Annotated in this window: 112 protein-coding genes and 1 pseudogene (2 of these 113 running past the window's edge); 60 read left to right on the top strand and 53 right to left on the bottom strand. The window is 40.0% G+C overall.

Annotated elements, in window-relative coordinates; all coding sequences use genetic code 11:
• The 6 genes from GARC_RS18410 to GARC_RS18385 all read left to right on the top strand — a co-directional run.
• Positions 1 to 1,648 carry the 3' portion of a lysophospholipid acyltransferase family protein gene (locus GARC_RS18410; RefSeq protein ID WP_007623040.1) on the top strand. It extends 86 nt beyond the left edge of the window, so 1,648 of the gene's 1,734 nt are visible here — the last part of the coding sequence; the start codon falls outside the window, past its left edge; it ends in the stop codon at positions 1,646 to 1,648.
• A gap of 225 nt (positions 1,649 to 1,873) precedes the next feature.
• A complete protein-coding gene (locus tag GARC_RS18405) occupies positions 1,874 to 2,710 on the top strand; it encodes a MipA/OmpV family protein (protein ID WP_007623037.1) in 837 nt (278 codons plus the stop codon).
• Positions 2,711 to 2,970: 260 nt separating this feature from the next.
• Positions 2,971 to 3,804: a MipA/OmpV family protein gene (locus tag GARC_RS18400; protein WP_007623035.1), complete on the top strand. Its 834-nt coding sequence runs from the start codon at positions 2,971 to 2,973 to the stop codon at positions 3,802 to 3,804.
• Between the two features lie 15 nt (positions 3,805 to 3,819).
• Complete coding sequence (locus GARC_RS18395) at positions 3,820 to 4,254, top strand: DUF3019 domain-containing protein (protein ID WP_007623034.1); 435 nt, start codon at positions 3,820 to 3,822, stop codon at positions 4,252 to 4,254.
• A gap of 11 nt (positions 4,255 to 4,265) precedes the next feature.
• The gene (locus GARC_RS18390) at positions 4,266 to 4,970 is read left to right on the top strand and encodes a response regulator (RefSeq protein WP_039990066.1); all 705 of its coding nucleotides are present in this window, start codon (positions 4,266 to 4,268) and stop codon (positions 4,968 to 4,970) included.
• Between the two features lie 60 nt (positions 4,971 to 5,030).
• Positions 5,031 to 6,296 carry an ATP-binding protein gene (locus tag GARC_RS18385; protein WP_039990008.1) on the top strand — a complete coding sequence of 422 codons (1,266 nt, stop codon included), beginning with the start codon at positions 5,031 to 5,033 and terminating at the stop codon, positions 6,294 to 6,296.
• Between the two features lie 50 nt (positions 6,297 to 6,346).
• Here GARC_RS18385 and GARC_RS18380 read toward each other — a convergent pair whose 3' ends face one another.
• The 4 genes from GARC_RS18380 to GARC_RS18365 all read right to left on the bottom strand — a co-directional run bounded on the left by GARC_RS18380 (position 6,347) and on the right by GARC_RS18365 (position 11,826).
• Complete coding sequence (locus tag GARC_RS18380; RefSeq protein ID WP_007623028.1) at positions 6,347 to 7,198, bottom strand: universal stress protein; 852 nt, start codon at positions 7,196 to 7,198, stop codon at positions 6,347 to 6,349.
• Between the two features lie 9 nt (positions 7,199 to 7,207).
• Entirely contained in the window at positions 7,208 to 8,698 is a 1,491-nt protein-coding gene (locus GARC_RS18375) for a SulP family inorganic anion transporter (protein ID WP_007623026.1), read from the bottom strand.
• Positions 8,699 to 9,050: 352 nt separating this feature from the next.
• A complete protein-coding gene (gene cueR / locus GARC_RS18370; RefSeq protein WP_039990006.1) occupies positions 9,051 to 9,452 on the bottom strand; it encodes a Cu(I)-responsive transcriptional regulator in 402 nt (133 codons plus the stop codon).
• On the bottom strand, positions 9,445 to 11,826 hold the full coding sequence (locus GARC_RS18365) for a heavy metal translocating P-type ATPase (protein WP_007623023.1): 2,382 nt from the start codon (positions 11,824 to 11,826) through the stop codon (positions 9,445 to 9,447). Before GARC_RS18365 ends, cueR begins: the two co-directional genes overlap by 8 nt.
• A gap of 359 nt (positions 11,827 to 12,185) precedes the next feature.
• On the opposite strand from GARC_RS18365, the gene GARC_RS26050 reads away from it, so the two are divergent.
• Positions 12,186 to 14,066 carry a diguanylate cyclase gene (locus tag GARC_RS26050; protein WP_007623009.1) on the top strand — a complete coding sequence of 627 codons (1,881 nt, stop codon included), beginning with the start codon at positions 12,186 to 12,188 and terminating at the stop codon, positions 14,064 to 14,066.
• 352 nt (positions 14,067 to 14,418) lie between these two features.
• Here GARC_RS26050 and GARC_RS18355 read toward each other — a convergent pair whose 3' ends face one another.
• From GARC_RS18355 to GARC_RS18345, 3 genes are all read right to left on the bottom strand, one after another.
• Complete coding sequence (locus GARC_RS18355; protein ID WP_007622999.1) at positions 14,419 to 14,754, bottom strand: zinc ribbon domain-containing protein YjdM; 336 nt, start codon at positions 14,752 to 14,754, stop codon at positions 14,419 to 14,421.
• A gap of 257 nt (positions 14,755 to 15,011) precedes the next feature.
• Entirely contained in the window at positions 15,012 to 15,533 is a 522-nt protein-coding gene (locus GARC_RS18350) for a hypothetical protein (protein WP_007622998.1), read from the bottom strand.
• A gap of 179 nt (positions 15,534 to 15,712) precedes the next feature.
• Entirely contained in the window at positions 15,713 to 16,930 is a 1,218-nt protein-coding gene (locus GARC_RS18345; RefSeq protein WP_007622996.1) for a XylR family transcriptional regulator, read from the bottom strand.
• A gap of 115 nt (positions 16,931 to 17,045) precedes the next feature.
• Between GARC_RS18345 and GARC_RS18340 the strand changes: the two genes are divergently transcribed.
• Positions 17,046 to 17,816: an AsmA family protein gene (locus GARC_RS18340; protein ID WP_007622994.1), complete on the top strand. Its 771-nt coding sequence runs from the start codon at positions 17,046 to 17,048 to the stop codon at positions 17,814 to 17,816.
• A gap of 193 nt (positions 17,817 to 18,009) precedes the next feature.
• On the opposite strand, the gene GARC_RS18335 is transcribed toward GARC_RS18340, so the two are convergent.
• Positions 18,010 to 18,363, bottom strand: a complete 354-nt coding sequence (locus GARC_RS18335) for a DUF1428 domain-containing protein (RefSeq protein WP_007622992.1) — start codon at positions 18,361 to 18,363, stop codon at positions 18,010 to 18,012.
• A gap of 311 nt (positions 18,364 to 18,674) precedes the next feature.
• On the opposite strand from GARC_RS18335, the gene GARC_RS18330 reads away from it, so the two are divergent.
• The 8 genes from GARC_RS18330 to GARC_RS18295 all read left to right on the top strand — a co-directional run bounded on the left by GARC_RS18330 (position 18,675) and on the right by GARC_RS18295 (position 28,398).
• Positions 18,675 to 19,226 carry a GbsR/MarR family transcriptional regulator gene (locus tag GARC_RS18330; protein WP_007622990.1) on the top strand — a complete coding sequence of 184 codons (552 nt, stop codon included), beginning with the start codon at positions 18,675 to 18,677 and terminating at the stop codon, positions 19,224 to 19,226.
• Positions 19,227 to 19,290: 64 nt separating this feature from the next.
• Entirely contained in the window at positions 19,291 to 20,667 is a 1,377-nt protein-coding gene (locus GARC_RS18325) for a cytochrome ubiquinol oxidase subunit I (protein ID WP_007622988.1), read from the top strand.
• Entirely contained in the window at positions 20,664 to 21,662 is a 999-nt protein-coding gene (gene cydB / locus GARC_RS18320; RefSeq protein WP_007622986.1) for a cytochrome d ubiquinol oxidase subunit II, read from the top strand. The genes GARC_RS18325 and cydB overlap by 4 nt, the downstream gene beginning before the upstream one ends.
• Before the next feature lie 396 nt (positions 21,663 to 22,058).
• Entirely contained in the window at positions 22,059 to 24,494 is a 2,436-nt protein-coding gene (locus GARC_RS18315) for a tetratricopeptide repeat-containing diguanylate cyclase (protein ID WP_081587581.1), read from the top strand.
• A 224-nt stretch (positions 24,495 to 24,718) separates the two neighbouring features.
• Positions 24,719 to 25,189 carry a RidA family protein gene (locus tag GARC_RS18310; protein WP_007622982.1) on the top strand — a complete coding sequence of 157 codons (471 nt, stop codon included), beginning with the start codon at positions 24,719 to 24,721 and terminating at the stop codon, positions 25,187 to 25,189.
• A gap of 149 nt (positions 25,190 to 25,338) precedes the next feature.
• On the top strand, positions 25,339 to 25,884 hold the full coding sequence (locus GARC_RS18305; protein WP_007622980.1) for a hypothetical protein: 546 nt from the start codon (positions 25,339 to 25,341) through the stop codon (positions 25,882 to 25,884).
• Between the two features lie 13 nt (positions 25,885 to 25,897).
• Complete coding sequence (locus GARC_RS18300) at positions 25,898 to 26,368, top strand: RidA family protein (protein ID WP_007622978.1); 471 nt, start codon at positions 25,898 to 25,900, stop codon at positions 26,366 to 26,368.
• Between the two features lie 179 nt (positions 26,369 to 26,547).
• Positions 26,548 to 28,398 (top strand): choice-of-anchor I family protein, encoded by a 1,851-nt coding sequence (locus GARC_RS18295; protein ID WP_039990061.1) that lies wholly within the window; start codon positions 26,548 to 26,550, stop codon positions 28,396 to 28,398.
• A 98-nt stretch (positions 28,399 to 28,496) separates the two neighbouring features.
• On the opposite strand, the gene GARC_RS18290 is transcribed toward GARC_RS18295, so the two are convergent.
• Entirely contained in the window at positions 28,497 to 28,934 is a 438-nt protein-coding gene (locus tag GARC_RS18290; protein WP_007622974.1) for a DUF3010 family protein, read from the bottom strand.
• A 147-nt stretch (positions 28,935 to 29,081) separates the two neighbouring features.
• Here GARC_RS18290 and GARC_RS18285 point away from each other — a divergent pair, with 147 nt between their 5' ends.
• The 3 genes from GARC_RS18285 to GARC_RS18275 all read left to right on the top strand — a co-directional run bounded on the left by GARC_RS18285 (position 29,082) and on the right by GARC_RS18275 (position 31,011).
• Positions 29,082 to 29,741: a glutathione S-transferase family protein gene (locus GARC_RS18285; protein WP_007622972.1), complete on the top strand. Its 660-nt coding sequence runs from the start codon at positions 29,082 to 29,084 to the stop codon at positions 29,739 to 29,741.
• 101 nt (positions 29,742 to 29,842) lie between these two features.
• On the top strand, positions 29,843 to 30,037 hold the full coding sequence (locus tag GARC_RS18280; RefSeq protein ID WP_007622970.1) for a CPXCG motif-containing cysteine-rich protein: 195 nt from the start codon (positions 29,843 to 29,845) through the stop codon (positions 30,035 to 30,037).
• Between the two features lie 17 nt (positions 30,038 to 30,054).
• Complete coding sequence (locus GARC_RS18275; protein ID WP_226989215.1) at positions 30,055 to 31,011, top strand: hypothetical protein; 957 nt, start codon at positions 30,055 to 30,057, stop codon at positions 31,009 to 31,011.
• Positions 31,012 to 31,150: 139 nt separating this feature from the next.
• Here GARC_RS18275 and GARC_RS18270 read toward each other — a convergent pair whose 3' ends face one another.
• The 5 genes from GARC_RS18270 to GARC_RS18250 all read right to left on the bottom strand — a co-directional run bounded on the left by GARC_RS18270 (position 31,151) and on the right by GARC_RS18250 (position 35,668).
• Complete coding sequence (locus GARC_RS18270; RefSeq protein ID WP_007622960.1) at positions 31,151 to 31,633, bottom strand: gluconokinase; 483 nt, start codon at positions 31,631 to 31,633, stop codon at positions 31,151 to 31,153.
• 31 nt (positions 31,634 to 31,664) lie between these two features.
• Positions 31,665 to 31,919, bottom strand: coding sequence for a hypothetical protein (locus GARC_RS27770; protein ID WP_007622958.1), 255 nt, complete (start codon positions 31,917 to 31,919; stop codon positions 31,665 to 31,667).
• A 166-nt stretch (positions 31,920 to 32,085) separates the two neighbouring features.
• Entirely contained in the window at positions 32,086 to 32,274 is a 189-nt protein-coding gene (locus GARC_RS27765; RefSeq protein WP_007622956.1) for a hypothetical protein, read from the bottom strand.
• A gap of 71 nt (positions 32,275 to 32,345) precedes the next feature.
• Entirely contained in the window at positions 32,346 to 33,830 is a 1,485-nt protein-coding gene (locus tag GARC_RS18255; protein WP_052151526.1) for a mannitol dehydrogenase family protein, read from the bottom strand.
• Positions 33,831 to 34,270: 440 nt separating this feature from the next.
• Positions 34,271 to 35,668 carry a PhoH family protein gene (locus GARC_RS18250; protein WP_007622952.1) on the bottom strand — a complete coding sequence of 466 codons (1,398 nt, stop codon included), beginning with the start codon at positions 35,666 to 35,668 and terminating at the stop codon, positions 34,271 to 34,273.
• 526 nt (positions 35,669 to 36,194) lie between these two features.
• Here GARC_RS18250 and rapA point away from each other — a divergent pair.
• The 3 genes from rapA (at position 36,195) to GARC_RS18235 (ending at position 40,649) form a co-directional block, all read left to right on the top strand.
• Positions 36,195 to 39,029, top strand: coding sequence for an RNA polymerase-associated protein RapA (gene rapA / locus GARC_RS18245; protein WP_007622950.1), 2,835 nt, complete (start codon positions 36,195 to 36,197; stop codon positions 39,027 to 39,029).
• A 319-nt stretch (positions 39,030 to 39,348) separates the two neighbouring features.
• Positions 39,349 to 40,197, top strand: coding sequence for a DUF3530 family protein (locus GARC_RS18240; protein WP_007622948.1), 849 nt, complete (start codon positions 39,349 to 39,351; stop codon positions 40,195 to 40,197).
• A gap of 119 nt (positions 40,198 to 40,316) precedes the next feature.
• Positions 40,317 to 40,649: a hypothetical protein gene (locus GARC_RS18235; RefSeq protein ID WP_193363082.1), complete on the top strand. Its 333-nt coding sequence runs from the start codon at positions 40,317 to 40,319 to the stop codon at positions 40,647 to 40,649.
• Here GARC_RS18235 and GARC_RS18230 read toward each other — a convergent pair.
• The 6 genes from GARC_RS18230 to rppH are packed head-to-tail and all read right to left on the bottom strand — an operon-like array spanning position 40,646 to position 47,726.
• Complete coding sequence (locus GARC_RS18230) at positions 40,646 to 41,911, bottom strand: AmpG family muropeptide MFS transporter (RefSeq protein ID WP_007622944.1); 1,266 nt, start codon at positions 41,909 to 41,911, stop codon at positions 40,646 to 40,648. The genes GARC_RS18235 and GARC_RS18230 overlap by 4 nt on opposite strands.
• Before the next feature lie 53 nt (positions 41,912 to 41,964).
• Positions 41,965 to 42,918 carry a GGDEF domain-containing protein gene (locus GARC_RS18225; RefSeq protein WP_007622942.1) on the bottom strand — a complete coding sequence of 318 codons (954 nt, stop codon included), beginning with the start codon at positions 42,916 to 42,918 and terminating at the stop codon, positions 41,965 to 41,967.
• A gap of 11 nt (positions 42,919 to 42,929) precedes the next feature.
• Positions 42,930 to 43,946, bottom strand: coding sequence for a response regulator (locus tag GARC_RS18220; RefSeq protein WP_007622940.1), 1,017 nt, complete (start codon positions 43,944 to 43,946; stop codon positions 42,930 to 42,932).
• A gap of 41 nt (positions 43,947 to 43,987) precedes the next feature.
• Complete coding sequence (locus GARC_RS18215) at positions 43,988 to 44,821, bottom strand: thymidylate synthase (RefSeq protein ID WP_007622939.1); 834 nt, start codon at positions 44,819 to 44,821, stop codon at positions 43,988 to 43,990.
• 35 nt (positions 44,822 to 44,856) lie between these two features.
• Positions 44,857 to 47,145 carry a phosphoenolpyruvate--protein phosphotransferase gene (gene ptsP, locus GARC_RS18210; RefSeq protein WP_007622938.1) on the bottom strand — a complete coding sequence of 763 codons (2,289 nt, stop codon included), beginning with the start codon at positions 47,143 to 47,145 and terminating at the stop codon, positions 44,857 to 44,859.
• Positions 47,146 to 47,195: 50 nt separating this feature from the next.
• Positions 47,196 to 47,726 carry an RNA pyrophosphohydrolase gene (gene rppH / locus GARC_RS18205; protein WP_007622937.1) on the bottom strand — a complete coding sequence of 177 codons (531 nt, stop codon included), beginning with the start codon at positions 47,724 to 47,726 and terminating at the stop codon, positions 47,196 to 47,198.
• Positions 47,727 to 47,829: 103 nt separating this feature from the next.
• On the opposite strand from rppH, the gene mutH reads away from it, so the two are divergent.
• Positions 47,830 to 48,531 (top strand): DNA mismatch repair endonuclease MutH, encoded by a 702-nt coding sequence (mutH, locus tag GARC_RS18200; RefSeq protein ID WP_007622936.1) that lies wholly within the window; start codon positions 47,830 to 47,832, stop codon positions 48,529 to 48,531.
• Positions 48,532 to 48,570: 39 nt separating this feature from the next.
• Here mutH and GARC_RS18195 read toward each other — a convergent pair whose 3' ends face one another.
• The 3 genes from GARC_RS18195 to GARC_RS18185 all read right to left on the bottom strand — a co-directional run bounded on the left by GARC_RS18195 (position 48,571) and on the right by GARC_RS18185 (position 52,863).
• Entirely contained in the window at positions 48,571 to 50,001 is a 1,431-nt protein-coding gene (locus GARC_RS18195) for an aldehyde dehydrogenase family protein (RefSeq protein WP_007622935.1), read from the bottom strand.
• A gap of 24 nt (positions 50,002 to 50,025) precedes the next feature.
• Complete coding sequence (locus GARC_RS18190; protein WP_007622934.1) at positions 50,026 to 51,666, bottom strand: acetolactate synthase large subunit; 1,641 nt, start codon at positions 51,664 to 51,666, stop codon at positions 50,026 to 50,028.
• 168 nt (positions 51,667 to 51,834) lie between these two features.
• Positions 51,835 to 52,863, bottom strand: a complete 1,029-nt coding sequence (locus GARC_RS18185) for a CYTH domain-containing protein (protein ID WP_007622933.1) — start codon at positions 52,861 to 52,863, stop codon at positions 51,835 to 51,837.
• A gap of 264 nt (positions 52,864 to 53,127) precedes the next feature.
• Between GARC_RS18185 and GARC_RS18180 the strand changes: the two genes are divergently transcribed.
• The 9 genes from GARC_RS18180 (at position 53,128) to rpoS (ending at position 60,117) form a co-directional block, all read left to right on the top strand.
• A complete protein-coding gene (locus GARC_RS18180) occupies positions 53,128 to 53,673 on the top strand; it encodes a TIGR04211 family SH3 domain-containing protein (protein WP_007622931.1) in 546 nt (181 codons plus the stop codon).
• 336 nt (positions 53,674 to 54,009) lie between these two features.
• The gene (ftsB, locus tag GARC_RS18175; RefSeq protein WP_007622928.1) at positions 54,010 to 54,288 is read left to right on the top strand and encodes a cell division protein FtsB; all 279 of its coding nucleotides are present in this window, start codon (positions 54,010 to 54,012) and stop codon (positions 54,286 to 54,288) included.
• A 5-nt stretch (positions 54,289 to 54,293) separates the two neighbouring features.
• Positions 54,294 to 55,007, top strand: a complete 714-nt coding sequence (gene ispD / locus GARC_RS18170; RefSeq protein WP_039989997.1) for a 2-C-methyl-D-erythritol 4-phosphate cytidylyltransferase — start codon at positions 54,294 to 54,296, stop codon at positions 55,005 to 55,007.
• Between the two features lie 22 nt (positions 55,008 to 55,029).
• Positions 55,030 to 55,530, top strand: coding sequence for a 2-C-methyl-D-erythritol 2,4-cyclodiphosphate synthase (gene ispF / locus GARC_RS18165; RefSeq protein WP_007622924.1), 501 nt, complete (start codon positions 55,030 to 55,032; stop codon positions 55,528 to 55,530).
• Positions 55,521 to 56,570 (top strand): tRNA pseudouridine(13) synthase TruD, encoded by a 1,050-nt coding sequence (gene truD, locus GARC_RS18160; protein ID WP_007622922.1) that lies wholly within the window; start codon positions 55,521 to 55,523, stop codon positions 56,568 to 56,570. Before ispF ends, truD begins: the two co-directional genes overlap by 10 nt.
• A 50-nt stretch (positions 56,571 to 56,620) precedes the next feature.
• Positions 56,621 to 57,259 (top strand): protein-L-isoaspartate(D-aspartate) O-methyltransferase, encoded by a 639-nt coding sequence (locus GARC_RS18155; RefSeq protein ID WP_007622919.1) that lies wholly within the window; start codon positions 56,621 to 56,623, stop codon positions 57,257 to 57,259.
• Positions 57,256 to 58,200 (top strand): DUF368 domain-containing protein, encoded by a 945-nt coding sequence (locus GARC_RS18150; protein ID WP_039989995.1) that lies wholly within the window; start codon positions 57,256 to 57,258, stop codon positions 58,198 to 58,200. The genes GARC_RS18155 and GARC_RS18150 overlap by 4 nt, the downstream gene beginning before the upstream one ends.
• Positions 58,200 to 59,051, top strand: a complete 852-nt coding sequence (locus tag GARC_RS18145) for a peptidoglycan DD-metalloendopeptidase family protein (RefSeq protein WP_007622914.1) — start codon at positions 58,200 to 58,202, stop codon at positions 59,049 to 59,051. Before GARC_RS18150 ends, GARC_RS18145 begins: the two co-directional genes overlap by 1 nt.
• A gap of 82 nt (positions 59,052 to 59,133) precedes the next feature.
• Positions 59,134 to 60,117, top strand: coding sequence for an RNA polymerase sigma factor RpoS (rpoS, locus tag GARC_RS18140; RefSeq protein WP_007622912.1), 984 nt, complete (start codon positions 59,134 to 59,136; stop codon positions 60,115 to 60,117).
• 96 nt (positions 60,118 to 60,213) lie between these two features.
• Here the strand turns inward: rpoS and tpx are convergent, their stop codons facing one another.
• Positions 60,214 to 60,708: a thiol peroxidase gene (tpx, locus tag GARC_RS18135; protein WP_007622910.1), complete on the bottom strand. Its 495-nt coding sequence runs from the start codon at positions 60,706 to 60,708 to the stop codon at positions 60,214 to 60,216.
• A 217-nt stretch (positions 60,709 to 60,925) separates the two neighbouring features.
• Between tpx and GARC_RS18130 the strand changes: the two genes are divergently transcribed.
• Positions 60,926 to 61,372, top strand: coding sequence for a hypothetical protein (locus GARC_RS18130; RefSeq protein WP_039990057.1), 447 nt, complete (start codon positions 60,926 to 60,928; stop codon positions 61,370 to 61,372).
• Here the strand turns inward: GARC_RS18130 and folA are convergent.
• The 4 genes from folA to rplU form a co-directional block, all read right to left on the bottom strand.
• Positions 61,347 to 61,853, bottom strand: a complete 507-nt coding sequence (gene folA, locus GARC_RS18125; protein ID WP_007622906.1) for a type 3 dihydrofolate reductase — start codon at positions 61,851 to 61,853, stop codon at positions 61,347 to 61,349. The two genes, GARC_RS18130 and folA, sit on opposite strands and share 26 nt — an antisense overlap.
• A 117-nt stretch (positions 61,854 to 61,970) precedes the next feature.
• On the bottom strand, positions 61,971 to 63,125 hold the full coding sequence (gene cgtA / locus GARC_RS18120; protein ID WP_007622904.1) for an Obg family GTPase CgtA: 1,155 nt from the start codon (positions 63,123 to 63,125) through the stop codon (positions 61,971 to 61,973).
• Positions 63,126 to 63,269: 144 nt separating this feature from the next.
• Entirely contained in the window at positions 63,270 to 63,524 is a 255-nt protein-coding gene (rpmA, locus tag GARC_RS18115; protein WP_007622901.1) for a 50S ribosomal protein L27, read from the bottom strand.
• A gap of 15 nt (positions 63,525 to 63,539) precedes the next feature.
• Positions 63,540 to 63,851, bottom strand: a complete 312-nt coding sequence (gene rplU, locus GARC_RS18110) for a 50S ribosomal protein L21 (RefSeq protein ID WP_007622900.1) — start codon at positions 63,849 to 63,851, stop codon at positions 63,540 to 63,542.
• A gap of 253 nt (positions 63,852 to 64,104) precedes the next feature.
• Here rplU and ispB point away from each other — a divergent pair, with 253 nt between their 5' ends.
• Positions 64,105 to 65,076 (top strand): octaprenyl diphosphate synthase, encoded by a 972-nt coding sequence (ispB, locus tag GARC_RS18105; protein WP_039990055.1) that lies wholly within the window; start codon positions 64,105 to 64,107, stop codon positions 65,074 to 65,076.
• Between the two features lie 124 nt (positions 65,077 to 65,200).
• Here the strand turns inward: ispB and GARC_RS18100 are convergent, their stop codons facing one another.
• The 3 genes from GARC_RS18100 to GARC_RS18090 are packed head-to-tail and all read right to left on the bottom strand — an operon-like array spanning position 65,201 to position 67,244.
• The gene (locus GARC_RS18100; RefSeq protein WP_007622896.1) at positions 65,201 to 66,151 is read right to left on the bottom strand and encodes a DUF4097 family beta strand repeat-containing protein; all 951 of its coding nucleotides are present in this window, start codon (positions 66,149 to 66,151) and stop codon (positions 65,201 to 65,203) included.
• A 42-nt stretch (positions 66,152 to 66,193) separates the two neighbouring features.
• Complete coding sequence (locus GARC_RS18095; RefSeq protein ID WP_007622894.1) at positions 66,194 to 66,685, bottom strand: hypothetical protein; 492 nt, start codon at positions 66,683 to 66,685, stop codon at positions 66,194 to 66,196.
• Positions 66,678 to 67,244, bottom strand: coding sequence for an RNA polymerase sigma factor (locus GARC_RS18090; RefSeq protein WP_007622892.1), 567 nt, complete (start codon positions 67,242 to 67,244; stop codon positions 66,678 to 66,680). The genes GARC_RS18095 and GARC_RS18090 overlap by 8 nt, the downstream gene beginning before the upstream one ends.
• A 98-nt stretch (positions 67,245 to 67,342) precedes the next feature.
• Here GARC_RS18090 and GARC_RS18085 point away from each other — a divergent pair, with 98 nt between their 5' ends.
• Both GARC_RS18085 and GARC_RS18080 read left to right on the top strand, forming a co-directional pair.
• On the top strand, positions 67,343 to 67,972 hold the full coding sequence (locus GARC_RS18085; RefSeq protein WP_007622890.1) for an MOSC domain-containing protein: 630 nt from the start codon (positions 67,343 to 67,345) through the stop codon (positions 67,970 to 67,972).
• A gap of 27 nt (positions 67,973 to 67,999) precedes the next feature.
• Positions 68,000 to 68,530 (top strand): DUF5655 domain-containing protein, encoded by a 531-nt coding sequence (locus GARC_RS18080; RefSeq protein ID WP_007622889.1) that lies wholly within the window; start codon positions 68,000 to 68,002, stop codon positions 68,528 to 68,530.
• Between the two features lie 76 nt (positions 68,531 to 68,606).
• Here GARC_RS18080 and rplI read toward each other — a convergent pair whose 3' ends face one another.
• The 3 genes from rplI to rpsF are packed head-to-tail and all read right to left on the bottom strand — an operon-like array spanning position 68,607 to position 69,736.
• Positions 68,607 to 69,059 carry a 50S ribosomal protein L9 gene (gene rplI / locus GARC_RS18075; RefSeq protein WP_007622888.1) on the bottom strand — a complete coding sequence of 151 codons (453 nt, stop codon included), beginning with the start codon at positions 69,057 to 69,059 and terminating at the stop codon, positions 68,607 to 68,609.
• 15 nt (positions 69,060 to 69,074) lie between these two features.
• The gene (gene rpsR, locus GARC_RS18070; RefSeq protein ID WP_007622887.1) at positions 69,075 to 69,302 is read right to left on the bottom strand and encodes a 30S ribosomal protein S18; all 228 of its coding nucleotides are present in this window, start codon (positions 69,300 to 69,302) and stop codon (positions 69,075 to 69,077) included.
• Positions 69,302 to 69,736 (bottom strand): 30S ribosomal protein S6, encoded by a 435-nt coding sequence (rpsF, locus tag GARC_RS18065; protein WP_007622886.1) that lies wholly within the window; start codon positions 69,734 to 69,736, stop codon positions 69,302 to 69,304. The genes rpsR and rpsF overlap by 1 nt, the downstream gene beginning before the upstream one ends.
• A 755-nt stretch (positions 69,737 to 70,491) precedes the next feature.
• Between rpsF and GARC_RS18060 the strand changes: the two genes are divergently transcribed.
• Positions 70,492 to 71,424, top strand: a complete 933-nt coding sequence (locus GARC_RS18060) for a hypothetical protein (protein WP_153810960.1) — start codon at positions 70,492 to 70,494, stop codon at positions 71,422 to 71,424.
• A gap of 153 nt (positions 71,425 to 71,577) precedes the next feature.
• Here GARC_RS18060 and GARC_RS18055 read toward each other — a convergent pair whose 3' ends face one another.
• Entirely contained in the window at positions 71,578 to 72,543 is a 966-nt protein-coding gene (locus tag GARC_RS18055) for a DUF4238 domain-containing protein (protein WP_007622882.1), read from the bottom strand.
• Between the two features lie 543 nt (positions 72,544 to 73,086).
• Positions 73,087 to 73,374 (bottom strand): helix-turn-helix domain-containing protein, encoded by a 288-nt coding sequence (locus tag GARC_RS18050; RefSeq protein WP_007622879.1) that lies wholly within the window; start codon positions 73,372 to 73,374, stop codon positions 73,087 to 73,089.
• Between the two features lie 847 nt (positions 73,375 to 74,221).
• On the opposite strand from GARC_RS18050, the gene GARC_RS18040 reads away from it, so the two are divergent.
• Complete coding sequence (locus GARC_RS18040; RefSeq protein WP_007622877.1) at positions 74,222 to 74,554, top strand: type II toxin-antitoxin system RelE/ParE family toxin; 333 nt, start codon at positions 74,222 to 74,224, stop codon at positions 74,552 to 74,554.
• Positions 74,551 to 74,847 (top strand): helix-turn-helix domain-containing protein, encoded by a 297-nt coding sequence (locus tag GARC_RS18035; protein WP_007622876.1) that lies wholly within the window; start codon positions 74,551 to 74,553, stop codon positions 74,845 to 74,847. Before GARC_RS18040 ends, GARC_RS18035 begins: the two co-directional genes overlap by 4 nt.
• Positions 74,848 to 75,228: 381 nt before the next feature.
• Here the strand turns inward: GARC_RS18035 and GARC_RS18030 are convergent, their stop codons facing one another.
• On the bottom strand, positions 75,229 to 75,471 hold the full coding sequence (locus GARC_RS18030; protein ID WP_007622875.1) for a type II toxin -antitoxin system TacA 1-like antitoxin: 243 nt from the start codon (positions 75,469 to 75,471) through the stop codon (positions 75,229 to 75,231).
• Positions 75,472 to 75,698: 227 nt separating this feature from the next.
• Between GARC_RS18030 and GARC_RS18025 the strand changes: the two genes are divergently transcribed.
• From GARC_RS18025 to GARC_RS18015, 3 genes are all read left to right on the top strand, one after another.
• Positions 75,699 to 75,962, top strand: coding sequence for a type II toxin-antitoxin system Phd/YefM family antitoxin (locus GARC_RS18025; RefSeq protein WP_039990054.1), 264 nt, complete (start codon positions 75,699 to 75,701; stop codon positions 75,960 to 75,962).
• A complete protein-coding gene (locus GARC_RS18020) occupies positions 75,955 to 76,245 on the top strand; it encodes a type II toxin-antitoxin system RelE/ParE family toxin (protein ID WP_007622873.1) in 291 nt (96 codons plus the stop codon). The genes GARC_RS18025 and GARC_RS18020 overlap by 8 nt, the downstream gene beginning before the upstream one ends.
• 90 nt (positions 76,246 to 76,335) lie before the next feature.
• Positions 76,336 to 76,791, top strand: coding sequence for a GNAT family N-acetyltransferase (locus GARC_RS18015; RefSeq protein WP_007622871.1), 456 nt, complete (start codon positions 76,336 to 76,338; stop codon positions 76,789 to 76,791).
• Positions 76,792 to 76,818: 27 nt separating this feature from the next.
• Here GARC_RS18015 and GARC_RS18010 read toward each other — a convergent pair whose 3' ends face one another.
• Together GARC_RS18010 and GARC_RS18005 are read right to left on the bottom strand one after the other, a co-directional pair.
• The gene (locus GARC_RS18010) at positions 76,819 to 77,943 is read right to left on the bottom strand and encodes a DUF6136 family protein (RefSeq protein ID WP_039989992.1); all 1,125 of its coding nucleotides are present in this window, start codon (positions 77,941 to 77,943) and stop codon (positions 76,819 to 76,821) included.
• Between the two features lie 2 nt (positions 77,944 to 77,945).
• Entirely contained in the window at positions 77,946 to 78,545 is a 600-nt protein-coding gene (locus GARC_RS18005; protein WP_007622867.1) for an ABC transporter ATP-binding protein, read from the bottom strand.
• 274 nt (positions 78,546 to 78,819) lie between these two features.
• On the opposite strand from GARC_RS18005, the gene GARC_RS18000 reads away from it, so the two are divergent.
• On the top strand, positions 78,820 to 79,617 hold the full coding sequence (locus GARC_RS18000) for a DUF6174 domain-containing protein (RefSeq protein WP_007622849.1): 798 nt from the start codon (positions 78,820 to 78,822) through the stop codon (positions 79,615 to 79,617).
• Between the two features lie 143 nt (positions 79,618 to 79,760).
• On the opposite strand, the gene GARC_RS17995 is transcribed toward GARC_RS18000, so the two are convergent.
• Positions 79,761 to 80,597 (bottom strand): MipA/OmpV family protein, encoded by an 837-nt coding sequence (locus GARC_RS17995; RefSeq protein ID WP_226989213.1) that lies wholly within the window; start codon positions 80,595 to 80,597, stop codon positions 79,761 to 79,763.
• Between the two features lie 368 nt (positions 80,598 to 80,965).
• On the opposite strand from GARC_RS17995, the gene GARC_RS17990 reads away from it, so the two are divergent.
• From GARC_RS17990 to GARC_RS27110, 5 genes and pseudogenes are all read left to right on the top strand, one after another.
• Positions 80,966 to 81,256 (top strand): co-chaperone GroES, encoded by a 291-nt coding sequence (locus GARC_RS17990; protein ID WP_007622844.1) that lies wholly within the window; start codon positions 80,966 to 80,968, stop codon positions 81,254 to 81,256.
• A 38-nt stretch (positions 81,257 to 81,294) separates the two neighbouring features.
• Positions 81,295 to 82,947, top strand: coding sequence for a chaperonin GroEL (gene groL / locus GARC_RS17985; RefSeq protein WP_007622842.1), 1,653 nt, complete (start codon positions 81,295 to 81,297; stop codon positions 82,945 to 82,947).
• Between the two features lie 245 nt (positions 82,948 to 83,192).
• Positions 83,193 to 84,434 carry an ATP-binding protein gene (locus GARC_RS17980; RefSeq protein ID WP_039989986.1) on the top strand — a complete coding sequence of 414 codons (1,242 nt, stop codon included), beginning with the start codon at positions 83,193 to 83,195 and terminating at the stop codon, positions 84,432 to 84,434.
• Positions 84,435 to 84,678: 244 nt separating this feature from the next.
• Positions 84,679 to 85,175, top strand: a pseudogene (locus GARC_RS27760) (TOTE conflict system archaeo-eukaryotic primase domain-containing protein).
• Positions 85,126 to 85,320 (top strand): TOTE conflict system archaeo-eukaryotic primase domain-containing protein, encoded by a 195-nt coding sequence (locus GARC_RS27110; RefSeq protein ID WP_039989984.1) that lies wholly within the window; start codon positions 85,126 to 85,128, stop codon positions 85,318 to 85,320. The pseudogene GARC_RS27760 and the gene GARC_RS27110 overlap by 50 nt, the downstream one beginning before the upstream one ends.
• Positions 85,321 to 85,339: 19 nt before the next feature.
• Here the strand turns inward: GARC_RS27110 and GARC_RS17970 are convergent, their stop codons facing one another.
• Positions 85,340 to 86,353, bottom strand: a complete 1,014-nt coding sequence (locus tag GARC_RS17970; RefSeq protein WP_007622836.1) for an AraC family transcriptional regulator — start codon at positions 86,351 to 86,353, stop codon at positions 85,340 to 85,342.
• Positions 86,354 to 86,499: 146 nt separating this feature from the next.
• On the opposite strand from GARC_RS17970, the gene GARC_RS26045 reads away from it, so the two are divergent.
• Positions 86,500 to 88,104: a sterol desaturase family protein gene (locus GARC_RS26045; RefSeq protein ID WP_007622834.1), complete on the top strand. Its 1,605-nt coding sequence runs from the start codon at positions 86,500 to 86,502 to the stop codon at positions 88,102 to 88,104.
• A 1,169-nt stretch (positions 88,105 to 89,273) separates the two neighbouring features.
• Here GARC_RS26045 and GARC_RS17955 read toward each other — a convergent pair.
• From GARC_RS17955 to GARC_RS17920, 8 genes are read right to left on the bottom strand one after another with little or no spacing between them, the layout of a single operon-like run.
• Positions 89,274 to 89,600: a DUF6488 family protein gene (locus GARC_RS17955; protein WP_007622829.1), complete on the bottom strand. Its 327-nt coding sequence runs from the start codon at positions 89,598 to 89,600 to the stop codon at positions 89,274 to 89,276.
• A 23-nt stretch (positions 89,601 to 89,623) separates the two neighbouring features.
• Positions 89,624 to 90,151, bottom strand: a complete 528-nt coding sequence (locus GARC_RS17950) for a hypothetical protein (protein ID WP_007622827.1) — start codon at positions 90,149 to 90,151, stop codon at positions 89,624 to 89,626.
• A 17-nt stretch (positions 90,152 to 90,168) separates the two neighbouring features.
• Positions 90,169 to 90,864, bottom strand: coding sequence for a HupE/UreJ family protein (locus tag GARC_RS17945; RefSeq protein WP_007622824.1), 696 nt, complete (start codon positions 90,862 to 90,864; stop codon positions 90,169 to 90,171).
• The gene (locus GARC_RS17940; protein WP_007622822.1) at positions 90,854 to 93,991 is read right to left on the bottom strand and encodes an efflux RND transporter permease subunit; all 3,138 of its coding nucleotides are present in this window, start codon (positions 93,989 to 93,991) and stop codon (positions 90,854 to 90,856) included. The genes GARC_RS17945 and GARC_RS17940 overlap by 11 nt, the downstream gene beginning before the upstream one ends.
• Positions 93,992 to 94,000: 9 nt before the next feature.
• Positions 94,001 to 95,236 carry an efflux RND transporter periplasmic adaptor subunit gene (locus GARC_RS17935; RefSeq protein WP_007622820.1) on the bottom strand — a complete coding sequence of 412 codons (1,236 nt, stop codon included), beginning with the start codon at positions 95,234 to 95,236 and terminating at the stop codon, positions 94,001 to 94,003.
• A gap of 11 nt (positions 95,237 to 95,247) precedes the next feature.
• The gene (locus GARC_RS17930) at positions 95,248 to 96,561 is read right to left on the bottom strand and encodes a TolC family protein (RefSeq protein ID WP_007622818.1); all 1,314 of its coding nucleotides are present in this window, start codon (positions 96,559 to 96,561) and stop codon (positions 95,248 to 95,250) included.
• Positions 96,562 to 96,571: 10 nt separating this feature from the next.
• Positions 96,572 to 97,546: a M56 family metallopeptidase gene (locus tag GARC_RS17925; protein ID WP_153810958.1), complete on the bottom strand. Its 975-nt coding sequence runs from the start codon at positions 97,544 to 97,546 to the stop codon at positions 96,572 to 96,574.
• Positions 97,536 to 97,931 carry a BlaI/MecI/CopY family transcriptional regulator gene (locus GARC_RS17920; protein WP_007622814.1) on the bottom strand — a complete coding sequence of 132 codons (396 nt, stop codon included), beginning with the start codon at positions 97,929 to 97,931 and terminating at the stop codon, positions 97,536 to 97,538. Before GARC_RS17920 ends, GARC_RS17925 begins: the two co-directional genes overlap by 11 nt.
• Before the next feature lie 88 nt (positions 97,932 to 98,019).
• On the opposite strand from GARC_RS17920, the gene GARC_RS17915 reads away from it, so the two are divergent.
• The gene (locus tag GARC_RS17915; RefSeq protein WP_007622812.1) at positions 98,020 to 98,379 is read left to right on the top strand and encodes a DUF3147 family protein; all 360 of its coding nucleotides are present in this window, start codon (positions 98,020 to 98,022) and stop codon (positions 98,377 to 98,379) included.
• A gap of 135 nt (positions 98,380 to 98,514) precedes the next feature.
• On the opposite strand, the gene GARC_RS17910 is transcribed toward GARC_RS17915, so the two are convergent.
• Both GARC_RS17910 and fur read right to left on the bottom strand, forming a co-directional pair.
• Entirely contained in the window at positions 98,515 to 99,531 is a 1,017-nt protein-coding gene (locus GARC_RS17910) for a cytochrome-c peroxidase (protein WP_081587578.1), read from the bottom strand.
• A 114-nt stretch (positions 99,532 to 99,645) separates the two neighbouring features.
• Entirely contained in the window at positions 99,646 to 100,071 is a 426-nt protein-coding gene (gene fur, locus GARC_RS17905; protein ID WP_007622805.1) for a ferric iron uptake transcriptional regulator, read from the bottom strand.
• Positions 100,072 to 100,763: 692 nt separating this feature from the next.
• On the opposite strand from fur, the gene GARC_RS17900 reads away from it, so the two are divergent.
• The 6 genes from GARC_RS17900 to GARC_RS17875 all read left to right on the top strand — a co-directional run bounded on the left by GARC_RS17900 (position 100,764) and on the right by GARC_RS17875 (position 107,351).
• Positions 100,764 to 103,100 carry a TonB-dependent receptor domain-containing protein gene (locus GARC_RS17900; protein ID WP_407636170.1) on the top strand — a complete coding sequence of 779 codons (2,337 nt, stop codon included), beginning with the start codon at positions 100,764 to 100,766 and terminating at the stop codon, positions 103,098 to 103,100.
• 55 nt (positions 103,101 to 103,155) lie between these two features.
• On the top strand, positions 103,156 to 103,755 hold the full coding sequence (locus GARC_RS17895) for a PepSY-associated TM helix domain-containing protein (RefSeq protein ID WP_007622799.1): 600 nt from the start codon (positions 103,156 to 103,158) through the stop codon (positions 103,753 to 103,755).
• 94 nt (positions 103,756 to 103,849) lie between these two features.
• On the top strand, positions 103,850 to 104,377 hold the full coding sequence (locus GARC_RS17890) for a DUF2271 domain-containing protein (RefSeq protein ID WP_007622797.1): 528 nt from the start codon (positions 103,850 to 103,852) through the stop codon (positions 104,375 to 104,377).
• A 30-nt stretch (positions 104,378 to 104,407) separates the two neighbouring features.
• The gene (locus GARC_RS17885) at positions 104,408 to 105,241 is read left to right on the top strand and encodes a DUF4198 domain-containing protein (RefSeq protein WP_153810957.1); all 834 of its coding nucleotides are present in this window, start codon (positions 104,408 to 104,410) and stop codon (positions 105,239 to 105,241) included.
• A gap of 35 nt (positions 105,242 to 105,276) precedes the next feature.
• A complete protein-coding gene (locus tag GARC_RS17880; RefSeq protein ID WP_007622793.1) occupies positions 105,277 to 106,809 on the top strand; it encodes a flavodoxin domain-containing protein in 1,533 nt (510 codons plus the stop codon).
• 320 nt (positions 106,810 to 107,129) lie between these two features.
• A complete protein-coding gene (locus tag GARC_RS17875; RefSeq protein WP_007622791.1) occupies positions 107,130 to 107,351 on the top strand; it encodes a hypothetical protein in 222 nt (73 codons plus the stop codon).
• Positions 107,352 to 107,426: 75 nt separating this feature from the next.
• Here GARC_RS17875 and GARC_RS17870 read toward each other — a convergent pair whose 3' ends face one another.
• Complete coding sequence (locus tag GARC_RS17870) at positions 107,427 to 108,233, bottom strand: MipA/OmpV family protein (RefSeq protein WP_007622790.1); 807 nt, start codon at positions 108,231 to 108,233, stop codon at positions 107,427 to 107,429.
• Between the two features lie 234 nt (positions 108,234 to 108,467).
• Here GARC_RS17870 and GARC_RS26040 point away from each other — a divergent pair, with 234 nt between their 5' ends.
• The 3 genes from GARC_RS26040 (at position 108,468) to GARC_RS17855 (ending at position 113,336) form a co-directional block, all read left to right on the top strand.
• Positions 108,468 to 109,616 carry a sensor histidine kinase gene (locus GARC_RS26040; RefSeq protein ID WP_007622788.1) on the top strand — a complete coding sequence of 383 codons (1,149 nt, stop codon included), beginning with the start codon at positions 108,468 to 108,470 and terminating at the stop codon, positions 109,614 to 109,616.
• Between the two features lie 2 nt (positions 109,617 to 109,618).
• Positions 109,619 to 110,260, top strand: coding sequence for a response regulator (locus tag GARC_RS17860; protein ID WP_007622786.1), 642 nt, complete (start codon positions 109,619 to 109,621; stop codon positions 110,258 to 110,260).
• A gap of 418 nt (positions 110,261 to 110,678) precedes the next feature.
• A complete protein-coding gene (locus GARC_RS17855; protein ID WP_007622784.1) occupies positions 110,679 to 113,336 on the top strand; it encodes a serine/threonine-protein kinase in 2,658 nt (885 codons plus the stop codon).
• Between the two features lie 163 nt (positions 113,337 to 113,499).
• Here the strand turns inward: GARC_RS17855 and GARC_RS17850 are convergent, their stop codons facing one another.
• Positions 113,500 to 114,078 carry an ECF-type sigma factor gene (locus tag GARC_RS17850; protein WP_007622782.1) on the bottom strand — a complete coding sequence of 193 codons (579 nt, stop codon included), beginning with the start codon at positions 114,076 to 114,078 and terminating at the stop codon, positions 113,500 to 113,502.
• Positions 114,079 to 114,486: 408 nt separating this feature from the next.
• Here GARC_RS17850 and GARC_RS17845 point away from each other — a divergent pair, with 408 nt between their 5' ends.
• On the top strand, positions 114,487 to 115,343 hold the 5' portion of the coding sequence (locus GARC_RS17845; protein WP_007622781.1) for an alpha/beta fold hydrolase. 31 nt of this gene lie beyond the right edge of the window; 857 of the gene's 888 nt are visible here — the first part of the coding sequence; it begins with the start codon at positions 114,487 to 114,489; its stop codon lies off the right edge, out of view.

The raw sequence follows: 115,343 nt of genomic DNA, 5'->3' as shown, positions 1-115,343 counted from the left end.
AGTTCTTGCTATCAACAAGTTAGATGGTCTGTATCGCGAAAACAACCTACACGGTTTAGACAAAACAAGCTTCGCGAAAAGCCTATTAGAAGGGCTCAATATTCAATTGTTAGGCCTTGAAGAGTTACAAGCTAAAATCCCTAAAACGGGCCCACTGGTAATCGCCAGTAATCATCCTTTTGGTGGTATCGAAGGGGTGTTTTTAGCCTGGGCCATTGAACAAGTACGCCCCGATATCAAAGTGATGGCCAACCAAGGGTTAAAGATATTTCCCGAGCTTGAAGACTATTTTATTTATACCAACCCACTATCAGAAAAAGATCCGAGAAATGCACCATCCATCCGTACTTGTCTTAAACATGTGAAAACCGGTGGAGCCTTACTTCTTTTTCCCGCTGGACGTGTCAGCTATTTTCATAAAGACACGCGGCGCATTGCTGACCATAGTTGGAATAGATTGATTGCCAGCATCGCCAACCGCACAAACGCGCACTATTTACCTATATTTGTGAGTGGCTTAAATAGCTCCTTGTTTTATCGTTTAGGGCGGATTTATTTTCGATTCCGGATCTTGATGTTACCCCGTGAACTGGTCAACAAACGCAACGCTAAGATAACTGTGACTGCAGGTGAAGCAATCGCCATTAAACACTATGCAAAGGGCATAGATACAGGCAAACAAACTGAATTGTTTAGAGCACAGAGTTATTTGCTTGATCCTGCTTGGCAAAAAGCTTGGCCTGCTGATCCTGTTGCTCAATTACAACCACTCGCAATTGAAACCAGTGGTAGCCTGATATTACAAGAAGTACAGCAACTTCCTAGTGAGCAACACTTATTCGATCACAAAGATCTGTCGGTGTACTTTGGTTATCAAAATCAAATGCCAAATACAGTGAATGAAATCGCCCGTTTACGGGAAATGGTTTTTCGTGAACATAACGAAGGCAGTGGTGAAGCACTAGATACCGATCACTTCGACGCCACCTACACTCACCTATTTGTTATAAAAACCCACACAGGGCAAATAATCGGCGCATACCGCATGGGACAAACCGACAAATTATTAGCCGACGGTAATTTAGAAAACCTGTATTTACAGCGCATGTTTGATTTTAGCCCTGACTTTGTGAATCGCAAACAACCCTGCTTAGAAATGGGACGTTCATTTTTAATCCCTGAATACCAACGTAGCTTCCAAGGTTTGTTTTTGTTGTGGCGTGGGATTGGCGCCTTTGTTTGCCAATACCCTCAATATCGGACCTTGTATGGCACAGTCTCTATTAGCAAATTATATGATGTACGCAGTGCAGCTATTATCCAACAAGCTATGGTGACGCCCACTGACAAAGTGGCACCAATAGCTCCGTTTGAACATCAGTTACACCCTGAATTACAGGATTTTGCTAAACAACATGGGCTAAAAAAGCATGTGAATGCCTTACTTAAAGGTATTGAAGCAGATGGTAAAGACGTGCCCATCCTGCTCAAACACTACAACAAACTAGGCGCGATTTTTCATTGTTTGGGCATAGATAAAAATTTTAACGATACACCTGGATTATTGCTCAGTGTGGATTTGCCTAATGCACCAGAGAAATTATTGAAGTTATATATGGGTGAGGGTTGGCAGGCATACAAAAACTAGCTTTGAGCTTTGAGCTTTGAGCTTTGAGCTTTGAGCTTCGCAAAAATTTATGTTTAACTTCAAACTGTCTACTGTTTACGGTGTGTTTCTTATAGCTAGTAGCTCGCGACTCGAAGCTATTAGCTGCTTGTCCCTACACTTTGTTACAAAGCCAGCATCTTGTTACGTAAAGCTGGTTAAAACCACCACATAATGCATGGGTATTCAATTAACTAGGAAATAAACATGCATTATTCCCCCATAAAAAAACTCTCACTTGTTGCGATATTGTCAGTCTCGTTTTCATCATTTGTTTATTCTGCAGATATTGCACGCACATTGCGCACTAATGCGGATCCAAAAACTGAGCCTGAAAATTTCTTTGAAATAGGCCTTGGTGCAGGTGTTGGAATGGGTTCATCTTTGACTGACGAGGATGGTAAAGGCGCAGGGTTAAGTGTTAACTTAAGTGGCAGTTACAATTGGAATGGTTTTTTCATTGATGTTTTTAATGAGGCATCCGAGGACGTCGTTATAGGTTACAACGCATATAATCACAATAATTGGTCATTTGATATAGTACTAGGTGCGACGGGCAATGGCATTACTAACGACACCGATGATCGTTTCGATGGTCTGAACAAAAGAGAAGGGAGTTTTTATCTCGGTGGCCGTGCTACTGGTTACTACGGCAAAAATATCATTCAACTTTCCCTTAAACATGATGTATCAGGCAGAAGCCAGGCAACCATTGCATCTGCCTTAATAGGGCGTAATTGGCAATACCAAAATTGGAATTTTCATGGCCTAGTAGGTCTGAGTTTAGCTGATAAAAAGCTTGAAGATTATTTCCTGGGTGTGAGCGAAGAAGAAGCCAATAGAACAAACTTTGCAGCGTACGACGGTAAAGCGTCTGTACACTTTAATTCATCAGTGGGTGCCACATACCTTATTTCAGAAAGTTGGGAGTTTCGAGCAACTGCTTATGCAGGCTCTGACTTTGGAAGAAATGACAGCCCATTATTTAGCAAAAAAAGAGACTTTTATACTGGCATTGGTGCAAGCATTACCTATAAGTTTTAAATAATTCAACAAACAATTATGTTGAGCGTAGAAAATAGGTAACTGGCTATTTACTTCAGTGACGATCTCAGTGAACACTACCTTATTGGGATAGATATAAGACCTGACTTCACCTTATAGTTCAGGTTTTACCTTGCTCAGAATGTTGTTGTAATGGGCTGAACTAGAATAAACTTTGATACAGGTGCGGCGTCTTAATACGCCTTTTATATTTAGTTATGACAATATTTTGGGGTGTTAAAATTAAGGAAGTAAACAGATTGTATATAGATATCAAGACACTCTCTCTGGTTGCGCTCCTTACAATCGTATTTTCATCATTCGCTTATTCATCAGATATTGCTCGCACATTGCGCACCAATGCGAGTCAAGAAAGCGAGCCTGAAAATTTCTTCGAAATAGGCCTTGGTGCAGGTGTTTGGGTGGGTTCATCTTTGACTGACGAGGATGGCAAAGGTGTTGGTATAAGCCTAAATGCGTCAGGCAGTTACAATTGGAATGGATTCTTCATAGATTTTTTCGGAGAGACTTCCGAGGAAGTTGTCGTAGGTTACAATGCATATGAACACAACAACTGGTCATTTGATGTGGTATTAGGTGGTACCGGTAATGGCATTACCCAAGACAACGACAAGGAGGGGCTTTTCGAGGGGCTTAACAAAAGAGAAGGTAGTATGCCGCTCGGTGTTCGCGCAACGGGTAACTACGGCGAAAATATCATTCAACTTTCACTCAAACAGGATATATCTGGAAGAAGCCAAGCAACCATTGCGTCTGCCTTAATAGGACGCAATTGGCAATACCGAAATTGGAACTTTCATGGTCTAGCAGAGCTAAATTTCGCAACTGCAAAGCTCGAAGATTATTTCTTCGGGGTAAGCGAAGAAGAAGCCAATAGAACAAACTTTAGCGCCTACGAAGGTAAAGCCTCAGTTAAATTCAATTCGTCCATAGGTGTCACTTATCCAATAAGTGAACACTGGATTTATCGCGCGACAGTCTCTGCAGGTTTAGGGTCAAATAATAGTCCTTTGTTTGCGAAAAGCAGAAATTTTTATATCGGTATTAGTACCAGCATTAGTTACGTTTTTTAAATGAGTAGCAGATTAATGATACTAACTAAAAAACATAAACAACGCATGCCGACTTTATTATGCTATTTCTCACTATTATTAGTGGTTTTTACATGGGCAACCTATTCTCGTTCTGCAGAATTCAACCAAAACAGTAATGAGTTGCTTGTTACACCTGAACGCTGCGTTGCATTGCGGCAAGGACAAACCTGCTATCAAGAAGTAGTTTTTAGTTGGCGCCAATCACAAAAAGGAAACTATTGCCTAATTAACCTTTTAACGAAGCATATTTTAAAATGCTGGCAAAATACCGAACAAGGAACATTTAATTTGGATTTCCAGTCAACGCAAAGTACTGACTTTGTGTTACGCGCTGAAAAACAGGAGATTGATCTGTCTAAAACACAAATTACAGTTTCTTGGGTATTCAAATCCTCTAAGCGCCCTAAATCGAGTTGGAAGTTATTTTGATTAACGAAAAAATGCAACAACACATAATGCTGGTGGAAGATGATATGTCGCTGGCCGAATGGTTTAGCGACTATTTAACCGAGCATGGTTATCTAGTGACCTTAGTTAACAGAGGAGATGCTGCCGTAGAATTAATTAGAGAGGATCAACCTGACTTAGTGGTGTTAGACATTATGTTACCCGTAAAAGACGGGTTTGATGTATGCCGAGAGGTGCGCGGTTTTTATCAGGGTCCTATTCTGATGATGACGGCCCGAGACCAAGAGATGGATGAAGTCTTAGGTTTAGAGCTTGGGGCAGATGATTATGTCACTAAACCTATTAAGCCTAGGGCCATGTTGTCGAGAGTCAAAGCCCTGCTAAGACGCGTAAACAACCAAAAACAATCGACGCCAGAAAGCGAAGACAGCCTTCAATTTGGGCAGTTTCAGCTAGACGCTCACTCCCGCACTACTTTGCTAGATGGCCGAAAAGTCGCTATTTCAACTAACGAATTTGACGTGCTTTGGTACTTGGCTCAATCAGCTGGGCAAGTGGTGAATCGTAATGAGTTAGTCAAAGCTATACGGGGCATAGATTACGACGGTTTTGACCGAAGCATGGATATCATAGTATCTAGGCTACGTAAAAAGTTAGGCGATGATGCCAACAATCCTTACAGGATCAAAACAATTTGGGGTCAAGGTTATTTGTTTGTAATAGACGCGTGGGAATAGCTTTGATGGATTTACTTTGATGAGTGCACATAGACCAATAGCAACTTGGCAGACAGCATTATGAAGAAGCTAGTCCTTTCTTTAGTTTTTGTTATGTTCACAGCCATTATATTTTTAGGTTGGTCTCTTGATACCTTATTTAATAATTATCAGGAGCAACAAACGACCGATGAATTTAGTGCCTATCGAAAAATTGTTGCCTCGTTAGCCACCACTTTAGATTCAATAGATGATACCCAAGCTTTTGTAAGCACTTGGCAACAGACCAATCAGCAACAACTAAACCTTATCCCACTGGCAGAATTTCCTCTGCCAGAAGAATTAAAGCAGGACTTCAGTCAAGGCATGTCTTTGGTGTTGGAGTCAGCCGAGCGCATCACAGTGAATCACATCATGGCATCAAAGCAACAGGTGTTAGTGTTGGCGATTGCACCTCAAGGCTCACAACAAGATAATCTAAGTTTACAAATGCTTCTCACTACAGTGTTTTATTTAGGTATTTTATTATTTGTGGGGATCTGGCTTTATCCACTAATTAAACGGTTACGGTTATTAAATAGGGCCGCAAAAAACTTTGGTTCTGGTGACTTTGGTTGGCGTATTCCAGTATCAGGCACTTCCTATGTGGCTGATATTGAAAACGAATTTAATCGAATGGCGCAAAAAATCGAAACGCTGATACAAGATAACAAGTTATTAGGCAATGCCGTATCCCACGATTTACGTACACCTTTAGCCAGATTACGTTTTGGTATCGAAGCCTTAAGCGAAACTAGCAAACCGGAAAAACAACACAAATACATCCAACATCTTAGTCAAGATATCGCCGAGATGGAACGGCTAGTCGAAGTGTTACTCAATTATGCTCGACTTGAGCAAAGCATGATAAAAGTCGACAAAGTCCCAGTAGACTTCAATCAGTTAATGGATCAATGTGTATATGGCATAGATGGTGTTGACGGCAAACAAATCAAATGGCAACCAATGGGTGAAATCACTATTGTTGGCGAGCAAAATTTTCTAGCTATGTTAATCAACAACTTGCTCAGCAATGCCCAACAATATGCATCACAATTTATTCAAGTGCGTATTTTAAAAGGACCACATTACATAGAGTTAGTAGTAGAAGACGATGGCCCAGGCATTCCAAAAGACAAACGACTGGCGTTATTACAACCTTTTACCCGAGGTCACAATAACAGTCAAAAACCTGGATTTGGCATGGGGTTAGCGATAGTGACAAGGATTGCGGCATGGCATGATGCCCAGATTAATATTGCAGAGTCTGCATTGGGAGGGGCAAAAGTATCAGTGCGATTTAAATAACCCGAATTAAGGTTAAATACTGATACTGCCCCTTCAAGCTAATGGGAGTACTAACGCAATACAATTAATGGAACGTCACAATGTTCCAACATTTTAATGGTATTACTGCCCACAAAAAACTGCCGCAACTTGGAATGAGCAAACGCCCCCATTACCATTAGCCCCACATTATTAGCGGTTTTATACTCCATCAAGGATTGGTGAATATCCCCTTCTACAAATGAAACACTTACCTCAAACCCTTCTTTTTCCATGCAATTTTTAGCCGCATCCAGTTTGTCTTTTAGATTGCTCTCATTATTCTTTACAGAAACCAAATGACAATGCAGTCCATGTAACAGGCCACCATCGATGACCTTTTGCAACGCTTTATCAGCAGTGGTCCTACCGTCATAGGCCACCATGAAAGAAGTAGGTTGTTTAAATTCTGCAGGCACAATAAGTACTGGTTGAATCGCTTTACGCAGTAAGGTTTCAATGTGTGAACCTAGAACATTGAAATTACCGTCATGATCTTCGCCACTTCGACCAATCACAATTAGGCGTGTTTTGTCATGTAGCTCTACAGTGGCATCAACAATATCACCATGTCGATGCATCACTTCTACAGTTTTGACTCCTGAACTTTCTGCTTTGTTGGCGACTGTAGTAAGCAATTCTTTGCCAAGTTGCAAAGCAACTTTGCCTCGTTGTTCGTCCAGCTTAGTCATTTCTTTAAGTAATGCTGAGCGAGCTCCAAGCCCAATAGCACCAGAAAAATCATCCGCACCATGTTGCTGTTCTTTTTCCAAGGTATGCAAAAAACACAAAGGTTTATCAAGTTTTTTTGAAGCCCAGATTGCCGCGTCAGTAACGGCGGCCGTGATTGCCGAACCATCCACACAGGTTATTATTTTTTTCATTGTTTTTCCTTAGTGTCCGCCTAACAATTTTTCGACTTCTTTAGGATCATTGTGCACCCCGAATTTGTCGACCACTGTTTCTGTCGCAGCATTCATACCGATAATACTCACGGTTGCGCCTTCTCGTCTAAATTTAATCACAACTTTATCTAAAGACGACACAGCTGTGATATCCCAAAAGTGTGCATGAGTAAGGTCAATCACCACGTTTTCAGCTGCTTCCTTAAAATCAAAAGCCTTGATAAATTGCTCAGAAGAAGCAAAAAATATCTGCCCAATGACTTTATAGACCCTGGTGTTTTCTGACGTTGAAAAATCAGACTTAACTACCATGAAACGCCCAATTTTATTAGCAAAGAACAAAGTAGCGAGCAGCACACCTATCAGTACTCCCAGAGCTAGATTGTGTGTTGCAACCACCACAACAACAGTCGCTACCATTACGATACTTGAGGAGACAGGGTTTTTACGTAAGTCAGTAATTGAAGACCAAGAAAACGTACCTATGGACACCATTATCATTACGGCTACTAGTGCTGCCATTGGAATTAGGCGCAACCACTCATCTAGGAAAACCACCATAACCAACAAAAATGCCCCTGCGACAAAAGTAGAAAGTCGACCACGGCCACCGGATTTTACATTGATAATCGACTGCCCGATCATAGCGCACCCCGCCATGCCACCAAGCAAACCGGCACCAATATTAGCGATACCTTGACCTTTACACTCTTTATTACGATCACTAGATGTATCGGTCAACTCATCGACTATAGTGGCGGTCATCATGGATTCAAGTAAACCTACAACGGCAAGGCCAATGGAATAAGGAAGGATAATAGTTAATGTTTCTAAATTAAGCGGCACATCAGGCCATAAAAATATCGGTAGGGTATCGGGTAATTCGCCCATATCACCCACAGTGCGAATGTCTAATCCCATAAACACAGCGACAATAGTTAACGACACTATACATACCAGTGGTGATGGTACGGCTTTACCTATAACCGGTAAGTACGGAAACAAATAAATAATACCCAGTCCAGCCGCCGTCATCGCATAAACATGCCATGTAACATCAGTCAGTTCCGGTAATTGCGCCATAAATATTAGAATTGCAAGGGCATTAACGAAGCCAGTTACCACTGAGCGCGATACAAAACGCATCAATTCACCTAATTTGAGATAACCTGCAAATATTTGCAGAACCCCAGTTAAGAGCGTTGCAGCTAGTAAGTATTCCAACCCATGATCTTTGACTAAAGTCACCATCAAAAGTGCCATAGCACCGGTGGCCGCAGAAATCATTCCAGGACGTCCGCCTACAAATGCGATGATAACCGCAATACAAAATGACGCGTACAACCCAACCTTTGGATCAACACCAGCAATTATAGAAAAAGCAATAGCTTCGGGGATAAGGGCTAACGCCACTACAATCCCAGCAAGCACATCGCCACGAATATTAGAGAGCCAATCTCTCTTAATGTGTTCAAGCATGTAACAACCTAATAATGTTTATCATCCCAAATTGGGAATTTTTTCTGATTTTTATAATTACGAGAGGATCTCGCGATGAACGCGAAAAACTATACCTTAGCAGGCATAGTAAAAAGGGGATATAGCTTAGGGCGGCGTATGTATCAAAGTTACATTCCAAGGCAATTTATATAGGTAGATCTTATACAACCTGCAATTTTTTTACAATGAATTACAGGATTGATTACTTTAAGTTCGAGTGAGCATACAACAGGTTTTTTGTAACTAACCAAAGCCCAAACAAACTTGGGCTTAGCAATCAGCGGTTAAGGTTAAGTAATAGTCGTTTAGCCTTCCGATGAATTTGTAGCTGTTAGCCCTGATCTAATCCGTCAAGTATCGAGCAATTGGAATTTTCATCATCATTACAATTATCGGCCAATTCTTGTAGTGATGTTTTCATTTGTTTCAGCTCGCTAATTTTACTATCGATTTCATATAAGTGTTGTTCTGCAAGTCTTTTAACTTCACGACTAGCTCTATTCGGGTTTTGCCATAAATCAGATAAAGCACTTATTTGATTCAATGAAAACCCGAGTCTTTTGGCTTGTTTAATCACACCCAATAATTTCAATTGCTGGCTGTTATACAAACGATATTGGGCGTCAGAACGGATCGCCTTGGGGATAAGCCCCGTGACTTCATAATGTCGAATCATTTTTGCCGAGAGCCCGGTTATATTAGCCGCCTCTCCGATAGTGACTAGCTTATTCATTATTACTTAGCTTTTTAGGATGCCAACGCTGTAATAGTAAGGCATTGCTAACCACAAAAAGACTACTACATGCCATCGCCGCACCAGCAATCACAGGATTAAGATAACCGAATGCCGCCAAGGGAATACCAACAGTATTAAAAATAAAGGCCCAAAACAGATTCTGCTTTATTTTTCGATAAGTTAACTTCGCCATCACTAACGTCGATGCAACCAAGTTTGGTTCACCACGCATTAAGGTGATGGCTGATGCGCTAACAGCCACTTCTGTTCCGGTTGCCATAGCAATACCCAAGTTAGACTGCGCCAAAGCGGGTGCATCATTGATACCATCACCCACCATTGCCACATAAAATCCTTGTTGTTGATATTTTTTTACAAAAGCCGCTTTATCGGCAGGCAACACTTCCGCGTGATATTCATCTAACTGCAAAATATTAGCGACAGCTTTGGCACTGGCTTGACTATCACCGGTTAACATTGCGACTTTGATCCCTTGCAACTTCAACTGTTTAACTGCCGTTTGTGAATGAGGTTTAAGCATATCGGTAAAACAAAATAGCCCCAGTAATTCTGGCTTTTCACCGCCTTGTCTGGCTAACCAGGAGACTGACGCCCCCCGCACTTCAATTATGTTTTTTGGCAACTCAATTCCCAATCCGGTCATCATCTGCTGACTTCCTAGAAATAGCATTGAATCATGCAACTTTGCTTTTACCCCCAATCCGGCAACTACCTGAAATTCTTCAACCTCTAGAGGAGAAATATTCATTTCACTGGCTTTGTTTAAAATTGCCTGCGCTAAGGGGTGTTCACTATGTTGTTGCACCGAAACCGCTAGCTGCAGCAACTCTTGTTCAGACCCAGTCAATGCCGTCATTTGACTTAACGCTGGTTTGCCTTCAGTCAAAGTCCCGGTTTTATCAAACACTACCATATTAATGGCAGTCGCTTGTTCCAGCGCACTGGCATCTTTAATCAAGATCCCAAAACGGGCGGCAGTGCCAGTACCGGCCATAATAGCAGCAGGTGTGGCCAAACCGAGGGCACAAGGACAGGCAATAACCAGTACAGCAACGGCGTTTAGAATGGCTTGTTGCCAATTACCCGTCGTCATCCCCCAAGCTATTAAGGTTATAGTCGCAAGGAACAGAACTACTGGTACAAACACCGCACTAACTTTATCCACTAATGCTTGCACTGGAGCCTTGGCGCCCTGAGCTTCTTCAACCAGTCGAATAATTTTCGCAAGGGTAGACTCTGCGCCTACACTACTGGCGTTAATCTCTAAAACCCCATCCAAGTTAAGCGACCCACCGGTCACCTTATCCCCTGTTGTTTTACTTACCGGCAGGCTTTCACCACTGATCAGCGCCTCATCCAGATGACTTTGTCCTGCAGTAACCAAACCATCAACAGGTACCCGCTCACCCGGTTTTACTTGCACCCGTTCACCGCTTTGAACTGATGCAGCCGCAACCTGTTGCCAATTACTCAAACGCCATACTATTGCCGTTGTCGGGCGCAAATTCTCCAACGCTCTTAATGCATCGGTGGTGCGCCGTTTGGCTTTGTGCTCTAGGTATTTACCAACAAGAACCAAACTCAAAACTACACTACTACTTTCGAAATATAAGTGCGCAACACTCTGATTTTGAGCACTGAGCCACCATAAATAAACGGATAATCCATAAGCAGCACTTGTTCCTATCGCAACCAACAAATCCATATTACCAGTTCGGGCCTTCAACGCTCCCCAAGCAGCACGATAAAACCGTGCGCCAAAATAAAACTGTACCGGTGTTGCCAACAACCATTGAACTAGCGCAGGCAACATCCACTCTTTACCAAACAGCATGCCAACCATGGGAAAAACCAGAGGCAATGAAAGTAAACTGGCCGCTACGGCCGGAAACCAATCTGCCGAATAAAACTTAGTGGTAACCTCGCGATTAGGCGACTCGTTACTAACAGCCAAAAGTTCGTATCCGGCATTACTCAAAGTACTAGCCACGTCAGCCTCAAGCAAATCGTTAATCAATATTAGCGAGACTTGTTCTGTCGCAAGATTGACATTGGCTTTAAGCACCTGAGGCAACTTCAGCAAAGCTTTCTCCACACGCCCTGCGCAGGAAGCACATGTCATTCCCGAAACTCCATAGCTGGCGTTAGTTGTTGGAACTTGGTAACCCGCGTCTGTAACCGCCATGACTAAATCTTGAAGATTAGCGGTGCCCTTAACAGTTGCCGTTTCAACTGCCAGATTCACACTGACATTTTCAACACCGCTGACTTGAGCTAGTTTTTTTTCAACCCTACCAACACAAGAGGAACAGGTCATACCGGCAATTTTTAACTGTATAGTGCGACTCATACACACCTCCATTTAGGCTCTCATTATTTAATATGAGGCATGGTAAAGCTTACCATCATGGTAAGGTCAAGCATTACTTTCTTAATTTGGCTTAGTACTAGGAAAGGCTATAAATTTTTGCACTCAAAAGAAGTAAAAATAGATTTGCGGTCACAAACTGCGGTTATACCAATCCGTACAATTAAAAATGACTCTATTTACAGGCAACTTGTCATTTGTTGTAGCCACGTTATATTGCCATTCATAATCACTTATGCTTTAAATAACTGCACCTAAAACACCATTTTCCCTATAATGCAGCTCTAAATTGAAATCGGTAACCTAAGAACTTAATTACACTAGTCATTAGGATTGAAAAAATGCATCACAAAGTCAAAATCACAATATTCCACAGAATTTCACGAACACTAGTGCTATTTATTATTTGGCTAACTATTTGTGCTGATATTAACGCCCAATCAATAGAAAAATTAGAAACGACTCTGTCATCCTTATCAGCTGAACAACAAATTAGTCTGTTAAATGATCAAAAACAACTTGCTCAAAAAGCATCCGTTGAAGAACAAGCTCGTTATTGGTATTTATTAGGAACCGCCTACGACCAGAATGATCAAATTCAGCAAGCTATTGACGCCTATAGTACCGCAATCAATATATCAGAAGCGCAGCAATTACCTTTAACCGACACCTTGCCCAGAAGCTACGTTGAGCGCTCATATATGAAATATATTCAGACTTATGATCCCAAGGTGTATTGCGAGGACCGATTTAAGGCACTGGCATTATCACGGCAATTAGCTGAGCCTGAACTACTAGTAAAAGTATTGATCCAGGCCGCTTTTTGTTTTGGCAATGAACCTGAAAAATTGCCACAAGGACTAGCCTTGTTAGTTGAGGCCATTGAAGTGGCCGATAACAATGAGTTTGAGGAAAGTCCTTATGGCATGATACATAATGCCTCTGGTAATCTGTATCAACAAAATCAATTATTTGATAAAGCCTACGAGTACATACAAAAAGCCTACGATGCATGGGCCAAAATAGACGATTACTCTGACATGTTTAATATGCAACATACGCTGTTGGCACTGGCTATTGAAATGAAAAATTTTGCTGCTGCACAACAACATCTAGATAAAATGTTTGCACTGGCAAAAGCGCAACCTCAATTTAACGATTTTACATTTTTTAGCCACTACAACGCTGGCATCCTTGCCTATTTTCAACAACAACTGCCTTTATCTATTACCGAGTTTGAAAAGGCAATTGCACTTCGCAATACAACTAAAGAACAACACTTTGTGGTGCAGTCCTTGAACAATTTAGTCATTGCCTATTTCAAACAAGGCTTAGATACACTGGCACAATCTACATTAACCCAACTACTAATAGACTCACCAAATAAAACCAAATGGCCATTGGCCTTGCAAGGTATAGAACAGTTTTATGCTGGAAATCACAATACTGCTATGCAATTAATGGCCTCGGCAATCAGCGCCGAAACAGACAAAAGGCGCTCCTTCATTGAACAATATCAACGCGCTGCCAAAACATTGCTTAATGACAGTATCACTGAATTAGATAACAAAGTACTCCAACAAGTCTTAGAAATTAATCGCCTACAACTGGCTGAAGAACAAAGCCAAAAACAACTCGCTCAAACAATTATTTTTATAAGTGTTGTGGTTGTGTTCGCCCTAATTGGTTTTTTGATACACCTACTTAAAACCCGACGACTTTTTAAACATCGTGCACAAATTGATTATCTGACACAAATAGCTAACCGTAGAACTATTTTTGAGCTGGGATATATCATGCTCGAAGATGCCCAATCGAACAAAAAGCCACTTTCATTATTAATGCTCGATGTCGATAATTTCAAACTCGTTAACGATACTCTTGGTCATGAATTAGGCGACAAAGCACTTAAATTAGTCAGCCAGCGATCACTTAATTGTTTGCGCCAACTTGATAAAATTGGCCGAATTGGCGGTGAAGAATTTATGGTATTACTGCCCGGCACCGGCGCAACTTTAGCCCATGAAATTGCAGAAAGGATCCGTATCGAAATTGAAAGTGCACCACTGTATAACAACGAGAAACCTCATATATTAACAGTGAGTATAGGCACAGCTACGGTTTTAGAAGATGACACTCTTGAAAGTACTATGGCACGAGCAGATAAAGCGCTGTTTACGGCTAAAAAGGAAGGTAGAAATCGGGTGATAATGGCGAGTTAATGTGGCTTTAATGCTTATAAAACTTACAATTTTAAAGCCACACTCTTTGCATCGTTAGTTTCATTATTCAGAATGGCTTGCAACCAGTCTCGCGCTTCATCAATTGTTTGAAAAAAGCATAATTTACTTACGCAGCCCTATAACTTGTTGCTGGTATTCTTGACCATCTCTAAATTTTCAGGCCCTGCACCTTTTATAATAAGTACCTGACCTTCAACTGATAAGTGCAATTTACCCTGTGCTGGATATCTACTTAATACCTCCCTGTATTTGCGGTATTTCTTGTATTCACACGCTTTGGTTAAACATTTATAAAGCTCGTTGAGAGAAAAGATAATGTTGCAACTAAGGACTATACCTTTTTAACAAACTCCGATTTCAATTTCATGGCGCCTATACCATCAATTTTACAATCGATATCATGATCACCATCCACCAAACGAATATTTTTCACTTTTGTTCCGACTTTGACAACCAAAGAAGACCCTTTTACTTTGAGATCTTTAATGACAGTAATAGTATCGCCGTCAGCAAGTAGATTACCGTTTGAATCTTTTATTACTTTTTGGTCTTCGTCGACTTCACCAGATTGTGGCCATTCATGAGCACATTCTGGACAAACAAACATATCCCTGTCTTCATAGGTAAAAGCTGAATCACACTGGGGACAATGGGGTAAATCACTCATGAAAAAAATCCTTACTACAAAAATTTATTGAAAATAATTGCGACAATTATCCGCGCTTTGCAACACAATTACCAGCCTCTAAGTCCTCCCACCTGCAATAGACAAACTCAGAAAACTAATAGGAGTAAATATTTGCTAGTCTGAATTAGTTAACATGGTTTGCGTTTATGATTTTGCATCCTGGTTCAATTCAAAACCATAAATTCAAAATGGAGTTGGATAAAACCAAGCTAAATGCAGATCTAAGTAGGGATTAATTAAGCTTGTTGGCGCATGAAAGTCGCGGTACTTGGTGCAATACCAAAATTACTTTCTATCTTGCTGCCTAATAAAGAATTGATCACCGCAAGTAATGAAAAATGATGAATTGCATGACTAGAAACAAATACCAATTCGCGGGCTAAAGTAGATTGGGTTTGACTATTTTGGGTTTTATTAACTGAGGTTTCGCAGGCTACGGTTAAGGGCATATTGGCATCTAGATAACTGACTTCTTGTAACCATTGCTCAATTTTTTGCCACTCAAGCAGTGCAGTTTGAGGACAGGACTCAAGGCTAGAATAACGATTTCGTTTATTATAATTAACCAAACCTTGGTTTATTCCATCTTGTAATGCCAAATAGTGATCCAATATATGCCGCATATGTGTGCCAGCGCTGCTAACAAAATGGGGTTTGAGCACAAGCTGATAATTTTCAGCGGTTAAATCCTGCAAAAACTCTTTGGCCTGTTGAACCGTTTCTAATTGGCCTTCAAGTGCAATGGCATTATTGAGCATGTGTTACCTGTTTTTTTATTGATTTGATTTCACTTCATGCTCCTAGTGACCATGGGAAATCCGAATATATTTCATATTACACAAGTAAAAATATGTTTGTATCACAAATGATTCACATTGATTACCTACCCTAAATAATAACTGTAGATAACAAGCATTACTAATCATTCGACATTAGGCTATATAATTTGCGCTGCATTTTGTTTGTATTGTTTAGGGGTTTGTCCAAAGTGTTTCTTAAACACCGCGTATAAATATTGAATCGAGGGATAACCACAGGAACTCGCTATTTCAGCTAATTCAGTGTCTGTCTCAGTTAACATTTTGCAGGCTTTATTTAACTTCTCATTGTGGATTTCAGTATGAATACTATGACCACATTCTTGCACAAAACGCTGTTCGAGATTTGACCGCGAGATGCCAACATAGTCAATCACCTGTTCGACTTTAATACCTCTGCAGGCATGTTGACGGACATAATGCATAGCCTGGATCACATAAGTGTCTTGTAGTGCTTTAAAATCCGTTGACTGACGTTGAACTATACCAATTGGCGGTACAAGCACCCGTGCTAATGATTTTTTTTTGGCTTTCTGCTCAGATGATTTTTCCGCCGCCTGCCGATTTAATAGCCGATGCAATAACTTTGCAGCCTGAAACCCCATATCAAAGCAACCTTGGCTGACCGAACTTAAACTCACCCGACTTAAGTTACGGGCAATGTCGTCGTCATCAATGCCTACAATTGATACTTGGTCGGGCACCAAACGATGGGTTTTATCACAGGCTTGCAATAAATGTCTGGCTCTTGCATCAGTGACCGCAATGACACCAACAGGTAATGGTAAACTTTCAATCCAGTCAGCGAGTCTATTCATGCTGTAGTGCCAAGTATCAGGTTGTGTTTTATGGCCGCGATACACAGAACAACTAAACCCGTCCTTCTCACATAAAGCAACAATTGCTCTTTCTCGTTCCAAAGCCCAACGGTGTTCTTTATCAGGTGGAAAACCATAAAAAGCAAAACGTTGTAACCCTTTTTGTTTAAGGTGTTGATAGGCACAATTTACGACTGCCTCATTGTCAGTGGCCACATAAGGTACATCAGGGTAATCGTCGGCGGATTGATATGAGCCACCTACTCCGATTACAGGAATAGCTAAGTCAGTTAGTGCTGCTTGCATATCCGGATCGTCAAAATCAGCAATAATCCCATCGACTTCCCAATTATCGAGATTATTCAGACGTGCCAAACAATCTTCTTCTAGGTACACATCCCAATCCACTTTTGTTGATTGTAGATAGTGACCAATCCCTTCTATTACTTGACGATCGTAAACCTTATTAGCATTAAACAATAAGCTAATACTATATTGCCTGTTCTCTTGACCACTCACCCTGCTGTATAATCTGAACTCGGATTAAATAGCTACTCCTCAAATTAACCTAGGTATCCTTGTAGTTTTCTTTGTTACAATCATAATATTAATTCAATAGCTAAAAGAGAATTTGATGAAAAAAGCATTAAGCATTTGTGTTTTATTACTACTGCTGATTGCTGGCGGTGCGTATTATATGTTGAGCGGAGCGGGTGATTTTATTCGTACCCAAATAGAACAACAAGGGAGTACATATCTTGGCACAACTGTGTCGGTCTTCAACGTAGACTTGGCTCTGACTGAAGGGCGAATGACCATTAAAGATCTGGACATAGATAACCCTAAAGGCTTCAGCGATGAAGACGCATTCAGTGTCGATTCAATCACTCTAGATTTAGGCGAAGTGTACAAAGAACCTTATGTAGTTCAGACAATCAGTATCAATGCACCAGAAATTCTCTATGAAGTAGACGCCAGTGGTCAGGGTAACTTAATGGCGCTGAAGAAAAACTTAACAGCCAATCTACCCAAAAGTGAAACAACGTCAAAAGATTCCGCTAATCCTTTGATTATTGTTGAAAACGTTACAGTAAGTAAGGTTCGACTCAAGCTCAATTTTGAAAAACTGTCTACTGGCGACTTTAAAATAGAAACAAAAGCATATGAAGTTACCTTACCCACTTTCAATGCTGGTCCTATTGGCCAACCTAATGGTATGCCAGCAGATCAAGTAGGCGCTGCTGTGATTAATGCCATGTTAGATAACGTGATTGCTGCAGCTAAGTCTGAAGCCAAAAAACGCTTGGCAGAAGAAGCCAAGAAAAAAGTTAATGAAGAACTAGATGAACAAAAGGATAAGCTGTTAGAGAAAACCAAAGATAAACTCAAAGGTTTGTTTAATTAAAATAGAAGTCATTCATAACAGCAGGTTTAGCCCATAAACCTGCTGACATTTTGCACAAAAGATAATACATCACCTCCTTTACAACGAGATAAACGAAGTCAGGTTTTAGTGTTGTCAGATAGAGGCGCAAAAATAAAGATGCAAGACGGCAAGTCTTAAGCCAAGTTCAGCTTATGTAATTATTGCCAAATGATTATTCACCTAGCAGCACGTCGAATCCACCATATATTAAACGTTTACCATCAAAGGGCATTGGATTATTTTCTGGAGCCATTCTTGGATCTTCCATAATTGCTTCCCACCCAGCATCACGAACTTCTTTCGACGGCCATACAACAGTAGAAAAAACCACTGTTTCACTTTCGCTGCATTTTACCGCCATTGGAAAAGAAGACACTTCACCATCAGGGATGTTATCTCCCCATGCTTCAGTAATCTTTAAAGCGCCATGATCCTTAAACACCACGCCTGAAAGTTTCGCATGCTCAAGGTATTTTTCTTTGTTTTCTGTTGGAACCGCGGCCACAAAGGCATCAAGGTAAGACATATCACTCTCCTAGTATTCACTTCGCTGATTAAGGTTTATTAAGTGCTCTCGAACAACTAACAAAAGGATATAGCTATATATCAGCGCACCAATAAGCACCTAAAATATTACCAAATATCATACACCAGCAAAGTAAAAACGAAACCATATTTGGAGCAGGATATTGAGCATTAGAGTTTTTGGGAAATTCCAATACTCAGGCGAATGATTACATAAGCTTCGTCTAACCTTTTTAAGCAACTATATATTGACTTAGATCAGCAAACCTTTTAAAGTTTCAATAATTACTGAAACTTCAGAAGGTTTGTACTATGAAAATGACACCTATGATTGAAACCTTCGTTATGCACTTTGGTGAAATGGGCAGTCGCTGGGGGTTTAACCGTACGGTTGGGCAAATGTATGCCTTGTTGGTGATCACCAAAGATCCAATTAGCGCCAATCAAATTGCCGAAGCTTTAAGTATTTCTCGCGGCAATGTGAGTATGGGTTTAAAAGAGTTGCAGTCTTGGCAATTGATCCAACTTCATCATAAACCTGCAGATAGAAAAGATTATTTTCAGACCAATGGCAGTATTTGGGATATGGCCAATCGAGTGTTCGAAGAGCGTCGTAAACGAGAAATGGATCCTACCTTGTCTTTACTCAGAGATATTTTACTTGATACTCCCGCTAATCCAGAAGAACAACACGCCCAAGAAAAACTCCAAGAAGTGCATGACTTACTTGAAGGCATCACTAAGTGGTCGAGCGAGTTGCAGCGTTTGAGCCCAGAAAAACTCGATACCTTGATGAAGTTAGGTTCGGGTGTGGGCAAAGTTTTGGATATGAAAGATAAATTACTGAAACGAAGTAACGAATAATACCTGCGGTAGTCCTCAAACTATCAACTAATCAAATTTTTTCACATTATAAATGAGGTGTCCCATGGATGACGTCTTCCTGTTGTCTCGCTTACAATTTGCGATAAACATGAGTTTCCATATTTTATTCCCCAGCATCACTATCGCACTAGGCTGGTTCTTATTTTACTTTAAATTACGCTTTAATCTAAGTGGCCATCCCGTCTGGATGCGAGTATATCGCTTTTGGGTCAAAGTGTTTGCCCTTACATTTGCCCTAGGTGTGGTAAGTGGTATCACCATGTCATTTCAATTTGGTACCAATTGGCCTGGCTACATGGAAACTGTGGGCAATATTGCAGGACCACTTTTAGGCTACGAAGTTTTAACCGCATTCTTTTTAGAAGCGACCTTTCTGGGCGTGATGTTATTTGGTATGCACCGAGTGCCTAGTTGGTTACATACTTTAGCGACTTTATTGGTAGCAGTGGGAACAACTCTTTCTGCTTTTTGGATTATTGCACTTAATTCTTGGATGCAAACCCCAACGGGTTTTGAAATGCGTGATGGTGTAGCTCATGCGTTGGATTGGTGGGACATCATTTTCAACCCATCTTTTCCTTACCGTTTAAGCCATGTTTTATTGGCGTCAGCGCTAAACGCAGCGTTTTTAATAGCGGGCATATCCGCCTATCGTATTATCCGCGGGGATAATAAAAAAGCCCCAAAATTAGCCTTAAAAACAGCCATGTTTGTTGCTGCTTTACTTGTGCCTTTACAAATATTTGTTGGTGACTTACATGGTTTAAACACCCTTGAACACCAACCACAAAAAGTTGCTGCAATGGAAGGCATTTGGGAAACCCAAAAAGCAGTACCTATGTTGTTGTTTGCAATACCAGATGAAAAGACTCGCACTAATCATTTTGAATTGGCCATTCCTAATCTTACTAGCATCATATTAACCCACGATCCAGAAGGAGAAGTACAAGGTTTAAATGACTTTATTGGCGAACACCCCCCTGTTAAACCAGTATTTTATGGGTTTCGTATCATGGTAGGTATAGGCATGTTAATGCTTGTCATCGCTTGGCTCACCAGTTTCAAATTAATCCGCAACAAACAACTAAGTAAGGGCATGTTATATAGCCTGATTGCCATGAGTTTTTCTGGGTGGATAGCCATCCTTGCGGGTTGGTATGTTACAGAAATTGGCCGTCAACCTTATTTGGTTTCGGGCCTGTTAAAAACCTCAGAGGCTGTCACCGACATTGCTCCTGAAAATGTGATGTTTAGCTTTATTTTGTATCTATCAGTCTATGTTTCTTTATTAATTGCTTATTTGCACACACTATTTTTAATGGCACGAAAAGCGGTCGAAATAGAGGATATTCAACCTGAAGAAAGACTTCACCAAAAAGGTTTCCACACAGCAAACACAACCGAAGGAGCCACATTATGATCGCTGACGCTAACTTACCGGCTATTTTCGCAGCTTTGATGGCATTGTCTGTCATAGTTTATGCGATTTTAGACGGCTACGATCTGGGGGTAGGTATATTGTTACCTCTTAACAATGATCAACAAGCAGACCAAATGATTGCTTCTATAGGCCCCTTTTGGGATGCCAATGAAACATGGTTGGTAATGGCTGTAGGTTTATTATTGATAGCCTTTCCAACCGCGCACAATGTCATTCTAAAAGCCTTGTATATCCCATCAGCCATAATGTTAGTAGGGTTGATACTTAGGGGGGTCGCATTCGATTTTAGAGCCAAAGTGGCACAGGTTAATAAACACCGCTGGAACCAAATTTTCAAACTCGGCTCCTGTATTGCATCCTCCAGTCAGGGGTATATGTTAGGTAGCTTTGTGATGGGGTTTGAAGCATCTTTTATGGCTTATGCATTCGCCGCATTAAGTGCGCTAGGTGTCACTTGTGCATATGCATTAATTGGCAGTACTTGGTTAATATTAAAGACCTCTGATGACTTGCAATTACGCGCCATAAATTGGGCCAAAATAACCGGAAAAATCAGTTTTATTGGAATATTAGCAGTATGTATTGTGAATCCGCTTATCAATCAATTTGTATTTGAACGCTGGACCACCGCACCTTTCGCCTATTTTATGGCTATTGTGCCATTTGTTTGTTTTACCTTATTTTTAATTGGTCATTTAGTATTAAAACAATTACCCCTAAAAGATGACAGTGGTTGCTGGTTACCCTTTCTAATAACAGTAGTGGTTTATGTATTTTGTTTTTGTGGTCTTGCCTTTAGCTTTTACCCATATGTAGTACCCGGCGAGTTAACCATTTGGCAGGCGGCAAGTGCTCCTGAATCACTACGTTTTATTTTATATGGAGCGTTAATCGTTATCCCCTGTATTTTGGCTTACACAATATTCTCGTATCGGGTATTTTGGGGAAAAGTGCAAGATTTAAAGTATTACTGAGCATACCAATCAACACACAATCATTTTAAGTTGGGCATAGGTATTAAACTCTTGCCCACCTTTACTCTTGGACAGGTTAATATTGACTTACTTTATGTAAGAAACGCTATGTTGTTTCTGTAGACGATTGGCTATATGATATCGTTCTAATATTGTCGCCTTTTATATACATTTAAAGGCGATGAAGCCAGACACAGTAAGGGTTTTGGGTATTCATATATGCTCAGTTAATCGTACTTAAGTCGCGAAAGCACTGGTACGGATCTTTATGAGGAGGCTGGAAATGGACTCCTACCGTGATTTTTATCGATATGAAAGTTTTCATAACTAGATATATTTTTGCTATCGATATATACGCGTATTCTTGTAAAATGATCAATAATTAGGCGATGATGTATGCAGTTGCACTCCCACTTATACCTTTGGTATCCGGTAACTTCTGCCCATCCGAGGAAGTCACTCTGCATCCAAGCAGCTTTAAAATCTTTTAAAAAATTAATTCCCAAATACGCAGTACGAGTCTTATTTAATATTATTCTAGCGTTTTACTTTACCACTGCAAATTCCCAAGAAAATCCCCCACAAACTCAAATTGAAGTTGCGAATTTATCAGCGACAGAGCTTTTAAGGAAAGCCAAATCTCTGCAACATAGTGATCAATCATTAAGCACCCAGTTGGCGAATGACTCACTTCGATTATCTAAAATTAATAAAAATCAGCCCGTGAGTGCTCAAGCACACACCTTGTTAGGCGAGTTGGCACAACAAGCAAAGGATCTTGATCAAGCATTGCAGCACTTTTTACAAGCAATCTTTATCTACAAAAATATGAATGATATGCAGAATCAAATAATGTCTTCAATTGTTTATGCCGAGACATTTTTTGCTGCAAATCGCTATGTTGAAGGAGATAAAATACTAGATGAGTTATTACCTATAACTCATCAATATGGCGAAGAATTGCCTATCGCTCTGGTCTTAATTACTAAAGGCAATGGTTACTATCAACAAAAACACTATGACGATGCCATTGCGCAATACACTCCTGCCCTAAAGTATCTTTCTGATAAGGATGAAGTGACACAGAAACACCGAGCAGATACCTATAAAATAATTGCACAGTCATACAAACGCTTAAAAAATAGAGAGCAGACAGCTTCTTTTTATACAAAAGCATTAGCTATCTATACTGCCTTGCAAGACCCCAAATTAATGGCGCGCACTTTAAATACTCTTGCTGAGGCGGAGCGCTATTTAGGGAATTACCTAATAGCCCTTGATTATTCTATTCATGGTTTAAAATTACACGAACGACTCGACGACCCCATAGGATATGTTAAAGCGTTAATGGGTGCAGGCATAATTTTTCGCCATATAGGTAGCTATGAAAAATCCCTTGAGCATATTCACAAGGCACATCTGTTCTACAAGAAAATGAATGACGTCAGTGGTATCGCAAAAACGTCAAATGAATTGGGGTTTATATATACTCAATTAGACCAGGTTGACCAAGCGAAATCGTTTTACCAAATTACGATTGACCAGCCAGAAAAAAAGATAGAACCACAGACCCTTGCGACGGCATTAAGAGAAATGGCCGTCATTGATTTAGGATCCGGTGATTATGAGTCGGCCAAGGTGATGGCACAAAAGGCTCACAAAATTTATCAAAACGACAACGATAAATCAAAGGCTTCTATTTCGGCGCGGATCATAGGAAACATCTATCGCGCCCAACAAGATGATACCAATGCGATAGCCTATTACAGAGAGTCACTGTCTCTTGCTACCGAGATAGGCAGTGAGATATACCAAATAAAAGCACAAACGCCTCTAGCAGGTATCCTCATTGGTGAACATACTGAAGAAGCCATTGATTTGCTAAAAAAAGCGTTAGAACTAGCGATCCAAATCGACTCAAAAACTCAGAAATTGTACGTTTATCGTGAGCTTCGCAAGGCAGAAAAGTCACGGGGAAATATTGCTGAATCACTGCACTATGCTGAAGAAGAAATTGCTTTAACTAAAATAATTCAAGAAGAAAGAGAGGACAATGAGCTTGTTTTAGTAAAAGCCAAGTTATATTCACATAAAAAAGAAATGGAGTTGAAATCATTAAAGGAAATAACAAAGCTCGATCAAATTGAGTTAATCAAGAAAAAGAGCGAAATCGAAATTGCAGAGCAAGAAAGGAAAATTTCTGAACTAGAACTCACAAAAAACAAATATGCCAGTATTGCGCTGTCGTCGTTGCTAGCGATATGTTTGTTAGCGGTGATATTGTTATCTCGACGGTTTGTTCACTCACGAAAACATAATAAAGAACTCGGCTATTTGGCGGCTCGCGATCCACTCACAAACTGTTATAACCGTCGAATTTTGTTTGACCTTATGAATCGAGATTTTGCAGATTTAGAACTGCTTGGCGAATATTGCATTATTCTGGCTGATATTGACCAGTTTAAAGCAGTCAATGACAACTACGGCCACACAACAGGTGACTCTGTACTTCGTGCCGTAGCAGATATTTTGCAAGATAGTATTCGTCAAAATGACATTGTTGCGCGTTTTGGTGGTGAAGAATTTTGCGTTGTTTTACCTGGAGCCTCACAAGATCAGGCTATGCGTATCGCCGAGACTATACGTCGAAAAATCGAAACCAGCCACTTTGACGATGTTACTGTTACCTGTAGCTTTGGTGTAACGTCCATTCAATTTAATGCCAAAACCCCCCAAGAGTTAATTGACCAAGCCGATTTAGCGCTCTACAAATCAAAAAGCAACGGCCGTAACCAAGTTACCCTTTGGGATCAATCACTTGAAAGACAATAGATAACCTGAAATTGGCTCAGATACACCGCCTTTCTTAACAAATTCCCCCTGTTGATATGCACTATTGCCACGAAATTATTTTTATCCCTTATGTTGCAGATTTAGTTGCTAAATCACAGCTACAAAGTAGAGTACTTTTAGGATCATCGTTACGTCATGGTCTATCTAGTGGTTCAAGGTATAAAGTAAAAGCCACTACTAATAACATTTAATAAGGAGCCATAATGAAACTCACTAATAGACAATTAACCACATACTTATTTTCTGTTTTGATAAGCCTATTTTTTTCGCTGCAAACAGTTGCGGAGCCCATCGAATACTTTACGTCGCAGCGAAATATTGACAACCATTACCCATTTTCGAATGCGGTTCGGGTCGGCGATTTATTATTTTTATCCGGTGAGTTAGGCACCCTACCCAACTCAAGTAAACTGATTGGTGGCGGCATCAAAAATGAAACTAAACAAATCATGGAGAATATAAAAGCTAGTTTAGCTAAACATAATTTAACCATGAACGATTTAGTAAAATGCACTGCTATGTTAGCAGACATCAAAGATTGGCCTATTTTTAATGAAGTCTATAAAGGCTATTTCTCTAATCACTTTCCTGCTCGTAGTGCTTTCGCTACTAACGGTTTAGGCCTAAATGCACGACTTGAGTTGGAATGTATTGCCGCGTTTAGTAGCCAATAATGACTGACCAAACATATTTCATTCTATAAGGGTGTCTATTTAAATATTCCTATTAAATTATGATTAAAGGGCATTACCCCTAGCTTTTTCACTAGCTTTAGATAGATGATAAGGTTCAAGGAATTCATCATCTTAGGTAGTAGCATATTATGGAAAATATTATTGCTTGGTTCTTCAGAGTCACTAACATTCGATTGATAATTGTTATGTGTGTGATCTATTTAATATTTCCACTGTATCTGTTACCTAACATCATCAATACAGGTAGTATTGGCCCGCTGGACTTGCTATTTTGGTACAATCACGACACGCTTTATCAGACGTTGACCAGTTATGGCGAAACTATTCGTGGCAGATATATAATTGGATTATTGACTGCCGATCTAGCCTATCCCATTTATTACGGCACTTTATTAGCTTTGATTATTGCTTTGGTAATAAAAAAACTAGCTATCCCATTCTCTAGAAAAATCATTTTTATCCCTTATGTCGCAGTACTTTTTGACTTAACTGAAAACTCCCTTTTAATGTTTTTACTCAGTACTTATCCTAATATACACTTAAAAACTGCAGATTTAGCGGGCTATGTCACAGCTACAAAGTGGAGTGTTTTGGGGGGCATTGCTACGCTCATGGTCTATATAGTGGGTTACGGTATAAGTCGCAGAAAAAATAAAGCCACAACTAATAACTAATTAAGGAGCCAAAATGAAACTCACTAATGCACGATTAACCACATGCTTCATTTCTGTTTTGATCAGTATCTCTTTTTCGCAACAAACAATAGCGGAGCCCATCGAATACTTTTCGTCACAACGAAATATTGACAATCATTACCCATTTTCAAATGCGGTTCGGGTCGGCGATTTATTATTTTTATCCGGAGAAATTGGCACCCAACCTAATTCCAGTAAACTGATTGAAGGCGGCATCAAAAATGAAACTAAACAAACCATGGAGAATATCAAGGCAAGTTTAGCAAAACATAATTTAACCATGAACGATTTAGTAAAATGCACAGTAATGTTGGCAGACATAAAAGATTGGCCCGCCTTTAATCAAGTATATAAAGATTATTTCCCAAAACATTTTCCCGCTCGCAGTGCTTTTGCTACAAATGGTTTAGCTTTAAACGCTCGTGTTGAAGTGGAATGTATTGGGGCGTTTAGCAGTCAATGACTGCTGGCCATATTTAACTACAATTCGCCAATAATGTTGTGTGCATTAGATAAAAACGTGTTTTTATTAGCATTTAAAATGTCATAAAGCTGTCATTTCTCCATCACATTACTGTCACCGTACTTTCATATGCTATTTGCAATCTAAACAGCAAAATAGCATATAGAGGAAAAAGTGTGATTCAAGTAATCAAATGTTCTAAGTATTCAGCCCTTGCTTTGGTAATAAGTTTATCGCTAACCGGATGTTTTTTAGAAGGTGACGATGGCGAACCAGGTTCGGTTGGAACTCAAGGTGAAACAGGTACCGCTGGAACAAATGGTAGTGACGGCAGTGATGGTCAAGACGCCAATGCTAGTATCAGTCTGAGTTTGGTTGGACGGATTCAACTCAATCCTAGCGATCCTGAAGGTGCGGCGGAAATAGTGCAATTCCACTCAGCCTCTAAAACTATCTACGCAATTAATAGTGCAGCTGATGAGCCTACCATTGAAATCATTGATGCCTCATCTTTGACCTCAGAAGTTTTAACTAATCCTTTATCGAGTGAGAATCTAACTTCCATAGCACTTGTGCTGCCCACTGAGCAAAGCGGCGTTGTTTTAGCCGGCCCTACTAGCGTAGCAGTAGCTGGAGACTGGATGGCTGTAGCCGTACCTGCTGCAGATAAAGCAACAAATGGTTTGGTATTGTTCTACAACGGCCTAGATACCTCCTCGCCAACTTTTGTAAAAGCGGTAGAAGTAGGTAACTTGCCCGATATGGTAACTTTCACACCAGATGCCAGCAAAGTATTAACGGCTAATGAAGGTGAGCCAAGTGGTGATTACAATATTGACCCTGAAGGTTCGATATCAGTCATCACAATGGTAGATGGAATACCCAGCGACACAGCAATCAATGTCAGTTTTTCTGACTATAACGGCAAACAAGCTGAACTTGAAACTCAGGGCATGCACTTCCCTAATCCATCAGGTCGCACTATTAATGGCACTTTGATCAACACAACAGTGGCCCAAGATTTAGAGCCTGAATACATCACTACTACTAATGAAGTTGCCTACGTAACACTCCAAGAAAATAATGGCTTAGCTATTGTTGATTTAACTGACAACAGTGTGAAAGTCATTGGCCTTGGTTTTAAAGATTGGAGCGACTATCAATTAGATGGTATGGAAGATGGCACTGTCAGTTTTGGCCAATATGACGATCTCTACGGTATGTACATGCCTGACACTATTGCGTCATATCAGTGGAAGGACGCTAACTTTTTATTGACCGCAAACGAAGGTGATGCAAGGGAATACTTTTTCGATACGTTAAATGCTGACGGCGATCAAGATGAAGACTTATGCACTGCTGCCGGCGGCCAAGACTTTGACGAAGATGATGGATGTTTGTCTTATACCGAAGAAACGCAAGCACGCCGTCTTGACTATGCCGCTGGCTCGAACCTAGACACCATAGCAGGTGATGATCCAAAAGACTTTGACTTCACTGCCTACCCACTAGGGCGCTTAACAGTGACCAATGAATTGGGTGACAGTGACAATGATGGTGAATACGAGGCGCTTTATGCCTACGGAGCCCGTTCATTCACTATCTGGGACAATAATGGTTTAGTAGTATTTGATTCGGGTGATGACTTTGAACGTATTACAGCTTCAATACATGGTAATGCATTCAACAACAACAACGATGAAAATGAAGGCGACTCGCGTTCAGCCAATAAAGGCCCAGAGCCTGAAGCACTAACTGTTGGAAAAGTGGGCGATAAAACCTATGCATTTATTGGTATGGAACGTTTGGGTGGGATCTTTGTTTATGATGTCACTAACCCTTATGACGCTAAGTTTGTTGATTATGTGATCAATCGTGATCTTACCGAAGGTGGTGACATAATAGGTGACAGCGCCCCTGAAGGCATGGCGTTTGTTGACGCAAACAACAGTCCAACAGGCGCAGCTTTGCTTATAATTGGTAATGAAGTCAGCGGTACAGTATCGGTATGGCAGATTGCCGAAAACTAAGAGCTAAATCTAGACCTTAAAACTAATAAAAACGGCGCTATTTCTGTAAATAACGCCGTTTTTTTTCTGCTTATCACAAACTTTAAAATACGCTGCGCTTAGAGTGCGTATTTGTCTTTCATCAAATACGCATAAGCAGTATTAAAAGCCACTTCTTGAAACATTTTTAAGCCAGTGTCGGGCATAGGCACAAGCACTGGGTTGCGCTTTAATGATTCTTTAATCACAGTAGGAGTCAGCACTATCACCTCAACGTTTTCCAGCAACTCTAACGCTGCTTCCAATTTAAAACCTACTGCACCACCAGCAAATTTACCTTTCATGGGGCGTTGACGAATTACAATTTGGTCTATTTTGTAGTCTTGTATTAACTGCGCAAAGGTTTTTTGAAAATAACGTAACTCTTTGGCCTTTGCGTCTTTAGGCAGTGACAGTTTGCGGGTACGACAATCTGGAATTTGAAACACCTCATCTGCCAAAGATAACAAACACACATTGGCATCATTGCCACTTAATTCAACACCTATTACTCGCATAACACATTACTCTTAAATTTAATTGTGTGGATTATAACGTAGATCCTAAAAATCAGTGATACCTAACCATCAATAAAACCATCTTGAGTGAATTGAATGCTTGTACCAAGATATACAATCTTCAAATAACTCGTTCGCAGGTAAAAAATGCTCACTCTTTATGGTTTTGACGTCAGTAACTACTTCAATATGATCAAACTAGCCTTGGATATTAAGGGTGTAGAATATAAAACGGTCACCCTTTATCCCAATCAGACACCCGAATACCTCAGCAAAAGCCCAATGGGAAAAGTACCGGCTTTAGAGACAGAGCAAGGTATTTTGACTGAAACCAATGTCATCCTTGAATATCTAGACGAAGCCTATCCAGACACACCCTTGTATCCTGGCAATGCATTTGAAAAAGCTAAGATTAAAGAGTTGGTTAAAATGGCAGAGTTGTATTTGGAGCTACCCGCAAGGCGTTGCCACTCTGAAGCTTTTTTTGGACAAAAAGTAGACGATCTTACTAAGAAAGAAGTTAAACGTGCTTTATGTAAGGGTATCGAAGGTATGGCTCGTTGCGCCCAATTCAGTCCTTATTTGACAGGTGAGCAACTAACAGCAGCAGACATTGTATTTCTGTATAGTGCAGACTTAGCTGCTGCAGTGGCAGGAAAGTTATTTGCTATTGACTTACTTGAGATGGCACCGGGTGCTAAACAGCTTATGGCTACATTAAATCAGCGCCAAGACGTGATAAAAATTGCCGAAGACAGGAAACTAGCAAATGTAGAATTCAAAAAATATCTCTCTAGTTTTAGTTAAATAACCTGAATTCGGGTTAAATATTAAAATTAGCGATCCATTTATATGCTATTGGAGTAAAATGTAGGTACAGCATCGTAATATTTTTTATGGAAGAAAAAATGAGCCTAACCGAAATAGCAGAATTTAGTTGCCCCTATTGCATGGTCACAAATGACCTCGAAATTGATGAAGACAACGATTTGAATCAGCAACAAATCGTTGATTGTCGAATTTGTTGTTCCCCAATTGAGGTGGTAGTGACAAATGGTATCCACGATAGGTTTAATATAATCGCCACTACTGATAGTGAGTAATAGTCAAAATCGTATTTATGAACCTGATATCTCGCCACTATATTAAATGGATTATATTAGGGCTTTTAAACGTGCATATGTGTGGCTTTACTCAACAGTTGAGCTTCGCTAAGTCCAAACAAAATAAAGAGCTGAGTTTCAATTACACTTGGTCTGATCATCAAGATCAAACAAGAGACATAACCTTCACATTGCCGTTGCGCCAAGTAAATACCCAAAATCACAAAAAATTCATTCCCGACTTAGCCCAACAATATGTTTATATTGAATTACACAAAGCCGCACGTAAGATCGATCCACGAGAAGCCCGAGTACAGATCCAGCATCGAGGTCAAGATATTCTTATTCAAGTCACCAGCAGATCTGACAAGCTATTTGCTAAATGGCAGAGATCGATGGATCAAAGTAAGAAAAAAGCCCTAGACCAATACCTTCAAGATAATTACTACAGTCACTTTCAAACTTATTTAGGACAACAAGCAATAAAACCAGATCACTTACGCTATATAGAAGAAAACACCGCATCTCTAAAACCTATAGCCCAAGCCGTGTATGACAAACTGCCTACCAATAGTGAAACCCGTAACTATGTAAATTTAGTGCTAAGTTGGGTACAAAGTATTCCCTATAATGAATTAAAAAATCGCTTAACCTCTAATGGCGCAGGCTACTTACCGCCATTATCCGTAGTGGCTAATAACCAAGGGGACTGTGATAGCAAAACGGTATTAATGGCAAGCTTAATACGTTCGTTATTACCTGAAGTGAAAATGATCATGGTATACCTACCTAACCATGCATTATTAGGCATAGCTCTACCCTTTAGAACCAACGAACAAACCTTAGATATAGAGGGTGCAGACTATTTATTAATGGAGCCGACAGGCCCCGCCAAAATCCCCTTGGGCGAGATTGCTAACCGCAGTGCCCGGGATATTGCGGGTAATATGTTTAGTATTGAAGAAGTGCCTTAACAATATTCACTAAACATAAGCACCAAGAAGAAAAAAATGTCTCTTTTATTGCCTTTGAACAATAAAGTTATCAACATTTTTATTCATTATCATCAGTCAAAATCTTCTCAGGATTAACTGACAGAAATTTGGTAAGCCATTAACCAACTTCTGTTAGAGTTTGAGCCAGCATTTCATCTAAAGAATTTTCGATTAAAATAGTAATAGCATCTAGAGGAGGCTCTAAGGTTTGTAATTGGCTATCCAATAAGGTTTCTGGCATAAAATGTGATTCTCTATGACTTAAGCGAGAATGTAATACAGCCTTATCTCCTTTTAAATAAATAAACTTAACCACATCATTGGTTGTTGAAGATAATATATCCCGGTAGATTTGTTTCAAGGATGAGCAAGCTAATATTGCCCCACCTAATGTTTCCCAGTGTTTAATTTTATCCGCCAATAATGTCAACCATGGCTTACGATCTTCATCAGTTAATGGGATCCCATTCTCCATTTTTTTAATGTTTTTTGGAAAATGATAATCATCCGCGTCATAAAAAGGTAAGGTTAACGTTTCACCAAGCAGCTTGCCTAGCGTCGATTTACCACAACCACTTACGCCCATTACGATATAAATCATATAAATTCTCTGATTACTCTTTTGTTGTTATTCACAACCATAAAACTAAAGCAATAGCGCGTCTTAGTTCACGACTAGATTCAGTCACCAATACAACTTTGTTGCTTAAAAAAACAAATGATAAAATTATTTTTAAGACAATTAATCTAAGCAGTTTTGATAATTCTCTAGGACGGAAGGAATCAGTCGCTAATGCTTTATTGATAGTGTCAAAAAAGTATTCTGCATTAGCTTCGTTTAATTCAACATCAAAACCAAAGACTTCACAAAAACATAATCCATCCATCCACGAGAAGGCGTTCCATAAAATAAATGATAATGACGTGCAAATACCATCCACACTTTTAAGTAATCAGTTTCACTAACACTTCCATCAAATGCTCGAATTCCAAGGCTCTCTAATGTAATTCCTTGGCTATATAACATCCGAAAAACATAATGATCGGGAATAATTAAAGCTCAGTCGCATTGTTAAAACAGTTATTCTCAGCAAACCAACGAGGATCAGTTTGGCCATGAGGACTAATAATCGGTAAATCTTTAATGCTGCTATATAATGAACGACTTATCGGTCGCTCTGTTTTATCACTACTAAACAAACGGTCAGGATGTAAAATAAAACGGTTATCGGTGCGACTCATTCTTTGTGGCTCATAATGTTCTCATTAAATAATTCTTAAACTGTCCGTATTTTCATTTCAATTTATGTTGATTAAGCGTCAATCTTAAAAACACCGCTCTTAATGACATTAGCAATATCAACATATGCATCTTGGATATTGGTTATAAAGTTGTCATTATTTTTTAAGGTATCGGGTAGCAGTCCACTAGCCTCTAAAAAAACTTTAATATTTTCATTTTCTTGAAACTCACTCATTGCAGCAAATAACTCTTTTGCTTTTGGATCATGTAAAGCGTGTTTATTAACAAAACTAAAACCTATGAAATGTATCCAAGCAGCTACAACAACAGATAAGGATTTAAACCTTCTATTTGCTAAAACATTGTTTTGAATTGGCGCTAAAGTACGAACCGGAATTTTAATTGAGCCATCACAGGCTATCTGACTCAGTAAATGCTTAATTTTGGGATTTTCAAAACGCGCGATAATGGCACGGGAGTAGTCGTGTAAATCAAGGCCTTTGGGTGCTTCAATTGTGGGAATAATTTCATTATCAATAAGGCCCACTAAAAATGATTTAATATTTTTATCCCAGATAGCCTGATAAACAGTTTCATAACCCACCAATAAACCAATATAGGCAAGTGCCGAATGTAATCCATTTAAAATTCTAAGTTTGGCATTTTCAAAAGACTCAACATTATCGGTAAAGATAACGCCTACTTTCTCCCATTCTGGACGTTCAATATGAGGGCACTCCTCAATAACCCACTGAGTAAACAACTCTCTTTGAACCGGCGCGCTATCCACAAGACCAAGCTTGATATCAATAAGGTCAATAGTCGCTTGTTCGGTTTTAGGGGTAATACTATCGACCATAGTATTCGGAAATTGCACTTCTTTATCTATCCACTGCGCTAACTCTTTACTGATATGGCTGGCAAATTGGATCACCGCAGACTTTAGTTTTCGGCCATTGTCAGGCAAGTTGTCGCAAGCAATAACATTAAAAGGTTTAATAGAGTTTTTGAAACGTATATTAAGGGCAGCGACTAACAAACCTATGGCAGTACTTGGATTTTCGGGTGATGCTAAGTCATTGATTATTGAAGGTAGGGCTTCGTCCAAAACACCTTCAGTATTTAAACAATAACCTTTCTCCGTTACCGTTAGTGAAACAATTTTAGTGGTTTCTGCAGCCATTCGTTCCAAAACAACTGAAGCTTCATTTTTTACCACTAGCACTTCTTTAATTGCCCCTACTACCTGAAAGCTGTCTTCTACATCTAAAACCGCCATGGTATACAGACAATCTTGACTGTTTAACTGCGCTTGTAATGCTTCATTACGAAAACTAACTGCACATATGCCCCAGTTACCTCCCCCTTGTAGGTTTAATAGCTGCTCGGTATACATGGCTTGATGAGAACGATGGAATGCCCCTAAACCTAAATGAACAATGCCAATGTTAATATCGTCACGTTTATAGGAGGGATAAATAACATCTGTAGTATCGTTAACACAATCGACTGATTGCAAAAACATTTGATTTAATTGCTTTGATTTTACTCTCATAAACGGCCATTACTTCGTAATTACTATAAAGACAAGAATTTGCCTAATGAATAAATTGATTTTACAACTAGAGCAATCATAGAGTCAAATGGCCTTACCAATTTGATTGGTTATATTCAAAATCAATAGAATTAAAGCTTATTCAAGTTAAAGAGGGCATGAAAAGCTAAACATTCAGTCGATCAAGCTATTCTGGCTTGACCAAAATTTGTTGAAATAAAAACATTAGAGCAGCTGTTGTAGATATGCATTGAATGAATACACTAGGCCGACTTACTTCTAGTTATTTGCCATTTACCACTATCTAAAGTTGCTACGTTGGCAACGCAGGACATCATGACGGTTTTAAAACTCTAACAATAGAATATTAATATTGCTCATACCTCATCCACTATCATGATAGTCACGCGCTGAACTTACCTAATATCTGAACCTTATGGTTATAATTGTTCTTCAGCAAATTCTGCCAACCTACTACGTACTACACCGTCTAAGTTTATCGTGGCACTGCCAGAAAAATTCTTAAACTTCTCAACTATATAGGTTAAACCCGAAGTGACTGCCGATAAGTAATTACTATCTATTTGTGCCAAATTACCACTACAAATTAACTTAGTTCCTTCACCGCAGCGGGTAATGATGGTTTTTAATTGAGAAGCCGTTAGATTTTGTGACTCATCTAAAATAACTATGGCATTTTGAATACTACGACCACGCATAAAATTCACTGATTTAAACTGAATATTGGCTTTTTCCATGATGTAACTCATAGAGCCTTTTACGTTTTCATCATTTTTATGCAGCACTTCTAAACTGTCTGTAATAGCGGCAAGCCAAGGAGCCATTTTTTCTTCTTCGGTGCCGGGTAAAAAACCAATGGATTCGGCGATTTCTGGGGTGCTTCTAGTGACTATGATTTTGTCATACATATTTCTCTCTACGACCATTTCAAGCGCCGCCGCTAAAGCCAATAGAGTCTTACCACTGCCAGCAGGACCAGTCAGTATCACTAAATCAATATGTGGATCGAGAAGGGCATGTAAGCCCATTGCTTGACCAATATTTTTGGGTGTAATCCCCCACGCTCTTCGCCCCATCAGTCGTTCATAACCTAAATCTAAAACTTCCAAATGATCGGCTGTAACAGTCTCCACTAAACCTGCAAAACTCTGACTGTCATCCAGTAAAAATTCATTCACGTAAGCTTCTGGCAATACCTTACGTTCAATGCTATGAATAGTATCTCTGCCCTCAGTACGGCTATCTACCGATTTAACTTCATCCCAAAAATTGCCAGAAAACTGATGATAACCTTTAGATAGATATTTGATATCTGTGATCAACTGATCGGTACGATAATCTTCAACATGAGCCAATCCTGCGCCCTTCGCCTTCAAACGCATATTGATGTCTTTGGTTACCAATACTACTTGCTTAGACTGTAGCGATTTTTGTAAATACAGCGCGCTATTAATAATACGGTTGTCGTTTTCGTTACTTGTGAAAACTTGCTGGGACTCGGGCATACCATGATCAACAAAAATCGATAAACTACCTGTTGGAGCTGACTCCCCAGCTCCCTTACCTAACATTGATACACCCTGCATCAACTCTTCAGGTGTAGCATCGTGAAGTAAGTCTTCCATAGCGCGAATAGATACGCGAGCGTCTCGGGCGACATCTTTTTTGCTGTCTTTTATATAATCTAGTTCTTCAAGAACTGTCATGGGGACAACAACGTCATTTTCTTTAAAGGATAAAAAGGCTAGGGGTTCATGTAGGAGTATATTGGTATCTAAAACGTAAATTTTTGAACTTACTGCTTTTTCTTTTGGCATCCGTCTCTCCTGTAGAACTTAGATAAAGTACCTGCCAGTTAAGTCATGATTTTTCTCAGCCCGAGGTTTGAAAAGTAAACACTTGTGCTAAAAACATACTTAACTACAGGTTTCACGGGTCAACAACCCGTTTCCACAATAAAACACTTTCTCCAGACAATCATCTACTTTTAAACAGTGTTATACCCAAACCATCTCAAAATGCGCGTTTCAGAACGACTGGGGCGCTTCAATTCGAGGCGCGTCAATGACTGAATGTCGGCCACCTTCTGAATTGGCGTAACGAAGAAGTGGAGTGCCCCAGTCGTTCCCTTCGGGCGGGTTTTAAAGCGATTTATGCTGCGTTGGCCATTTTTGACTTAGACCACTAGGTCTGCAAATGGCCGCCTAACCTAAACCGCTTTAAACTCCCGCTGAATCCGTCATTTTGAGGTGGATTGGGTATAAATATTAAATTTTTGCTACAATGCGCGCCCGCCGCAATGCGGGTATTAATAACAGCAATTCTATAGGTGAGGACAAGACCATGGCTAAGCAACAATATTTTGCCCTAGGGCAACGTTGGCTCAGTGATACAGAGACTGATTTAGGCCTAGGTACCATTGTACTAATTGAATCGCGAACAGTCACAGTGCTGTTTCCAGCGACAGGCGAAAGCCGTGTGTATGCAGCCCAGACGGCCCCTTTAACCCGAATAGAATTTGCGATTGGCGATAGTGTAAAAAGTCACGAAGGCTGGGAGTTACTGGTTGATCAAGTTCAGCAAAAAGATAATCAACTAACCTATATTGGACACCGAATTGATAACAACCTAGCTGTTACCCTAAAAGAAACCTTTATCGATCATCATTTTCAACTTAATCAACCAGAACAACGATTATTAAATGGCCAGTTCGACGACCCTAAATGGTTTGACTTACGTGAACAATGCCTTACCCATCAATTCGACCACAGTACCTCATCGTTACTTGGTTTTGTTGGTGCAAGAGTTGATCTTATTCCCCACCAATTACACATTGCCTCTGAGGTCGGTGGACGCCATGCCCCTAGAGTATTATTAGCAGACGAAGTAGGCCTAGGTAAAACCATAGAAGCTGCGTTAATTATCCACCAGCAATTACTCACGGCCAGAGCCCAACGAGTACTGATAGTGGTACCTTCTAGTTTGGTACACCAATGGCTAGTTGAAATGTTACGTAGAGTTAATTTAGCATTTTCAGTGTTCGATGAAGAACGTTGTGAAGCCATGTCTGAAGATGCAAGTAACCCATTTGAAGCAGAACAACTGATCATATGTAGCCTGGATTTTTTAACCCATAACAGTCGTTACTATCAACAAGCACTTGAGGCAGAGTGGGACTTAATGGTGGTAGATGAGGCCCATCATTTAATTTGGTCACAAGGCCAGCCTTCTCAGCAATATCAAGTGATAGAAGGGTTAGCCAATGTCACTAAAGGGGTATTACTACTTACCGCCACCCCCGACCAACTCGGCCATGAAAGCCACTTTGCTCGACTCAGATTACTCGACCCTGCTCGTTTTCATGACTATCACAGCTTTGTAGCTGAGGAAAAACAGTATAGTCAATTGGCGACGGCTATTGGGCCCTTGCTGAGTGGTAAGAAACTTAGTGATGACAATATTCAGGCTATCAGCCAATTTGCTGAACCTGAGATGTTAAAAGACATCAATTTATCAACGCCAGAAACTAAGACCAAAATTCTGCACACTTTATTAGATCAGCACGGAACGGGAAGATTGTTATTTAGAAACAGTCGCGCTGGGGTAAGTGGTTTTCCAACTAGAAAATTATTTGGCTATTCATTAATTCAGCCTATCGAATATTCCTTATTACTGTCAGAAGATCCGCACAACCTACAGTTACAGTTAACCCCAGAAAGGCACCCAGACGTGATTAATACATGGGTGAATTTCGATCCTAGGGTTGACTGGTTTATCTCTCAGTTAAAATTATTAAAGGGCGAAAAAGTCCTAACAATTTGTGCCAATGCCAGTACCGCATTGCAATTATCAGAGGCGTTACGAGTCAAAGCTGGCACACGTTCAACTGTATTTCATGAAGGCATGGGTATTGTAGAACGCGACAGAGCAGCCAATTATTTCGCTCAGTCTGAAGACGGCGCTCAAGTGCTAATTTGTAGTGAAATAGGCAGTGAAGGGCGTAACTTCCAATTTGCCCACCACCTTATTTTATTTGATTTACCTTTAGTGCCTGATCTTCTGGAGCAACGTATCGGGCGTCTTGATCGCATCGGCCAAAAACACGATGTCTGTATTCATGTGCCCTATTTTGATATGAGTGCGCAACAGGTGTTACTTGATTGGTATCATCAAGGGTTGGGCGCATTTGAACATACCTGTCCCACTGGTATGACTGTCTATGAAGAAACCCAAGAACTGTTACATGCCTGTATTCAAGAACCTAAAGATATTCATAAGTCAGAGCAACTAATTAATCAAACCGCTAGCCTACATCGCGAACTCAAGTTAAAACTTGAGCAGGGTAGAGATAAATTGCTAGAACTCAATTCATCTGGTCAAGGTCGAATCGATGCCTTTTTAGAACAAATTTTACAGGCAGAGCAGTCTCCTAAGCTGGAGTTATTTATGACTCGATTATTTGATGCCATTGGTTTGTTGCAAGAAGACGAAGGCGAGAGTTGCTATATATTGCGACCTACCGAAACCATGATTAGCCCTCTCCCTGGTCTGGACGAAGAAGGCATGACCATTACCTATGAACGCACAACGGCAACACTATTGGAGCATGTTACTTTCCTAAGTTGGGATCACCCTATGATCCATCATGCTATGGATATGTTGACCACAGACGTGATTGGCAAAAGTTCTATCGCTTTTTGTAAAGATAAAAGCAAACCCGCTGGCGCCTATTGGCTAGAATGCCTATTTGTTCTTTCGGCAAAAGCGGCACATGGCTTACAACTGTCACGATTTTTACCGCCAACACCCATTAAGATTTGTATTGATGCCAACTTACAATTGATAAACAAACAATTTATTCAATTAGAGTCAGTATTACCTAAAATGGGCAACCAGTTAATCAGTGCGTTAAAAACTCAGGTGGAAAAATGTTTAGATAATGCACAACAACAAGCCGAGCAAGAATCACAATTGGTAAAAACTAGACGAATAAGCCAGATGCAGGAATTGTTAGGTGATGAATTGGCAAGATTACAAAGCTTACAAAAAGTGAACCCTGCGATCCGTGATGAAGAAATTGAACATGTCGCCAATCAAATTAGTAGTCTTGAAAATATCATGGGTGAAGCGAAGTTAAATCTAGAAGCAGTCAGGTTGATAGTGAACAATCCCAAATAGGCACTGACATATGGCCAATAGACTCAATTTACATAGGGTGTTCTTAAGCTTCGCCATCCAGTTACCGAACAAACTTTACGATTTGAGTCTCAGGTGCCTTTTTGAATTACCCATTATTGACGAAACAATAAAACAATAAAACAATAAAACAATAAAACAATAAAGGGTGCAAAATTAAAGAACTACTGAATACTATCCGATACCCTATTTGAGATACTTATTCAGAGTCATTATCGTTATTAAATTTCTACTTGTTTTTATTCTCGCAGCTCTGTGCTCCCACAGTTTTGCGGCCCCTGATAGTCAATTGTTAAGACAATTGGATATTAAGCGTGGGTTATTTGCTGATAGTTACCAAAGTTTTGACATTAACGATCAAGCAATTATTTATGTATTACAAGAAAACACCACGGCTATTACTCGAGGGTTTGCAGTGATGGTTGCAGATAGCGGTATTCCCATACTAAGCCAAGAAGGTTTCGCTGCTTTAGCCACAGAACTTAACAAAATTGGTTGGGTCACCATCTTGCTGCCAGCTCCAGACGCTGGTTTTAATCCTATTAATGATGAAGTCGAAGAAGTCGAAGAAGTCGAAGAAACCGCAGCAACAGAGGATGCAGCAACTTCAGATGAAACGGAAATAAACACTTCAGGGGGTACGCCAGTAACCAACCCAATTGAGTTAATAACAGAGTTAGATATCAGTAAGTCCGCAGCTACCATCATAAATACCCAGGCATTTATAAAACACGAACAACAACTAACTTCACTTTTACAAGCTGCAATCGAAAAATCTCAAGAGTACCCTGGATTTTTTATGGTTATCAGCCAAGGTACAAGTGCCGCTTGGTTAAGTAAAATTTATGCTGAGAAAACCTTAGATGCCCCTGACGCTTTTGTTGTAATCAGTCCCTATTGGCCAGATAGAAAGCACAATAGGCACCTGCCAGAATGGATTGCTAACACCCCAATGCCAGTACTGGACCTGTATAGTGGACGGGATAACGGATGGGCAAGAGAGACAGTTGCTCGCCGTGAAATAGCAGCAATAAAATCATTAAAACTACAATACCGGCAACGAAAATTACTCGGGTTTAATATGCCTCAGCAACATAGTGCCTATCTTAGCAAGGAAATTTATGGCTGGATCAGTCATATGGGGTGGTAAATTAACCTGAGTTATGGATGTATTGTAAAGAGAGTATAAATTTATCTTCATTTTCGGGAAAAAAATAAATTCTGCTATACTGTGAATAATTCTCATATTCAAAGAATGGTTTTTTATTCGTGTCTAATGTTAGCAATTTTGTGCAGAGAAAATCCAAACAACTGGCATTTTTTGTTCGAGGCTTCTTGCAACATAAAATTCCTTACTCAGAATTAGATTTGTTTTTTTGGGATACCCTAGAAGAATGGTCACAAATCAAAAAAGGCAAACACCTACCTTACGAAAAAACCGAACAAGTGTTTTGGCACTTATTACATCAATTGCAATACTGGCCTCAACGCTCACTAATTGAAGATCCATACCTAAGGGGTGAACTAGAGACCTGCCTAGATTGTCTGGAAAGTGAAGGCAATTATCCAATGCCATTGGACTGCATTGGGATCAGACCTTAGCTCGTTCTTTCAATACGACCAGGTTCTTCCGGCTTACTATTCCAAGGGGCTATTTTTAGCAACATCAACATACCCGGCAAAGCGCAGAAAAAACAAATGATAAAAAACTGTGTGTAGCCAAATGACTCAATTATGAAACCTGTAGTCGCGCTCACAAAAGTACGTGGGATCACCGCAATACTAGAAAATAAAGCAAACTGAGTAGCTGTGAAATTTTTATTAGTCGATTTTGCCATATAGGCTATTAGTGCAACTGAACCTAGTCCAACGCCTAAATATTCAAAACCGCTCGCAATTGCTAAAACGAGATGGTTGTATCCAACAATGGATAACAGCACATAACCTAATATGGATATCAATTGAAATACCCCAAAAATCCATAAACTTCGGTTAATGCCTAACTTAATCATAGCTAGGCCACCCAAAATTGTTCCTACGGTGGCGCCAATTGTCTTGGATATTTTTGCTATTGAACCTATTTCTACGGTCGAAAAACCCATATCCATAAAAAATGGGGTTTCCAATGCTGTCGCCATGCTGTCTCCAAGCTTATATAAAATAAGAAACAGCAACATCCAAACTGCTTGTTGCCAACCATCACGCTGAAAAAACTCTTTGAAAGGCTCGATGACAGCAATACGCAATGTTTGAGGTTCATCACCGGGTTTGGATGACTCTTTAATCAAAAGTGTTGTAATTAAGCCCACCAGCATAAAAACAGCAATACTCAAATGCGCCACTGACCAAGGGAAAAAACCTGCCAAAATCATTGCCAACGACCCGGGTACAAATGATGACAACCGGTATGCTTGGGCATAGAAAGCATTCCCAGCACCTAATTCATCATCTGGCAAAATTTCTCTTCGGTAGGCATCTATTACAATATCTTGGCTTGCACTGAAAAAAGAAATAGCCGAAACAATCAAAATAATGTGAGTGAGTTCTGTAGCTGGATCAAATAAAGACAATGCACTCATTAGAGTGATTAACATAATTTGTGTGACAAACATCCAACCACGACGTCGTCCAAAAAATGGTAAAACAAAACGGTCCATAACAGGAGACCACAAAAACTTCCATGTGTAAGGAAACAAAACCAGATTGATTAAGCCTATTGTTGAAAGGTCAATATCTGCAGATCGCAACCATGCAGGTACAAATTGAATGAGTAAATAAAGAGGCAATCCAGAAGAAAATCCAGTCGTAATACATATTAGCATCCGTTTGTTGAGGATGGCTTCTTTGAAAGTTTTATTGGTCATTAATAGGTGGAGCTTTTGTTATTATTATTAAAAGGTGCAGACAATCACTAAGTTTATTCAGAAAGTATAACTCGATTTCTACTTGAATTTTTTGCTTGGTACAAAGCTTTGTCAGCGCTATCCAACCATTGGATGTTATCTGTAAAGTTATGCTTAAATCCAGCAATGCCAATACTGATTGTAATTGAAATATTTACTTCATCATAAACCACAGTGCATTTCTCAACTAACCGGCGAATACGCTCTGCGACAAACTCTACGTCAGCAGCAGGTGTATCGGGCAATATTATGGCAAACTCATCACCTCCATAACGACCAGCAATATCGGTTTCTCGCGTTGCTTTTTTGATGATACTACCGACGATTTTAAGCACTTCATCACCTGCAGGGTGCCCATGAGTATCATTCACTTTTTTGAAATGGTCGATATCCAACATAATCAGTGCCGAAGGGTTTTTACTACGGTGATTTCTTTTGTACTCCATAATAAACTGTTCTTCCCAGAAACGTCTGTTGTAAAGTCCCGTCAAGCCGTCTACTCGGTTAATATTCTCTAACTGGGCGTTAAGTGATTGCATTGCCAATTTGCTTAATGCTTCGTCTGTCACATCATATATTACTATACATACCTGCTCCACTTGCCCCGTCAAAGACGCCAATGGAAAGATAGTAATATTTTGGTACATATAATTGGCTTGAGAAGTGATGGGACGATTACAATCAAAATGAAACAGATACGGACGTTGTTCCCAAATAATAAAAACAGGGCTCTTCAAAGAAAATGCCGGAGCTGCTTTACGCATAAACCACTCATTATCTATTTCTGGAAAAAACTCAAATAAATTTTTGTCTTGGATCATTCCCGGAACAATGCTGCTGTGGTTTTCCATAAACTGGTTCCACACCTTCACATTAAATTCTTTATCCAGAACAACAATTCCCACCTCAATCGAACCAAGGAGGTCATGTTTCCAGTGCATTTCTGCCAAACTGCTGTCAACTGCCATAAAATTAGACCTTAAGAATTAGATGTAACAAGTTTATCGAATACCAAATCGATAGATTTGTTAGGAAATAACAACAATAAATCAAAATTTATGTTCTGACTCTTAATCGAATAGGCGATTTCGATTGCTAACATATCTTCTTTTCTATGGGTGGTCGTTTTGAGGATATCATCCAAATCACAGTGCCTACCCAAAATAATCGGGTGGTTATGACTAAATACTGAGTGCAACTGTTCCGAAAGAGCTCGTAAACATGCACCAATTAAAATATTTGATACATCCATCAGCGCTTCTAACTCTAAAGAAGCGCTACTTTTTTCATCTGTATATTTAAGAAGTTTAACCATATTGCCAAAATTAGAATCGTTGAAAATAACTAGCGCTTCTCCATTGATACCTGCACTTATAAAACCTTGAGAGACTGCAGAAACACTCTCATTGCGCTGAATATCAGCTATGGCCATATGTAATTCAGTATTGGTGATCAAATTGACATTTGGGATAGGTAAATTGATAAACTCACCTAACAACTTAGCTAGACTTTCGCCCGCTTGGCCCATGGCCACATTGGCCATTTCACGGTAAGCATCTAACTTTTCTAAATGAGAATTTTTTGCAGGCAGTATCACTTTTTCAGCACGTTTAGTGGCTGAAGCTTTCCCTGAATATAAGCCAAACTGATTAAGAACCTCTATCAATTTAGCGTTATCGGTCGGCTTGCGAATAAATTCAAGTGCCCCAAGCGCTAACATCCGAGCGCGCGCTTCAGGTTGAACATCACCAGACACTACAATAACCATGGTGGGTAAATCTTCATCCTTGATTACCTGCATGGTCTGATAACCGTCCATAACGGGCATATTCAAATCAAGAAACAGCACGTCCGCTTTACCTGCGCGGATCATTTCCAAGGCTTCCAGTCCATGTTCAGCAAAGCTTATTTCAACATCCCATGCATCTGGAATAGTTCTTTGCATTTGATTACGAGCAAAACGCGAATCATCACAAATAAGTACAGCGGTAGTCATATGGACATTATCACCTAGTTCAGAGCTGTTAAGCTAACTAATTAAATGGCCACAGGTGCTTTGATGTGGTCATGTGCTTGATAGTCCTTTAATTCGAAATCCTTGATATCAAAAGCAAAGATATCTTTAACATTAGGATTGATTATCATTTTCGGCAAGGGATAGGGTTGACGTTTTAACTGTAAATTTGCTTGTTCTAGGTGATTTACATATAAATGTGCATCGCCCAAGGTATGAATAAAATCACCTAATTGTAAACCACAGACTTGCGCTAACATCATAGTTAACAATGCATAACTAGCAATATTAAAAGGAACACCCAAAAAGATATCGCCGCTTCGCTGGTATAGCTGACAAGATAACTTCCCTTCTAATACATAAAACTGAAACATAGTATGACAAGGTGGTAATGCCTGCCTGCCTTGTAGGGCGTTTTCTTTTGGTGAAAATGTTGTATCAGGCAGTACAGATGGATTCCAAGCACTGACAATTAAACGTCTTGAATCCGGGTTGTTTTTAATTTGCTCAACTAATTCACTAATTTGATCTATAACTTGTCCATCTGCGCCTTCCCAACTACGCCATTGCTGACCATAAACTGGACCTAACTCACCATCGTCTGTGGCCCACCCGTCCCAGATTTTTACATTATTTTCGGTTAAGTAGGCGATATTAGTTTCACCTTTTAAAAACCATAACAGTTCGTGAATAATGGAGCGCATGTGACATTTTTTAGTGGTGACTAATGGAAACCCTGCGTTTAAGTCAAAACGCATCTGATAGCCAAACACACTGAGAGTGCCTGTACCAGTGCGATCTTCTTTTTTGACACCTGTGTCTAATACATGGCGCATTAGCTGTAAATACTGTTGCATGCTTCTTAATCTCTTAATACTTTAAAGTTTAATTTTTATATACCGGCGCGTACTAAACCGCCCAAGCCAACGGACTCAAGATACAGGTTTATTTCTTCTCGTACATCTTGAGGATTATTTAAGGTTAATACCTTGGCCAACAATTGCTCCGCACTGCCCCGATGAATATTGCGAACAATCCACTTCACTTTGAGTAGATTATGATTGTTCATGCTAAGTTTTCTATATCCCATTGCAAGCAGTAAAACTACGCCACCGGGCTCTCCAGCTAGCTCACCACAGACAGTGACAGGTACTTGCAACAAGTCGGAATGTTTAGCAATAGTATGTAATGCACTTAGTACCGCAGGATGATAACTATCGTATAAATCAGCCACACGTGCATTGTTGCGGTCTACCGCTAATAAATATTGGGTCAAATCGTTACTGCCCACAGAGAAAAAATCTACGATTTTAGATAACTGCGGTAATTGATATAAAACGGCAGGCACTTCTAGCATCACCCCAATTTTGGGCATATGTAGGACTTCACCCTGCTCTTGGGCCTCTTCTTCAACCTCATAAAACGCTTGGCGGATAAGACGCTTAGCCTCGCTCACTTCACTTACTGAGGTGATCATTGGCAACATAATACTCAAATTCTGCAAACCAATACTGGCTCGTAACATTGCTCGAATTTGCACTAATAAAATTTCAGGGTGATCTAAAGTTAAGCGAATTCCCCGCCAGCCAAGAAAAGGATTTTCTTCGGAAATAGGGAAGTAAGGTAAAGGTTTATCTCCCCCTACATCTAAAGTACGCATGGTAAAAGGCTTATTGGGTTCGGCCTCAAGTAAGCTTCGGTATAACTCTACTTGTTCATGTTCAGTAGGGAATCGTTCACGCATCATAAAGGGGATTTCGGTACGAAACAGACCTACGCCATCAGAATAAGGATTATCATTTTTTTCTGTTTCAAGTGACAAACCCGCATTAGTAAACAATCGAATTTCGCAGTTGTCGGTAGTGATTGCAGGCAATGTATCTTCAGCATGAATTCGCTCAGATAATAATTGCTCTTCAAGCACTAACTGGTCAAATTCACGTCTAATGGTACCATTTGGAGAAACAATCACATCACCAGTGTAGCCATCGAGTAGAATTTCTTTATCGTGCAACAAAGCGATTGGCACATTGCTCAGCCCCATGACTGCAGGCACACCCATAGCTCTTGCCATAATAGCCGCGTGGGAGTTGTTGGAACCACGCATCGAGACTATGCCTTTGAGTTGTTCACTAGGAAACTCGGCCAACATCACAGCAGTTACTTCTTCGGCAATGAGAATGGCTTGTTCTGGGATCTCTCGCTTTTCGTTTTTGTCAGTTGTAATCCCTAATATATTAGCCAACACCCTATTACCCATGTCTTCAACATCTACAGCACGTTCGCGCATGTAAGGGTCATTCATAGCTTGGAATTGACGAACATAGTTCTCTACAACCATTTTTAAAGAGGTAGGAGCATCCCATCCAGATTTAATCTCTTTTTCGACGTCTCGTCCTAAGCTGTTTGCATCGAGTAGGTGGTAATAAAGCTGAAAAATAGCGCGCACATCCTCAGGCACTTCACCTTGCATTCGCTCAGATAACACAGCCATGTCCGCCTGCGTTTGTTTCACTGCCTGGCGGTAATTTTGAATTTGTTCCTGCTGATTATCATTACGCTTAGGTACATGACTGTGAATTCTGACCATCATGTCTTGTAAATAACCAACGCCACTGGCTAACCCTGACGAGCCTGGCACGCCTTTTAGAGATTTTTGCCAGTCTTTAGGGATATTTTCTTGTAACAGATTAATCGAACCGCGCGCTTTAGCATTGGCAATTTCAACGGCCAATTGCATCGCAAGTGTTACCAAAAACGCCTCTTCGTCTTCACTAAAGCGTCTTTTTTGTTTTTGCTGCAGAGTTAATACGCCTAAGACCTTGCGCTGATGGATTATCGGCGCACCTAAAAAAGCGTGGTAATTGTCTTCCTGTACTTCGGGGTAATGCTTAAAGCGAGGATGTCTTTGAGCATCGCTAATATTGAGAGGCTCTTCACGTTGGCCAATTAGGCCAACCAAACCTTCAGAGAAACCAACAGAAACTTGGCCTACGGCAGCTTTTGCTAAACCTTCAGTCGCCACCAACATAAAATGTTGTTGATCGTAATCGGCTAAGTAAATACTGCATGAGTCGACTTTTAAAGCTTCTATTAACCTATTTGCCAAACAGCTTAACGCATCATCAAATACAGGGATTTGATTTACTTCCTGAACGATACGTTTGAGCATGGTTAGCATTAGACTTATTTATCTCTCATGTATATCTGGTTAATTAGGGTCTGTAGACCCTAAGCCTTTCTACGCCGTTTAGATTTTTGAAAGCCACCTTGATGTTGCACTACACTTTCTGGCATAGCTGTAGGTGAAAATTCCTTCATCACACGGCGATATACATCTCGTTTGAAAGACACCACATTACGCACCGGATACCAAAAACTTACCCAGCGCCAGTCGTCAAACTCTGGATGGCCTGATTGTAATAAATCCACATCCTCTTCTTTACAGACAAGTTGCAGTAAAAACCACTTCTGCTTTTGTCCAATACAAACAGGATTGCTTCCCTGCCTAACCAATCGCTTAGGCAGTTTGTAACGCAACCAATTTTTGGTGACACCCAGAATTTTTACATGTTCTGGCTTTAAACCTACTTCTTCATGGAGTTCGCGATACATTGTTTGTTCGGCAGTTTCACCTTCATCGATTCCGCCTTGCGGAAACTGCCAAGAATGTTGCCCATAACGTCTTGCCCAAAAAACCTGGCCTAACTCATTGCAAATCACTATACCAACATTGGCGCGGAATCCTTCGGCATCAATCACTTAGACTCCCGAGAACTCAATTCTTTTAATGTCATGCATTCTTCCATAAACTACCGTGTATTCAAAGGAATAAAAAAAGTATTCGAAAAGTAAAAGTGTGCAAATGAAAATATTTAAGATGCCAAAAGCCGAACCTAAAACTATCCAAGAGCTAATGCAAAGAGCGGCAGCGCTGGCAGGATTAACCCTAGGTGAAGTCGCAGAATTGGCTCATGTAAAAGTGCCCAAAAACTTCAAACGAGAAAAGGGTTGGACAGGGCAACTCATTGAATTTTGCCTTGGCGCCAGTGCAGGCTCTAAGACCCAACAAGATTTTGCCAAATTAGGGATTGAATTAAAGACCATTCCCATAGACGAACAAGGCAAACCTTTAGAAACAACCTACGTTTGTTTTGCCCCACTAACCAATATAGCTGGCATAGAGTGGCAAACTAGCAGCGTCAAAAATAAGATCCAACAAGTACTCTGGGTACCTATCGATGGCAGAAGAGAAGTAGCCCCACAAGATAGATGCATAGCGACGCCCTTCTTATGGTCGCCCGATATAGAACAAGATAATCAATTACGTAGCGACTGGGAAGAGTTGATGGAAATGATAGCCCTTGGTCAAATTGAAAATATTACTGCAAGGCATGGTCAATACCTACAATTACGCCCTAAGGCTGCCAATGGCAATGCGCTAACAGAAGCAGTGGGTAAAAATGGTCAGGTTATTAACACCAGACCAAGAGGATTTTATTTGAGAAAAGAGTTTACCGGAGAAATACTCCAGGCTTTTTTCAATAGCGATAAATCTGGGTATTAAACCCAAATTCATCGCTAAATAGTTAACTAATCTCAAACGTTAGCTAGGAGTTCTTAAAACCATCAATCTAATCTCGGTCATATCTTCCATAGCAAAGGTTATGCCTTCGCGACCTAGACCTGACTCTTTTACCCCGCCATAAGGCATGTTGTCGACTCGCCAACTGGGTACATCACCTATTACAACACCACCCACATCTAGTTCATCCCATGCTTTGTGTGCTTTATAGATATCCCTTGTGAAAACACCGGCTTGTAAGCCAAATTGACTGTTATTGACTTCTTTTAAGGCTGCATCAAAATCACTGAATGAGCTGATGATAGAAACAGGCCCAAAGGCTTCTTCGGTGTTAATGGCTGCTTCTTTAGGCACATTTTCAAGCAAAGCGGCTTGTAGCATATTACCTTTTCGCTCACCTCCACATAAGAGTGTGGCGCCTGCTGCTACTGCGTCTTGGACCCAACCTTCTAAGCGTGTTGCTTCTGATTCTGAAATCATCGGGCCAATAAAAGTGTCTTCATTAAGGGGATCGCCATGGACTAAATTGGCAACTTTATCTGTATAGCGCTGTTTAAAATCTTCATAAATAGACTCATGCACTATGACTCTTTGCACGCTGATACAACTTTGGCCAGACTGATAATAAGCACCGAATACAATTCGTTCGATGGCATCGTCTAGGTCTGAATCAGCATCAACTACGCAAGCAGCATTACCACCTAGCTCTAAGATCACCGGTTTTTTACCCGCTTTGGCTTTTAACTCCCAACCTACTTGTGGTGAGCCAGTGAAGCTAAGAAGCTTAAATCTTTCATCAGTTGTAAATAAATCCGCACCGTCACGACTACAAGGCAAAATTGAGAAAGCCCCTTTTGGCAAATCAGTCTCTGCTAAAATTTCACCTATAATAAGCGCACCTAGCGGCGTTCTACTAGCTGGCTTAAGAACAAAAGCGCAACCTGTTGCTATAGCTGGCGCCACCTTATGTGCGGCTAAATTTAACGGGAAATTAAAAGGTGAGATAAATGAACATGGACCAATAGGCACACGTTTGTACATGCCGGTATAACCTTTTGCACGAGGCGTAATCTCTAGATTTATGACTTCTCCATGCATACGCACCGATTCTTCAGCTGCAATTCTAAAGGTATCAATTAACCTGGTTACTTCACCACGAGAATCTTTGATTGGTTTGCCTGCTTCAATACATAAAGCATAGGCCAATTCATCAAAACGCTCTTCAAAACGTTTTACACAATGATTAAGAATATTCTGGCGTTCGTAAGGCGCCATTTTATTTAATAATGGCTGGCTGGCTTCTGCGGCTGCAATAGCCTTATCTATAACGTCTGCATCAGCAAGGGCAGTGTAAGTCGCCACTTCATTGGTGTATTTATTGGTTATCGCCAAATCTTGATTGGCAAATACGGCTTCACTAGCCAGATAATAAGGGTAAGCTTTTGCTAACATAAATTCTCCTGAGTAATATCTGGGTTAAATAGCTTCACTACGCTGGCGTAACGTGTGATTTAAGGTTTTATCATTTAAGGAATAATCCACTGGTACATCTATCAAATGCACACCAGGTTCTGCTAAACACTTTTGCACTTGTGGAAGTAGCTCATCGGCAGCGGCAATACGCCAGCCTTTACCACCATAACTTTCTACATATTTAACAAAATCTGGGTTGCCGTAATCTAAGCCATAGTTTTCGAATCCCATGTTAGCTTGTTTCCATTTGATCATGCCGTAAGCATCATCACGCAGAATGATCACCACTACATGCAGTTTGAGACGAACCGCGGTTTCCAATTCTTGGCTGTTCATCATAAATCCACCGTCACCGCATACTGAGATCACCGGCTTATCTGGATACACCATTTTAGCTGCCAAAGCCGAAGGTAAGCCTGCGCCCATGGTGGCCAAAGCATTGTCTAATAATAAGGTGTTAGGCAAGGCAGCGGGGTAATTTCGTGCAAACCAAATTTTATAAACACCATTGTCGAGCGTGACTATGCCATCATCTGGCATGGCTCTGCGAATATCTCTAACAAAACGCTCAGGTAAAATCGGGAATCGGTCATCATTTTCACTTTCAGCTTTATGCTCAATGTAAGCACTGTGGGCTTTAAGGAAAAAACTAAAATCCCAATTGGCTTTGGCGACAATTTGTTCTTTAATTTGCCAGATAGTATTCGCAATATCGCCAATCACTTCTAGTTGCGGGAAATACACGGGATCAACCGCTGCTGGCTCAAAGTTTATGTGAATAACCTGTCGCCCATCATTCTTCATAAAGAAAGGCGGTTTTTCTACCACATCATGACCAACATTGATGATTAAATCGGCGCTATCAATGACTCGATGCACAAAATCCCCCGATGATAGGGCTGTGTTGCCCATAAACAACTCATCACTTTCGTTAAGTACACCTTTACCCAATTGAGTAGTGACATAAGGAATGCCGGTTTTATCGACCAACTCTTTAAGCATTTTCGAGGTTAGTTTACGATTAGCAGCAGCACCAATAAGCAACAAGGGTGACTTAGCCGCTTCAATCATTTCGACAGCTCTTTTAATCGCTTTATATTCGGCAATAGGACGTCGACTTACGCTAGGTGACAATAAGTAAGCACTAGTGGTTTCAGCTGCAATGTCTTCAGGTAATTCGATGTGGGTGGCACCGGGGCGTTCATCATGGGCCAATCTAAAAGCTTCACGCACAGCTGAAGGAATACGGTCACCACTGACCAGTTGTGTTGTGTATTTGGTAATAGGACGCATCATATCTACAGCATCAATCACCTGAAAGCGCCCTTGTTTACTGGTTTTAACTGGCTTCTGCCCGGTTATCATTAACATTGGCATGGCACCTAATTGTGCATATGCTGCAGGAGTAACAAGATTCGTCGCCCCAGGGCCAAGTGTTGATAAACATACGCCGACTTTACCGGTTAATCGACCATAGGTGGCAGCCATAAATCCTGCGCCCTGTTCGTGACGGGTCAAAATAAGTCTGATGGGTGACGCTCGCAAAGATTCCAATAAGTCGAGGTTCTCTTCACCTGGAATACCAAAAATGTATTCCACACCCTCGGCTTCAAGGGCTTTTACAAATAAATCAGACGCTTTCATGTGCGCTCCTATAGGTTTGTAGGGATATTAACCAACAACTATCTAGCAGTTAGGGCTAACAAAAAGTAAGGTCATCGCCTTAATTTGTTTTTCTACTTATATAATCTGTTTGTTATTAGTGTAGGTAAAGTATAAAAAACCGATTAACTCAATCATTTTTATAAATAACTAATCCTCAGAAAACCAAGGCCGTTCAACTAAGCACTGCACTATATCCAATTGCAACTGGGTTGTTTGCGCTTGGTTCAACAATTCACAAACGGCATCTTTATTGTTTTGTTGTATAACTAAAGACCAGCCATTGACCAAGGTTTTTAGCTGGATGTGAATACTGTTTAAAGGTGGACAGGGGAAATGTTGATTAAATTTCGCTAAGTTTTCGACCAAAGCAATGAGTACTTGCTTGATATTATTTGCTACCCCCTCGCTATACTGACGTCTTATTTCAGATGACAACATTTGAAAATCCTGCAGCAAAGTTGTCAATAAACTGGCAACTACTGTAGCGTCAGCTTGTATGTTTTCTGGCTGTTTTTGTTGATATTGCAGGTATTTTTTAACTGGCAAACCGTCGAGCAAGTTATATCCACGTGCCGCTTTGCTATCTGTACCGATTGAGGTTGGCAATAAACCTACAAGGCGCTTAGCCAAATCAAATAACGCCGATGTATTGCCTTTTTTAAGTTCCAATTCAATTTCGCAAATGGGTACACTTTTATCGCCCGAGGTTACCTCTCCTAGATCCCACACCAACTCTACAATGTCGCCATTTGGGAATTCAAGTAAATAGACTTTGCGCGCAAAATGAGTCGTGAAAAGCGTTTCAATTTTACCCTGCAAATCATCAACATCAATGGTTTTTGGCCATGCCGACAGTGGAAATAGTCTAAGATCAGGGAGCTTAACATTTTGATTTTTTGCCTCATCGAGATACACGTTATATTCTGGGCGTTGATGTAATCCACCAATAGACTTTCCTGCAGTTTTTAAGGTTTGTTCGAACTTTTGGTTATTACCACGAATTCTCAAGCCTATATCGTGCTGTCGTAACCTTCTATCTGGGGTATCAAAATAATGATTAGTTAATATAAGCGCTTCTTTGGTTACGCTGGCATTGAGCTGTGGTAACAACTTTGTTTCAATAACCTCACCAGCATCTTCATTGGTAAGTAATTTAAGTTCAACTTCGTATTCCATAAAATTTTTTTCAGCTAATAAATGTATATTCCGCGTATTTGCCTTACCTTAGCCGTTCAAATCTGACTATTCAATAAAGAACTGTCGCAAAAGCGCACCAATCCAGCAACTCTATCGGCTTAAAAGTAAATAGTCCCTTGCCTTTCTTTTAGCCAAGCAATACCATTTACGGCATATTTTTAGGAGTAGATTTTTTTGATTATACGTAAGCGAATAGTTTTATTTTTATTATGCATAGCTAGCTGTTTTATAAGTGCACAGACGTTGGCCCAAGAACCCAATGATAGCGAAGGTGAAATTCGCTATATTTCTGATGATTTATTTACTTACCTACATGCTGGGCCCGGACGAAACTTCCGAATTTTAGGAACGGTTGTAGCCGGTACTCGAGTCACTTTGCTTCAAGAAGACACTGAGAAAAACTTTGTCGAAATAATTGATGATAAACAGCGTACAGGTTGGGTTGATGCAGAATTTATTAGTATCAGTAGCAGCGTTAGAGCTTTGGTTCCTGGTCTTCAACAACAAGTAGAAGAAACTGAACAAACAATCATCCAACAACGCCAAAGTAATGATTTACTTAACCAACAAATAGCTGATCTGACGTCTCAGAATACTAACTTAAAAAAGAAGCTAAGTGATGCTGAAAAAGAAAATGTAAAAATAACGCAAACCCTTGCCGATTATGACCAAACTGCACAAATGGAATGGTTCACTCGCGGCGGAATTGTTGCGGTTATTAGTTTGCTTTTAGGAATTATTCTTACCTACTTACCTAAGAAAAGACGAAGAAACGATAATTGGATGTAATCCGGCTACTAATTTGAGCCAAAGTGTTTATCTAAATCAACCTAAAAATTCACCGCCAATACCGATATTGGCGGAACAATAGTCGCTCTAAATTTGTCGGGCTTGGTTAATTGCTACCGAATAAACCAAGCCCGGCAAATTAAAGCTAAAACCAGATAGAAAGAAGCCTTAAAAAAGCTTTTTGGCAAATGACTAAACATGCCTTAGGTCGCCTAATTCAGGCAGCAAGACTGTCTTACTCTCACTAGGCGACAACACAAGGTTTTTGATACCACTAGCCCTCCCCACAAAACCGCTGCATAATAGGGTAATGGCGACGAATTGGAGACAAAAACTATGAAATGGCTAGTGGCAGTATTGTTCACTCTATTTTGTTTGCTCCAATATCGTTTATGGTTTGGTAAAAATAGCGTTCCTGACTTTATGATTTTAAAAAAAGAAGTCGCTTTACAAGTTACTCAAAACGCCAATTTAAGGCAGCGCAATAGTTTGTTAAAAGCGGATATCCATGATTTAAAAATTGGTTTGGAAGCGGCTGAAGAACGAGCTAGAAATGAATTAGGTCTAATAAAACAAGGCGAAACATTTTATCGTATTTTGCCCTCAGTCGATTAACCTCTATGCCCTCACTTCCCCAGTATTCTGTTGTTGTACCTGCCGCCGGGATTGGTAAACGTATGCAAGCAGATTGCCCTAAGCAATATCTGCAACTTGCCGGTAAAACTATCATTGAACATACCCTCACCAATTTACTTGAACATCACCAAGTTAAACGTGTGATTGTGGTGCTAAGTCCAAACGATACGTCCTTCGCTCAACTCCCCATTGCGCGTCATCCGAGCATTGAGCTTGTCATAGGTGGCCAAGAACGTTGTGATTCAGTTTTGGCAGGGCTGAATTATCTAGCTGATGATGAAAAATGGGTGTTGGTCCATGATGCCGCGCGCCCCTGTTTAAATAAAACAGATTTAACTGCCCTTTTGCAATTAGCAGAACAAGGAAGCGTTGGTGGGATATTAGCCACACCTGTTCGCGATACCATGAAGCGAGCGCTTGAAGTAAAGATAAATACACAACATATGGTCAAACAAACGGAATCTAGAGAAAATTTATGGCACGCATTAACACCGCAGTTTTTTAGACTTTCATTATTAAAAAAAGCGATAAATGCAGCAAATAGACAAAATACAAAGATCACTGATGAAGCCTCTGCTATGGAGCTTTTAGGCGAAAAGGTGATTTTAGTTGAGGGACGCGCCTCAAATATCAAAATCACGCAACCGGAAGATTTGTTGTTAGCAGAATTTTATCTGACTCAACAACAAGCTGAGTAATGAAAGGAAATTTGACTAAAATATGAGTATTCGAATTGGCCATGGCTATGATGTACACAAATTTGGCGGAGCTGGCCCTATTGTTATTGCCGGCGTATCAATAGACCATGATATGGGTTTGATTGCCCACTCTGATGGCGATGTGCTGTTACATGCATTATGTGACGCAATGTTAGGTGCTTTAGCGCTAGGGGATATTGGAAAACATTTTCCAGATACTGACCCCGCATTGGCTGGGGTAGATAGTCGCGACTTACTTCGCCACGTATACAAACTCATCACAGATAAGCAATATCAGCTTGGAAACTTAGACTTGACCATTGTTGCTCAAGCTCCAAAAATGGCCCCTCATATTGAGTTTATGCGCAAAAATATTGCTGCAGACTTATGCGCCGATATTAGTCAAATAAACGTTAAAGCCACAACGACTGAAAACTTAGGTTTTGCAGGTCGTAAAGAAGGTATTGCAGCTTATGCTGTGGTTTTATTGACTCAGCAAGTAGATGACTGCAAATGCAAATAGATCATTGGCTGTACCAATATCCGAAACTCAATATCTCGGGACAACTTAAATCCTCTGCTGAAGACTTCCAAGTCACAGAGATATTAGGTTATGAACCTCTGGGCGAGGGTGAACATATCTACTTGTGGGTACGTAAAACAGGATTAAATACTGCTTATTTAGCAGAACAAATTGCCAAGTTTACGAAATTACCATTAAGAGCCGTCACTTATGCAGGACGAAAAGACAAACACGCCCAAACCGAACAATGGTTTAGTGTGCATCTTCCTGGTAAAGGTGAATTTGACTGGACTCAATTCAATGAGCCAGGGGCTGAAGTACTAAAATCCATACGCCACAATAAAAAACTAAGAACAGGAGTACTAAAAGGTAATCGATTTAATATTACTCTTAGACAACTCAGTTCAACATCTGGCATTGATGAACGTCTTCAACGGATAAAACAAAGCGGTGTACCCAATTATTATGGCTCGCAGCGATTCGGAAACACCCAACATGATCCTCGAGGCGGAAATTTAGTTTTAGCTGACAAAATGATCAACGGCGAAACTATCCGTAACCGAAATAAGCGTTCAATGGCTATTTCTGCGCTGCGTTCATGGTTATTTAATGAAATGCTAAATAGTAGATTGAAAAATGATTGTCTAACTAAACCTTTGTGTGGTGATGTGATGCAACTTGCTGGTAGTCATAGTTTTTTCTGTGCACCTCAGATAGATAACAGTATTATTCAACGCCTAGCACAGCGGGATATATACCTGACTGTTCCGTTGTGGGGTAAAGGCCAATTAGCCAGTCAATCTGATGCATTGCAGTTCGAACACGGTTTATCTAAGCAACATCATGCTATTGCCCGAACACTCGAAGATTTAGGTTTGAAACAAGAAAGAAGGGCCATTAACTTATTTCCAAGTGAGCTTGAATGGTCTTTGGCGAATGATACATTAAACCTATGCTTCTCACTTCCCGCGGGCACCTTTGCTACTTCAGTACTGCGAGAATTACTAGATGTACAAGATAACAACCAAACCAAGACTTAAAATGTTAGAACATACAAAATCACACCTAATAATAAAAATATAGGCAAGCAATGAGATCAACATTACGCAAAGGTGAAAGCCTTGCTCAACTTTTACATAAAGAAGGCATCAGCAATACCCAAGTGCTGACCGCCATAGCTAAAACGCCTAGAGAGCTTTTTTTGCCTGATGCCCTAAAACACAAAGCTTATCAAAATACGGCTTTACCTATTGGTCAGGGTCAAACCATATCCCAGCCCTACATAGTTGCTCGTATGACTGAATTATTATTAGAGTCTGACAACCAAGCTCAAAGTGTATTGGAAATCGGCACAGGCTCAGGTTATCAAACAGCAGTACTGGCGCAATTATTCAAAAGTGTTTATTCAGTCGAGAGAATAAAAACTCTGCAATTTCAAGCCAAACGGCGCATGAATCAGTTGGACTTGCATAACGTTAAAATGAAACATGGTGATGGCTGGTTAGGTTGGAGCAGCAAAGGCCCATACGATGCAATCATAGTCACGGCCGCCGCTAGATCAATGCCTGAAGAGTTATTACAGCAACTAAATGATGGTGGCCGTTTAATTATCCCCGTTGGGGAAGAGAATCAGCAGTTACATTGCATTACCAAACGTGATGGTGAATTTGAATCAAAAATTATCGAAGCGGTCAGATTTGTGCCTTTGGTTGCCGGAGATATTATTTGAAAACAGTAAGGACAAAGTCCGGTTATGCAGGCGTCGCCGCTAGAGGTATTTTAATGGGCGCAGCAGATGCTGTACCTGGTGTCTCTGGGGGCACCATTGCCTTTATGACTGGCATATATGAAGAACTCATATTTTCACTTAAACAATGCGGCGTTAGTGCTGTGAAAATGTTGTTTCAAAAGGGAGTAAAGCCCACTTGGCAACATATCAACGGTGGATTTCTTCTGGCATTGTTCAGTGGTATTATCATGAGTATTTTAACCCTGTCACGAGTAGTCTTATACCTTCTGGATAACCATCCAATTTTGTTATGGTCATTCTTTTTTGGATTGATATTAGCTGCCGTTTGGTCTTTAGTTCGACATATCGACAAATGGGAAGTAGGCGTTATTGCTACGTTTTTAGTCGGCACTGGGACTGCGTTTTTTATTACGACCATAAGCCCTACTACTATCGAAACATCTCCTTTAATCGTATTTCTATCAGGCATGATTGCTATCTGTGCCATGATCTTACCAGGCATATCTGGCAGCTTTATATTGTTACTACTGGGTATGTATGCGCCTATGTTAACTGCGGTGAAAGAATTGCAATTATTGACCTTATGTTTATTTGCAGGCGGATGTGTGGCAGGCTTATTGAGTTTTTCACATGTACTAAGTTGGATGTTTAAGCATTACAAAACTATGACTTTAGCCTTGTTAGGCGGATTTATGTTGGGATCCTTAAACAAGGTTTGGCCTTGGAAACAGACTATTGAGTCAGTGATTGATCGCCATGGAAAAGAAATACCTCTAGTACAAAATAATGTATTGCCACACACCTTTGAAACACTTTATTCGCAACCAGCCTATATGTGGTACGCCATAATATTGATGATATTAGGCATGGTAATGGTTATTGCGCTAGAAAACATAGGCCACAAACCAACTGCTCATTAATGGATAAATCTAGACCCAAAACAGCCTGCGCTAAAAACACTTCAATATATATTGGAGTTTTATTTTGCTGTGTAATAAATATAAGTTGCTCAAACCGCAGTCAACCTGCCCCAGTCTCAGAGCTTTATCAAGGTAAAACTTTTAGAGATTATGAACAACAAGCCTATTCAGCAAAGACATATCAAGTCAAAGCTGGCGAGACCCTATATTCTATTGCTTGGTATTCAGGTAACGATTATAGAGACTTAGCAAGAATAAATAACATCGCCCCCCCTTATCAGATAAGACCTGGACAACTTTTGACTCTAGTCGAATTGCCAAAGTCAATACAACTTAAGTCTAACAATAGTACTGGTCAGACTTCAAAAGTAATTGTAAATCAAGCTGTTGACCCTTCTAAAAAGCAGGCGTATGGTGAAAGTGAACAAAATGTAAACAAGGATCCAATTGGATCTGCTACCGGTCAATTTCCTGATCGAGTTAAAAGTTGGCATTGGCCTACATCTGAAACGGTTTCACGTGGTTTTTCGGCCAAAGAACAAGGCAACAAAGGCTTAGATTTTTCAGGGAAACTTGGGATGCCAATTTTGGCAGCCGCCGATGGGAAAGTAGTATACACGGGCGATGCATTACGTGGGTTTGGAAAATTAGTCATTATCAAGCATTCCGACGCTTATTTAACGGCCTATGCACATAATGACAATATGTTAGTCAAAGAACAGCAGTGGGTAACGGCAGGCCAAAAAATTGCCACTATGGGTAGGAGTGGAACCGATAAGGTTCAGCTTCATTTTGAAGTAAGGTACAAAGGAAAATCCATTAATCCTTTGCGTTTTCTACCCAAGAGATAAGACTAATTGCTAATAACAATAAATAATAAAAAGAATAGATTAGGAGAAGTTGGAGAAACACTACCGTTAAGGAGTCATGATTATGAGTCAAGTAAAAACAGTTGTAGTGGAAGTTGATGCTTTCAGCGATATTGAAAATGCCGTAGAGCGAGAACTTGCCAAGGCCGAAAAAAAAGCCGAAGAACAGTTAGAAGATATTTTAGCCAATAAAGAAGATAAGCCAAAAAACCTCGATGCCACCCAATTGTATTTAGGCGAAATTGGATTTTCCCCTCTATTATCCGCCGAAGAAGAAGTATATTTTTCACGAAGAGCCTTAAAAGGTGATGAAGCATCACGTAAACGTATGATCGTGAGTAATCTTCGTCTCGTAGTCAAAATTGCCAGACGTTACAATAATCGCGGTTTAGCATTACTTGATTTGATCGAAGAGGGAAATTTAGGCCTTATTCGCGCTGTCGAGAAATTTGATCCTGAACGAGGTTTTAGATTTTCAACCTATGCTACTTGGTGGATCAGGCAAACCATAGAGCGGGCAATCATGAACCAAACCCGCACCATTCGATTACCTATTCATGTAGTCAAAGAATTAAATGTTTACCTACGCGCAGCCAGAGAACTGGCACAGAAACTTGACCATGAACCTACAGCTGAAGAAATTGCTGAGTCACTGGATAAGCCCGTTCATGACGTTACCAAGATGCTGCGACTAAACGAAAGAATTACCTCCGTTGACACGCCTATAGGTGGTGAAAACGACAAGGTTTTACTGGACGTCATAGCGGATGACAGAGGTCACGGTCCTGAAGAAAATCTACAAGATTCAGACATCAAACTCAATATTATCAAATGGCTAGAAGATCTTAATCCTAAGCAACGTGAAGTATTAGCAAGGCGCTTTGGGCTATTAGGTTATGAACCTTCAACCTTAGAAAATGTAGGTATAGAAATTGGGCTGACTCGAGAAAGAGTACGTCAAATACAAGTTGAAGCCTTACGTCGACTCAGAGATATGTTAGGTCACAAAGGTTTAGACTTGGAGGCTTTATTTAACAAACTGACTTAACCTAATTTGGGTTACTTAAATTATATACAAGTTCAAAATATCAAAAAGCCTCAAATGAGGCTTTTTTTAGTGACTAAATTAACTTATTAGAATGTTTTACAGTGCAGCTGTGGCCGCAGCATAATCTGGCTCTTCAGTAGTCTCAGCTACCTGTTCAGTGTAGATAACTGTACCTTTTTCATCTATCACGACAATGCTACGAGACAACAATCCAGCCAAAGGACCATCACTAAAACTCACACCATAGTCAGCACCAAAACTGCCTCTAAAACTAGAGCCAGTTGCTACATTTTTAATGCCTTCTGCACCACAAAATCTTGCTGCAGCAAAAGGTAAATCTGCAGAAACACACAACACTTTAGTATCACCCAAATCGCTAGCTTTTTGATTAAAAGTGCGGATTGAAGTGGCACATACTCCGGTATCAACAGAAGGGAAAATATTCAAGATCAGTTTTGAACCTGCGTAATCTGCCAAAGTAGTTTCTGATAAGTCAGTTTCTACTAAAGTAAAGTTAGGCGCTTTAGACCCTACTTTTGGTAAATCACCAACTGTATTAAACGCGTTACCTTGCAATGTTACTGTAGCCATTTTTGTATTCCTTAGATGTTTATTAAGAGCTTATTGTAGCTCAAAAAAAGCATTCATATAATCAGATAACATTCGCTTCATAGTATTCTACTGAGTATTATTAACTATCAGTTTTATTATTCAGAAGATTACACCTATGAACTCTACAGTAAGACTAATTCTTTCTGCTGTTATCTCCTTTATTTTTTATTTTGTTTGGTCCTATTGGGCCAACAGCATGGCGACAGAAGATCAGGCATTAGTACTAAGGTCTGCTTTTGTGCAGGGAACACTAAGTGCGACTATTACTATATTGTTTACTTTCATTTTAGAAAAGTCAGTGTCTAAATTTGGTGAAAGTTATTTATCATTAATATTTGTAGTGCCTATTATCTGTACAGTGCATTCCAAGACTTCGCAAAACATTGCTATTTTCAAAACCTTTAAAAATGCCTTAGATAATTCTGCCAAATACCTTAGTAACAATGCCATCCCTGGTAGCTTGTTGGCACCCTTGTTACCAATTGCCATTCAATCCAGCATTGCCATCAGTGTTAACTGGATTAATCATACACCTAACTTATGGTTGACCGTTGCACCTAGTATTTTAATGACTGCTATTTATGGTTATGTGTATACCTACACCCTGCTGTCGAAACCTAAACAGCCTGTTTTACAAGAGTAATAAAACGGTAAGCATAAGGATTTAATGGCTCTGCCTGATGAGCTTCACTAGCGATTTCTTGCCAATCATAGATTGCAGCATAATCAGGAAAATAGGTATCACCATCGACTTCTAATTCAATTTGAGTCAAATAAAGTCGATGGCAAAATCTTAAGAAATGCTGATAAATGGTGCCCCCACCTATTATCATCACTTCTGGATTTTCGAATTTTTCCTTTGTGCAATGTTCCGCAGCAACCTCAATTGCCTCTTCACAACTATGTACTACAGTTGCATCAGCCAATTTATAATTAACATCAGAACTAACAACTATATTTAACCTACCAGGCAAGGCTTTACCTATAGAAGCATAAGTTTTACGCCCCATGATAATGGGTTTACCTAAAGTGATTTTTTTAAAATGCTTTAGATCTGCTGGCAAATGCCATGGCATAGCATTATCTGCACCTATAACTCGGTTATTGGCCATCGCGGCTATCATTGAAATTTGCATCATATAGAAGTGAGTATTTTTAGAAAAGTAGTGAGTGAAGTATATAAGAATTAGACGAAGCCAGAAATACGTTTCTGGCTTCATGTTTATTTATTCAAGAATTGACTATCTCTTGGTGTAAACCACTTCTACGCCAGAGTCATCATCATCATCGAAGTCGTCGTCATCATAAGCATCTTCAATGGTATCTTTGTGATAAGTATCCCATTTGAACCCCGACTCTTCGTCTTTGATTTCAGGTTCAACTTCTTCTGGAAGTGTCTCAATAAAGTCCATAGCTTTCATACATAACTCATGTGTGCCAACTTTCTGGTATGCCGAGATTTGAAAATACTCTCCTTGCCATTCAAGGCCATCAGCAATCTGCTTACACAACTCGTTGACTTCTTCTTCAAGCATCAAATCGACTTTATTGAAGACTAACCAACGTGGCTTACCTGCCAGTTTCGGACTGTACTTTTCAAGTTCGGCAACAATAGCTTTAGCATTTTCAACAGGGTCTGAACCATCGGCTGGCATCAAGTCAACCAAATGCAATAACACACGGCAACGTTCTAGATGTTTTAAAAACTGGATCCCAAGGCCAGCGCCTTCAGCAGCACCTTCAATCAAACCGGGAATATCAGCGATAACAAAACTACGCATAGAATCCAGACGCACAACACCCAAGTTTGGTACTAATGTTGTAAAAGGATAATCAGCCACTTTAGGTTTGGCAGCAGAAACACTACGAATAAAGGTAGATTTACCCGCGTTAGGCATACCAAGCAAACCCACATCGGCAAGTAACATTAGTTCTAATCTTAGGTGTCTTACCTCACCCGGTGTACCGTCGGTTTTTTGTCGAGGAGCACGATTAGTACTGGTTTTAAAACGAGCATTACCTAGGCCATGATAACCGCCCTGCGCCACTTTCATACGCTGCAGATGTTTGGTCAAGTCGCCTAGGACTTCACCCGTTTCACTGTCGGTTGCCCGAGTACCAACGGGGACTTTAATTTCTAAATCAACTCCGCCTCTACCAGTACAATTAGCACTTTGGCCTTTTTTGCCATGCTCAGCACGATGAAAACGTTCAAAACGGTAATCGATCAAAGTATTTAAGTTTTCGTCTGCAACCAAATAGATACTACCGCCATCACCGCCATCACCGCCGTCTGGACCACCATCAGGCACGTATTTTTCGCGGCGAAAACCGACAACACCATTACCGCCATTACCTGCATCAACACGGATATCAGCTTCATCTACAAATTTCATTACTTAATAACACCTTGAATATGACTCAATTGAATCGAGTATAGTCTGTTCGTACTAGAAATTGCAGCGCAGACTATTTTTAAGACTTAAACAAAAAGCCCCGCATAAAGCGGGGCCTTTAAAAACTCTATGGGCTATTGCTTATTAAGCAACTATGCTCACAAATTTACGATTTTTAGGACCTTTAACTTCAAATTGTACTTTACCATCAGATAAAGCAAATAAAGTATGGTCTTTACCGATACCCATATTGTTACCAGCGTGGAATTTAGTACCACGTTGACGAACTATGATGTTTCCGGCTAAAACTGACTCACCACCGTAACGCTTAACACCTAGGCGTTTACTTTCTGAATCACGGCCGTTGTTAGTACTACCACCAGCTTTTTTATGTGCCATTTGTGTATACTCCTATTAAGCGCTAATACCAGTGATTTTCACTTCCGTGAACCACTGACGATGACCCATTTGGGTACGTGAATGTTTACGACGACGGAACTTAACGATTTTTACTTTCTCGCCACGTCCATGCGTTACAACTTCAGCTGTAACTTTGCTACCACTAACATAAGGGGTACCAATTTTAATATCATCACCATTACTTACCATTAAGACGTCATCGAATTCAATTGACTCACCTGGAGCCACTTCGATTTTTTCTAGGCGAAGGGTTTGACCTTCAGCCACACGGTGTTGTTTGCCACCACTTTGGAAAACCGCGTACATAATAAAACTCCGCACTGTGTCTCTTGACACTTATATTCAAAAACAGGCGGCGAATTGTACGTGAACAGATAAAACCAAGCAAGCTCATTTCTGAATTAATTTGGTTAAATATCAAACGCTTTACCCCAACCCAATATTTTTCGTGCTAGCAAGCCAAAGTGACACTGGATACCCCGTTAAATTTCTGTAAAATCCACCTCCTGAGCCACGGTTCACAAATGAATTTCATTTTAAAATGGGTAAAAACGGTAGTATGAAATTAGAAACGATTAATCAACTCGCACATAAAGATATGCTGGCGGTAAATGCGCTTATTCAAAAGCAAGTCGATTCAGAGGTATCGTTAATTAACCAACTAGGCTTTTATATAGTCAATAGTGGTGGCAAACGTTTAAGACCCCTTTTAACTGTGCTTGCTGCAAGAGCGCTGAATACTCAAACAGATCAGCATCATACCTTGGCTGCCATCATCGAGTTTATTCACACTGCCACCCTACTTCACGATGACGTTGTCGACGAATCTACCATGCGCCGTGGTAAAGAAACTGCGAATGCTGTGTTTGGTAATCAAGCCAGCGTATTGGTAGGTGACTTTCTCTACACACGCTCATTTCAAATGATGGTGAGTTTAAAACGTATGCGGGTGATGGAAATTTTATCTAATGCCACCAACGTAATAGCAGAAGGTGAAGTTCTGCAACTCATGAACTGTAACGACCCTGAAACTAGCGAAGAAAGTTATATGCAGGTGATTTACAGTAAAACGGCTCGTTTATTTGAAGCAGCTACTTTACTTGCAGCTGTATTAACCGAGCAGAATGAAGAAATTGAATTTGCCATGCAAGATTATGGAAAATACTTAGGTACAGCATTCCAGTTAGTAGATGACATCCTTGATTATGCTGCAGATCCAGAAGAAATGGGCAAAAATGTCGGTGATGATTTAGCCGAAGGCAAACCAACTCTGCCGCTGCTTTATGCAATGTGGAATGGCACTGAACAACAACAAGCCCTTATAAAAGAAGCCATTGAAACAGGCAATGGTCTACAACACTTCGCCGAGATCATGTCAGCAATGGATCAGACTGGTGCATTAACCTATACCAAAAAACTTGCACTTGATGCGTCTGAAAAAGCAATTAAAGCATTAGATATTGTGCCTAATTCAGACTATAAAACGGCACTAATAGGATTAGCCCGTATTGCCGTTGAGCGTGCTGCTTAAGGTATTAAAATTCGGGAGCTTATTAAAAACTGGGTTGCTACAACAATACAAAACTAAAACAATGATGTTCGAGATTGGCTAAGCTACTAAGGCTAAACCAAAATCGAACTTTTTTATTCCAATGTTATTTCTTATCCAATTTCACCCGTCCACTCACTGTAGATACATTCACCTTGGCGCTGCCACCGTTTAGAGAAAATTTTAACCAGCGATTCGGACCATACTTAGCTTTTTGTACTTTATCATCAGACAAATCATTGGTAATTTTTCCACCAGCATGACCTTCAATATCAAACCTTGCTGAAACATCACTTTGTAGATAAAGATATATCGAACCACCAACTGATGAAGCTTCAATTTCTCCATTTTTCTCAAGCTCAAGTTTCGCCTCTATCGAGCCGTTTACGGTTTCCATATTCAACTGATTGACCTTACCAAGCTTCAATTCAATATCGCCATTAACTGTCTCCACATTGATATCGCCACTTTCGCTGGTGACTTCAATATCGCCGTTCACCGACTCGTAGGAGTCTTCTTTGCCTTTTGAACTGCGGGAGTCAATAGTGCCGTTTACTGTGCTTATTTTTACATCGCCCTCTAAACTATCAGCAGAAATTCGACCATTTACCGACTCTAGACGGATACGCCCAGCCAACTCTTTAACATCAATAGCGCCGTTAACTGTTTCAACTCTTGCGCCACCACGCACTTGTTCAAGTTCAACGTCAGCATTGACTGCGCTGTAATACACTTTACTTTGACGAGGTATATATATTTCTAACTCGTCGCCATTATCTGAGCCCCAATTATTCCAACCATTGTTATTCTTTATTTTGACTTTAATAAGCACTTCATTATCGTCTTTTTCAAAGATAAATTTTTCAGTTCTGTCGCCTAAAATGCCTGTTACTTTTACTTCAGATTTATCCCAGGCAATCACCTTAGCAGAGCCATTTACATGCTCAATTTGCACATAGGGGGTTTTCGATACGTCCAATGAACGGTTGATCTTCTCTGCAGCTAAAGCTGTGCAACTCAGACATAAAAACCCTGCAAAAATTAATAACTTTTTCATTCTAATACTCCTAAAAATTCAGCACTTTAAATTTGTGACCGCCTAAATTTGAGACCACTTCGGTGAATGCACGCGCTCAATTAAATTAATTTGTTGTTGATATACACTTTGTAGCATCTTTAATAGCGCCATATTATTTGGCTCATTTTCTAATGCCGTTTTTATCGCGACTGCGGCGTCATCTAATTCGGTTAGTTGACTCTGCCAATTTTCGGTCAATGCAGGTTGATCTTGAAAACGAACCAATAAAGCATTTTTTTGCTTTAGATGTTGTTCGCTTAATGACGCCACCAAAGCATCACCTGTTAACGAAACAGCCTGTTGATTAATTGATAACCAGCCAAGCAATCCAAACATGGCAACCGTAGCTGCAACCAAGTACATTTTCTTTCCCACCAGCGTCCGTGATTGCTCTGAAGTCTCACTCGACAATGCCAACTCTATGCCCGGCCATAAATCTCTATCCGGCTGTTTATCTTTATCTAAGTCCGCTAGCTTATCCACTAACGCCTGTTCAAAATTAGTTTTATTCATAACCCATCCACTCCTTCAGCAAATGTTTGGCGCGGTGAAATTGTGCTTTACTCGAGCCCACTGCCATATCAGTCATAGTGGCAATTTCTTCGTGTCGATAACCTTCAATTGCATGAAGCACAAACACAATCCGTGCTCTTTCAGGCAATCTTGCAACATAACTTTCAATATCAACGCTACTGCTCGACTCTTCTGCCTCGGCATTCATGGCAACAGAGTCCTCGATATTAAACATCTTTTGCAGCCAACCTTTTTGTTTACGTATGTAAGAAATAGTGATGTTAGAGGTCACTGTGTGCAGCCAAGTTGAAAACTTACTGTCACCTTTAAAATTACCTATTTTTCGCCACAACTGAATAAACACCTCTTGTGCAGCATCTTCAGCCAACATTTTTTCACCTGTCAGTCGAATACACAGCCCATACACTTGCCCTATGTATTGTTGATACAATTGGTTATAAGCTTGTTTATCTCCGCCCTGCACAGCTTTTATTAAGTCCCACTCACTTTTTGAGGCAAACTTATACTGGGCAGCAACGACATTTCCTTGTGTAATCAAACTAACGTCTTACTCTTATTGTGTTAAAAGATTAGTCGCAGATTAGATCACAAAGGTTTAAAGCACAAAAATAATAATTAAAATTAGTGAGAAAAGTTATGAAAATCATTGGTTTATATACGGGAAAACTATCCCACATTGGTGAAAAACGCAGCCCAACTGGTATCTATAAACAATCAGTAGACAAAGTGACTGTGGATGAATTAGGCATTGTAGGCGATATTCAAGCCGATAAACGTTTCCATGGTGGCGTGGAGAAAGCGTTACATCAATATGCATTGAGCAGCTACGAAAAGATCATCAAACGTTACCCACTGCTGCATAAACAAGCCAAGCCTGGAGCGATAGGCGAAAACCTCTCTGCCACAGCTATGAACGAACACAATGTGTGTATTGGTGATATCTACAACTTAGGTACCGCGATATTACAAGTTAGCTCGCCCCGTATCCCCTGCTGGAAAATTGATGCCAAGTTCAAACAACCCGATTTGAACCAATTTATCAGCCTGCATAGGCTAAACGGTTGGTATTACCGAGTTTTGCAGCCAGGAGAGATTACTATAAAAGATGAATTCCTGTTGCAACAAAGACCAAATGCCCATCTCACTATAGATACTATGCTTAAAGTTATTTATGCAAATGCTGATGAGCAGTCAATTGAACTGGCCACTACCGCCATTGGACTTGATCCTGAATGGCAAAATCGGCTACAAAAAAATACCATTTAGCTTAAAGCCTAAGAAGAGAGACAAGTTATGGAACAAAATTTAAAAGAGAAAACCGGTAAAACACTGGATGATTGGAAAATTTTATTGTCCAAACAATCGTTTAGCAAACATGGCGAATACATGATTTTTCTCAAAAAAGGGCATGGTATCACTCACGGTTTCGCCAATTTTATAACCTTGAAATTTCGCGAAGCTGATGCAGGCTCAGCAAATCCAGTTGATTTAATTGGCAACCAATATAAAGGCAAAGAAACCCTCACACCTATCTTCGACAAATTACATGCTGCCATCACCAAGCTTGGAACAGATATCGAAGTTGCACCTAAGAAATCGGCAGTTAGCATGCGAGTAAAGCGACAATTTGCACTTATTCAACCATCGACTAAAAAGCGCATCGATTTAGGCCTGAAGTTTAATGACAAACCCCATGGTGAGAGACTAGAGACATCGGGCCCCTTTGGTACTATGTGTACCCATAGAGTGCAGCTGACCGATATAGAGCAAATTGATGATGAGTTGTTAGCGTGGATTAAAGAAGCTTACGAACAGGCTAAATAACAGTGATAGCAATTAATAGACATAAAAAAACACCGCTAAATTAGCGGTGTTTTTATATTCTCAAAACAAGTAGCGATTAAGCTTCTTGAATGATAATCAATTTGATACTAGCAGTAACGTCTGAGTGAATTTGCAAATCGATTTCGAATTCGCCAGTTTCACGTAAAGTACCAACAGGTAATTTAACTTCAGATTTAGTCACTTCAACACCAGCAGCAGTAATTGCAGCAGCAATGTCGCGTGTACCGACAGAACCAAACAATTTACCTTCATCACCAGCAGGAGAAGCAATAGTCACTTCACCCAAAGCAGTGATTTTATCTGCACGAGCCTGTGCTGCAGCATGTTGTTCAGCAATTTTTGCTTCCAACTCAGCACGACGAGCTTCAAATTTTTCTACATTTACTTTAGTCGCGGGAACTGCTTTACCTTGCGGAAACAAGAAGTTACGCGCGTAACCTGATTTTACAGTGACTTTGTCACCCAAGCCGCCTAGGTTAGCGATCTTGTCTAATAGTATGATATCCATCTTTGCTACCTATGATTACTTGTGAGAATCAGTATATGGAAGCAACGCTAAGAAGCGCGCACGCTTAATTGCAGTTGACAACTGACGCTGATATTTCGCGCTAGTTCCAGTAATACGGCTAGGTACAATTTTACCACTTTCAGTGATGTAGTTTTTCAACATAGCGATATCTTTAAAATCTATCGCAGGTGCATCAGCGGCAGAAAAACGACAGAACTTACGACGTCTAAAAAAACGAGCCATTATTTATCCCCTTCTTCTACAGGAGCTTCAGCAGCTACAGGAGCTTCAGCAGCGGTTTCTTCAACAGCGGCGGCAGCAGGTTTTTCAAAAGGTTTTTCATCACGCTTTTCACGACGTTCTTCTTTAGCCATTGGAGACTGTTCAGTAACAGCACCTTTGGTACGCATAACAAGGTTACGCAGAACAACATCATTAAAACGGAAAGCAGTTTCTAGCTCTTCAACAGCTTCAGCAGTAGCTTCAGCGTTTACTAAAACATAGTGTGCTTTATGAAGTTTATCGATTGGGTAAGCCAATTGACGACGGCCCCAATCTTCCAAGCGGTGAATAGTGCCGCCATCTTGGGTAAGAATTCCAGTATAACGCTCGATCATACCTGGAACTTGTTCACTCTGGTCAGGGTGAACCATAAATACGATTTCATAATGACGCATGTATGTTGCTCCTCACGGTTGTAGCCTCGATAGCACAGTCAGACTATATAGAGACAAGGAACTAAAATTAGTGACTGTTTTAAGCGGCGCGGATTGTATATAAACTGGACTTTTTGTACAAGATTTATTTGGCTTTCAGCCGTAAATAGACTGTTTTTCAGGGATTTAGGGGGGATGGGGGGAATTGTTCGGCGTTTTATACTGTGTTGGGGGGGTAAAAGCATGCACTTTGTGCACAAAGACTATGCGCTGCGCTTACCCGCCTCCATGCGGTTTTTGACTCGAATCCCTTCGAGCCAGTTACTTTTTCTTCTACAGCTAAGAAAAAGTAACCAAAAAGAAGCCGCTCTCCAAATATGTTCTTCATCCAAATATCTGTTCACTTTTGTAGGTCGTAATGATTCGTTCCCGACGAGGCATTACTCAATCGCCTTCCATGGCGATTGCCCCACAAAAGTGAACAGATAATTGGCGAACATACAGTCGAGGGGAAATCAAAAGACAAGATTATCGGCTTCGCCGATTAGAATCTAAGGCAACCTATTTTAGAAGAGTTATCAAGGCTGTCCTGTTTATTGCTGGTCCTGTTTATTGCTGATGTTTGTTGCTCCGGAATTAAATTACATAAAGTGATATCTTTCCCCAGTTATTTGCAACTATTCCATTAATACAAATAATTGAATTTCTGCGGGTAAAAAGATTCTTTAATACGAAGGGAATTTATGAAAACATGATTGCATTAAATAGTTTTTATAGTGTTTTTCTTATTCCAAATGTTAATCCCAACTACAAAGCATGAATTTGGGTTTTTACCGAATGAATTTGAAGGTTCTTTTGATGGTGTTATTATATCAGTTAAACCTGATTTCAAAGAAACTTCAGAATGGGTAAATACTCGTACAAATATTGATGGATATTTCTACCCTCCGTTAGTAGCAACATATGAGTTTGATCCAGACAATGAAAAAACTCGAAAAAAAGTCTCCAATTCTGAAAAGCCCGCAACGGTTTTTCATTTACCACCATCACACTTTGTCGTAGTAAATAAGCCAGTTTCTTTAAACGATCCCAAGGTTTCGGATGAAGCCTTAATAATCCATGCCTTAGGGTTTCTTTTCGGGACTACGTTACAATTCAAAGAATGGAGGTTCGTGGGGCGAGTCCCAATCAAGAAAAATAATAGCCTATTAATTAGAAATGACACTGCTATTCATTTTATAGAGCATTTATATAGCTGGTGGACAACTCTCGATCCAAGCTTACAGACAAAGGTAATTAATATTATCTACCTTCATACGAAAGCATGCAGTATAAAATCTGAATGGGAGAGCTTTTCTTTGCAATACATGATATTGGATGCGATTTTTAATGTTTATAGTCATCTACATCCCCCCCCCCCTAGACGTATAGGGCATGCAAAGCGCATCTTGTTTTTGTGTGATTACTACGGTATCGCCTATGAAAAAAACCTAGTTGAAGAAATTTGTAAAGCTCGCAACGAGTTGTTTCATGAGGCCATGTGGGCTGATACGATTTTAGGAATGGGACGAAGCAATAGAAGGTTTGGAAGATGTTTAGGCCGTTTAAATGAAAAATTAATTTGCTCACTATCTGGTTACAATAACAAGTTTTCAAAAGAGGCATGGCATCGTATGGGATGGTCTTCTTTTGATTTATTTAAATCTTGAACCTTCTGTTGCTACTTTCTTACATTAATTGGGAAAAGTCTTTCTCTGTCTACAATCGCTGCTGCGGTACTCTATTAAAGCTAATTTACCTAAAACTAACTTTTTAGGTATTTCATGACGTGCTCTTAAAATGACTGTGATGTCACATTAACACTAGAAATTTTTCTCGATTGTTGGTGGACTTTGTAAGTCGGGAAACTCAGTTATCATTTCTTCAACAATCGTAAAGTTCTTTGTTGGAGAATATACAAAACGACTAGATTGCTGTACTTGCAAAGAGTTATTAAATTCAACGTTTTCAGGAGTCATTTGTCTTGTTTTCCTGTCTTTTACCTCACTAATCAAAAGTTCAATTTCTGATGTGTCTAAAGGCTTCTTGTTCATTAACAAACAAGTTGCTTTATGTTGATTTACTTTTTTCACCATTTCTTTAAACAAGATGGGACAAAACAAAGTCAGAGATAATTTAGATGATATTGGGAATTGTATTTCAATACCCTCTAATTTGATCCCTAAATTCCCTCTACCCGGTCTAGGGCGATGGTTGTGCAAAGCAATTGGGTGGTCAGATGTTAAAAAGGATTGTCCTTTAGGTGCTTTGTTTAAAATCCAAACTTTTTCAAGAAGAATTGGCGCAAAGTCTCCTGCCAAGGAACGCAAATTCCCTGTAGCAAGAACGCTTGCTTCATCTTTCGTAATCTCCTGGAAGTTTTCAATATCGGTGTTTGGATCTCGTCCATTTTTCCTACACCAATTGGAGATAGATTGGTTCATCTGAAAGATCAGTTCTTTTTGGTTGTTTGTCCTGAGTTTCTGAACAGAAATAAAGAGAGATAAAATACCGAGCTCGAAGTCAGAAACATTATTTATAGATTGTTCCTGAACTATTTTACTTATGATTGGCGCGGTCTGCGTTTCAAGTTCGCAAAGTTTATCCTCTGTGTTTGTTTCATATTCAACAGGGTCAACATAAAAATAATTTTCAGAGCCAGCATCAATTATAGATGATACAAAAGTGCGATTATTTAGCTTGTCAAATACATGGATTTTCTTCCCTTTTCCAAAGGAGAAATTTTTCAATATAAAGCGTGGAACATAATGTTGTTTCTTTGTTTGCATCAAATACATACCCTTAAGTTAATGTCTGTGCTCTTCGCGAGTGTGTTACAACCTGATGAAGCACACAAATATTTTCACCCGATAAATTATGCTTGTTGGTATTTACGAAGACATCTTTGATAGTTCTTTAATGGCGAAGCCATCCAAAATTCTTAGTCGGCAAGGCCGATGCTTTTTTCTTAGGTGGCTCCCGCATTTAAAGTTTCAGCACAAAAAGGCTTATTTTAGGGGCAAATGGCAAGGATGCCATTTGAGCGAAAGTTGGATGGACACATTTGTAGCGACCCTAAAATAAGTCTTTTTGTGCGGTTAAGAACTTTGGTAGCGAGCGGCATTTTCTGGTTACTCTTTTTTGCTGTTGAAAAAGAGTGACTGGCTCGAAGGGATTCGAGTCAAAAACTGGCAAGGAGGCCAGTAAGCGCCAGCGCATGCTTTGATGGCAAAGCCATTTAAAACTCTTAGTCTGAACGCTATCAAGACACTTACGTTAACTTTTCCATATGCGTAAGGCACAGCAAGTTCTTGACGGATTTATTACATGTTTTAGTGTAAATCAGCAAAAACTTCTGGATGCTGTTCTGCAATACGAAGCAGCGCTAATGCTGGGCCTTGAGGGCTTCTACGCCCTTGCTCCCAGTCCTGTAATGTCCGCATGCTTACACCAAGCAAACCAGCAAATGCTGACTGCGATAATTTTAATTTTGCTCTGATTATTTTAGGTTTAGATGGTTCAGACAATTTAGTTGTTTTTAGTTGGGCATTGCCACTTTTGAATTGTTTAATCTCATCTAACCCTTCAATAATTTCTAATCCAATATCACGATTATTCATGATCAATTGCCTCCACTATTTGTTTTAAGACATTACCAGAAATTGTCGCCCTTTCAGATTTGCCATACATCGTTAGCATCCAAATTTCATGTTCTGATTTCTTCCAATAATAGATTGCGCGTATCCCACCACTTTTTCCTCGAAACAGCTCAGCGAACTTTCCTTACTCCACCAGAGCCACGGACAATATCACCAGCATCAGGTTTTTGTAAAAGATACGGTTGCAACCCTCGGTAATCATCATCAGTAGGGTAATTGGGTAAGATTTTTGTGAATATACTAGTTTCTATAAAAATCATACAACAAGTATACGGCAATGCCGTATTAATTCAAATGCGTCGATTGGTAGGTACGCTATCAGGACACACATGTTAATTATTGGCGAAGCCATTCAAAACTCTTAGTAGGCAACGCCGATGCTTTTGATTTACCCTCGACTCAAGGCTCGCCGGTTATTTTGTGAATTCAGTGGGGTAATTGGCAGGGATAGCCAATTAAGTGATGTACCTCCTGGAGCGGATCATCGCGACCTGCTGAATTCGCAAAATAACCGGATGAAGAGCATTGCCCTCGAGCGGCGTTTTTCTGGTTACTCTTTTTTTGCTGTTGACCAAAAATTTAATGGATAAATTTAGAACGCACTTCAGTGCGGCCCGCTGGGTGAAATACAAGGAAGTATTTCATAAAAAGAGTAACTGGCTCGAAGGGATTCGAGTCAAAAACTGACAAGGATGTCAGTAAGCGCTAGCGCATGCTTTGATGGCGAAGCCATTCAAAACTCTTAGTCAGCAATGCCAATAGAAAACTTTTCATTGCACACAAAGCGCCCAATGGGTACCACCTGGAAATGATAACGGTTATTGAAACATTACAGTTTATCCGCAAAGCCGAAAAGCTCATAACATCAAAAGAACGGGCAGAGTTGATTGATGCTATTGCTGCGGCACCAGAAAGTGGTGTGATTATCGCTCAAACTGGTAGGGTTCGAAAGATTCGGATAGCACGAGAAGGGCAAGGTAAAAGTGGTTCATTTCGCGTTATTTATTATTACTACACTAAGAATAATCCTATTCTTCTATTTACCGTTTTTGGGAAAAATGAACGTACAAATATCAGTGATGCAGATAAAAATGCGCTTTACAAAATTGTGCAATCGATTAAGAAGGAGATGCAACCATGACAAAAGCTGGAAATGATATCTTATCAGGGGCGAACGAAGCCTTAGAATTTTTGCGCGGAGATCCTAAAAAAGGACGAGCCAATAAAATTATCAATACAATAATTGATGTTAAGTCAATTCGTGCACAAACAGGACTATCGCAAGTTGATTTTGCAGAAGCTTATGGTTTGTCGGTACACAGCCTAAAAAAATGGGAAGCAGGAAAACGTAATCCTGAAGGTGCTGCAAAGGCCTACCTAACAGTTATATCTAAACGTCCCAATGTCGTTCGTGAAGCTTTGGAAGGCTTATAATTAATTACTTTGATTAACTGTTATTCATCCATTTTAAAAAATTAGCAGGACACGCATGTTAATTATTGGCAACAAGCTACCGTTCACCTTCGCCAGTCAATCGAGAAGCAAGTAAAACCACTATGTCTCTCACTTCATGAATCACGCCAATAACGATATAGAAAACATAATGATGTTGGCATTTAGTGACTAATATATCCGGTCGGTTCTTTGAAAATTGATGCTGAACAACCTCGATTTTACCAATAGCATTAAAGGTGATGTTTAGCGCTTGTCGGTATATTTCTAATTATTTGATCCCAAATTTACTGAGGGTATAACGTGCGATCTCACGTAAGTCTTGCTCTGCATCTTCCGTAATCTTGTATTGGCACATGATGGTTACTTGGCTTTCGCTAATTCTTCTTCAAATATAGAGTCAACGGAGCTAGTCGAAATTTTACCAGCTATGGCTTTGTCCACACGCGGCCCTAGAAATGTTTCTAATTTTTTCAGTGCTTCTTGTTCATTGCCCTTCGGTAAGGCACGCTCTAACACATAATTTTTGATGGATTGGCCTTGTAGTGCGGCCGCTGCTTTTAAATGTTGAAGTTGTTCTGGGGTAATGTCGATAGATAAACGCATAACATTCTCCTGTATAAAAAACCACGTACTTCATCATATATGTTAATAGCAACAAACTGTCATTTTTGTACAAATGTTGTAAATGTCGAAAAATATTCGACTAAAACTCTCTCCTAACCACCTACCCCAGCATTTCCATATAATGACCCTCTACATAAAATTGGTACATTTTGTATATAATGACTATTATGTACAAAACACTCACTTTAATCAGAGAAGAGCAACCTATGGATTCAATCAATTCCACTGATGCTAAAAAGTCATTCAGTGATGTTGTGCTAAAAGTGCAACAAGCACCTGTATGGATCACTCGTCACGACAAACCTGTTGCGGTAGTGATGTCTGCCAAAGAGTTTCAAGACCTGCAAGCTATAAAACAGCAAGCTTTAAAAATGGAGATAGAAAAAGGTTTAAATAGCTTAAAAGCAGGGCGAGTTATTGATGGCGAAGAAGCGATAAATCAACTACTAAACACTATAGACAATGCCTAATTTCACTTTTACTCCTGAAGCTTTAAACGATCTTACTGAAATTGTTAAATACACTGTGGCTGAGTGGGGAAAACCTCAAGCCCGCACTTATGTAGACGGATTAAAACTAGTATCAAATCGTTTAGCAGACCAACCGAGTATTGGCAAAAATAGGCCTGAATTAGCGAGGGAATTATATAGTTTCCCCTATGCCAGTCATATCCTGTTTTACACAGAAACCTTAAAAGGCATCATCATTGTTCGCGTCCTTCACAAAAATATGGATATCAGCCAACAATTTTAAGAAAAAGATTACAAGCAAACACTATCGGGACACACATATTAATTTTGGCAAAGCCATCCAAAACTCTTAGTCGGTAAAGGCGAGGCGTACATGATAACTAAACTTAATAACTCAAATGAAAACATTGCTGAACAGATTTTTACTGTTTTTCAAAATTCTTATAAAATTGAAGCGCAACTTATTGGTACGGATAATTTCCCTCCGTTGTTACGAAGTACTAAAGATATACAAAACTCAACAACACAGTTTTATGGCTTTAGAGAAAATGAATGTCTCGCTGCAGTGATAGAGATTGCGATAGAAGATCAACTCTTAGAAATTAATAGTTTAACTGTCGACCCAAGCTATTTTCGAAAGGGTATTGCAAACAAATTAATAAGCTATGTTTTAAATAATATAGTTTTTTCAAAAGCGATGGTGGAAACCGCGGTTGTGAATATCCCTGCAATCAATTTATACAAAAAACATGGCTTTGTTGAATTTAAAAGATGGACTCCAGCTCATGGTATTAAAAAATTAGCCATGTCGATTGAGCTTGCCATCTAATCGCGAACATAATGCCGCCATTAATTTCTAACTTCCAATCACAAACACCAGCACAGCGGCAATAATAGGCAAACTAAAAAACCATTTTGGAAGGTACAAAATCCCCAATAAGCTGGTCACGTAAAAAAGGCTCCATAAGGCCCAGTGTTGTGCTTCAAATATGTCTAAATAAGCAATTAAGCTTAGCCCTAACAAAGCTTTCATCATCACATAACTAATGGATATAATTTGCAGCCTAAATTTTGATACCGGCAAACTCGTTAAATAATATTGATACTGACGGCATAAGGCTTGTGTATCGAATAAGCTACTGGCCATAAGTAACGCACTTGTAAAACTTAAAAAACTGGCCACATTAGATTTAACGTCAATAGGCACACCATTAAACATGGCGCGCAACATGATCAGCATTAAAAGCAAGGCAACTAACCTTAATCCTTCTGCCCTAGGATATGCCATATCCCCTTGAAAGAATAAACGGTAACTGCCTTTAAGCCACGTGCCTATCCCAAACATTGGCATAGGGATAATGCGCTCTGTCAAAATAGCTAGGCACCACAGTACTAAACATTGAATTTTGCTTAACTCTTGTGCCCAAGGTGTAATCAATAGCGGCAGTATTAATAAACTTAAGAAAGGAAGTCTTCTTACTTTTACTGCAGCTATGCAGTAATAAGTACACAAGGTGAGTAAGCCCGCGGCTGGGGCTAGTTTTTCAATAACATAGCTAAAAGGTAAGTGTAATACTTGCTCTGCCCCATGTTTGAACAACACAAGAAATATAACAAGTGGGCCTAAAATAAATAGATTCGCCCCGTAGAGACTCAAGCCTAATTCACACCAGTCTTTGGTGGAACGACTGACAGGCAAGCTATTTATATACAGTTGATGTTCCACGCCGAGGATCCCATCCCTTTGTAATATCATCCAACTATAAACAAACAACAAATAGCCCCATAAGGTATATATCCATACCTCATTATTGGTGGCAGACTCAGCCAGAACGCCCCACGCTAAAAAGGGAAAAAGAACCAACGCAGATAGAGCCAAGGGAAATAAAGCCACAATAGCTAGACTCATCTGTTTAATACTGTCTAACCATTGCTTTAAATATTCACGATACACACGCAGTCGAAATTGCCAATAATTCACAATTAAGTACTCGTATTACGTTGTAATTGAATATGTCGAACCTGATTATGGTCTGCAGCTAAAGCTTCATGACTGGCTATCACCACTTGCCCTGGATATTCACTAAGCAATAAATTAAGTGCCAGACGCGCTTTTTCATCTAAGCCATTAGCTGGCTCATCAAGCAGTAATAAATCCGGTTGGTGAATAATAGCTGTCATTAAACTTAATTTTTTATAATTGCCTAATGATAAGTCTGTGACTTTAGTATTGAGGTAATCTTGCAACGAAAATTGTCCCAGCCATTTTTCGCTGACCTCGCAATTGAATTGTCTTGAGTGAAAATCTAACAACTCTTGAACAGTAAAAAAACCAGGTAAACTCACCTTACTGGCACTGATACCAATACTTTTTTTGCTATCGGCACCAAGCACCGATTGCTGGTTAAAACTGACCTCTCCACTATCAGGTTGAACTAATCCTGCGGCCATTAATAATAAGGTTGTTTTTCCACTGCCGTTAGGGCCACTAATCAACACTCTTGGCTCATCGATCACCAAAGAAAATTCACTAAAAAGACAGCGATTTTGGTAAGACTGACTTACTTCCTTAAACTCTAACAAACCTTCTACCCTATAAATGAAAATACAACATTGCTAACCGCAACTTACAAAAACACAGGTATAACAAAAATTTGCGACACATTAAATAAAGTAGTCACATATAAATCATTGCCTATGCCTAGTTACAGATTTACGAGTGAAGCATTAGAACGCTTAAAAATAAGTTATTGAAGTGAATTGCATTTCCTTACATTCAGTATCAATTATCAGCAGAAAGACTTGTCTTGGGTGATTACAATCTGGATCGTAAATTTATACTAAAAAAGGAAATGTAATGCCTAAGAATTCAAGAATAACTATTGGACTACTTTGTTTGAGTTTAACAGCCTGTAACGAAAATATATTTGATTTTGAAGGCGAACAGCATGTTCGTGTATATCAAGACGACCAAGCCATTAGTTGCGAGGATACTGGGGCTGTCTCGGTTAAAACTCACGGCAAGTTGCTTATCGATGAAGATATCGAATTACACTGCTCACAAAAAGGTGATGATGGCATGTCTTACACAGAATCATGCGGCTCCCAGACAGGCTCTATAAATATATTCACCATACACGATAAAGATTTAGGTACCGCAGAATCTCTAGGGTTTTCACGATTATCTACTCTTCCAGATGCACAGTTTGATGCGAAATGTGAGTATAAGGTCATTTCAGACTCAAAAAAATACGCTTTAATAAACCAATTAGATGAGCAACACAGCATTTGGCAAGCGAACAAAACAGCAAATTATCAGTTTCAGTTTAATATGAGTTATAGCGACTGCCCAACCTTTGTCCCTACGCCAATAGTTACCATTACCGTCAACAATGATGCGATCAATACAGTGTACGACATAAACAACGACACCTTTCTAAGCAACATCAGTCAGTACATGACAATTGACGAACTGTATAGCGAACTTAAACTACAGTTACAACTCACTCCCATCGAAGCAGGCTTAAACGTCAATGAACAAAATAAGTTACCTAAATTTAGTAATACGGGAATACCTGAACAATATTACATCAATGCTGGACGTGAAGAATGTGACGCCGCCAATTACACTATTAGTGATTTTGTAATACTGTAAAATAGCAGTGTAAATAAGAGATCAATAACGGATAAAAAACGGATGAAAATGACACTCTGGTAAATTATTGGCAAAGCCTCTAAACACTTAGTTGGCTGCGCCGCTGGTTTATACCAATGCCATTAAATAAATTATCGCCACAGCTAGCGCCCAGCCACCCTTTCGTCACTCTCCCACAATCGCCAGACCATACCTGCACTAAATGAGAAGGTGTTTTGTTCCAAAAACAAAGGACTATTTTCATTTGCAGCCCCTCCATGCATAGATGCGCTGCTGCCGAGAAACACTCTAATGTCTTGAGTAGCATTAAAGGACACACTCAGCAACAAACGCGTTCCAAAATATCCACCTTTTGCATCAAACAATTGGCGTTGTTCAGTGACAAAATCTTGATCCACTTGATAGAAATAGTCATGCAATTTTTCGGTCGCCCAAGTTGGCGATAAACTGATAGATAAGGCTGTTTTTTCACTTAACCAACCGCGCTGTAAATACTTAAACTCTGGTTGAAAAACATATCCCCTATGATCCATTCCAGAAAAGTCAGTTGAAAACACCGAGCGAGTTTGCAGGTTTAAAAACAATTCACCTTTACCATGCTCGGCAAATTCAATTTTTGCTAAACGCATTTTTAATTGTGGACCTAACTCAAAAATAAAATCTAAATCAGGCATACCTTCTCGCGCGATATTATCGTCAGAGTTCGCACCAAAGGAACCAGACAAAGATAAGTCCAACTCATACCAACTTTTGTCAATTGCCACAGCTCTAGCAATTGAGCCTTCACCAATACGTAGCGTTTTACCGCGGTAAATAAAGTATGGGCTGGGAATAACGTTGGTCTGACTTTGATCGGCAGCGGGGTATTCTGGCGAATTAAAAGCGGCAGCAAATATGCCAGCTTCCCACACGGGTCGCAAATCATCTTCTAAGGAAATTTCCTCTTGTGCCTTAATGTTAGCACTCGAGGCAACTATCAATATTATTGCCAAAAATTTTACGGGATAAAACCGACTATTTATTGCTACCAAAACAGATCCTTTATTGAACAATTATTACTGCAGTTCGAATATGTACTCTGCGACACCAGCAAAAGATCTCGTGTCTAAAGTTTTATAAAATGTAATTCCCTTATCCTATGTTAAATTTATGCTGGAAAACATCGTATTTATTTCACTTTTTTGTAAAAAAAGACTTGTGTTCACTCCTGCTAGCCCCATCTATTGACGCAGAACAAAGTTCTATTAGAAAAGAATTCTAAGCAGACGATGCGTCTTCTGCTTAATCACCGCCTTTATGAAAAAGGCACATAGCATCATTAACATTGGAATTTTCAGGAGATTTGAAAATGGCAATTCGTCCTTTAAACGATCGCGTTATCGTTAAGCGTCACGAACAAGAAAGTAAATCTGCAGGTGGCATTGTATTAACAGGCTCTGCAGCAGAAAAATCGACTCGCGGCGAAGTAATCGCTGTAGGTAATGGCCGTGTATTAGACAACGGCGACGTGAAAGCAGTCGACGTGAAAATTGGTGACATCGTAATATTCAACGATGGTTATGGGGTTAAAACTGAAAAGTTAGACGGCGAAGAAGTACTTATCCTTAGTGAAAGTGACATCTTAGCAGTAGTCGAATAAACCCAACCTATTAACAGAATTTTAGAGGAATAATTATCATGGCAGCTAAAGAAGTTCGTTTTTCTGACGACGCTCGCTCAAAAATGTTGGCGGGTGTTAACGTCCTAGCTAACGCAGTAAAAGTGACCCTTGGTCCTAAAGGCCGTCACGTAGTTTTAGATAAATCATTCGGTGCACCTACTATCACTAAAGATGGTGTATCTGTAGCCAAAGAAATCGAATTAGCAGACAAATTCGAAAACATGGGCGCACAGATGGTTAAAGAAGTAGCGTCAAAAGCAAATGACGAAGCCGGTGACGGTACTACTACTGCAACAGTTTTGGCTCAAGCTATTGTAACTGAAGGCTTAAAAGCCGTTGCTGCGGGCATGAACCCAATGGATCTTAAACGCGGTATCGACAAAGCAATAATTGTCGCCGTTAAAGAACTAAAAGCTTTATCTGTTCCTTGTGCTGATAATAAAGCTATCGCGCAAGTAGGTACTATCTCTGCAAACTCTGATTCAGAAGTAGGCGACCTTATCGCTGAAGCAATGGACAAAGTAGGCAAAGAAGGCGTTATCACTGTTGAAGAAGGTCAATCTCTACAAAACGAATTAGACGTTGTAGAAGGTATGCAATTCGACCGTGGTTATTTGTCTCCGTACTTTATGAACAACCAAGAAAACGGCACTGTAGAGCTAGATAGCCCGTACATGCTTTTAGTTGATAAAAAAATCACTAACATTCGTGAGTTGCTACCTACATTAGAAGCGGTTGCAAAAGCGTCTAAGCCTTTATTAATCATCGCTGAAGATGTTGAAGGCGAAGCACTTGCTACCCTAGTTGTTAACAACATGCGTGGTATCGTTAAAGTTGCAGCAGTTAAAGCACCTGGTTTTGGTGACCGTCGTAAAGCTATGCTTCAAGACATCGCTACCCTTACTGGCGGTACAGTGATTTCTGAAGAAATCGGCTTAGAACTTGAAAAAGTTACCCTAGAAGACCTAGGTACAGCCAAACGTGTTGTTATCAATAAAGACAACACTACTATCGTAGATGGTGCTGGTGAAGAAGACGCAATTAAAGGTCGTGTTGCGCAAATTCGTGCACAAATCGAAGAGTCATCTTCTGACTACGACAAAGAAAAACTTCAAGAACGTCTAGCTAAATTAGCTGGCGGTGTTGCGGTAATCAAAGTTGGTGCAGCAACCGAAGTTGAAATGAAAGAGAAAAAAGACCGAGTTGAAGATGCACTTCATGCAACTCGCGCAGCGGTAGAAGAAGGTGTTGTACCTGGCGGCGGTGTTGCTCTGGTTCGTGCAGCGTCTAAGATTGTTGAACTTAAAGGCGACAACGAAGACCAAACACACGGTATCAAATTAGCACTACGTGCAATGGAAGCTCCACTACGTCAAATCGCAGCTAACGCTGGCGCAGAAGCATCTGTTGTGACTAACGCTGTGAAAAACGGTGAAGGTAACTTCGGCTACAACGCAGCTAACGACACATACGGCGACATGATAGAAATGGGTATTCTTGACCCAACTAAAGTGGTTCGTTCTGCACTTCAGTTCGCAGCATCAATAGCAAGTTTGATGATCACCACTGAAGCGATGATTGCTGACGCACCTGCAGACGACGCAGCTGGCGGCATGCCTGATATGGGCGGCATGGGCGGCGGTATGGGTGGAATGGGCGGCATGATGTAGTCGAATTTGACTATGTAGCTTAGCCTCATAAGCTGAAAACAGAAAAGCCCGCAGATTTTATGGTCTGCGGGCTTTTTTAATGGATTAAAGTAAGTCAAAATCTTATATGCTTTTTTTTTTAAGATTCATCACTGCGGTTAACTAGCTTAGTCTCGCCAGAATTCAATAGCCTAGATTCCGAAATTCGAGTAGTTACATTCCGTAATTTACGTTAGTATAATCCCAAATTATCGCGAAATATTATTGTGGATAAAATAAATATGTATTCTCGACTCATCAAGCCTCGTCTACTCGAAGCACAACAAGATACACCCGTCACTTTACTCGCGGGACCACGTCAAGCTGGCAAAACAACCCTAGTTAAGCAAATATCGGTTGAGCAGGGAATAAAGTACATGACATTAGATGATCAGTTAACACTTCTTTCCGCTAAAAACGATCCAGTTGGCATGATAAGAGACATAGACAAGGTTGTTATTGATGAAATTCAACGCGCTCCAGAATTACTATTAGCGATTAAAAAGAGTGTAGATGAAGATAGGCGTCCAGGGCGATTCTTGCTTACCGGATCAGCAAACTTAATGACAATGCCAAAGGTTGCCGATTCGTTGGCCGGACGAATGGAAACTTTATCTTTATTACCTCTGTCTCAAAGCGAAATAGAGCTACAAACTGCTAATTGGATCGATAACGCGTTTAAAGGGCGCATTCTTGAGGCTGCGCAGCTATCAGTTGGTGCTGGACTTATTGATCGTGTTCTGAAAGGTGGTTATCCAGAATCGGTGGCACGAGAAACAAGTCGCAGACGAGCCAAATGGTCACAACAGTACATTGACGCTATTATTCAGCGGGATGTTAGAGATATTGCAAATATTGATAAACTTGATCAATTACCTCGTTTTCTAAGTGCACTGTGCCAGACTGTGGGTCAAATGTGTAATTATAGTAAACTTGGCGGTCGAGTCGGCCTTGATGGTAAGACAACATCCAAATATATCGGCATTTTTGAACAAATGTATTTACTAAAACGAATAGACGTTTGGTCTCGTAATCGGCTCAATCGTGTCGTCAAAACCCCAAAGCTACAATTTATTGATTCAGGTTTGTTGAGCACACTGCTTGATTTAACAACAGATGAAATTCAACTAGATAAAACTCGATTCGGCAATGTACTTGAAACATTCGTTTATGGCGAACTTCTCAAACATACTACAAATTCTGACGGTAATTATCGCATTATGTATTACCGAGATGCCGATAAAGTTGAAGTAGATTTTGTAATTGAAAATACGATAGGAGATATTGTTGGGGTTGAAGTCAAAGCGTCTGCTACTGTTACCGAGAAAGACTTAAAAGGATTAAAAAAGTTGGCAGAGCTCGCTGGTAATCGTTTTAAAACAGGCCTGGTGTTATATGACGGTACCGAAACTATGCCACTCGGTGAAAACATTTGCGCAGCACCGTTATCATCGTTATGGGGTAGATAGTCTAATGTGATAGGTATTTTATTGCCAGATTTGCATTATTGAAGGAGGGATAAAGCGGGGCACCATTTCCAAAGTTTTTATTTTTCCTTTACTATCAATGATATACACACCAATGGGCGGCAAGATGCAAATAATATTGAGGCGTATACCCTTCAATATTTATAGAAACCCATAACTGTTTTAAGAAAGCCCGAATAGCAATATTCGGGCTTTCTTATTTTATTTTTCTAATTATTAAACTTAAATGATACGCATATCGTGCGCACAATATGAAACTGAATTAGCTCAAAACTTTAATCTACACGCCTCTCCTGAATCTAAAACTACCCTTTTTCTATCATATTTTAAGGGCCGTAATGATGTGTATCCGTTTAGGTGGGAATCAAAAAATGGTAGAAGTGGCGATTCACCTGCTTGTTGGAATGAATGGCAACCAAATATCTGCAACAAACCAAAGATTAGCTGTACCGAATGTAAAACCAGAAATTTAAAGCTCCTGATTATCAGGCTATTTATGGGCATTTGAAAGGTATTCAAACGGTAGGTATTTACCCTTTATTAAATGATAACTCAACGTATATTCTAGCCGCTGATTTTGACAAAGATGATTGGTTTAAAGCGGAAACAGCATTTTCTCTTACTTGTGGATCATTAGATATTCCTTATTTATTAGAGCGTTCACGAAGTGGGCATGGCGGTCATTGTATGGATATTTTTCTCAGAAGCTGTAGCGGCCAGTGATGCTCGGCGGTTAGGCAATGGTCTACTGCGTAAAACAATGGAACTCTATCCGTTACTATCATTTGATTGCTTCGATAGATTATTTCCTAATCAAGATATTATGCCAGAGGGTGGTTTTGGTAACTTGATTGCTTTGCCACTGTAGTTGGAGGCAAGAAAATAAATTAATAATGGTGGCCCTTATAAAATTGCTTTGGTGTCATTTTATACCATGTCTTAAAAGCGCGATAAAAAGCACTGGGCTCTGAATATCCTAAATAGGAAGCTAACCCTTCCATATCTATTGATTGTTTTAGCAGTAGGCTAACTGTTTCTTCTTTCAACACCTCCTCTTTAAGTTGACGAAAACTTGTGCCGTATTTAGTTAAGGTGCGTTGCAATGTACGTTTATTTAGTCTGAGTGACGACTCTACAAACTCTATATTAGCTAAAGCAAGCCCCCCTTCTTTAATTAAAGCCTTAACTGAGTTAATCAGCGCACTAGATGCATTCTTGCCCCTCAAGAGTTCTTCGGCGTAAGCCAAATTTATTTGATAAAGGTTATTATCTACTCCCAAAAAAGGTTTATCTATTTGATTGGAAGAGAAACAAATCGCAAAATTACCATTATGACTGATTACCTTAATTCCAAACTTATTTGCAAGTAGTTCTGCATTCAGACTCTTTGGTACATATATTTTATTAATCTTGAAGGTACTGCTGGTAATTGCTCTCATCAATTCAATAGTATGCGCTACAACCGCCAAAATTTGATGATGATTAATGGGTACGCTACTTTCTACAGCAACATATTCACAGTAAAGGCTTGGCTCATTATCAATAAGTCTTTCATTAATATGGTAGCGGCCACTTTCGCTGATCAGCGTCTGAAATTTTTTAATATTTTCGATAACATCTCGAATAGTTGGGCTATGCCAAATCACAGGTGACAAAACGCCTAGCGCTCTATAATTAAGTAATCTGCCTACCTTAACTCCCAGAAGCGGGTCTTGCGCCAACCTATCCGCCCGATGCCAAATTTTCCTAACGATACTTACTTCTAATCTTTGATTAGTAAACACGCGATCATTTTCAATTTCATCGAAATCTTGAATGATTGTTTTAAGATTTAATCCTAAATCAGCAAAAGTATTGAGCAGAGAATTAACCCACTCTCCTTCGATATAGAGATATTTCATGACAACCTTGCATGTGCAGTTTACGAAGAATATATATGATGAAACTGTCACATACTGTCAATTTTTAGACGTTAGTGTCAATGACTATTAGTCTAAGTAGACAGATACTAAGGAGCATATAACAACAATTTTAACGTGGTTCACTAATGTCTGAATACAATCTCAATGGTTTAGTCATCCCCTTATTTATGTTCTTTATGGCTATCGAATATATATTCCTAAGGCTAAAAGGCAAGAACCTGCATCGCTATAACGACTCAGTCAATAGCCTCTCGATGGGAATGTGCCTATTGATATCGGATGCCTTATTAAAAACTTTCACATTTGCGGCTTATATGTACTTATGGGAAAACCACAGGTCGTTGGATTTTAGTGTTCAGGAGCCAATTACTTGGGTTGTATTCTTTTTTGTTTTGGATCTTTGTTATTACGCTTTTCACAGAGCTGCCCATGAAATAAATTTCTTATGGGGCGCCCATGTTGGACATCACCAAAGTGAAGAATACAACCTCACCACAGCATTACGGCAGAGTGCCTTCCAATATGCTTTTTCTTGGGTATTTTATCTGCCCTTAGCCTTTTTAGGTTGCCCTCCTCAAGTATTCTTAATTTTGTTTATTTTACTAAAACTCTATCAATTCGGGTTACACACTCAAGCCATAAACAAAGTACCGCTTATAGAGGGCATATTTTCAACACCCTCCAGCCACCGTGTTCATCATGCCAAAAACCCCGTATATATTGACCGAAACTACGGTGGAACCTTAGCCATATGGGATCGCATATTTGGCACATGGCAACCAGAATTAGCCCAAGAGCCATGTCATTATGGCACCACGCTCCCCCTCAATACCTTAAACCCCATTAAAGCAAATTTGCAGCATTGGGAAATGTTAGCAAAAGACACGGTAAAAACAGCTTCGTGGCATGACAAATTTATATTATGGTTTAAACCAACTGGCTGGAGACCAAGGGATTGTATAAAAGGCGATGGCTCAACAAGCAAACTGCAAAGCTCGGGCAGTACCAACATAGTAAAATATGATCCCCAAGTATCAAACTTAGTGAAAATTTATACTGCTATTAATTTTCTACTACTAATAGCTATCACAGTTATGTTTTTATTTATGTCGCCAAAATTATCGGCCTTAATGTTAATACTTGGCACATTCACTGTTGTTTATGGTTTTGTTGCTATTAGTCACTTTTTAGAAGGTAGTAAAAGTCTGACGTTTTTTGAGCTTATTCGCTTACCTGTTACATTTTGGCTAGCTTCAAATTTATGGTTTAGCACCTCTACTACTCAGATTATCAACACTATAGTGATGGATAAACCAGCGGCACAGGTACTATCATATGCTAGCTCGCCTGGATTATGGTCAGACTGGCACCCACAATCATCAAAAGTGTATGTGAGTTCATCACAGCCTTTAATTAAAGGTGATACATTTGAAGAAGATATACAGACAGCCTTGGGTAAAAATCATTTATCTTGGAAAGTGATTCAAAGCACAAACGATACTTGGATTGCCGAAGCCAACAACCAAACCAATGGCTCGACTATTCGACTTCAATATCAGGTGCGGGCATTAGGAAACAAATCCGAATTCGAAAGAACATTGCACTACACTATGCCCAACTTTGCTTTGGTAACCGTAAATGCGCTGTTTTTTAAGTCAAAAGTTGAACAAAAATCAGAAGACTCGTTGCTGCGTTTAAAAAACGCAGTAAACGCGCAATTTACTTATTAAATGTGTTGAGCCTTTTATTCATGATAAAAGGCGGATGTTTGTGTTCTGGTATGACATTACAACACCAATCATTGCAACAACCTATATATTGGAAAACACTATATTAAATACCCATATGGCGACTACCACACACTACAATTCTACATGTTCTAATTTACCGTAGTTGGCCATAAATCAAACCAAATGCTAATAACCACTCTAGCCGCCTAGTGTAAACATCCATGCCGAGCTTTTCGAGACTGTTAGGCATTAAAATAAAGCCTGATCCAAACAAAAGCGAAAATAAACCTTTAACGGCCCCTTCGAAGACAACCTCGGTTACAAACCAAGAATTGAAATTCCAGCCGTCCATGCCACCATATTCATTTGAATTGTAATAGGCTCAGTAAGGCAAGCCAAAGCCCCAAATAATTGACAAATTTTAAATAAAGCATCGAGTTTTCAATCTTGTGTCGCAATTACATTTATTCGCCACTACACAATTTATGTGTATAAATTAATTGGGAAGCGATTAATTTAAAAGGATTGGTATAACTTAACTTTGCAGGCTGTTGTTTTAAAAAAGATCTGCTTCTATATGATGGTAAAGAGACGATACCCTTAGTGATTATTTGGGCAGCATTGCTATCATCACTAAGGAGTACAAAGTGGGGTATTGCTAGTTACTAATTAGATATCTTGATCATTTGTGCTATCGATATCCCAATTAATGCTCCGTGAGCAACTCATAACCTCACCAGTTGATAATCAATTGAAACCTGCCCCAAATTAAATCAATTAACAGTTGTTGCGGGAGATCGTGCTTAAAGAGGCACTCAGTTACGAGGGACGACCTTCCCAGTACACTCATAGTAGAAGGCGTCGTTACTAACTTACCGTTGCTTCCTCGAAGTAATCATACAGTCAATTTCATCGACTATCTGCAATTTGCCATTTTCCATTTGCGACGATAGGATCGTTCGTCAACTCTACTTTGGCTAACCTAGAACTTTTCAGCAATCATCCATGTTTTTAGAAATGAATCATATGCAAGTTTACCCGTTGTAAATATTCCACTTCGAGTAACTGCAACACGACACATTCTGTGACTTTCGGATTGTCAAAGAATGTGGCGAAGTGTCAGATTGCATGAGTTTCAACAGCGTTGCTGTGTTCACCTTCAATGCTGATTACTTAGAAGCGTTTACACTGAGCACGCTTCCATTTTTGGCTATCTCGAAATAAATGACTGTATTAGTAGATGAGTTCGCTGCGCTAACGATAAACGATTTCTCCAACACTTCAATTACACTGAAGTTCGCTTCTGTTAGCGATTTCCAACTTTCGTTAAGTTGACCCACTTCATAACCAAAATCCTTAAATGTAAGCTGTTGGACGAATTTATTGGCAATGCCAAGTGCAGTTTCACTAGTAATTTCGTTATGGTCTTGATGTGCAATGGCAGCGCCTTGCCCAATATAGGCAATCAGTAATAATGTGCGTAAAATAATTTTCATTTTATAGTCCTATGTGGTGTTTACTATTTAAGTCCAATAGCGGTGTACTGGCCCGAAACAATCAATTGGATTGAGACGGGTTTGTTATTGGTGTTTTTCCAATACCAGCCGTGAGAGCCGGTAAAAGGCGAGGTGAAACTGCCTTTCATTTCTGAAAGCGTGGCTATAGCGTAACTCTCAAAATAACCTGTAGTGTCGCCTTCAGGCTCACCATGTAAATCAAAATAAAGCGGTTCGCCATCGGTTAACCACTCGTAGGTCATTTTGTCGTATTGATTCATTTGAAATTTATATTCAATACCTGTCCCGGCAGGCACCATTACTTCAATCACCTGTTGTCCTTGCTCTGTGATTGCGGTGTCTTTTGCTACTGGTATTGATTCATCGTCAAGGTGTGCCAACGCGGTTAATCCTAGTTCATGACCGATGTGCGTTGGGTCAATATTGTATTCTGCTGGAAGAATAAAACATACGAATACCACGGCTGCGATAATAGTGGCAGCAATGGTCGATTTTATTAATGTTTTTGTGCTTACTACATGTTGTGTCATAAGTTCTCTCGTTCTAATTAATGTAAATAATAGCCAGTTAACTGGAGACCAATTAACATAAACCCAGCGCTCATAAGCATGGTGTTTGTAACGGTTGAAAAACGCTCAAATGACGGTAGTTTTCGCCAAAAGTTAATCACAATCACAATGAAGGCAAGCGCCATAAATTGCCCCAATTCGACGCCAATGTTAAATGCAATCATATTGGCAACTAATCCGTCTGGAGCCAGTTCAAATTCTTGCAGCTTAGTGGCTAAACCAAAGCCATGAAATAAACCGAATATCAGCACGGCCAACTTGGTATTCGGCTGCCTGCCAAACACGCGTTTAAAACCACCCAAGTTATCAAAACCTTTGTACACAACCGAGAAGCCAATGATGGCATCAATTAAATAGGGATTAACCTGGATGTCACCCAATACCCCCCATAACAAAGTAATGCTATGACCAACAGTAAACATGCTTACGTACAGCAATACATCACGACTTCGATACAGGAAAAATATCACGCCGACCAAGAACAATATGTGGTCGTAGCCGGTAAACATATGCTTAGCGCCAATATAGATAAACGGAATGAATTGCATGCCCGTATTTTGTTCCAAGAACACTCGGGTATTGTCATCCACTCCGTGCGCAAGTGCACCAAAAGACAGACTTACCAAAAGCAAACCTATAAGGAATGCGGCGAATGGTTTAATATTATTGAGCATTTAATTGCTCCTTGTCAGCCGTAGGTGTTTTATCTTTATGCAATAATCGATATAACGCGGGGATCACAAACAAGGTCAGTATGGTTGATGAAATGATCCCACCGATAACCACAGAGGCTAAGGGGCGCTGTACTTCAGAGCCCATTCCCGTATTTAACGCCATTGGCACAAAACCTAATGAAGCAACCAGCGCTGTGGTAATGACAGGCCGCAGGCGCGTGATTGCGCCATCAAATATTGCTTGTTCCAGCGGTATGTTTTGTTTACGCAAATCCCGTATGAACGACACCATGACCAAACCATTTAGTATGGCAATCCCTGATAATGCGATAAACCCAACTGCCGCTGATATTGAAAAAGGAATATCTCGCAACATAAGCGCAGCAATGCCGCCGGTTAGGGCTAATGGCACACCAGTGAATATGATCATGGCATCTTTAAACGAGCCTAATGCAAGAATGAGTAGTCCAAGGATCAATAACAAAGTGACTGGCACTACTATGGACAAACGCTGTGAAGCAGATTGTAACTTCTGATAGGTGCCGCCATATTCCAGCCAATAACCCGCAGGAATATCTACCTTGCTCTCTATTTGTGTTTTTATATCCGCTACAAAACTGCCCAAGTCCCTACCGCGAACATTTGCAGTCACCACAACGCGGCGCTTACCATTTTCCCTGTTGACTTGGTTTGCACCCAGTAGCATTTCAATATCAGCCAACTCTTGTAATGGTACATAGTGACCATCTGGCAAGTGGATAGGTAGGCGATATAATGCATCAACATCGCTGCGCAAGCTCTCTTGCAAACGCACAACAATATCGGCTCTTGCATCTCCCTCATAGAATTTTCCTGCCACGCGTCCACCCAAGGATGTTGCCAATTGCTCTTGAATAAGCGTTTTTGAAATGCCGTATTGCGCTAACTTTTCCATTTTCGGCACTATGGTGAGCATCGGCAAACCTGTTGTTTGTTCCATTTGGATGTCAGCAACTCCCTCGACACTGCCGATAGCACTCTCAATCTCGCTGCCGACAGCATTCAATATTTCAAAATTATCACCAAATACCTTTATTGCTAGCTCGGCTCGCACGCCTGACAACAGTTCATTAAAACGCATCTGTATGGGTTGCAAAAATTCATAACGATTACCTGGAATAGGCTCAACTAATGCTGCTAAGTCTTCAACAATTTGGTCTTTGGTTTTATTCGGGTTAGGCCATTGCTCTCGTGGTTTCATAATAATGAAGTTATCGGCAACACTAGGCGGTACAGCATCGGTAGCGACATCGGCGGTGCCAATTTTTGCAAATACCCGCTCCACTTCTGGCATTTCCATGATGCGGGCTTCTAAGCTTTCTTGTAGTGCTACCGCTTGACTCAATGATGTACCAGGAATACGCAGTGCATGCATAGCAATGTCTCCCTCATCCAAGTTAGGCACAAATTCGCTGCCAAGCTTTGTTGCCTGATAGCCCATGATCCCCACCAGAGCGACGGCAAACACCACCACAAACCATCTTGTTTTTATTACCCACTTAAGAGCAGGCTTATAAACAAAAGTCGCACCGCTCATGATGAAGTTACGACTTTCTTTAACAGGCTTTTTAAACAACAAAGCAGTAGCGGCGGGTACAAAGGTGATGGACAAAACCATCGAACATAACAAAGCAATAACAACAGTAAGCGCCATCGGGTGAAACATCTTACCTTCCACGCCTTCTAGCGCAAAAATGGGCAGATATACCGCAGTAATGATAAATACGCCAAATAAGGCTGGGCGTATCACTTCTTTAGTGGCTGTGAATACAATATCCAGACGATGTTTTAGTGCTAGTTGCTGACCGTCTGGACTAGCATGACTGAGACGACGTAAACAGTTTTCGACAATGATAATAGCGCCATCAACCAGCAGACCAAAATCCAATGCGCCTAAACTCATTAAGTTAGCACTGACCTTGGTTTGCACCATGCCGGTTATTGTCATTAACATGGCAAAAGGGATCACTAAGGCAGTTAAAAACGCGGCTCTAAAATTACCTAAGAGCAGAAACAGAATAACGATAACCAACAATGCGCCTTCAACCAGGTTGGTCTTGACGGTATTAAGTGTTTGGTCAACTAGTTTTGTGCGATCATATACGGCGGTTGCGACAATCCCTTCTGGTAGTGAGTTATTGATTTCTTTAAGTTTTTCGCCAACTGCATATGCAACTGTGCGGCTGTTTTCGCCTATCAACATAAACACTGTGCTCATCACCACTTCACGGCCATCTTGAGTCGCTGCACCTGTGCGTAGGCCATGTCCTTCAACCACATTTGCCACATCGCTAATACGAACACTGGCGCCATCAGTGGTTTTCACCACTGTATTGGCAAGGGCGTTAATGTTTTCAATTTGCCCTGGGATCCGAATGAGCCATTGTGCGCCATTCTTCTCAATAAAACCGGCACCTTGGTTAGTATTGTTATTTTCAATGGCATTGACTAAATCAGCTTGAGTGACGCCGTAGGTCAACAGTTTTTCAGGGTCAAAAGCCACGACTAACTCTCGCTCAAAGCCCCCGATGGGATTGACTTCAACAACCCCCGGCACTCGCATAAGTTGAGGGCGGATCACCCAGTCGTGCACAGAGCGTAATTCCATAGGTGTAATCAAGTTACCATCTTTATCCGTCGCGCCAGGTTCGGCGTCAACTGTAAACATGAATATCTCGCCAAGTCCGGTCGCAATGGGACCTAACTGAGGCTCCAGTCCAAGTGGTAATTCTGACTTTGCAGCGGAAAGCCTTTCATTTACCAACTGGCGTGCAAAGTACACGTCGGTATTGTCACTGAAGACGGCAACCACTTGTGATAAACCATAGCGAGAAACAGAGCGCGTGCCTTCCAAGTTTGGCAATCCTGCCAATGCGGTTTCAAGGGGATATGAAATACGCTGTTCGACTTCCAGCGGCGTATAACCTGGTGCATCAGTATTAATCATTACTTGTACATTAGTAATGTCAGGCACAGCATCAATGGGTAATTTGGTGAAATTCCACAAGCCTAGCGCCGAAACCACCAGCACTAGCACCATGACAAGAATGTTGCGTTTTATCGCAAAGCGTAAAATAAAATCTAGCATGTGCTACTCCTAATGGTCGTGTGATGCGCCAGATTTTTCAATGTCGGCTTTAATGATGTAGCTATTATTGGTGACGTACTCTGTGCCTGCATCAATGCCGCCAAGTACCTCAACCCATTCACCAGCTTCACGACCCAGTTCCAGCATTCTCACTTCGTATTGCTCGCCAACCTTGGCATACACAACGGTAAAGTCCCTGAAAGCCTGCAACCCAACGCGTTTAACTGCTAAGGGCACATCAAAAGTGTCGATTTCGATTAACGCAGATACAAAAGTACCTTCACTTAATAACGCATTGGAATTGTCAACTTCAGCAAGGAATAATCGAGCTTGATCATTTCGAATCGTAAGTCGATTTCCGTTTATAGCTGTGGGAATTGAGGCGTCCTGACCATTAACCATCAAGGTAACCGGAGCAGATTGTTTAACCGACATAAAGTCCATCGGGAACACCGCAAGCTCCGCAATAAGTTTGCTAGGCTGAGTAATTTCAAGCAATATTCGCTGTCCCGTTTGTTCGCCGCTATTGGCAAGCTGTTCAGTGATAACGCCCGCAATCGGCGCTTTAATTTGATTGGACTGTAAGCTTTCGTTACTTTCGATGGTGAGTAAAAGCTGTCCTTCTTTGACTGTATCTCCCAAGCCAACATGCACTTGTTTGATTTCCCCTTCAAAACGGGCTTTAATTTGACGCTTTGCATTCGCTGGAAACACTAGCTTACCGTATACTTTGATGGTTTTATGTAAGCTGGCAGCACTGACTATTTCGGTATCAATTTCCATCGCTTTTGCCACTTTATCTTGAATCAACGTGCGGCCTTCAAAATTGTCATATTGCCACGTATAGGGTTTACCTTGATGACGAGCGCTGACAGAAACAACAAACGAATGTGGTTCGTAGATTACCGTATCGCCTCGCAGGTAATCGCCTTCGGCCCTGAAGTTGATGTCATCAATCCGCTTACCCAAGCGCGTTAATTTGATATTTAATTGCACTTTCTGAGGCGCAACTGACTTTTCATCTTGAGTCACCCACACTCTGAATTCGGGCGGGACACCTGTTTCAAATATAGATAGTTCAACTGCAAAGTCGCCATCTCGTAACATTCTGCCGTTATTTGGGCCTTTTTCAGGCTCGGGCTCCTCTGCTACGGCTGACGATTCAGCCAATGCCGCATTGGGTGTTAGCGCACAAGCTATTCCAAGCTGCCACAAAAATACAAAAATAAAGAGTCGTTTATTCATTTTTTTCTCACTTAATTGGAAAGGCTTGCACCAGTAAGGCGCTGAATTTCAATGTGTTGAAGGTGTATAGCCTGATATGCATCAAGCAATTGCGCTTGAGTACTTAGCAGCTCTTGTCGAATAGACGTCCACTCTAAATAGCCAAGTCGGCCTATGTCATATGCCTTACTGGCTTCTTCAGACGCTTTTTCTAGCAACGGGATCACTCGCTCGGTGAGCGTGTCGATAACATGTTTACTGTGTTTCATATTTTGCAATAATACGAACAACTGAGTATTGAGTTTGCGTGCCAACACATCGGCTTGGCTTTGGTATACAGCTCGTTTAGCTTGGATAACTTGGACCTCGCCCAAGCTGCGTGCATCATTACCAAAAGGAATTGAGACACTCGCAACTAAACCAAAATCATCGGTGCTTTCATAGCGCCTTATCCCCGCTGATACCTGCCATTTAGGTTTAGCTTCGATACGAGCGAGTTCTATTTGTGACTGCGCAACACGTTGTTGATTGGCAAATGCCAATAGAGCTGGATGCGCTTTTAGTTTGGCTAATTGAGTAGATAAATTTTCGATAACAGGGACATCGAGTAAGTCGCCTTGAGGCACATATTGATTGGGTTCGCCTCCCCACTGCGCTACCAACTGATAACGACTCGCCTCTAATTCATGCTCTAAATCTTCAACCTCCAAACTTCTTCGTACAAGCTCTGCTTCAGATTGTAGCTGTTCAATGGATAGGCTTTTACCCGCCTTTACTCTTCGCGTTATGGCAGATAATGCACCATCGGCCTGTTGCTCAGCCAGCTTTGCTAGTTGTAGTCGTTGCTCTAAAATCAGTGCTTCAATGAACAATTTTGCTGTGTGTGCAGAAATATCTAAGGCTTTTATGTCCCTTTCAAAATCGACTTGTGTTGCTGCATTCTTAGCAACATTCACGCGACTATCGATAGCACGTTGCTCAAGCACCCAAGCGATACTCAGTGTGCTTTGGGCTGCATCAAAGTTGCTGTGCGTGCCGGTTCCCATTGCATCTTCAATCGTTAACCCAATAGTTGGTCTGGGCAAAACTTTAGCTTGTTTTACTCTTGCATTGAGCGCATCGCGCTGATGGATAAACACCGCCATTTCAGGGTGCTCGGACAGCGCAAAGCCAATCGCTTGGGACAAATCTAGTGCGTCTTTATTATTCACCTCTTGCGAATGTGCTAACTGCGGTAGTATCAGCAGCACCGCAGCGAGTGTTAAGTAAATGCAGCGTTTGTTTAGGACTAAAAACCGAGCTGCAATCGGTTTTTTGATTAAGCAAAAATTTAAATAGTTTTGCATGTGTTATTCCTTAAGAATGAGTAAAAACGGATTCGACTAGATGATGAGTGACATCCACTGCAACTATGGTGCAACAGAGCATTACCGCCATAAAAGCGATGAGAACAATGACTGGCATTGATTTTCTAGTCGGTGTTAACAACTGATGCACTCGTAGAGAAATATCATCAGCACCAAAAAAGCTCAGCGACGTGTTGGACTCATTTTTTGGTGAAGCGCTATTCAACCTGACCACTTTTACAAGTGTCGCTGCAACATCTTCAGCTGAGTGAAGTAATACTGTAGATTGATCTGCAATATGCTCGGTCAATAACGCGTACTTTGTATTTAAAAGCTGGGCTAATTTTTTCGGATAATAAGCAGATAAAAAAGCTATCAGGAGTTTAGTTAGCGGGTCTCTATTGCGAGCGTGGGCAAACTCATGCTCTATGACGATATTGAGTTCTTTATCGTTAAGTTTATCTGCCAGACCTTTAGCAACATAACAGATGGGTCGAAAAAATCCTGACGTAAATGCGGTAGGGATATCACTGTCAATTATCTGAACACCTCGTTGAATTTGAGCGTGATCCTCAGTCATCGAAAAATGCTTCAAAGTATAAATCGCGTTACTTTGTCGGTAAAGTTGTGTCCCTTTAATCGCTATCAAGCCGAGGCTAAATAAGGCAAACACTACAACACTAACCCCATGCCAACTGGCTAATTGAAAGACGTAAAGATGGTGCCAATGCGCGAAGCTTTCCATCCAATTGTATAGAGCCGTTTCTTCAAACAACGGACTTAAAAAAAGCATGGTCATCAGACCTAACACCCAAGGACCTAACACCCATGTCAAAATCAACGTTTTCTGAGACTGAATAGAATAAGAACCGATAAGTTTGCCAAAAACAGTCCATGCGATAGTTAGCAATAATGCCCCCACAAAGAATCCAAGCAAAGCAATGGTGATTAGATTCATAATGACGGCTACATCACTAATCAGCACTACTATCGCCTTTTTTAAGTTGCTGGCGTTGGATCTCAATTAGCTGCTCAAGCCGGTCAAGTTGTGCTTCATCCATTTCAGTAGATACTGAAGAAAATGCCGCAATCAAGCTACTTTCACCCTTGCTGACAAAATCACTGGCGACGCTATCAATCAACTTAGCGATTAAGTCATTTCTTGCTACCTCTGCACGGTATAGATAAGCGTGCCCTTGCTTTTCACGACTTAATAATCCTTTCTTAAAAAGGCGTTCTAGTGCACTTTGAACCGTATTCAGTGAGCTATCGCGCTGCTTTGCAAGTTCAGCATGTACGCGTTTAACATCGACACCTGGCGAAGACCACAAATATTGCAATACTTGTTTTTCGAGTTCACCGAGAAACATAGAATGACCTTTATTAATTTTCATCATGTGTTTATACTGCCAGAATGAAAACCGACAGGCAATCGGTTTTAACGTTAAAGGTAAAAATATGGGTTGGTTAATTACCAAGTATCTACTTACCGCAGGAATTATTGTTGGCGTTTCTGAAGTCGCTAAGCGTAATGACAAGTTTGGTGCGTTGCTTGTTGCACTGCCAACAGTCACTATTTTGGTGGTTATTTGGCTCTACTTAGAAGGGCAGCCGACCATAAAGATCGCTAATCATGTGCGGTATACGTTTTGGTATGTTTTACCGACACTGCCATTATTCCTGATTTTTCCTTTAGTAATAGAACGTATTGGTTTCTGGGCTGCACTTTTTACTGGCTCAGTGGTGTCAGTCATAAGCCTATTCGCACTTACGTTGATATTGAGACGGTTTAACATTTATTTACTTACTTTTTCATAAATGCAGGTAGATAAGGAAATCACCCATTTGATAAAGCGCTTTTCTCTGTTGACTTTGAATCGATTCCCAAAAATGCAGAAGTAGTCATTTCATCAGCCCTACCTCACAGGTTTAACTATTTATTAGGTAGCTAATTTATTGCGACCAGCCATCGGTTAAGGTACCTAAAAACACAACTATGTCTTCGACTTCTTGTGATGTCAGTTTAAGATCGCCGAGTTCGTCTTTATTCACATTCTCGGCTATTTCTGGGGTAGACCATTTTTCTTCGATATCTCGTGAATTATAAAATTCAACAGCCTCAGTTAAGTCGCTAAACAAACTGTTATGCATATAAGGGCCAGTAACTGTGATGTTACGCAGAGTAGGTACTTTAAACTTACCTAATTGTGCAAGACTATCAAGAATGTTTGGGTTGTCGGCTAAACCTCTATCAACAAAATTTTCACCCAAAGGGTTATGTTCAACGCTTGCTTTTAAAAATGCTAATTCTGGATTTTTTGGTAGACCTAAGTTGTCATAAGAAAAGTCAGTAAACAGCGGCCATTCGCCGTTTTCACCTATTTGGCTTTGATGACAGGCGGCGCAATTTCCTTTATCTTCGGCTTCGTATAGCTGTAAACCTCTTGTTTCTTGCGGGGTTAGCTGAGTTTTACCACGTAAATAAGCATCGTATTTAGAGGTAAATCTTGGTGTGAAACTATCGCTAGACTGAAACGCGACCAAAGACTTTGCAATCAAAGTTGCTACATTGTCACTGTCTTGCCAAAGCTCTGTTCCATAGAGTGACTCAAGCACCTTTGCATATGGACCAGACTTTATCCGCTGTGCGAGTATTACCTTGGACGGTAATGCCATTTCAAGAGGATCAAGTAACGGCCCTAAAGCTTGCTCTTCTAATGTTAATGCTCGGCCATCGACAAAAAAACCACCGATCCAAGTTTCATCTTCGTTATTGAAATGCCAAGCAGGCGTCAGACTAGAATAACTCAGGCTAGGTGCATTACGTTTGCCGAGTAATCTAGGTGTAGCCCCTGGAGAAACACTCACATCTTTATGTGCATAAGCATGTTGTGGGTTGTGACAACTGGCACAAGACTGGCCTTGAGGCTCAGATAAGCGGGTGTCAAAAAAATATCTGTTGACCGAGATTTTCTAAGGCTGCTTGTGATGGCTGCGGTTCAGAAATAGAAGTTTTGCTGTTAACAGAAAATGAGCAACCAAGTGCAGCACAAAAAATGACCCCGTAGGCTAAGCGGTACTTCATTAAGCAATATTCTCGTTACAACCGTCTTTGCACTCGCCATATAAATACAAACTATGGTGGGTAAGATCCATGTTATTTTTAACGGCAATCTCTTTTTGACACTGTTCAATTATGTCATCTTCGAATTCGATGACTTTGCCGCATTTTAAACACACTAAGTGATCGTGATGATTTTTGTTGCTTAATTCAAATACTGATTTGCCACCTTCAAAATGATGACGCTCCACTATTCCTGCATCGTCAAATTGGTTGAGTACTCTGTAAACCGTGGCTAAGCCAATATCAGTTTTTGCTTCCAATAACAATTTATAGACTGTATCGGCACAGATATGTTGGTGAGCGGGATCTTGTAAAATATCGAGGATCAACATACGAGGGTGAGTCACTTTTAGCCCCGCTTTTTTAAGTTCTCTATTTTGATCCATAATAAGCCTCTCATCATTCTTAACCTGAGCAGTTGCTAGAGTTGACTCACAGGTATTGGTTAATTAATGACAAGTGTAACGACAACTGCCCACCAATTGCAAATGATAATCGTTACCATTACCGATTTAAATTAATCTTAAAAAATGACAGATTGCTTTTTTAGCCCTTTAAGTGGCCAGTCATCATGTTTCTGAGCGATTAGTAACATTTCATTATTCACTTTGTAAATCAGGGGGGATCCTTAAAGTATGCCTATTCATCACTCTTCGATAATACCTATTATGGAAACGTCTTTTTTGAGTGCTATTTCTGAAGGTAAAACATTCTCTCGCGATAAGTGCTCAATACCTTCAATCCTCCCCTTTATCAATACTTTGATTTTGCCAGAAACTTCTTGATGGGTGTGAAGACAAGTGTTTTTCACGCACAACCCAAATAATAAAATTTTAAATCAAGTACTTACACAGTATTAGTGCACCAGAATTGTATTTTTAACTAGACTATTTACATTGCACAGCATAAATAAGAATCATTATCATTTAGATTGACATTTGTTATTCTGTTTTTTAAAGTACCCGCACATCAAACTCCTAATTCAACATTTACACCTACAGAACACACATAAGGAACTTCAATGAGTAAGCTGTTTAAGTATCAAACCCTAGCAACATGTATTGCCATGGCATTTGGTATGAATGTTAATGCACAAGAAACTAATAATGAGGCAAGTGAAACTAAATCGTCACTAGAACGAATGGTAATCACTGCTACGGGTTTTGAACAAAAACTAACCGCTGCTCCAGCCAGTATTTCTATTATTACGGAAGACGATATTCGTAGCCGTCCTTTTACAACATTACTTGATGCCATTAAATATCAGGAAGGTGTAGATATTGGGACTAGCCGTGATAAAACCGGTCAAGGCTCTATTAGTATGCGCGGCCTAACCAGCGAATATTCATTGATATTAGTTGACGGTAAACGTCAAAATAACCATGGTGACATATATCCAAATAACTTTGGTGGTAATGCATTTGGGCATATCCCCCCTATGGATGCCATTGCTCGAGTAGAAGTGATCCGTGGACCAGCATCGACATTATATGGTGCGGATGCGTTAGGTGGTGTGATTAACATTATTACCAAAAAATCAGAAGGTAAGTGGTCTGGCTCTGTTAGTTTTGGTCGTAGTTTACAAACTGATGACCAATTTGGTGATGATATCACTACAGATTTTTCTGTTATGGGGCCTTTAATTGAAAATGTCTTAGAGCTTAGTTTACGGGGTAGTGTTTATGAACGTTTGGCGTCGTCACCAGAGTTTGCTCCAGCAATAGATCCCAACGGAACTGTACATGAACGTTCATTAGGTTTTGGAAGTGGCGGTAAAACAGTAGACAATACTAATCAACAATACGGGGTATCTTTACTTTTCACTCCAGGAACCGCCCATACTATTCGTTTTGATTACGACAATTCCAATCAAAAATATGACAACACTCCAACTTACAACATCAATTCCGGTAAAATTATTTATCCGCTGGGTACAAAAGACAATATTGAAGCATTATGGCGCGCATCTAAAGGCCAAGTTTCACCTAGAGCAGGTTATGCTGCCGATCAAGAATTTGATCGCCAATGGTGGTCATTAACTTACGATGCAGATTGGGATTTTGGTAGTTCGTTTATTTCATTAGCTTATGTGGACACACAAAATAATGGCCGCACTATGCCCTTAAGTGTTGCTGAACGTCAGTTATTACAAACTATGTATGATGGCGAAGGCGATTATGCTGGCATGACTGAAGACGATCGCAAAGCCTTAGCTGAACAGACATTTTTACCTAGACCCCAACGTCCACTAGAAAGTAGTCAATATACATTGGATGCACGTCTAGACATTCCAGTGACTAATTTTGCAGGTAACCATAATTTAGTGATTGGCGGTCAAGTAATCCAAGGTGAATTACTTGACGGTGTATTTGGAATGGAAAATAACGCCACTAATGGTGTACAAGAGCACAACATTTACGCTTTGTTTGTAGAAGATAACTGGAATGTCATTGAGCCATTAACCATTACTGCTGGTATTCGATATGATAATCATGATGTGTTTGGCAGTAACCTATCACCACGTTTATATTCCGTTTACACCTTGTCAGAGAATTGGACAATAAAAGGAGGGGTTAGTACTGGTTTTAAAACTCCAAAAACCACTGATCTATATGATGGTATTACTGGTTTTGGTGGCCAAGGCACCTCACCCTTTGCTGGAAACCCAGACCTACAGCCTGAAACCAGTGTAAATAGTGAGATTGCATTATATTGGAGTGATGCGGTTGATGGTCATAATTTTAACATCACTTACTTTAATACTAGATTCAAAGACAAAATTGCGTCTGGTGATTCTATCCGTAGCTGTGTGGCGACAAATAATGTTCGTCCTTGTGTGAACTTAGGCGCCTATGACGAGTTGGGTTACAGCACTTATAGCCAAAAAATTAATATCGATAAAGTGGATATTCAAGGCCTTGAAGTGGCCGGTCGTATCAGTATCACAGATGATTGGAACTTTAGCGCCAATTATACTTGGACTGACAGTGAGCAAAAAAGTGGTCCACAACAAGGACAACCTTTAACTAATACTGCTGAACATATGGCAAATATCACAACCGATTGGACAATTACCACTAAGTTAAATGTTTACCTACAAGCTGAAATCCGCTCAGACCGTTATCGGGATTGGGATAACACGCTTGATCACGCTTTGTATTACAAAAATTACCAAACATTGAATCTTGGCGCTCGTTATAAACTCACTGATAGTGTCAGCGTAAATTTACGAGTCAACAATTTACTCGATGAAGACTTTACTTCTTACTCAACTTATTACGCTGATCTAAATAATGATGGTCAATTTGAGTACCTAAGTGGCCGTGGTCAAATAAGCGAAGTGGTATTTACTGATGACTACAACATCAAAGATAAAGCCCGCAGTTTCTGGGTAAGCCTTAACGCTACTTTTTAACTAATTCTCGAAGGGGGTTTTTACCCCCTGAATTTTGAGGAATATTGAATACACAATGAACTTAGCTCTAGGTAACGCTCGTCAATGGCATTGGATAAGTGCAGCCATCTGTATTGTGGGCATGTTATTTTTTTCGTGGACTGGCATAACACTTAACCATGCGGCGGATATTCCTGCTAATTCAGATATCACCACCATTGAAGCTAATGTCCCTGAAGTGATGTTACAAGCTTGGCAAACCACTGCTAAAAATGAAGATACTTTGCCTAAAAATATTAGGCAGTATTTATCGGCCGAATATCAACTAGATATTTCTGCCAGGTTAGTGGGTGAACTGAATAACGGCGAATTTTATTTAGCCATGCCCAACCCTGGTGTGGATGCGTGGCTTTCAATCGATATTGAAAGTGGTGAATTAATTTATGAAAAAACTAACCGAGGTTGGATTTCATTTTTTAATGATCTACACAAAGGCCGTTATACCAATACTGCTTGGGTTTGGTTTATAGATATTTTTGCAGTGTGTTCAATTGTATTTTGTTTAAGTGGTTTATGGTTGCTCTATAAACAATCAACATTTCGTTTGTCAACATGGCCAATAGTGGCATTAGGCATACTTTTACCCTTAGTTATAATTTTAACCAGTTTACATTAAGCGTTATAACAATGTTTTTTGCTAGGTGCGTTTATCTTAAATGCCTTGGTCTTTTACTAGGTTTATTAAGCTTAAATATTTGTAAGGAAAATGCATGAAGTTCAAAACTTTTTTAGGTTTACCCCTTGTTTATTGTCTTGTTTTTGGTGGCTTTAGTTATGCCGCAGACAATAGTTTATCGGTGGAAGTAGAAATTCCTCGTATGAATGTGGCCGAATATCATAAACCCTACGTAGCGGTTTGGTTAGAAGACAGTAACCGTAAAGCAACACAAGTTGCCTTATGGTACGACTTGGATATGAAAGACAATGAAGGAAAAAAATGGCTGAAAGACATTCGCCAATGGTGGCGACGTGTAGGCCGAAAATCCGAACAGCCATTTGATGGTTTAACTTCAGCAACCAAAGGTCCTGGTAAACATACATTGTCGATAGATTTGGATGCAAAACACTTGGCAAGTATCCCCTCAGGTGATTATCAATTACGCATAGAAGCGTCTAGAGAAGTCGGTGGCAAAGAGGTCATTAACATACCTTTTTCTTGGCCACCTAAAGCCAGTGATTATCCTATATCAGCCAAGGGCAGCTCAGAATTGGGCCGTGTAAGTATTCAACTTAATTAACAAATTTTAATAAAATAAAGGAATCAAATAATGAAAATATCTAGACCGTTTAAGGTGTTAATCTCTATGGGCATGCTCGTGGGATTAAGTTTTAATGCTTCGGCCCATAGAGCTTGGATAGTACCTAGTAGTACTAACTTGTCTGGTGACGCTCCTTGGGTAACATTTGACGCTGCCGTGTCAAATTCTTTGTTTGTACCAGAACATGTACCATTGCGAGTAAAAGGGTTAATGGTCAAAGATCCAAATGGCAACTTAGTAGACGTGGAAAATGCCCATACAGGCAAATACCGCACAACTTTTGACTTAAATTTGGTTACAGAAGGTACTTACAAGATTGGTTATGCTTCGGGTGGTTTACGTGCCTCTTGGAAAGATAAAGAAGGTAATCGTAAAAGATGGCCAGGACGAGGACAAACTGCCAATGATGCGGATTTTGCTACGGCCGTTCCCAAAAATGCTGATGAGTTACAAGTATCACAAAGTTACCGAACCTTAGAAACATTTGTCACAGCGGGTGAACCCAGCAACAAAGTATTTAAACCCACTAACTCTGGTTTAGAGTTAGTACCTGTTACACATCCAAATGATTTATTTGTTGGCGAAACGGCTAAATTCCAATTTCTGTTTCAAGGTAAACCAGCTGTTGGCGTTAAATTAGCTTTTGTGAAAGGTAATACGCGCTACCGTAACGAACAAAATCAAATTGACTTAGTCACTGATAAAAAAGGTTACGTGAATGTCACATGGCCAGAAGCGGGTATGTACTTGCTTGAAGCTGAATTTGAAGATGATCTTGCACAAGCCCCCGCCACTAAAAGAACAGCTAGTTATGGCGCAACATTTTCTGTGTTACCTGAATAACTATTGGCTTAATGTTTCCTGATTAAAGTAAATTTATGCAAAGCTTGTATCTAACAGTAGTAGTCATTGTCGCTTGGTTTGTGCTTTGTGGTGTTATGTGGCGTTTACACAAAGCGCGACAAAGTGTAGACACTAAACTTAACAGTTCTGTGTTAATTGTATACGCCAGTCAAACCGGTAATGCACAAACCATTGCCCATAATTGTGCTCAAGCTTTGAGTTTATCTACCTCAAGTGTCATGGCATTAAATAATGTGACACTTGAGCATTTAAATCAGGTAAAAAAAGTACTGTTTGTAGTGAGTACCTATGGTGATGGAGAAGCACCAGATAACGGTAACCTCTTCGCAAAACACCTCAACAGTGAATTACCGACAGCAGATGAAAAACAAGCTACTGCTGCGGGCACCTTGGTTTTGAGTCATTTACAATATTCCGTAATTGCATTAGGTGATAGTAACTACCCTGAATTTTGTGCCTTTGGTTTTCACGTTAACCAAGTCATGTTAGAGGCAAAAGCTGAGTTGTTAGAAGACGTCATCACAGTTGACAATTATGATGAACAACATACACATTTAGCAGACATCACACCTAAGTGGCTTAATCTTCAACAAGACCCCCAACAAATTACTGCAGTCTCTTCTCCACAATATTGGCAATTAATTGGCCGAGAAATACTTAATCCTGGATATGACGACGAGGCGTTATTACAACTTAGTTTTAACAGTATTGGAGCGACGCCAGTTTGGCAAGCAGGTGATTTAGTCGACATCCAACCACAACACCCCGTTGATCGAGTTGCAAGCTGGTTAGATAAGAACAACTTAGATGGCGAGTTATTATTAACTTACAAAGGGCAGCAACAAAGCTTAAGGGCATGGCTTGCGGTAAGAGAATTATCAAATTCCTGTCCACCTATTATTGATGACTTATTAGAGCAGTTACCTTACTTAAGTAAACGTAGTTATTCAGTTGCGTCTGTTTCTGAAAATGGACAATTGCAATTAGTGGTACGATTATTAAGAAAGAATGATAACTCCTTAGGCTTGGCTTCTGGCTACTTAGGACATTATTGTCAATTGGGCGACATAATCCAAGGGCAAATTAAGTCCATTACTCAGCATCATAACCATCAACTAAACAAACCCATTATATTAATTGGTGCAGGTAGTGGTTTAGCCGGTTTAAAAGCCCAGTTAGCAGCACGAATACTAGCTAAGCGGCAAGGTAACTCAGACATTGGGGATAGCTGGTTAATTTTTGGCGAACGAAATAGCGATCCTCAATTACCTATTAATCAACTTTTAACTTCTTTAAAAGAAAAAGATCTGACTAAACTAAGCTGTGCTTTTTCACGAGACAGTCAACATCCTAAATATGTACAAAATATACTGCTAAATGAACAGTTATTACTTAAGCGGTGGCTTGATAACGGCGCGGTAATATATGTATGTGGTTGTTTATCAGGTATGGGAGAAAGTGTTCAGCAAACCTTACTCGAAATATTAGGACAAACGGTTGTTGAAAAACTACAACAGCAAGGAAATTATATTCGGGATGTTTATTAAGCTAACCAATATTTTACTGTTAACCTGCCTATCTACTACTGACAATTTTACGCTAAATGCAAAATATAAGATCACAGGCTTCATATTCGATTTTATCTAATCCCTTAATATTCAAGATCTAGCCATAAATAATAAGCTCGGCGTGTCAAAAACATCCTTAAAAAAATGAAACAACAGCTGTGAATGCTCCCCTAAAAAGTTTTCAAAAGATGTATCAGTACGCAATTTTGGGTGTTACCTGACCCCATAAGTGCCTGTTGTATAAATCAAACTTATAGTTTATTTTGATTGTAAATTAAGTGTTAATGTAGAAAGCAATCTTGAAAAGTGATAACTGGCCAACAATTGAGGAATATTTCCATAAAGCTCTGGAGTTACCGGTTGGATCTAGACTTGATTTCATCACCCAAGAATTTGCAGACCAACCTGACATTCAACAAGCTATTATTAGTCTACTAAAACATACCAACGAAACCCAAGCACTTAGCCAAATTGTAGGAAAAGCCACTAATAGTGTTTCTGACTCTCAGCAACACAGCTAAAAAAGACACCCAATTTTAAAAAATCTAAGAGTGTCTTTGGACACTGATTACTTTTTAAGCGTTCATTTATTTAACTTAAAAACTATACACTAAAGCCATAATTGCTTGTTGTTCATTGTCGTTTTCAATAAGCGGGCTATCTACAATCACATCGTCTAACTGAGTGTATTTCACGTTAGCCATTAGCGACCACTGACGATTAAACGGGTAAATCATTTGAATACCCATCGACACTTTCACTGCGTATTCGTCAACTAAATATTTATTGCGACCTAGGTTTAAATTAGCTTGTTGTGACGTAATTCCGTAATAGTAATTCACGTATTGTTTACTAAAAGCATCCGCAGCTATTGTTACCTTTATTTGCATCCCGCGGTGATTATCAAAGACGGGTACCGTCAAACTAACATTGCCACTACTAGCACCTGAATTATCAGTTACATCGTATGCGATACCTATACGAAGCCAAGACCATTGAGCGTTAGAATGTAGCAGAAGCTCTGTATCTGGAGACTCATAGCCGTCAAACACATCATCTTTTGACCATGTATTAAACAATGAGTACTCAGGATCAAATCCATCGGCTCTGAGATTCAGTCCCCAAGAAAGTGTAAACTCTGTGGTAATAGGAAGTTGATATTTCACTAAGTTTTCAACACCAAACGACCAATTACAATATTGCGCTGAAAAATAGGGTACCGCCGACACTTGCTCATCATTACCAACCCAAGCAGGTGCAGAAGCAATAGCCGCAGCACCAACCTTTATTCGCCAACCTTCACTATTTTGCATCGGGGTTTGCTGCGCATGGGTAGGGTTCTGTTTAGCAAGTAATATTAGTATCAATAACTTAACAACATATAGTAGCTTTTTAGAGTTCATTATAAATTTGCCTATTTGTAAAAATGGCAGTTTATGTAACGACAATAAAACTTACAGGTGTCAAATGTCACAAGGCTTATTCTTTTTACTCATTCACTCACAATTACTCTAGTGTTAAAAACAGATATTCATTTACACTTACACTACAAAATTAGTATTCATGACATTTGACACGTTTAAAGGAATGAGTGGCTTGACATAATGCGGCGGAATTTAACTTATTGGATGACATGGATGAAAAATGAAGGTGGTGGCCTAATACTCGCCATTACAACATGGGCAGCAGTCATGCTGTTTTGTTTGATCAGTTGGTTTAATGGTAATACCGATATCGACCTGCAAACATTACAACCAACACCATTGAACGTTATATTGGTAGTGTCTCTGTTCCTACTGTTTATTTTTGGTTATTTCTTACACGGGGATACATTCAATAAACACTTTAAACTACCAGCTAATAGCCTAGGTTTATGGTTGTCAGGTATTGCTACTGCGGTGCTGTGCACTATTTTCCATTTCGGCCTAATCGGCATTTTAGCCATTATTATTGTCGCTCAATTACCTCGACTGTATTCCTTAAAAACCGCGATTATCATAGGTTGTTTTCTTCCTGCAATTGGTGCTCTAACCAGTTACTTTGTTACCGGTTTACCTTACTTTTTCGAAAATGTGTTGTTGCTTAGCTTATTTAATTCATTTGCCGTAATGTCGAGCCATCGTTTTATCAACGAACAGGCTGAAAAAGTTAAATCCCAACAACTCATTAGAGAATTAAAAGCCACCCAACTATTGTTATCAAATACATCAAAACGTGATGAACGTTTACGTGTTGCTCGTGATTTACATGATTCACTCGGACATAATTTAACCGCATTAAGTTTGCAGCTTGAAGTGGCAAGTCATCAAAAAGTAGACTTAATAATGCCACACATTCTGCAGGCAAAATCTATTGCCAACAGTTTATTATCTGATGTGCGAAAAACAGTATCAGACATTCGAGATAAACAAGATTTTCAGCTCAATCAAGCGCTGGTACTTTTAACTCAAGACATTCCAAATTTACAGGTGAAATTTGATATTAATTTCAATACCAATCAACTTAATGTTCGCCTTTCCACCGTTATTTTCCGTTGTGTACAAGAAGCCATAACCAATGTAATCAAACATGCTAACGCAACAGAGTGCTTGGTTAGTTTGAAGTTAACACAGACAAATTTGATACTGTCAATAAACGATAACGGCCCATCGACACACAACATACTCTTTGGTAACGGTTTACGGGGAATGGTTGAGCGTATTCATCAGATAGACGGTACTTTGTCGGTTGAAAATTCATCAACTGGATGTGATTTAACCATCAAATTTCCGTGGAGTGAGCATTAAACATGACAATTCGAGTGTTGTTAGTTGAAGATCAAAACTTAGTTCGGCTGGGTATTTGCAGTTTGTTAGAGTTAACCGATGACATTACCGTTGTGGCTCAGCTTAGCGATGGCTGTGATGTCAATTCTGTCTGCGCGCAATATCACCCTGATATTATTTTACTGGATATTCGTATGCCTAAAACTGATGGGTTATCAGTACTCAGTAATATGGCAAGGGCAGACATTGCTTGCCCGGTGCTTATATTAACCACTTTTGACGAGCACGATTTAGTCCTGAAATGTATTAAGCTAGGAGCCAAAGGATACTTACGAAAAGATGTTAGCTTAGAATCACTTATTTCGGCGATTCGTTGCATTATTAATGGCGAATTGTGGATCCAACCTGCTATCACTGAACAGGTTCAAAACCATGATTTAATCGCTGGTGCTAATGTTGTTAATCAATTATTTGAAACTCTGACCTCAAAAGAAACACAAATATTGCGGCTAATAGCGGCTGGTTATTCTAATAATGAAATAGCTGGCGCTTTACATAACTCTGACGGCACTATTCGTAATACTGTATCGACCATATTAGCGAAACTCAATGTAAGAGATAGAACTCGCGCCGTAATTACTGCCATGGAACATGGCCTTATATAATAGCTAATGTCCCTAGTCTGCAATGACAATATTTCACGGATTAAACCATATTAACGCAGTTATATGATGGACTCTTTTAAGGCGTCACCATCGAGGTTTTAATCTAGGGATGGATAGTTTGGTGGTTTCAGGCACACAAATAAAAGGAGACAGTGTTACTCTAAATGAATATTTTAATTATTCTTGTTTTTCGCCGACCTACTGACCTGCCCCGCGTATCTTCAATAATCCACAACATTTCCTTCTTTATTTTGCACTGCAAAAATGAAATTATGCGGATGAATACTCTCTAAAACATCATCAAAAAAGATATTAGTAGGCAATTTTAGTCGTTACCTCACCCCATAAGTGCCTGTTGTATAAATCAAACTTATAGTTTATTTTGATTGTAAATTAAGTGTTAACGTAGAAAGCAATCTTGAAAAGTGATAACTGGCCAACAATTGAGGAATATTTCCATAAAGCTCTGGAGTTACCGGTTGGATCTAGACTTGATTTCATCACCCAAGAATTTGCAGACCAACCTGACATTCAACAAGCTATTATTAGTCTACTAAAACATACCAACGAAACCCAAGCACTTAGCCAAATTGTAGGAAAAGCCACTAATAGTGTGTTTGATTCGCAGCAAGATTTGAGCGGCACTATGGCGGGAACATACAAGCTCATAAAGTGTATCGAAATCGGCGGAATGGGGGCAATTTATATTGGGGAAAGAGCAGACAACCAATATGAAAAAAGGGTGGCTGTTAAGCTCATAAAATCGATGAGCACCAGTGAGTATTTGTTGATCCGATTTAAGGAAGAGCGACAAATACTCGCTAATCTGGAACACAATAATATAACGCGCCTAATAGATGGCGGCACAACAGAAGCCGGGATCCCATTTCTAGTTATGGAGTATGTCGAAGGCCTACCCATAGACCAATATTGTGAAAAGCATCAACTTACTCTAAAGCAGCGCTTAGGTCTTTTCGTAAAAGTGTGTGACGCTATTCAATATGCTCATCAAAACTTGGTAGTACATTGCGATCTTAAACCAGAAAACATACTGGTAAACCAAGACGGCGAGCCTAAAGTCATGGACTTTGGTATTTCTCATTTATTAAACAAAACAGAATTAAGTTCAGACGCTCCCCGCTTACTCACCATACAATATGCTAGCCCCGAACAAATATCAGGAGGTACCATAAGTGTATCTTCAGATATTTACTCCTTAGGCGCAGTTTTATATAAAATGCTAACAGGCAGTATTACCTTTCCTGTGGACGCAACGAGTAAAGAAAAAGTACTTGAGTACATTGAGGCTCAACAAGTCACCATCCCAAGTAAAAAGGCCAGCAATAACCCAGTTTCCTATTATAAAAATACCGCGCAACTCATTGATACTGACCTTGATGCCATTGTCACAAAAGCGATTCAAGCTAGTAGCAACGCTAGATACAGTTCTGCAGCTGATTTTGCAGAAGATATAACCCGTAAATTAGAGCAACACCCTGTGCTTGCTCGTTCGACTAGTTGGCATCATCGCAGCTATCTATTTTTTAAAAGAAATGCATTATCCTCAATTATGGGCATAGTACTTTGCCTGTCATTAATCAGTGCAAGTGCCGCTATTTGGTATCAATCAACACAAGTAGAACATCAACGGGACATTGCTCAGCAGGAGCGAGATACTGCAAACACAGAGCAGCAAAAATCCCAAGCTGTTACCAAGTTTATTACGGACATGTTCTACAGTATCGAACCCGACACGACACAGGGTAATGAAGTTACTGTGCTTAAAGTACTGGAATCAGCAACTGAAAAACTTAACGCCCCTGAGCAATCAGAGCTTGCAGAACAACCCATGGTATTGGCTGAAATACGCCGAACAATCGGCAATATATATTGGCAAATTGGAAATCTCCAAGAATCAATTGAACAATTAGAACTGGCTAATGCGATTTACCAAAAATATCCTAGCCTAGATTTAGAAGGACATATCACCACTTTAAATGCATTGAGTAATGCTTACAGTCGAGCAGATCGGCAAAGCGATAGGCGTCTTATATTAGAAACTGTTGTTGCTCAAGCTAAAAAAATACACGGAGCGCAACATGAACGCACAATAGGCTACACGCTCAACTTAGGCGGTTATTATAATGACTCCGGACAGCATCAAAAAGCAATTGATACACATCTACAAGTGCTCGAGGACTCTAAAAAATATTTGGGTGAAAAAAACAAAATGACTGTCCTTGCAATGGCAAGTTTAGGTAATGACTATCTGCAATATGGTGATGACGTAGAGTCGTTAAATTTCTTTAATCAAGCATTATCGTTAGCAAAAGAAACCCTAGGGAACAAACATACATTAGTTATTTATATACTCGAAAGATTAACCACAATTTATAGTAGCCAAGAAGCATTTGATAAAAGTAAACCCTTTACTGAAGAGTTGGTCGCACTTACCGACTCAATGTTAGGAGCGGATCATCAAGACAGTCATAGAGCGAAGTATCTCTATGCCAAATTATTAAACTCTGAAGAACGTTATACAGAATGTTTACAGATCCTTAATCAATCACTGCAAACCCTACCTGACATTATTGGTGAAAATCACTTTCGAGTCATTGAAACAAAAACATTTAAGGCCCAGACCTTATCAAAACTATCTTTGCATAACGAAGCCATTTTGTTATTACTTGAAGTCATCGAAGATGTAACCATCAAATATGGTGAACTCGATAAAGATACGCTATTTAAGTATCATAGTTTAGGGAACATTTACAAAACGTCTGGCGATCTAGATAAAGCCAGAGAGGTGTATACATCAGCGCTACAAAAATGGCAGCGCTTTACAAAAAATACGCCGTCTGACATTAAAGACAAATCCCAATCACTGTACTCTTTATACACAGAATTGTCGGCACTTGATTTAACTAGAAAACAACCATTAAGCGCCATAAAATTTCTTGAACAGGCCATAGAAGTTACCCAAATAGACAGCGAACAAGACTACCCTAACCTAGCCGAAAATATTCAATTGCTGAAAACATTGGTGCAACAACATAGTCCAGATGAGAGTATTTAACCTAAATTCAAGTTATTTAAAAGTATATTGAATATTTACAAATAGTAGCGCCTAACAGTCCATAGTTTTCACATAGATTTAAGGGGTGATTTTAGGGGGATATGACTTTGTGAACCTTATTGAAAATTATAACTTGCGGAGTATGTGATTGTTAATAAGGTAATTATGCAGACTCTACAAGTGCCAATTCCCTATACACCCAAGCCTTTGAAAACTTTAACTCTCGCTCTATTGTTCTCACCGAAACTCCATATAAATCAGCAATTTGCTGAATATTTAAACCGGCAAAAATGTCTAATTCAAGTATTTTAGCCTTGCGCTCATCTAACTCAATTAATCTCTCCAATGCGTTATGTAATGACAGAAATTGCGACAAATCGAATCCAGCATCATTTAACTCAGTGTTAAGTGTAATTTTCAAAGCATTGGCACCGCGTTTCTTGCTACTAATACTCCTAGCATGATCGACTAGGATCCGGCGCATAGTTCTGCTTGCTAATGTATAAAAGTGTTGGCGATCAACAAAACTCACATTAGCATCAAATAAACTTAAAAATACTTCATTTACAAGTGCCGCTGTTTCCAAGGTATGACCCGCACGTTCGCGGCTCATATAAATCCGTGCTCGTCTTTCTAATTCTGAATAAACGATATTACTGATACTCGTCATGGCGGCTTCATCACCGTCCTGCCAATGACTTAATAATTCAGTAATATTTTCTTTGCAAACTTTTGCGGTCATTCAAAATAGCCTATGAGTTGATAGGGTTTTACACCCAAACACTGCTAATTTAATACGTTTATTTGATTGTTCAATTAACAACTAAGAAAGAATGTTAGATGCCAGACAGCCTAACTATTAAATATACAGCCCAACCTTAGGGTAACGCAAATAGATTAGTTTTAAGAAAACAATCACGACTGTGAATTCATTTAAAATACAGAGCCTAACATTCTAAATTTAGCAGCCTTATACCAACATTAGACCATCTTTAAAAAAGCCCTCACTAATTATTTACAAATTGTTTGTCGGTTTTACATCACGTCTTCGCTTACTGATATAGCACTTGTGAAAAAAGCTTCGGGTAACACAGTTGTATGGACTCAAGAAGCCTTTCATAACATTCATTATCATTAAAGGCTAAACGTGATGACAACAACTACGCAAAACTATTCTCATACAGTAGACAAAACCTATTCATTAAATCTGTCACAAAAGCTGCAGCGTCTGGCACTCAAAGTATGCTGCAATACGGCACCAGCACTAGGTGTTAAAGTAGCTCTGTACCACTTTATGCATACACGTAAACGTCGGCCTTATGCACTCAAAGAACTTCCGCCTGAATTACATACTGCTACCTTATCTTATCGAAATGGACATATTGTTACTCACACTTGGGGCTGTGGAGATAAAATTATTTATCTTGTTCATGGCTGGGAAAGTAACTCAAGATGGATGAAAGGATTTATCACACCATTGCTTAAAGATGGCTACAAAGTTATTGCCTTTGATATGCCTGCTCATGGACGCTCAAGTAAACAAGCGACTCATTTAGGTGATTTTGCAGCCACCCTTGAGTTTGTGATATCAGTTTATGGCAAACCATTTGGTATTGTAGCCCATTCTTTTGGCGGTACAGCTACTGTGCTTCTACTCAGCAAAAACCAAGATTTGTTGCCTAAAAAGCTCTGCTTAATTGCGCCGATGAAGTCCCTCGACAGCCATTTTCAAGTCTTTAATACTGTGACTGGATTGTCTGAAACTATTATGGATAAACTCTTTTTAACACTTAAAAAGCATTATGCCCTAGAAGCAAAAAAAACCGACATTACCCAACTAATAAAAAGCATCAAAATACCCGGTTTGTTAATTCATGACGAAAATGATCGCTTGATCCCTGTGACAGTGGCTAATCATCTGGCAACTGCGTGGACAGGTGCTCGTTATTTAAAAACCAATGATCTGGGACATAGAAAAATTTTACAAGACTCACAGGTTATTCGTGA

The sequence above is a fragment of the Paraglaciecola arctica BSs20135 genome (genome assembly GCF_000314995.1).
GTDB classification, from domain to species: Bacteria; Pseudomonadota; Gammaproteobacteria; order Enterobacterales; family Alteromonadaceae; genus Paraglaciecola; species Paraglaciecola arctica.
This window is presented reverse-complemented; position numbering and strand designations above follow the sequence as displayed.

Excerpts from the sequence above, each read along its gene's own strand:
- GARC_RS18405 (WP_007623037.1), top strand. The coding sequence starts at position 1,874 with ATGCATTATTCCCCCATAAAAAAACTCTCACTTGTTGCGATATTGTCA.
- GARC_RS18395 (WP_007623034.1), top strand. The coding sequence starts at position 3,820 with ATGATACTAACTAAAAAACATAAACAACGCATGCCGACTTTATTATGC.
- GARC_RS18390 (WP_039990066.1), top strand. The coding sequence starts at position 4,266 with ATGCAACAACACATAATGCTGGTGGAAGATGATATGTCGCTGGCCGAA.
- GARC_RS18385 (WP_039990008.1), top strand. The coding sequence starts at position 5,031 with ATGAAGAAGCTAGTCCTTTCTTTAGTTTTTGTTATGTTCACAGCCATT.
- GARC_RS18380 (WP_007623028.1), bottom strand. The coding sequence starts at position 7,198 with ATGAAAAAAATAATAACCTGTGTGGATGGTTCGGCAATCACGGCCGCC.
- GARC_RS18375 (WP_007623026.1), bottom strand. The coding sequence starts at position 8,698 with ATGCTTGAACACATTAAGAGAGATTGGCTCTCTAATATTCGTGGCGAT.
- cueR (WP_039990006.1), bottom strand. The coding sequence starts at position 9,452 with ATGAATAAGCTAGTCACTATCGGAGAGGCGGCTAATATAACCGGGCTC.
- GARC_RS18365 (WP_007623023.1), bottom strand. The coding sequence starts at position 11,826 with ATGAGTCGCACTATACAGTTAAAAATTGCCGGTATGACCTGTTCCTCT.
- GARC_RS26050 (WP_007623009.1), top strand. The coding sequence starts at position 12,186 with ATGCATCACAAAGTCAAAATCACAATATTCCACAGAATTTCACGAACA.
- GARC_RS18355 (WP_007622999.1), bottom strand. The coding sequence starts at position 14,754 with ATGAGTGATTTACCCCATTGTCCCCAGTGTGATTCAGCTTTTACCTAT.
- GARC_RS18350 (WP_007622998.1), bottom strand. The coding sequence starts at position 15,533 with ATGCTCAATAATGCCATTGCACTTGAAGGCCAATTAGAAACGGTTCAA.
- GARC_RS18340 (WP_007622994.1), top strand. The coding sequence starts at position 17,046 with ATGAAAAAAGCATTAAGCATTTGTGTTTTATTACTACTGCTGATTGCT.
- GARC_RS18335 (WP_007622992.1), bottom strand. The coding sequence starts at position 18,363 with ATGTCTTACCTTGATGCCTTTGTGGCCGCGGTTCCAACAGAAAACAAA.
- GARC_RS18330 (WP_007622990.1), top strand. The coding sequence starts at position 18,675 with ATGAAAATGACACCTATGATTGAAACCTTCGTTATGCACTTTGGTGAA.
- GARC_RS18325 (WP_007622988.1), top strand. The coding sequence starts at position 19,291 with ATGGATGACGTCTTCCTGTTGTCTCGCTTACAATTTGCGATAAACATG.
- cydB (WP_007622986.1), top strand. The coding sequence starts at position 20,664 with ATGATCGCTGACGCTAACTTACCGGCTATTTTCGCAGCTTTGATGGCA.
- GARC_RS18315 (WP_081587581.1), top strand. The coding sequence starts at position 22,059 with ATGCAGTTGCACTCCCACTTATACCTTTGGTATCCGGTAACTTCTGCC.
- GARC_RS18310 (WP_007622982.1), top strand. The coding sequence starts at position 24,719 with ATGAAACTCACTAATAGACAATTAACCACATACTTATTTTCTGTTTTG.
- GARC_RS18305 (WP_007622980.1), top strand. The coding sequence starts at position 25,339 with ATGGAAAATATTATTGCTTGGTTCTTCAGAGTCACTAACATTCGATTG.
- GARC_RS18300 (WP_007622978.1), top strand. The coding sequence starts at position 25,898 with ATGAAACTCACTAATGCACGATTAACCACATGCTTCATTTCTGTTTTG.
- GARC_RS18290 (WP_007622974.1), bottom strand. The coding sequence starts at position 28,934 with ATGCGAGTAATAGGTGTTGAATTAAGTGGCAATGATGCCAATGTGTGT.
- GARC_RS18285 (WP_007622972.1), top strand. The coding sequence starts at position 29,082 with ATGCTCACTCTTTATGGTTTTGACGTCAGTAACTACTTCAATATGATC.
- GARC_RS18280 (WP_007622970.1), top strand. The coding sequence starts at position 29,843 with ATGAGCCTAACCGAAATAGCAGAATTTAGTTGCCCCTATTGCATGGTC.
- GARC_RS18275 (WP_226989215.1), top strand. The coding sequence starts at position 30,055 with ATGAACCTGATATCTCGCCACTATATTAAATGGATTATATTAGGGCTT.
- GARC_RS18270 (WP_007622960.1), bottom strand. The coding sequence starts at position 31,633 with ATGATTTATATCGTAATGGGCGTAAGTGGTTGTGGTAAATCGACGCTA.
- GARC_RS27770 (WP_007622958.1), bottom strand. The coding sequence starts at position 31,919 with ATGGATGGATTATGTTTTTGTGAAGTCTTTGGTTTTGATGTTGAATTA.
- GARC_RS27765 (WP_007622956.1), bottom strand. The coding sequence starts at position 32,274 with ATGAGTCGCACCGATAACCGTTTTATTTTACATCCTGACCGTTTGTTT.
- GARC_RS18255 (WP_052151526.1), bottom strand. The coding sequence starts at position 33,830 with ATGAGAGTAAAATCAAAGCAATTAAATCAAATGTTTTTGCAATCAGTC.
- GARC_RS18250 (WP_007622952.1), bottom strand. The coding sequence starts at position 35,668 with ATGCCAAAAGAAAAAGCAGTAAGTTCAAAAATTTACGTTTTAGATACC.
- rapA (WP_007622950.1), top strand. The coding sequence starts at position 36,195 with ATGGCTAAGCAACAATATTTTGCCCTAGGGCAACGTTGGCTCAGTGAT.
- GARC_RS18230 (WP_007622944.1), bottom strand. The coding sequence starts at position 41,911 with ATGACCAATAAAACTTTCAAAGAAGCCATCCTCAACAAACGGATGCTA.
- GARC_RS18225 (WP_007622942.1), bottom strand. The coding sequence starts at position 42,918 with ATGGCAGTTGACAGCAGTTTGGCAGAAATGCACTGGAAACATGACCTC.
- GARC_RS18220 (WP_007622940.1), bottom strand. The coding sequence starts at position 43,946 with ATGACTACCGCTGTACTTATTTGTGATGATTCGCGTTTTGCTCGTAAT.
- GARC_RS18215 (WP_007622939.1), bottom strand. The coding sequence starts at position 44,821 with ATGCAACAGTATTTACAGCTAATGCGCCATGTATTAGACACAGGTGTC.
- ptsP (WP_007622938.1), bottom strand. The coding sequence starts at position 47,145 with ATGCTAACCATGCTCAAACGTATCGTTCAGGAAGTAAATCAAATCCCT.
- mutH (WP_007622936.1), top strand. The coding sequence starts at position 47,830 with ATGAAAATATTTAAGATGCCAAAAGCCGAACCTAAAACTATCCAAGAG.
- GARC_RS18195 (WP_007622935.1), bottom strand. The coding sequence starts at position 50,001 with ATGTTAGCAAAAGCTTACCCTTATTATCTGGCTAGTGAAGCCGTATTT.
- GARC_RS18190 (WP_007622934.1), bottom strand. The coding sequence starts at position 51,666 with ATGAAAGCGTCTGATTTATTTGTAAAAGCCCTTGAAGCCGAGGGTGTG.
- GARC_RS18185 (WP_007622933.1), bottom strand. The coding sequence starts at position 52,863 with ATGGAATACGAAGTTGAACTTAAATTACTTACCAATGAAGATGCTGGT.
- ftsB (WP_007622928.1), top strand. The coding sequence starts at position 54,010 with ATGAAATGGCTAGTGGCAGTATTGTTCACTCTATTTTGTTTGCTCCAA.
- ispD (WP_039989997.1), top strand. The coding sequence starts at position 54,294 with ATGCCCTCACTTCCCCAGTATTCTGTTGTTGTACCTGCCGCCGGGATT.
- ispF (WP_007622924.1), top strand. The coding sequence starts at position 55,030 with ATGAGTATTCGAATTGGCCATGGCTATGATGTACACAAATTTGGCGGA.
- truD (WP_007622922.1), top strand. The coding sequence starts at position 55,521 with ATGCAAATAGATCATTGGCTGTACCAATATCCGAAACTCAATATCTCG.
- GARC_RS18155 (WP_007622919.1), top strand. The coding sequence starts at position 56,621 with ATGAGATCAACATTACGCAAAGGTGAAAGCCTTGCTCAACTTTTACAT.
- GARC_RS18145 (WP_007622914.1), top strand. The coding sequence starts at position 58,200 with ATGGATAAATCTAGACCCAAAACAGCCTGCGCTAAAAACACTTCAATA.
- rpoS (WP_007622912.1), top strand. The coding sequence starts at position 59,134 with ATGAGTCAAGTAAAAACAGTTGTAGTGGAAGTTGATGCTTTCAGCGAT.
- tpx (WP_007622910.1), bottom strand. The coding sequence starts at position 60,708 with ATGGCTACAGTAACATTGCAAGGTAACGCGTTTAATACAGTTGGTGAT.
- GARC_RS18130 (WP_039990057.1), top strand. The coding sequence starts at position 60,926 with ATGGCGACAGAAGATCAGGCATTAGTACTAAGGTCTGCTTTTGTGCAG.
- folA (WP_007622906.1), bottom strand. The coding sequence starts at position 61,853 with ATGATAGCCGCGATGGCCAATAACCGAGTTATAGGTGCAGATAATGCT.
- cgtA (WP_007622904.1), bottom strand. The coding sequence starts at position 63,125 with ATGAAATTTGTAGATGAAGCTGATATCCGTGTTGATGCAGGTAATGGC.
- rpmA (WP_007622901.1), bottom strand. The coding sequence starts at position 63,524 with ATGGCACATAAAAAAGCTGGTGGTAGTACTAACAACGGCCGTGATTCA.
- rplU (WP_007622900.1), bottom strand. The coding sequence starts at position 63,851 with ATGTACGCGGTTTTCCAAAGTGGTGGCAAACAACACCGTGTGGCTGAA.
- ispB (WP_039990055.1), top strand. The coding sequence starts at position 64,105 with ATGAAATTAGAAACGATTAATCAACTCGCACATAAAGATATGCTGGCG.
- GARC_RS18100 (WP_007622896.1), bottom strand. The coding sequence starts at position 66,151 with ATGAAAAAGTTATTAATTTTTGCAGGGTTTTTATGTCTGAGTTGCACA.
- GARC_RS18095 (WP_007622894.1), bottom strand. The coding sequence starts at position 66,685 with ATGAATAAAACTAATTTTGAACAGGCGTTAGTGGATAAGCTAGCGGAC.
- GARC_RS18085 (WP_007622890.1), top strand. The coding sequence starts at position 67,343 with ATGAAAATCATTGGTTTATATACGGGAAAACTATCCCACATTGGTGAA.
- GARC_RS18080 (WP_007622889.1), top strand. The coding sequence starts at position 68,000 with ATGGAACAAAATTTAAAAGAGAAAACCGGTAAAACACTGGATGATTGG.
- rplI (WP_007622888.1), bottom strand. The coding sequence starts at position 69,059 with ATGGATATCATACTATTAGACAAGATCGCTAACCTAGGCGGCTTGGGT.
- rpsR (WP_007622887.1), bottom strand. The coding sequence starts at position 69,302 with ATGGCTCGTTTTTTTAGACGTCGTAAGTTCTGTCGTTTTTCTGCCGCT.
- rpsF (WP_007622886.1), bottom strand. The coding sequence starts at position 69,736 with ATGCGTCATTATGAAATCGTATTTATGGTTCACCCTGACCAGAGTGAA.
- GARC_RS18055 (WP_007622882.1), bottom strand. The coding sequence starts at position 72,543 with ATGCAAACAAAGAAACAACATTATGTTCCACGCTTTATATTGAAAAAT.
- GARC_RS18050 (WP_007622879.1), bottom strand. The coding sequence starts at position 73,374 with ATGAATAATCGTGATATTGGATTAGAAATTATTGAAGGGTTAGATGAG.
- GARC_RS18040 (WP_007622877.1), top strand. The coding sequence starts at position 74,222 with ATGATAACGGTTATTGAAACATTACAGTTTATCCGCAAAGCCGAAAAG.
- GARC_RS18035 (WP_007622876.1), top strand. The coding sequence starts at position 74,551 with ATGACAAAAGCTGGAAATGATATCTTATCAGGGGCGAACGAAGCCTTA.
- GARC_RS18030 (WP_007622875.1), bottom strand. The coding sequence starts at position 75,471 with ATGCGTTTATCTATCGACATTACCCCAGAACAACTTCAACATTTAAAA.
- GARC_RS18025 (WP_039990054.1), top strand. The coding sequence starts at position 75,699 with ATGGATTCAATCAATTCCACTGATGCTAAAAAGTCATTCAGTGATGTT.
- GARC_RS18020 (WP_007622873.1), top strand. The coding sequence starts at position 75,955 with ATGCCTAATTTCACTTTTACTCCTGAAGCTTTAAACGATCTTACTGAA.
- GARC_RS18015 (WP_007622871.1), top strand. The coding sequence starts at position 76,336 with ATGATAACTAAACTTAATAACTCAAATGAAAACATTGCTGAACAGATT.
- GARC_RS18000 (WP_007622849.1), top strand. The coding sequence starts at position 78,820 with ATGCCTAAGAATTCAAGAATAACTATTGGACTACTTTGTTTGAGTTTA.
- GARC_RS17990 (WP_007622844.1), top strand. The coding sequence starts at position 80,966 with ATGGCAATTCGTCCTTTAAACGATCGCGTTATCGTTAAGCGTCACGAA.
- groL (WP_007622842.1), top strand. The coding sequence starts at position 81,295 with ATGGCAGCTAAAGAAGTTCGTTTTTCTGACGACGCTCGCTCAAAAATG.
- GARC_RS27110 (WP_039989984.1), top strand. The coding sequence starts at position 85,126 with ATGGCGGTCATTGTATGGATATTTTTCTCAGAAGCTGTAGCGGCCAGT.
- GARC_RS17970 (WP_007622836.1), bottom strand. The coding sequence starts at position 86,353 with ATGAAATATCTCTATATCGAAGGAGAGTGGGTTAATTCTCTGCTCAAT.
- GARC_RS26045 (WP_007622834.1), top strand. The coding sequence starts at position 86,500 with ATGTCTGAATACAATCTCAATGGTTTAGTCATCCCCTTATTTATGTTC.
- GARC_RS17955 (WP_007622829.1), bottom strand. The coding sequence starts at position 89,600 with ATGAAAATTATTTTACGCACATTATTACTGATTGCCTATATTGGGCAA.
- GARC_RS17950 (WP_007622827.1), bottom strand. The coding sequence starts at position 90,151 with ATGACACAACATGTAGTAAGCACAAAAACATTAATAAAATCGACCATT.
- GARC_RS17945 (WP_007622824.1), bottom strand. The coding sequence starts at position 90,864 with ATGCTCAATAATATTAAACCATTCGCCGCATTCCTTATAGGTTTGCTT.
- GARC_RS17940 (WP_007622822.1), bottom strand. The coding sequence starts at position 93,991 with ATGCTAGATTTTATTTTACGCTTTGCGATAAAACGCAACATTCTTGTC.
- GARC_RS17935 (WP_007622820.1), bottom strand. The coding sequence starts at position 95,236 with ATGAATAAACGACTCTTTATTTTTGTATTTTTGTGGCAGCTTGGAATA.
- GARC_RS17930 (WP_007622818.1), bottom strand. The coding sequence starts at position 96,561 with ATGCAAAACTATTTAAATTTTTGCTTAATCAAAAAACCGATTGCAGCT.
- GARC_RS17920 (WP_007622814.1), bottom strand. The coding sequence starts at position 97,931 with ATGTTTCTCGGTGAACTCGAAAAACAAGTATTGCAATATTTGTGGTCT.
- GARC_RS17915 (WP_007622812.1), top strand. The coding sequence starts at position 98,020 with ATGGGTTGGTTAATTACCAAGTATCTACTTACCGCAGGAATTATTGTT.
- fur (WP_007622805.1), bottom strand. The coding sequence starts at position 100,071 with ATGGATCAAAATAGAGAACTTAAAAAAGCGGGGCTAAAAGTGACTCAC.
- GARC_RS17900 (WP_407636170.1), top strand. The coding sequence starts at position 100,764 with ATGAATGTTAATGCACAAGAAACTAATAATGAGGCAAGTGAAACTAAA.
- GARC_RS17895 (WP_007622799.1), top strand. The coding sequence starts at position 103,156 with ATGAACTTAGCTCTAGGTAACGCTCGTCAATGGCATTGGATAAGTGCA.
- GARC_RS17890 (WP_007622797.1), top strand. The coding sequence starts at position 103,850 with ATGAAGTTCAAAACTTTTTTAGGTTTACCCCTTGTTTATTGTCTTGTT.
- GARC_RS17885 (WP_153810957.1), top strand. The coding sequence starts at position 104,408 with ATGAAAATATCTAGACCGTTTAAGGTGTTAATCTCTATGGGCATGCTC.
- GARC_RS17880 (WP_007622793.1), top strand. The coding sequence starts at position 105,277 with ATGCAAAGCTTGTATCTAACAGTAGTAGTCATTGTCGCTTGGTTTGTG.
- GARC_RS17870 (WP_007622790.1), bottom strand. The coding sequence starts at position 108,233 with ATGAACTCTAAAAAGCTACTATATGTTGTTAAGTTATTGATACTAATA.
- GARC_RS26040 (WP_007622788.1), top strand. The coding sequence starts at position 108,468 with ATGAAAAATGAAGGTGGTGGCCTAATACTCGCCATTACAACATGGGCA.
- GARC_RS17860 (WP_007622786.1), top strand. The coding sequence starts at position 109,619 with ATGACAATTCGAGTGTTGTTAGTTGAAGATCAAAACTTAGTTCGGCTG.
- GARC_RS17850 (WP_007622782.1), bottom strand. The coding sequence starts at position 114,078 with ATGACCGCAAAAGTTTGCAAAGAAAATATTACTGAATTATTAAGTCAT.